Annotated in this window: 103 protein-coding genes, 1 tRNA gene and 1 other RNA gene (2 of these 105 cut by a window edge); 52 read left to right on the top strand and 53 right to left on the bottom strand. The window is 64.8% G+C overall.

The genetic code is table 11. From position 1 onward, the window contains the following. The 4 genes from ACTIFK_RS00245 to ACTIFK_RS00260 form a co-directional block, all read left to right on the top strand. Positions 1-855 carry the 3' portion of a cysteine desulfurase gene (locus ACTIFK_RS00245; protein WP_439541030.1) on the top strand. It extends 468 nt beyond the left edge of the window, so 855 of the gene's 1,323 nt are visible here — the last part of the coding sequence; its start codon lies beyond the left edge, outside the window; it ends in the stop codon at positions 853-855. Positions 856-892: 37 nt separating this feature from the next. Further along, positions 893-1,333, top strand: coding sequence for an SUF system Fe-S cluster assembly protein (locus ACTIFK_RS00250; protein ID WP_439541031.1), 441 nt, complete (start codon positions 893-895; stop codon positions 1,331-1,333). 345 nt (positions 1,334-1,678) lie between these two features. Continuing rightward, positions 1,679-2,092, top strand: coding sequence for a HesB/IscA family protein (locus ACTIFK_RS00255; protein WP_439541032.1), 414 nt, complete (start codon positions 1,679-1,681; stop codon positions 2,090-2,092). Between the two features lie 118 nt (positions 2,093-2,210). Next, a complete protein-coding gene (locus tag ACTIFK_RS00260) occupies positions 2,211-4,541 on the top strand; it encodes a bifunctional diguanylate cyclase/phosphodiesterase (protein WP_439541033.1) in 2,331 nt (776 codons plus the stop codon). A 22-nt stretch (positions 4,542-4,563) separates the two neighbouring features. Here the strand turns inward: ACTIFK_RS00260 and ACTIFK_RS00265 are convergent, their stop codons facing one another. The 3 genes from ACTIFK_RS00265 to ACTIFK_RS00275 form a co-directional block, all read right to left on the bottom strand. Next, the gene (locus ACTIFK_RS00265; RefSeq protein WP_439541537.1) at positions 4,564-6,474 is read right to left on the bottom strand and encodes a potassium transporter Kup; all 1,911 of its coding nucleotides are present in this window, start codon (positions 6,472-6,474) and stop codon (positions 4,564-4,566) included. 190 nt (positions 6,475-6,664) lie between these two features. Continuing rightward, positions 6,665-8,545: a M3 family oligoendopeptidase gene (locus ACTIFK_RS00270; protein ID WP_439541034.1), complete on the bottom strand. Its 1,881-nt coding sequence runs from the start codon at positions 8,543-8,545 to the stop codon at positions 6,665-6,667. Positions 8,546-8,750: 205 nt separating this feature from the next. Continuing rightward, a complete protein-coding gene (locus tag ACTIFK_RS00275; RefSeq protein WP_439541035.1) occupies positions 8,751-8,873 on the bottom strand; it encodes a hypothetical protein in 123 nt (40 codons plus the stop codon). On the opposite strand from ACTIFK_RS00275, the gene ACTIFK_RS00280 reads away from it, so the two are divergent. The 3 genes from ACTIFK_RS00280 (at position 8,872) to ACTIFK_RS00290 (ending at position 14,475) form a co-directional block, all read left to right on the top strand. Continuing rightward, positions 8,872-10,377 (top strand): sigma-54-dependent transcriptional regulator, encoded by a 1,506-nt coding sequence (locus ACTIFK_RS00280; RefSeq protein ID WP_439541036.1) that lies wholly within the window; start codon positions 8,872-8,874, stop codon positions 10,375-10,377. The genes ACTIFK_RS00275 and ACTIFK_RS00280 overlap by 2 nt on opposite strands. A 181-nt stretch (positions 10,378-10,558) precedes the next feature. Beyond that, positions 10,559-12,619: a L,D-transpeptidase family protein gene (locus ACTIFK_RS00285; protein ID WP_439541037.1), complete on the top strand. Its 2,061-nt coding sequence runs from the start codon at positions 10,559-10,561 to the stop codon at positions 12,617-12,619. A 191-nt stretch (positions 12,620-12,810) separates the two neighbouring features. Beyond that, entirely contained in the window at positions 12,811-14,475 is a 1,665-nt protein-coding gene (locus ACTIFK_RS00290; protein ID WP_439541038.1) for a DUF882 domain-containing protein, read from the top strand. Here ACTIFK_RS00290 and ACTIFK_RS00295 read toward each other — a convergent pair. From ACTIFK_RS00295 to ACTIFK_RS00305, 3 genes are all read right to left on the bottom strand, one after another. Next, positions 14,462-15,415 carry a LysR substrate-binding domain-containing protein gene (locus ACTIFK_RS00295; RefSeq protein WP_439541039.1) on the bottom strand — a complete coding sequence of 318 codons (954 nt, stop codon included), beginning with the start codon at positions 15,413-15,415 and terminating at the stop codon, positions 14,462-14,464. The genes ACTIFK_RS00290 and ACTIFK_RS00295 overlap by 14 nt on opposite strands. A gap of 345 nt (positions 15,416-15,760) precedes the next feature. After that, positions 15,761-16,063, bottom strand: coding sequence for a DUF2312 domain-containing protein (locus ACTIFK_RS00300; protein ID WP_439541040.1), 303 nt, complete (start codon positions 16,061-16,063; stop codon positions 15,761-15,763). Between the two features lie 147 nt (positions 16,064-16,210). After that, a complete protein-coding gene (locus tag ACTIFK_RS00305; RefSeq protein ID WP_439541041.1) occupies positions 16,211-16,543 on the bottom strand; it encodes a DUF1244 domain-containing protein in 333 nt (110 codons plus the stop codon). A gap of 262 nt (positions 16,544-16,805) precedes the next feature. Here ACTIFK_RS00305 and ACTIFK_RS00310 point away from each other — a divergent pair, with 262 nt between their 5' ends. Beyond that, positions 16,806-17,240: a DUF1036 domain-containing protein gene (locus ACTIFK_RS00310; RefSeq protein ID WP_439541042.1), complete on the top strand. Its 435-nt coding sequence runs from the start codon at positions 16,806-16,808 to the stop codon at positions 17,238-17,240. Continuing rightward, the gene (pyk, locus tag ACTIFK_RS00315; protein WP_439541043.1) at positions 17,237-18,745 is read left to right on the top strand and encodes a pyruvate kinase; all 1,509 of its coding nucleotides are present in this window, start codon (positions 17,237-17,239) and stop codon (positions 18,743-18,745) included. Before ACTIFK_RS00310 ends, pyk begins: the two co-directional genes overlap by 4 nt. Positions 18,746-19,177: 432 nt before the next feature. Here pyk and ACTIFK_RS00320 read toward each other — a convergent pair whose 3' ends face one another. From ACTIFK_RS00320 to cpdR, 4 genes are all read right to left on the bottom strand, one after another. After that, positions 19,178-19,924 (bottom strand): tetratricopeptide repeat protein, encoded by a 747-nt coding sequence (locus tag ACTIFK_RS00320; protein ID WP_439541044.1) that lies wholly within the window; start codon positions 19,922-19,924, stop codon positions 19,178-19,180. A gap of 186 nt (positions 19,925-20,110) precedes the next feature. Further along, positions 20,111-20,236: a type B 50S ribosomal protein L36 gene (ykgO, locus tag ACTIFK_RS00325; protein ID WP_439541045.1), complete on the bottom strand. Its 126-nt coding sequence runs from the start codon at positions 20,234-20,236 to the stop codon at positions 20,111-20,113. A 33-nt stretch (positions 20,237-20,269) separates the two neighbouring features. Further along, positions 20,270-20,344 (bottom strand) — tRNA-Val (locus tag ACTIFK_RS00330). Positions 20,345-20,469: 125 nt separating this feature from the next. Continuing rightward, positions 20,470-20,856: a cell cycle two-component system response regulator CpdR gene (gene cpdR / locus ACTIFK_RS00335; protein ID WP_439541046.1), complete on the bottom strand. Its 387-nt coding sequence runs from the start codon at positions 20,854-20,856 to the stop codon at positions 20,470-20,472. 331 nt (positions 20,857-21,187) lie between these two features. Between cpdR and ACTIFK_RS00340 the strand changes: the two genes are divergently transcribed. Both ACTIFK_RS00340 and hisN read left to right on the top strand, forming a co-directional pair. Next, positions 21,188-22,087 carry an N-formylglutamate amidohydrolase gene (locus ACTIFK_RS00340; protein WP_439541047.1) on the top strand — a complete coding sequence of 300 codons (900 nt, stop codon included), beginning with the start codon at positions 21,188-21,190 and terminating at the stop codon, positions 22,085-22,087. Positions 22,088-22,940: 853 nt separating this feature from the next. Then, entirely contained in the window at positions 22,941-23,747 is an 807-nt protein-coding gene (hisN, locus tag ACTIFK_RS00345; RefSeq protein ID WP_439541048.1) for a histidinol-phosphatase, read from the top strand. Between the two features lie 42 nt (positions 23,748-23,789). Here the strand turns inward: hisN and ACTIFK_RS00350 are convergent, their stop codons facing one another. Together ACTIFK_RS00350 and ACTIFK_RS00355 are read right to left on the bottom strand one after the other, a co-directional pair. After that, on the bottom strand, positions 23,790-24,749 hold the full coding sequence (locus tag ACTIFK_RS00350; protein ID WP_439541049.1) for an alpha/beta fold hydrolase: 960 nt from the start codon (positions 24,747-24,749) through the stop codon (positions 23,790-23,792). Positions 24,750-24,888: 139 nt separating this feature from the next. Continuing rightward, on the bottom strand, positions 24,889-25,500 hold the full coding sequence (locus ACTIFK_RS00355) for a hypothetical protein (RefSeq protein ID WP_439541050.1): 612 nt from the start codon (positions 25,498-25,500) through the stop codon (positions 24,889-24,891). Positions 25,501-25,770: 270 nt separating this feature from the next. Between ACTIFK_RS00355 and ACTIFK_RS00360 the strand changes: the two genes are divergently transcribed. The 4 genes from ACTIFK_RS00360 to ACTIFK_RS00375 all read left to right on the top strand — a co-directional run bounded on the left by ACTIFK_RS00360 (position 25,771) and on the right by ACTIFK_RS00375 (position 33,526). Beyond that, positions 25,771-26,238 (top strand): Hsp20 family protein, encoded by a 468-nt coding sequence (locus ACTIFK_RS00360; protein ID WP_439541051.1) that lies wholly within the window; start codon positions 25,771-25,773, stop codon positions 26,236-26,238. Positions 26,239-26,716: 478 nt separating this feature from the next. Further along, entirely contained in the window at positions 26,717-31,414 is a 4,698-nt protein-coding gene (gene gltB / locus ACTIFK_RS00365; RefSeq protein ID WP_439541052.1) for a glutamate synthase large subunit, read from the top strand. A gap of 58 nt (positions 31,415-31,472) precedes the next feature. Next, positions 31,473-32,912: a glutamate synthase subunit beta gene (locus ACTIFK_RS00370; RefSeq protein ID WP_439541053.1), complete on the top strand. Its 1,440-nt coding sequence runs from the start codon at positions 31,473-31,475 to the stop codon at positions 32,910-32,912. Between the two features lie 227 nt (positions 32,913-33,139). Then, positions 33,140-33,526: an HPF/RaiA family ribosome-associated protein gene (locus tag ACTIFK_RS00375; protein ID WP_439541054.1), complete on the top strand. Its 387-nt coding sequence runs from the start codon at positions 33,140-33,142 to the stop codon at positions 33,524-33,526. Between the two features lie 18 nt (positions 33,527-33,544). On the opposite strand, the gene ACTIFK_RS00380 is transcribed toward ACTIFK_RS00375, so the two are convergent. Together ACTIFK_RS00380 and ACTIFK_RS00385 are read right to left on the bottom strand one after the other, a co-directional pair. Next, a complete protein-coding gene (locus ACTIFK_RS00380; protein WP_439541055.1) occupies positions 33,545-34,942 on the bottom strand; it encodes a DUF459 domain-containing protein in 1,398 nt (465 codons plus the stop codon). A 47-nt stretch (positions 34,943-34,989) separates the two neighbouring features. After that, positions 34,990-36,249 carry a lytic murein transglycosylase gene (locus tag ACTIFK_RS00385; protein WP_439541056.1) on the bottom strand — a complete coding sequence of 420 codons (1,260 nt, stop codon included), beginning with the start codon at positions 36,247-36,249 and terminating at the stop codon, positions 34,990-34,992. 375 nt (positions 36,250-36,624) lie between these two features. On the opposite strand from ACTIFK_RS00385, the gene galU reads away from it, so the two are divergent. The 3 genes from galU (at position 36,625) to ACTIFK_RS00400 (ending at position 39,889) form a co-directional block, all read left to right on the top strand. Then, positions 36,625-37,509: a UTP--glucose-1-phosphate uridylyltransferase GalU gene (gene galU, locus ACTIFK_RS00390; RefSeq protein ID WP_439541057.1), complete on the top strand. Its 885-nt coding sequence runs from the start codon at positions 36,625-36,627 to the stop codon at positions 37,507-37,509. A gap of 193 nt (positions 37,510-37,702) precedes the next feature. Further along, positions 37,703-38,761, top strand: a complete 1,059-nt coding sequence (locus ACTIFK_RS00395) for a flagellar motor protein MotA (RefSeq protein ID WP_439541058.1) — start codon at positions 37,703-37,705, stop codon at positions 38,759-38,761. 96 nt (positions 38,762-38,857) lie between these two features. After that, on the top strand, positions 38,858-39,889 hold the full coding sequence (locus ACTIFK_RS00400) for a peptidoglycan -binding protein (protein WP_439541059.1): 1,032 nt from the start codon (positions 38,858-38,860) through the stop codon (positions 39,887-39,889). 82 nt (positions 39,890-39,971) lie between these two features. Here ACTIFK_RS00400 and ACTIFK_RS00405 read toward each other — a convergent pair whose 3' ends face one another. The 3 genes from ACTIFK_RS00405 to ACTIFK_RS00415 all read right to left on the bottom strand — a co-directional run bounded on the left by ACTIFK_RS00405 (position 39,972) and on the right by ACTIFK_RS00415 (position 42,410). After that, entirely contained in the window at positions 39,972-40,466 is a 495-nt protein-coding gene (locus ACTIFK_RS00405) for a hypothetical protein (protein WP_439541060.1), read from the bottom strand. A 369-nt stretch (positions 40,467-40,835) separates the two neighbouring features. Further along, positions 40,836-41,042, bottom strand: coding sequence for a hypothetical protein (locus tag ACTIFK_RS00410; protein WP_439541061.1), 207 nt, complete (start codon positions 41,040-41,042; stop codon positions 40,836-40,838). Positions 41,043-41,303: 261 nt separating this feature from the next. Next, positions 41,304-42,410, bottom strand: coding sequence for a cytochrome-c peroxidase (locus ACTIFK_RS00415; RefSeq protein WP_439541062.1), 1,107 nt, complete (start codon positions 42,408-42,410; stop codon positions 41,304-41,306). A 324-nt stretch (positions 42,411-42,734) separates the two neighbouring features. Between ACTIFK_RS00415 and ACTIFK_RS00420 the strand changes: the two genes are divergently transcribed. The 4 genes from ACTIFK_RS00420 to ACTIFK_RS00435 all read left to right on the top strand — a co-directional run bounded on the left by ACTIFK_RS00420 (position 42,735) and on the right by ACTIFK_RS00435 (position 45,390). Next, entirely contained in the window at positions 42,735-42,980 is a 246-nt protein-coding gene (locus ACTIFK_RS00420) for a hypothetical protein (RefSeq protein WP_439541063.1), read from the top strand. A 113-nt stretch (positions 42,981-43,093) separates the two neighbouring features. Next, positions 43,094-43,378 (top strand): hypothetical protein, encoded by a 285-nt coding sequence (locus tag ACTIFK_RS00425; RefSeq protein WP_439541064.1) that lies wholly within the window; start codon positions 43,094-43,096, stop codon positions 43,376-43,378. A gap of 136 nt (positions 43,379-43,514) precedes the next feature. Beyond that, the gene (rimK, locus tag ACTIFK_RS00430; RefSeq protein WP_439541065.1) at positions 43,515-44,423 is read left to right on the top strand and encodes a 30S ribosomal protein S6--L-glutamate ligase; all 909 of its coding nucleotides are present in this window, start codon (positions 43,515-43,517) and stop codon (positions 44,421-44,423) included. Positions 44,424-44,631: 208 nt separating this feature from the next. After that, the gene (locus ACTIFK_RS00435) at positions 44,632-45,390 is read left to right on the top strand and encodes an arginyltransferase (protein WP_439541066.1); all 759 of its coding nucleotides are present in this window, start codon (positions 44,632-44,634) and stop codon (positions 45,388-45,390) included. 32 nt (positions 45,391-45,422) lie between these two features. Here the strand turns inward: ACTIFK_RS00435 and ACTIFK_RS00440 are convergent, their stop codons facing one another. Together ACTIFK_RS00440 and parC are read right to left on the bottom strand one after the other, a co-directional pair. Continuing rightward, on the bottom strand, positions 45,423-46,013 hold the full coding sequence (locus tag ACTIFK_RS00440; protein ID WP_439541067.1) for a hypothetical protein: 591 nt from the start codon (positions 46,011-46,013) through the stop codon (positions 45,423-45,425). A 229-nt stretch (positions 46,014-46,242) separates the two neighbouring features. Further along, a complete protein-coding gene (parC, locus tag ACTIFK_RS00445) occupies positions 46,243-48,495 on the bottom strand; it encodes a DNA topoisomerase IV subunit A (RefSeq protein WP_439541068.1) in 2,253 nt (750 codons plus the stop codon). 239 nt (positions 48,496-48,734) lie between these two features. Between parC and ACTIFK_RS00450 the strand changes: the two genes are divergently transcribed. Beyond that, on the top strand, positions 48,735-49,430 hold the full coding sequence (locus ACTIFK_RS00450; protein ID WP_439541069.1) for a CAP domain-containing protein: 696 nt from the start codon (positions 48,735-48,737) through the stop codon (positions 49,428-49,430). A 20-nt stretch (positions 49,431-49,450) separates the two neighbouring features. Here the strand turns inward: ACTIFK_RS00450 and recO are convergent, their stop codons facing one another. Next, on the bottom strand, positions 49,451-50,200 hold the full coding sequence (recO, locus tag ACTIFK_RS00455; RefSeq protein ID WP_439541070.1) for a DNA repair protein RecO: 750 nt from the start codon (positions 50,198-50,200) through the stop codon (positions 49,451-49,453). A 248-nt stretch (positions 50,201-50,448) separates the two neighbouring features. On the opposite strand from recO, the gene ACTIFK_RS00460 reads away from it, so the two are divergent. After that, positions 50,449-51,519: a hypothetical protein gene (locus ACTIFK_RS00460; RefSeq protein ID WP_439541071.1), complete on the top strand. Its 1,071-nt coding sequence runs from the start codon at positions 50,449-50,451 to the stop codon at positions 51,517-51,519. A 7-nt stretch (positions 51,520-51,526) separates the two neighbouring features. On the opposite strand, the gene ACTIFK_RS00465 is transcribed toward ACTIFK_RS00460, so the two are convergent. From ACTIFK_RS00465 to rpoZ, 7 genes are all read right to left on the bottom strand, one after another. Next, positions 51,527-51,892 (bottom strand): hypothetical protein, encoded by a 366-nt coding sequence (locus ACTIFK_RS00465; protein WP_439541072.1) that lies wholly within the window; start codon positions 51,890-51,892, stop codon positions 51,527-51,529. Positions 51,893-51,894: 2 nt separating this feature from the next. Beyond that, positions 51,895-52,830, bottom strand: a complete 936-nt coding sequence (gene era, locus ACTIFK_RS00470) for a GTPase Era (RefSeq protein ID WP_439541073.1) — start codon at positions 52,828-52,830, stop codon at positions 51,895-51,897. After that, on the bottom strand, positions 52,823-53,530 hold the full coding sequence (rnc, locus tag ACTIFK_RS00475) for a ribonuclease III (RefSeq protein ID WP_439541538.1): 708 nt from the start codon (positions 53,528-53,530) through the stop codon (positions 52,823-52,825). Before rnc ends, era begins: the two co-directional genes overlap by 8 nt. Before the next feature lie 39 nt (positions 53,531-53,569). After that, positions 53,570-54,349 (bottom strand): signal peptidase I, encoded by a 780-nt coding sequence (lepB, locus tag ACTIFK_RS00480; protein ID WP_439541074.1) that lies wholly within the window; start codon positions 54,347-54,349, stop codon positions 53,570-53,572. Between the two features lie 259 nt (positions 54,350-54,608). Continuing rightward, positions 54,609-55,388: a pyridoxine 5'-phosphate synthase gene (locus ACTIFK_RS00485; RefSeq protein WP_439541075.1), complete on the bottom strand. Its 780-nt coding sequence runs from the start codon at positions 55,386-55,388 to the stop codon at positions 54,609-54,611. A gap of 28 nt (positions 55,389-55,416) precedes the next feature. Next, complete coding sequence (locus tag ACTIFK_RS00490; RefSeq protein ID WP_439541076.1) at positions 55,417-57,672, bottom strand: RelA/SpoT family protein; 2,256 nt, start codon at positions 57,670-57,672, stop codon at positions 55,417-55,419. Between the two features lie 116 nt (positions 57,673-57,788). Then, positions 57,789-58,217, bottom strand: a complete 429-nt coding sequence (rpoZ, locus tag ACTIFK_RS00495) for a DNA-directed RNA polymerase subunit omega (protein WP_439541077.1) — start codon at positions 58,215-58,217, stop codon at positions 57,789-57,791. A 426-nt stretch (positions 58,218-58,643) separates the two neighbouring features. Between rpoZ and ACTIFK_RS00500 the strand changes: the two genes are divergently transcribed. The 3 genes from ACTIFK_RS00500 (at position 58,644) to ACTIFK_RS00510 (ending at position 60,593) form a co-directional block, all read left to right on the top strand. After that, a complete protein-coding gene (locus ACTIFK_RS00500; protein WP_439541078.1) occupies positions 58,644-59,261 on the top strand; it encodes a LabA-like NYN domain-containing protein in 618 nt (205 codons plus the stop codon). A gap of 112 nt (positions 59,262-59,373) precedes the next feature. Further along, positions 59,374-60,069 carry a uracil-DNA glycosylase gene (locus ACTIFK_RS00505; protein ID WP_439541079.1) on the top strand — a complete coding sequence of 232 codons (696 nt, stop codon included), beginning with the start codon at positions 59,374-59,376 and terminating at the stop codon, positions 60,067-60,069. A 110-nt stretch (positions 60,070-60,179) separates the two neighbouring features. Next, positions 60,180-60,593 (top strand): DUF3775 domain-containing protein, encoded by a 414-nt coding sequence (locus tag ACTIFK_RS00510; RefSeq protein ID WP_439541080.1) that lies wholly within the window; start codon positions 60,180-60,182, stop codon positions 60,591-60,593. Here the strand turns inward: ACTIFK_RS00510 and ACTIFK_RS00515 are convergent. The 4 genes from ACTIFK_RS00515 to dapA are packed head-to-tail and all read right to left on the bottom strand — an operon-like array spanning position 60,590 to position 63,089. Further along, on the bottom strand, positions 60,590-61,126 hold the full coding sequence (locus tag ACTIFK_RS00515) for a peroxiredoxin (RefSeq protein WP_439541081.1): 537 nt from the start codon (positions 61,124-61,126) through the stop codon (positions 60,590-60,592). The genes ACTIFK_RS00510 and ACTIFK_RS00515 overlap by 4 nt on opposite strands. Continuing rightward, positions 61,123-61,698, bottom strand: a complete 576-nt coding sequence (locus tag ACTIFK_RS00520; protein ID WP_439541082.1) for a peroxiredoxin — start codon at positions 61,696-61,698, stop codon at positions 61,123-61,125. Before ACTIFK_RS00520 ends, ACTIFK_RS00515 begins: the two co-directional genes overlap by 4 nt. After that, positions 61,698-62,177, bottom strand: a complete 480-nt coding sequence (smpB, locus tag ACTIFK_RS00525; RefSeq protein ID WP_439541083.1) for an SsrA-binding protein SmpB — start codon at positions 62,175-62,177, stop codon at positions 61,698-61,700. The genes ACTIFK_RS00520 and smpB overlap by 1 nt, the downstream gene beginning before the upstream one ends. 21 nt (positions 62,178-62,198) lie before the next feature. After that, positions 62,199-63,089, bottom strand: a complete 891-nt coding sequence (dapA, locus tag ACTIFK_RS00530) for a 4-hydroxy-tetrahydrodipicolinate synthase (RefSeq protein ID WP_439541084.1) — start codon at positions 63,087-63,089, stop codon at positions 62,199-62,201. 390 nt (positions 63,090-63,479) lie between these two features. Between dapA and ACTIFK_RS00535 the strand changes: the two genes are divergently transcribed. Together ACTIFK_RS00535 and ACTIFK_RS00540 are read left to right on the top strand one after the other, a co-directional pair. Beyond that, positions 63,480-65,663, top strand: a complete 2,184-nt coding sequence (locus tag ACTIFK_RS00535) for a transglycosylase SLT domain-containing protein (protein ID WP_439541085.1) — start codon at positions 63,480-63,482, stop codon at positions 65,661-65,663. A gap of 78 nt (positions 65,664-65,741) precedes the next feature. Continuing rightward, positions 65,742-66,665: an alpha/beta fold hydrolase gene (locus ACTIFK_RS00540; RefSeq protein WP_439541086.1), complete on the top strand. Its 924-nt coding sequence runs from the start codon at positions 65,742-65,744 to the stop codon at positions 66,663-66,665. Here ACTIFK_RS00540 and ACTIFK_RS00545 read toward each other — a convergent pair. From ACTIFK_RS00545 to cysQ, 5 genes are all read right to left on the bottom strand, one after another. Next, positions 66,656-68,614: a hypothetical protein gene (locus ACTIFK_RS00545; protein ID WP_439541087.1), complete on the bottom strand. Its 1,959-nt coding sequence runs from the start codon at positions 68,612-68,614 to the stop codon at positions 66,656-66,658. The genes ACTIFK_RS00540 and ACTIFK_RS00545 overlap by 10 nt on opposite strands. Continuing rightward, positions 68,611-69,036 (bottom strand): DUF4212 domain-containing protein, encoded by a 426-nt coding sequence (locus ACTIFK_RS00550; protein ID WP_439541088.1) that lies wholly within the window; start codon positions 69,034-69,036, stop codon positions 68,611-68,613. Before ACTIFK_RS00550 ends, ACTIFK_RS00545 begins: the two co-directional genes overlap by 4 nt. Before the next feature lie 272 nt (positions 69,037-69,308). After that, positions 69,309-70,793: a hypothetical protein gene (locus tag ACTIFK_RS00555; protein ID WP_439541089.1), complete on the bottom strand. Its 1,485-nt coding sequence runs from the start codon at positions 70,791-70,793 to the stop codon at positions 69,309-69,311. A gap of 150 nt (positions 70,794-70,943) precedes the next feature. Further along, a complete protein-coding gene (locus ACTIFK_RS00560) occupies positions 70,944-71,996 on the bottom strand; it encodes an EipA family protein (protein WP_439541090.1) in 1,053 nt (350 codons plus the stop codon). Positions 71,997-72,174: 178 nt separating this feature from the next. Beyond that, complete coding sequence (cysQ, locus tag ACTIFK_RS00565; protein ID WP_439541091.1) at positions 72,175-73,017, bottom strand: 3'(2'),5'-bisphosphate nucleotidase CysQ; 843 nt, start codon at positions 73,015-73,017, stop codon at positions 72,175-72,177. 258 nt (positions 73,018-73,275) lie between these two features. Here cysQ and ACTIFK_RS00570 point away from each other — a divergent pair, with 258 nt between their 5' ends. From ACTIFK_RS00570 to ACTIFK_RS00585, 4 genes are all read left to right on the top strand, one after another. Continuing rightward, entirely contained in the window at positions 73,276-73,914 is a 639-nt protein-coding gene (locus ACTIFK_RS00570) for a histidine phosphotransferase family protein (protein ID WP_439541092.1), read from the top strand. Between the two features lie 229 nt (positions 73,915-74,143). Beyond that, positions 74,144-74,602, top strand: coding sequence for a response regulator (locus ACTIFK_RS00575; RefSeq protein WP_439541093.1), 459 nt, complete (start codon positions 74,144-74,146; stop codon positions 74,600-74,602). A gap of 101 nt (positions 74,603-74,703) precedes the next feature. Further along, on the top strand, positions 74,704-75,327 hold the full coding sequence (locus ACTIFK_RS00580; protein ID WP_439541094.1) for an ABC transporter ATP-binding protein: 624 nt from the start codon (positions 74,704-74,706) through the stop codon (positions 75,325-75,327). Next, positions 75,324-76,121, top strand: a complete 798-nt coding sequence (locus tag ACTIFK_RS00585; protein WP_439541095.1) for an ABC transporter permease — start codon at positions 75,324-75,326, stop codon at positions 76,119-76,121. Before ACTIFK_RS00580 ends, ACTIFK_RS00585 begins: the two co-directional genes overlap by 4 nt. Positions 76,122-76,242: 121 nt before the next feature. Here ACTIFK_RS00585 and ACTIFK_RS00590 read toward each other — a convergent pair whose 3' ends face one another. The 5 genes from ACTIFK_RS00590 to ACTIFK_RS00610 form a co-directional block, all read right to left on the bottom strand. Beyond that, positions 76,243-77,154 carry a hypothetical protein gene (locus tag ACTIFK_RS00590; RefSeq protein ID WP_439541096.1) on the bottom strand — a complete coding sequence of 304 codons (912 nt, stop codon included), beginning with the start codon at positions 77,152-77,154 and terminating at the stop codon, positions 76,243-76,245. Between the two features lie 295 nt (positions 77,155-77,449). Continuing rightward, positions 77,450-77,776, bottom strand: coding sequence for a hypothetical protein (locus ACTIFK_RS00595; protein ID WP_439541097.1), 327 nt, complete (start codon positions 77,774-77,776; stop codon positions 77,450-77,452). Positions 77,777-77,947: 171 nt separating this feature from the next. Next, positions 77,948-78,163, bottom strand: coding sequence for a cold-shock protein (locus tag ACTIFK_RS00600; protein WP_439541098.1), 216 nt, complete (start codon positions 78,161-78,163; stop codon positions 77,948-77,950). Between the two features lie 326 nt (positions 78,164-78,489). After that, on the bottom strand, positions 78,490-79,356 hold the full coding sequence (locus tag ACTIFK_RS00605; RefSeq protein WP_439541099.1) for a 23S rRNA (adenine(2030)-N(6))-methyltransferase RlmJ: 867 nt from the start codon (positions 79,354-79,356) through the stop codon (positions 78,490-78,492). Positions 79,357-79,532: 176 nt separating this feature from the next. Then, a complete protein-coding gene (locus ACTIFK_RS00610) occupies positions 79,533-80,084 on the bottom strand; it encodes a bactofilin family protein (RefSeq protein ID WP_439541100.1) in 552 nt (183 codons plus the stop codon). A gap of 197 nt (positions 80,085-80,281) precedes the next feature. Here ACTIFK_RS00610 and ACTIFK_RS00615 point away from each other — a divergent pair, with 197 nt between their 5' ends. Both ACTIFK_RS00615 and ACTIFK_RS00620 read left to right on the top strand, forming a co-directional pair. Beyond that, positions 80,282-81,160, top strand: coding sequence for a protein-L-isoaspartate(D-aspartate) O-methyltransferase (locus ACTIFK_RS00615; RefSeq protein ID WP_439541101.1), 879 nt, complete (start codon positions 80,282-80,284; stop codon positions 81,158-81,160). A 102-nt stretch (positions 81,161-81,262) separates the two neighbouring features. Next, positions 81,263-81,478 (top strand): hypothetical protein, encoded by a 216-nt coding sequence (locus ACTIFK_RS00620; RefSeq protein ID WP_439541102.1) that lies wholly within the window; start codon positions 81,263-81,265, stop codon positions 81,476-81,478. A 24-nt stretch (positions 81,479-81,502) separates the two neighbouring features. Here the strand turns inward: ACTIFK_RS00620 and ACTIFK_RS00625 are convergent, their stop codons facing one another. Continuing rightward, positions 81,503-83,965 (bottom strand): UvrD-helicase domain-containing protein, encoded by a 2,463-nt coding sequence (locus ACTIFK_RS00625; RefSeq protein ID WP_439541539.1) that lies wholly within the window; start codon positions 83,963-83,965, stop codon positions 81,503-81,505. A gap of 520 nt (positions 83,966-84,485) precedes the next feature. On the opposite strand from ACTIFK_RS00625, the gene ACTIFK_RS00630 reads away from it, so the two are divergent. Next, positions 84,486-88,595 carry an AsmA family protein gene (locus ACTIFK_RS00630; RefSeq protein WP_439541103.1) on the top strand — a complete coding sequence of 1,370 codons (4,110 nt, stop codon included), beginning with the start codon at positions 84,486-84,488 and terminating at the stop codon, positions 88,593-88,595. 47 nt (positions 88,596-88,642) lie between these two features. Here the strand turns inward: ACTIFK_RS00630 and ACTIFK_RS00635 are convergent, their stop codons facing one another. The 3 genes from ACTIFK_RS00635 to fumC are packed head-to-tail and all read right to left on the bottom strand — an operon-like array spanning position 88,643 to position 90,577. Further along, on the bottom strand, positions 88,643-88,891 hold the full coding sequence (locus ACTIFK_RS00635; protein ID WP_439541104.1) for a ribbon-helix-helix domain-containing protein: 249 nt from the start codon (positions 88,889-88,891) through the stop codon (positions 88,643-88,645). Beyond that, positions 88,888-89,133 carry a DUF4169 family protein gene (locus ACTIFK_RS00640; RefSeq protein WP_439541105.1) on the bottom strand — a complete coding sequence of 82 codons (246 nt, stop codon included), beginning with the start codon at positions 89,131-89,133 and terminating at the stop codon, positions 88,888-88,890. Before ACTIFK_RS00640 ends, ACTIFK_RS00635 begins: the two co-directional genes overlap by 4 nt. 28 nt (positions 89,134-89,161) lie before the next feature. Further along, complete coding sequence (fumC, locus tag ACTIFK_RS00645; protein ID WP_439541106.1) at positions 89,162-90,577, bottom strand: class II fumarate hydratase; 1,416 nt, start codon at positions 90,575-90,577, stop codon at positions 89,162-89,164. A gap of 199 nt (positions 90,578-90,776) precedes the next feature. On the opposite strand from fumC, the gene ACTIFK_RS00650 reads away from it, so the two are divergent. Next, positions 90,777-92,378 (top strand): EAL domain-containing protein, encoded by a 1,602-nt coding sequence (locus ACTIFK_RS00650; RefSeq protein ID WP_439541107.1) that lies wholly within the window; start codon positions 90,777-90,779, stop codon positions 92,376-92,378. A 95-nt stretch (positions 92,379-92,473) separates the two neighbouring features. On the opposite strand, the gene ACTIFK_RS00655 is transcribed toward ACTIFK_RS00650, so the two are convergent. Continuing rightward, positions 92,474-92,782, bottom strand: coding sequence for a hypothetical protein (locus ACTIFK_RS00655; RefSeq protein ID WP_439541108.1), 309 nt, complete (start codon positions 92,780-92,782; stop codon positions 92,474-92,476). A gap of 257 nt (positions 92,783-93,039) precedes the next feature. Between ACTIFK_RS00655 and ACTIFK_RS00660 the strand changes: the two genes are divergently transcribed. Next, entirely contained in the window at positions 93,040-93,405 is a 366-nt protein-coding gene (locus tag ACTIFK_RS00660; RefSeq protein ID WP_439541109.1) for a hypothetical protein, read from the top strand. Between the two features lie 45 nt (positions 93,406-93,450). Here the strand turns inward: ACTIFK_RS00660 and ACTIFK_RS00665 are convergent, their stop codons facing one another. From ACTIFK_RS00665 to ssrA, 3 genes are all read right to left on the bottom strand, one after another. Next, positions 93,451-93,744 (bottom strand): hypothetical protein, encoded by a 294-nt coding sequence (locus ACTIFK_RS00665; RefSeq protein ID WP_439541110.1) that lies wholly within the window; start codon positions 93,742-93,744, stop codon positions 93,451-93,453. A 111-nt stretch (positions 93,745-93,855) separates the two neighbouring features. Then, positions 93,856-94,542: an SspB family protein gene (locus tag ACTIFK_RS00670; protein ID WP_439541111.1), complete on the bottom strand. Its 687-nt coding sequence runs from the start codon at positions 94,540-94,542 to the stop codon at positions 93,856-93,858. Between the two features lie 52 nt (positions 94,543-94,594). After that, positions 94,595-94,977, bottom strand: a transfer-messenger RNA (tmRNA) gene (gene ssrA, locus ACTIFK_RS00675). A 94-nt stretch (positions 94,978-95,071) separates the two neighbouring features. Here ssrA and ACTIFK_RS00680 point away from each other — a divergent pair. Together ACTIFK_RS00680 and ACTIFK_RS00685 are read left to right on the top strand one after the other, a co-directional pair. Continuing rightward, the gene (locus tag ACTIFK_RS00680; RefSeq protein ID WP_439541112.1) at positions 95,072-95,833 is read left to right on the top strand and encodes a lysostaphin resistance A-like protein; all 762 of its coding nucleotides are present in this window, start codon (positions 95,072-95,074) and stop codon (positions 95,831-95,833) included. Positions 95,834-95,894: 61 nt separating this feature from the next. Then, on the top strand, positions 95,895-96,689 hold the full coding sequence (locus tag ACTIFK_RS00685) for a thymidylate synthase (RefSeq protein WP_439541540.1): 795 nt from the start codon (positions 95,895-95,897) through the stop codon (positions 96,687-96,689). A gap of 3 nt (positions 96,690-96,692) precedes the next feature. On the opposite strand, the gene ACTIFK_RS00690 is transcribed toward ACTIFK_RS00685, so the two are convergent. Beyond that, a complete protein-coding gene (locus ACTIFK_RS00690) occupies positions 96,693-97,085 on the bottom strand; it encodes a hypothetical protein (protein WP_439541113.1) in 393 nt (130 codons plus the stop codon). A gap of 137 nt (positions 97,086-97,222) precedes the next feature. On the opposite strand from ACTIFK_RS00690, the gene ACTIFK_RS00695 reads away from it, so the two are divergent. The 9 genes from ACTIFK_RS00695 to ACTIFK_RS00735 all read left to right on the top strand — a co-directional run bounded on the left by ACTIFK_RS00695 (position 97,223) and on the right by ACTIFK_RS00735 (position 105,851). Then, positions 97,223-97,726: a dihydrofolate reductase gene (locus ACTIFK_RS00695; protein ID WP_439541114.1), complete on the top strand. Its 504-nt coding sequence runs from the start codon at positions 97,223-97,225 to the stop codon at positions 97,724-97,726. 202 nt (positions 97,727-97,928) lie between these two features. After that, positions 97,929-99,068 (top strand): FtsH protease activity modulator HflK, encoded by a 1,140-nt coding sequence (gene hflK / locus ACTIFK_RS00700; protein ID WP_439541115.1) that lies wholly within the window; start codon positions 97,929-97,931, stop codon positions 99,066-99,068. Positions 99,069-99,070: 2 nt separating this feature from the next. Then, the gene (gene hflC, locus ACTIFK_RS00705; RefSeq protein WP_439541116.1) at positions 99,071-99,976 is read left to right on the top strand and encodes a protease modulator HflC; all 906 of its coding nucleotides are present in this window, start codon (positions 99,071-99,073) and stop codon (positions 99,974-99,976) included. Continuing rightward, positions 99,973-100,158, top strand: coding sequence for a DUF2065 domain-containing protein (locus ACTIFK_RS00710; protein ID WP_439541117.1), 186 nt, complete (start codon positions 99,973-99,975; stop codon positions 100,156-100,158). The genes hflC and ACTIFK_RS00710 overlap by 4 nt, the downstream gene beginning before the upstream one ends. 288 nt (positions 100,159-100,446) lie before the next feature. Then, the gene (locus tag ACTIFK_RS00715) at positions 100,447-101,895 is read left to right on the top strand and encodes a Do family serine endopeptidase (RefSeq protein WP_439541541.1); all 1,449 of its coding nucleotides are present in this window, start codon (positions 100,447-100,449) and stop codon (positions 101,893-101,895) included. 8 nt (positions 101,896-101,903) lie between these two features. Next, complete coding sequence (locus tag ACTIFK_RS00720; protein ID WP_439541118.1) at positions 101,904-102,167, top strand: hypothetical protein; 264 nt, start codon at positions 101,904-101,906, stop codon at positions 102,165-102,167. 37 nt (positions 102,168-102,204) lie between these two features. Beyond that, a complete protein-coding gene (locus ACTIFK_RS00725) occupies positions 102,205-102,915 on the top strand; it encodes a phosphatidylserine decarboxylase (RefSeq protein WP_439541119.1) in 711 nt (236 codons plus the stop codon). A 26-nt stretch (positions 102,916-102,941) separates the two neighbouring features. Beyond that, positions 102,942-103,880 (top strand): CDP-alcohol phosphatidyltransferase family protein, encoded by a 939-nt coding sequence (locus tag ACTIFK_RS00730; RefSeq protein ID WP_439541120.1) that lies wholly within the window; start codon positions 102,942-102,944, stop codon positions 103,878-103,880. Positions 103,881-104,039: 159 nt separating this feature from the next. Further along, positions 104,040-105,851: a hypothetical protein gene (locus tag ACTIFK_RS00735; protein ID WP_439541121.1), complete on the top strand. Its 1,812-nt coding sequence runs from the start codon at positions 104,040-104,042 to the stop codon at positions 105,849-105,851. Between the two features lie 25 nt (positions 105,852-105,876). On the opposite strand, the gene ACTIFK_RS00740 is transcribed toward ACTIFK_RS00735, so the two are convergent. Together ACTIFK_RS00740 and ACTIFK_RS00745 are read right to left on the bottom strand one after the other, a co-directional pair. Beyond that, entirely contained in the window at positions 105,877-108,018 is a 2,142-nt protein-coding gene (locus ACTIFK_RS00740) for a helicase HerA domain-containing protein (protein WP_439541122.1), read from the bottom strand. 18 nt (positions 108,019-108,036) lie between these two features. Next, the gene (locus tag ACTIFK_RS00745; RefSeq protein ID WP_439541123.1) at positions 108,037-108,879 is read right to left on the bottom strand and encodes a sensor histidine kinase; all 843 of its coding nucleotides are present in this window, start codon (positions 108,877-108,879) and stop codon (positions 108,037-108,039) included. Between the two features lie 215 nt (positions 108,880-109,094). Here ACTIFK_RS00745 and ACTIFK_RS00750 point away from each other — a divergent pair, with 215 nt between their 5' ends. Continuing rightward, positions 109,095-110,204, top strand: a complete 1,110-nt coding sequence (locus tag ACTIFK_RS00750) for a hypothetical protein (protein ID WP_439541124.1) — start codon at positions 109,095-109,097, stop codon at positions 110,202-110,204. A gap of 74 nt (positions 110,205-110,278) precedes the next feature. Here ACTIFK_RS00750 and mscL read toward each other — a convergent pair whose 3' ends face one another. Next, a complete protein-coding gene (mscL, locus tag ACTIFK_RS00755) occupies positions 110,279-110,668 on the bottom strand; it encodes a large-conductance mechanosensitive channel protein MscL (protein ID WP_439541125.1) in 390 nt (129 codons plus the stop codon). Between the two features lie 127 nt (positions 110,669-110,795). Here mscL and ACTIFK_RS00760 point away from each other — a divergent pair, with 127 nt between their 5' ends. Together ACTIFK_RS00760 and ACTIFK_RS00765 are read left to right on the top strand one after the other, a co-directional pair. Further along, complete coding sequence (locus ACTIFK_RS00760) at positions 110,796-111,131, top strand: DUF4212 domain-containing protein (RefSeq protein WP_439541126.1); 336 nt, start codon at positions 110,796-110,798, stop codon at positions 111,129-111,131. A gap of 76 nt (positions 111,132-111,207) precedes the next feature. Further along, positions 111,208-112,702, top strand: partial view of a solute symporter family protein gene (locus ACTIFK_RS00765; RefSeq protein WP_439541127.1) — the 5' portion only. 338 nt of this gene lie beyond the right edge of the window; 1,495 of the gene's 1,833 nt are visible here — the first part of the coding sequence; the start codon lies at positions 111,208-111,210; its stop codon lies beyond the right edge, outside the window.

Here is a 112,702-nt window from a genome sequence, read left to right on the forward strand (position 1 = left end):
CACCACTCGAACATCGTTCCTTGGCATTTCCATCGCGAGCGCCGCGGCGCGGTGCTCAAGTGGGCGCCGATCTCGGATACGGGCGAGTTCCTGATCGAGGAGTTCGAGCGGCTTCTGACGTCGCGGACCAAGATCGTGGCACTGACGCACATGTCCAACGTGCTCGGCACGATCGTACCGATCAAGGAGGTCATCGAGATCGCGCATTCGCGCGGCATCCCCGTGCTGGTCGACGGCAGCCAGGCCGCCGTTCACATGGCGGTGGACGTGCAGGATCTCGACGCCGATTTCTACGTGTTCACCGGCCACAAGACTTATGGGCCATCGGGCATCGGCGTGCTCTACGGCAAGAAGGAGCACCTCGACCGGATGCCGCCCTACCAGGGCGGCGGCGAGATGATCGAGGTGGTCGAGGTCGACCGGATCACCTACGCCAAGCCTCCGCATCGCTTCGAGGCCGGCACGCCAGCCATTGTCGAGGCGGTTGGATTGGGGGCGGCGCTTTCCTACATCATGCAGACCGGCCGTGACCGGATCGCACGCCACGAGGCCGAAATCGGCTCCTATGCCGCCGCGCGGCTGGCCGAGGTTCCCGGGCTCACCATTCACGGCACGGCAAAGAACAAGGGCGCGATCATCTCGTTCTCGATCGACGGGCTCCACCCGCACGACGTTTCGACGATCATCGATCGCGGAGGCATCGCCATCCGGGCGGGGCACCACTGCGCGCAACCGCTGATGGAGCGCCTCGGCGTTTCGGCGACGTGCCGGGCCTCGTTCGCGATGTACAATACCAAGGCGGAGGTGGATGCGCTGGCGGCCGCTCTGCTGCGGGCCAAGGACTTCTTCGCGTAACCGACGCTTCAGTTGAGAAAGACAGGCGGGTACCGCCATGACAGATTTGGACACACACGCTAAGCCGGCGGCTCATGCCCCTCAGCCGGCGGCTGACGACGCCAAGCCGGCGGCCGAGGCCGTTTCCTCGGACGCGACCGGCGCGCAGGCCTCGGCCTTGCCACCGGAAGAACTCGACCGGCTGACGAGCGACATCGTGGCTGCGCTCAAGACCGTCTACGATCCCGAGATCCCGTCGGACATCTACGAGCTTGGCCTGATCTACAAGATCGACATCAGCGACGACCGCGAGGTCGCCGTCGAAATGACGCTGACGGCGCCGGGCTGCCCGGTGGCCGGGGAGATGCCGAAGTGGGTCGAGGATGCCGTCAATTCGGTGCCGGGCATCAGCGGCACGACCGTGACCCTGACCTTCGATCCGCCGTGGGACCAGAGCCGCATGTCGGATGAGGCCCGCCTGGCCCTCAATATGTTCTGAGGTCGTGCCTGTAGCTTGCCCCCTCACCCGCGCAGCTCGCGCTGCGCGACCTCTCCCCAAGGGGAGACGTGAAGGTGTAGTGTGCACCCGGAAGGGGAGCCGCCATTCCCTCTCCGTCATGGCGGAGCCATGCTCCGCATGGACGCGGAGAGGGTTAGGGTGAGGGGCTTTCGAACTTTAAACGGCGGGCAGGAGCCACGAGCCCACTCCTCCCTGGCGGAAAGAATAAAGGTAAGGGAGGCTGTCGCGGACCGGACACTCGCAAACGAGCCCGGCGCACGCTATATTGTGGCTTGAACGCTTCTCCGTGACATCTTGGCCTTGAACCAGGACAGCAGCACAGACATGACCGACCAGACCGCATCCCATCTCGCGACGCCCGGGGCCACGACGCCTCAGCGCCGCCCCCGCCCCAAGGTTATGACGCTGACGCCGCGCGCCGCCGACCGCGTGCGCGCCATCATGGCGTCCAAGGGGCCGGAGATCGCCGGCCTCAAGATCGGCGTGAAGAAGGGCGGCTGCGCGGGCATGGAATACACCATGACCTGGGCCGACAGAATTGAGAAATTCGACGAAGTCGTCGAACAGGATGGCGCGCGGGTCATCGTCGATCCGCAGGCCGTATTGTATCTGCTCGGCACCGAGATGGACTACAAGACCGAGAAGCTGTCCTCGACGTTCGTGTTCAACAACCCGAACCAGTCGGGCGCCTGCGGCTGCGGCGAAAGCGTCAATCTCACACCGGCCCGGCAGGATTGAGCGGGCCCAGCAGGACTGAGCGACGCGCTAGGACGAGATTAATAATCCGTCCACATCAGATTTGATTTTTACTTTTTTGCTCTACACGGGACCCGCCTGGGTCGCTGTGTAGAGTGTCATGCGCATCATCACGTGTCTTGTTAACGATCACAATATTCTGCTTGTTGGCCTCGCCGCGCTCATATGCGCGCTCGGTGCGTGGACTTCGATCAGTCTACTGAGGCGTGCGATGGCGCGCGACGTCAGCTTTTCCCAGGCGTGGACCATGCTCGGAGCCATCGCCGCCGGATCCAGCATCTGGTGTACGCATTTCGTGGCAATGCTGGCGTTCGAGCCGCAAACGCCGGTCGGGTACGAGCCCGAACTTACGGCGCTCTCGCTCTTGCTCATCGTGTTCAGCAGCATCGCAGGCTTCTGGATCGGAACACAGCGGTTCTCAGGCGCAACCGAACTAGGTGGTGTCGTGTTCGGCGCCGGCGTTGCCGTCATGCATTACGTGGGCATGGACGCATTCTCCGTGGACGCTGTAATTACCTGGAGCGCCTCCTATTTGGCCTTCTCGATCGCGTGGGTCATGACCTGCTCCGCGCTGGCCTTCCAACAAGCGGAACTTTCCAATCCCAAGCAATCGCAGCTCGCCGCCAGCGCCCTTATCGTTGTCGCAGTTGTCGGATTGCATTTCGGCGGCATGGCCGCGATGACCATTACGCCATTCGCGGCGACCGACGGGACGACAACGAGTACGAATGCGCGGGAATTTCTGGCCTTCGCCGTGGCCGGCGTCGCGCTTCTCGTCGTGGGTATCGTATGGATCAGTCATGTCCTGGACGCCGGAATGCGAAACCAGGCTTCATCGCGCTTGCGCCATCTCGCGAGCAGTTCAGCCGACGGCATGATCATTACGCAGGGCGGCCTGATTGCCGACGTGAACGGTGCATTCGAGCGGTTGAGCGGCTTGTCGCGTGAGAACCTCATCGGGCGGCCGGCAAGCGCCGCCGGCTTCGATCCGAGCACGCTCGGCGAAGGAGTGATCGACCGAGGTCTTCTTAAAATCGCCAATGGCGAAGAAATTCCAGTCGAGATCGCGCTTCACACCGAGGCCGGGAAGGCCGATGGGGGGAACTTTCGCGTCTACGCCCTGCGAGACATCCGGCCGCGGCTGGAGCAGGAACGGCGCATCGCAACACTGGCGAAGACCGACTCGCTGACCGGGCTCGCAAACCGCGCCGCGTTGCTGGAGCAGATCGACTCAGAAATTGCCGATCTTCGCGGCTCAAACCAGCTCGCGCTGATTGCCGTCGACCTCAACCGTTTCAAGGAAGTGAACGACCTCCATGGCCATGCCGCGGGAGACACCGTGCTCCGCGCACTCTCGGAGCGTATGCTTGGCGTGCTGCGCGACGGTGAATTTCTGGCGCGCCTGGGCGGAGACGAGTTCGTTGCGCTCCGGAGGGTCACTGGCCGCGAAGAAGCCTTGGAATTTGCCGAACGCATCGAGAAACCGCTGTTCTCGACCGTGAGCCTGGATCAAATCGATGTGGTGTGCGGCGCCAGCATCGGCATCGCCCTGTTTCCCGAGCATGCCAAGTCCGCCACCCAGCTCATGAACAATGCCGATCTGGCCATGTACCGCGCCAAGGGATCGCGGGCCGATACCGTGTGCTTCTACGCCGAGGCCATGGACGAGATCGTCCGCAACAGACGCAAGATCATCAGCGACCTTAGGGACGCGATGACGCTCGGGCAGTTCGAGCTGCACTACCAAAAGCAAATCGATGTTTCGACGCAAAGCGTGACGGGATACGAAGCGCTGCTGCGCTGGCGTCACCCCGAGCGCGGGTACATCTCGCCGCTCGACTTCATCCACCTCGCGGAAGAAACCGGGCTCATCGTGCCGATCGGCGAGTGGGTGTTGCGCGCGGCCTGCGAGGCGGCCAAGGACTGGGGCGACCATCTCACCGTCGCCGTCAACTTGTCGGCAGTCCAGCTTCACCAGATCGATCTTCCCGAAATCGTGGAGCAGATCCTGGCTGAAACCGGTCTCCCGCCGTCCCGACTCGAGCTCGAGACCACCGAGACTTCCTTGATGCTGGATCCGGAAAGAGCCATCCATGTGCTTAACCGCATCAAGTCTCTCGGGGTGTCGGTCGCCATCGACGATTTCGGAACCGGCTACTCGTCCCTGTCGACGCTGCGGGCCTTCAATTTCGACAAGATCAAACTCGACAAATCCTTCATCGACGGCATCGAAAAAGACGTGCAGGCGCGCGCGGTCATGCTCGCTGTGCTCGCTTTGGGCAATGCGCTTGAAATTCCAGTTCTCGCAGAGGGCGTGGAAACAACGGAGCAGTTCGAATTCCTGCGCAGTCGCGGATGCGGAAGTGTGCAGGGCTATCTTTTCGGGCGGCCGGCCCCACTGATCGGAGTGCCGAAGGCCGATGCCGCCTGAGCGGGGTTAGACGGCGAGCAGGCTAGACAGCGACTTGGGTGCCGACCTCGACCACGCGGTCGGTCGGGATCTGGAAGTAGGTCGTCGCGTCCTCGGCCGTTCGCGCCAGCCAGATGAACAGCTTCTCCTGCCAGCGGGGCATTTCCGACCGCGTCGTCGATCGCAGCGAGCGGCGGGAGAGGAAGAACGAGGTTCCTCCAATATCGATGTTGAGGTCCTTGCGGCGACAGCTTTCCATGATTTTCGGAATGCTCGGCGTTTCCATGAAGCCGTACGACGCCACGACCTTGATGAAGGTTTCGCTCGACCGGTCGATCGCGACGCGCTCGTGACGCGGCACGCGCGGGGTATCCTCGGTGCGGATCGACAGCACGATGTTGCGCTCATGCAGGATGCGGTTGTGCTTCAGGTTGTGCATGAGCGCGGTCGGCGCGGCATTGACGTCCGATGACAGGAACACGGCCGTACCCGGTACGCGCACCGGCGGTTTTGCCTCGAGCTTGCGGACGAGCCAATCCAGATCCGCTTCGTTGCGGCGCGTGATCTTGAGGAGAATGCGGTAGCCGCGCACCCAGGTGAACATGATGAGGGCCAGCGCGCCGGCGATGGCGAGCGGCACCCAGGCGCCCTCGAACAGCTTCAGGATGTTGGCGGCAAAGAAGGTCTGCTCGATCAGCAGGAGCGGGATCATGAGTCCGGCGGCCTTCCAGAGCGGCCAGTTCCAGTACTTCCACACGACGAAGAAAGCCATCAGCGTGTCGATGACGAGCGCGGCCGTGACCGAGACGCCGTAGGCCGAGGCAAGGTGCGACGAGCTCTTGAAGGTGATGACCGCCAAAACCACGCCGATCATGAGAAGCCAGTTCACGCGCGGCAGGTAGATCTGCCCGGCCATGCTTTCAGAGGTGTGCTTGATGGAAAAGCGCGGCAGCAGCCCCAACTGGATGGCCTGGCGGGCGAGCGAGAAAGCGCCTGTGATGACGGCTTGGCTCGCGACGACCGTGGCGCAAGTGGCCAGGATGACCATCGGCACGAGCGCCCACTCCGGATAGAGGCGGTAGAACGGGTTCTCGAGCGCTTCCGCGTTCGTGAGGACGAGCGCGCCCTGGCCGAGATAGTTCAGCATCAGGCACGGGAACACGAAGCCGAGCCACGCGATCTGGATCGGTTTCCGGCCGAAGTGGCCAAGATCGGTATAGAGCGCTTCCGCGCCCGTCACCGCGAGGAAGACGAGGCCGAGCACGGTGAATGCGAGCAGCCCGTGCGTCAGCAGGAACTTGAGCCCGTACCAAGGATTGAGCGCAGCGATAACGCCGGGATTGTCGAAGATGTGCAGCAGTCCGCCGACCGCCAACGACAGGAACCAGAGAATAGTCAGGGGCCCGAAAAACTGCGCGACGCGCGCCGTTCCGTGTGACTGGACGGCGAACAGGCCAATGATGACGACCAGGGCGATCGGCAACACCCAGGGTTCGAATACCGGCGAGACCAACTTCAGGCCTTCGACGGCCGAGAGAACCGAGATGGCCGGCGTGATGACCGCGTCTCCGTAGAAGAATGACGCGCCGGCAATGCCCAACGCGAGGAGCAGCGGCGAGCTGCGCTTGGCCACCTGCTGGCCAAGGGCCATAAGCGCGAACGTGCCACCCTCGCCTTTATTGTCCGCGCGCAGAAGAACGATCACGTACTTCAGCGTGACGATCAGAATCAGCGCCCAGAAAATGAGCGAGAGGACGCCGAAGACCGCTTCCGAGTTGGCGGGGCTGCCGCCGCTCGCTGCGTGGACGGCTTCGCGGAACGCGTACAGGGGACTGGTGCCGATATCGCCGTATACGACCCCGACGGATCCCACGACCAGCGTCCAAAAGTGCGCGTCGTGCGATTTCTCGCCTTGATCGCCACCGGTTTCGGTGGCTTTGGGCCGTGCCACGATCTGGCCTCTTCCACTGCGCTGCGGAGCAGCAAGTTTTGGCGCTTATACGCCCGTTTTCAAAACCTTGTCAGCGGACAAATTGAGGTATTGCGGCACGGTTCCGTCTTGACATCGGCCGCGGCCATTCGTCAGCCCAAGGCTTGGCGTCAAGCCTTGGGCTGTTATGTCAGGGGCGACCGTGTACCAAAGACTAGGCGGCGGTCTCCATCGCCTCCAGCTCGTCGATCATGCCCTCGATGACCTTCAGGCCCTTCGACCAGAAGGTCGGATCGGCGGCATCGAGCCCGAACGGGGCCAGCAGCTCGGAGTGATGCTTCGAGCCGCCCGCGCGCAGAAGATCGAAATACTTCGTCACGAAATCCGGATGCGCCTCGTTGTAGAGGCCATAGAGCGAGTTCACGAGGCAATCGCCGTAGGCATAGGCGTAGACGTAGAACGGCGAATTGATGAAGTGCGGGATGTAGGCCCAGTAGACCTCATACCCCGGCTTCAGCTCGATGGCCGGGCCCAGGCTCTCCTTCTGCACGTCGAGCCAGAACTCGTTGAGCTGGTCGGTCGTCAGCTCGCCCTTGCGGCGGCCTTCATGGACCTTACGCTCGAACTGGTAGAACGCGATCTGGCGCACGACCGTGTTCAGCATGTCCTCGACCTTGCCGGCGATCATCGCCTTCTTCTCGCGCGGACTCTTCGTCTCGGCGAGCAGAGCGCGGAAGGTCAGCATCTCGCCGAAGACCGATGCGGTTTCCGCTAGCGTCAGCGGCGTCGGGGCCAGCAGGGGGCCCTGCTCGCGGGCCAGCATCTGATGCACGCCGTGACCCAGCTCATGGGCGAGGGTCATCACATCCCGGGGCTTGCCCTGATAGTTCATCAGAACATAGGGATGGACCGAGGGAACGGTCGCGGCCGAAAATGCGCCCTGCGCCTTGCCTTCGCGCAGCGGAGCGTCGATCCAGCCCTTGTCGAAGAATTCCTTGGCGAGGCTCGCCATATCGGGCGCGAACGCGCCGTAGGCCTTGAGGATGATGCTCTGGGCTTCGGGCCACGTGAACACCTGCTCCGGCTTGTCGGGCAGAGGCGCGTTGCGATCCCAATGCGAGAGCTTGTCCATGCCAAGCCAGCGCGCCTTCATCGCGTAATAGCGATGAGACAGACGCGGATAGGCCTGCCGCACGCTTTCAACCAGCGCGTCCACCACCGGCGCCTCGACGCGGTTGGCAAGGTGGCGGCTGTCGGCGACATCCTTGAAGCCGCGCCAGCGATCCGAGATCTCCTTGTCCTTGGCGAGCGTATTGGTGATGAGCGTAAAGAGCCGGATGTTGTCCTTGAAGACCTTGGAGAGGGCCTCCGCCGCGGCGTGACGGCGGGGCTCGGCGGTGTCGGACAGCAGGTTGAGGGTCGCCTCTAGCGCCATCGGCTGCGGCTCACCCGCGACCTCGAAGCGGAGGCCGGTCATCGTCTCGCTGAACAGACGGCCGAATGCGCCGCGCCCGGTCTGGCTCTTCTCCGTGAAAAGCTGCTCGATCTTTTCGTCGAGCTGGAAGGGCTTCTCCTTGCGCAAGTCCTCGATCCACGGCTTGAAGCGCGCGAGCTGCGGATTTGCCAACGAGGGCGCGAGGGTGCCTTCGTCGATCTGATTGAGTTCGAGTTCGAAGAAAATGAGATCGGTCGAGATCCGCGTCAGCTTTTCCGAGACGTCGCCGTAGAATTTCGCGCGCGTCTGATCGGCCTGGTTGGCCGCGTACAAGAGCCCCGCGAACGACCCCAACTTGCCCATCAGATCGGAGATCTGCTCGTAGGCGGCGATCGCTTCCGCGAGTTGAGCGCCGTTGCCTGCCAAACCCACGAGCTTGCCCTGGTACGCATCCTTGATGCGCTTGGCGTCGGTCGCGGCGCGTTCGAGGTCGGCCGCGACGGCTGGATCGTCCATCCCCTTGTAAAGATCGGACAAGTCCCACTCCGGGACGGAGCCGAGATCGGGCGCGTTTGCCGCCGTAGCCGCCGGCTTGGCCGCCGAATGGGCCGCCGGCCAAGCGAGATCCGAAAATGGGCGTGCGCGCGAGATCGGCGTCATCAAGAAGCTCCGGTCGATGGGGATGAGGTCGCCTCAATCTGAGGCGTCCGGGGGACAAGTTCAAGTGCCCGCGGGCAGCCCGATGGCCGCCTCGCCTGCGGACGCTGGCGGGGCAGCACCGCCACGTCTTTTCTCCGGTGGCGCGGGTTGCCGCGCCACAGGGCGTCAAAAAAGGTTCAAGGTGAGCTTATCCGAAAGAGCTTGTTTACTGTTGTGGGGCAATCTCGAAGCCGAGTTGAGTTGCCGGTTGCTGTGCGCCCCAGTGTTCGAAGGCGCGCGAGTTCCAGCGGGCAGTGTTCCAGTTCGTGTTGTGTAACGAGTGTTTCATGGTCAAGCGTGTCCTTATCGTCGATGACGATCCTGCCCAGCGCCGCATTCTCGAAGAGACCGTCAAACGGTTCGGTTTCGAAACGCGCTCCACCAACTCCGGTGAGCAAGCAATCGAGATGCTCGAAGGCGCCGAGCGAAACTCCATCTCCCTTGTGCTGCTCGATCTCGTGATGCCCGGCATCGGCGGCATGGCCGTGCTCGAGCACTTCAAGGGTCACGCCTCGCCCCCGATCATCGTGCTGACGGCGAACGGCTCCGTCGATGCCGCCATCGGCGCGATCCGGCTCGGCGCGGTAGACTTCGTCATCAAGCCCGCCTCGCCCGAGCGCCTGGAAGTCTCGATGAAGAGCGCCATGAAGATCGAGGCGCTGTCGGACGAGATCACGCGCATCAAGAAGAAGTCCGAAGGCACGCTGACCTTCGACGACCTCATCATTCGCGGTGACGGCATGCAGCGCGTGATCGCGCTCGGCAAGCGCGCCGCAACTTCCAACATCCCCGTCTTGATCGAAGGCGAAAGCGGCGTCGGCAAGGAGCTGATCGCGCGCGCCATCCAGGGCGAAAGCGAGCGCGCAGGCCGGCCGTTCGTCACCGTCAACTGTGGCGCCATTCCGGAAAATCTCGTCGAAAGCACCCTGTTCGGACACGAAAAGGGAGCGTTCACGGGTGCAGTCGACCGCCGCGTCGGCAAGTTCCAGGAAGCGGACGGCGGCACGCTGTTCCTCGACGAGGTCGGCGAGCTGCCGCTCGACGCGCAGGTGAAGCTGCTGCGTGCGCTGCAAGAGGGCGAGATCGATCCGGTCGGCGCAAAGAAGCCGGTGAAGGTCAATTTCCGCCTCATCTCGGCGACCAACCGCGACATGATCCAGCTCGTGAAGGACGGCCGCTTCCGCGAGGATCTCTATTACCGTCTCAACGTGTTCCCCGTCTGGGTGCCGCCGCTGCGCGAGCGCCGTGAAGACGTGCCGGAACTGGCCCAGCATTTCCTCGCACGCTTCGGCGCCGAGGAAGGCAAGCGCATCTCGGGGTTCTCGGAAGCCGCGATGCGCATGATGATGGCCTACGATTGGCCGGGTAACGTGCGCCAGCTCGAAAACGCAATCTTCCGTGCCGTGGTGCTCGCCGACCGGACCGAACTGACAGTCGACGAATTCCCGCAGATCGCGAGCCAGGTCGACGGCTTCGAGGCCGAGATTCCGGCCGCGCCGACGACGCTTCAGAAGCCCGCGGCCTACACCGGCCCGGCGCTGCTGGGAGCCGAAGACACCATTCCGCAGACGCTCGAAGTGCGCGCCTCGGGCGGCTCCTCGGCGCTCGGCATTGCGGCCGTGACCGAGAGCGGCGAAATCCGCGCGCTCGAGGATATCGAGGCTGACATGATCCGCCTGGCGCTCGGCCGTTATCGCGGACACATGACGGAAGTGGCGAAACGGCTCAAAATCGGCCGTTCGACGCTCTACCGCAAGATGCAGGAGTACGGCCTGGAGCCGCGCGTAAACTAAAAACTCCAGATCGTTTACTTTGTGCGCCGGCGGAATACCGCCGGCGCATCACAATTCCACAACAGTCTCGCGCCAAAGTCCCCATCTGCCATGGGCTTGGACGTTCGAGATCTTCTCAATGCGGCTGGCCTCGGCTAGCGTGCCGCGACTTTTCGTGGACGATCGCATTGGGGGGCGTGTCATGCGTCACGGTTGTTTTGTTGTGCGCCCGTTGGCGCTGGTGCTGGCTGCGGCGTCGATGCCAAGCCTCGCGGGAGCCGATCCCGCGGCGCCCCCGCCGAGCGTGCAAAGCCCCGCCGCGCCGGCCGCTCAAACACCGCCGATTGAGACACCCGCCGTTCAAACACCTGCCGTCCAGGCACCGGCCGCGGCCGCTCCTGTTCCGATTTCGCCCGCCGCCGCCGCCGCGCCCTCGCCCGCGGCAGGAGCAACCCCGACCGCGCCGCCGCCGATTCAGCCCGCTGCCACGCAGGCCGCTACTCCCGCAACGCCGGTCGCGCCTCCCGCCGCTTCGCCGGTCGCTCCAGCGCCCGCCACAACAGCCGAGCCTGTTGCACCTCCGGCTGCCGCGCCTCCCGCGACGGAAGCCGCCCCGACGCCACCGGCCAAGCCCCAACTCGGCGCGCTCGTCCGCGCCAAGATCGAAGCACGTGCCGCCCAAGCCTCCGAAGCCGAACTCGGCGACGGCGCGGCCCTCAAGGCGTTCTATCTCGCGCGTTCGGACGCTCCGTTGTGGATTGCCGACGGAGCCCTCAACGATCGCGCCGTGCTCGCCATCGGCGAAATCAAAAAGGCTGGAGACTGGGGGCTCGATGCCTCTGCGTTCTCGTTGCCCGATACCGCCGCGACGCCGTCTGAGGACGGCTTGGCCGACGCCGAACTGAAGCTCTCCCTCGCGGCGCTCACATATGCGCGCCACGCGCGGGGCGGGAGGATCGCAAACCCGGCGGTGCAGCTTTCGTCGTACATCGACCGGGCGCCGCAATTGCTCGATCCGAAAGTCGTGCTCGACCAGCTTGCCTCATCGACGACGCCGGACGCGACGCTGCGCGGCCTCCACCCGCAGCATCCTCAATTCGAGAAGCTGCGTCAGCGTTATCTCACGCTGCTGCACGCGGCCGAAGCCGAAGACATCGTCATTATTCCCAAGGGCCCTGTGCTCTCGCCCGGCCAACGGCATGCGCACGTCGCCCTTCTGAGGCAGCGACTGAAGGTTCCCGCCCCCGCCGCAACGGGAGACGCGCCCGCAGACACGCTTTTCGACGACGCGCTCGCGGACGCGGTGCGAAACTTCCAAACCGAGAAGGGACTTTCGCCCGACGGCGCGGTCGGCAATGGCACGCGCGCGGCCCTGAACGCCATCGACGTGCCGAGCCCGGACAAGGTGCGCGCCAACATGGAGATGTGGCGCTGGATCCCGCAGGATCTCGGAGCGACGCACGTCTGGGTCAACCTGCCCGCATTCACGTATCAGTTCGTGCGCGACGGCAAATTGGTCCACGAAGAACGCGTCATCACCGGTCTCGTCGACAAGCAGACACCGACGTTCAGCGCGGATATGGACTTGGTGACGGCGCATCCGCGCTGGAACGTGCCGGACTCGATCAAGGTGAAGGAGCTCTATCCGAGCCTCGCGCGCGGCGGCACGTATTTCGAAAAGCAAGGGCTGCGCATGACGCGCAACGGCAAGCCTGTCGATCCCTACAATATCGATTGGGGTTCGGCAGACATCAGGTCGTTCGACGTGCAGCAGCCGCCGGGGCCATCCAACGTGCTCGGCCTGTTCAAGTTCACGTTCCACAACAAGCATATCGTCTACATGCACGACACGCCGACCAAGGCGCTGTTCGAACGCCCCAGCCGTCCGTTCAGCCACGGCTGCGTGCGCGTTCGCAATCCCGAGCGGCTGGCCGAACTCGTGCTCGAAGCGGACAAGGGATGGACGGCGGATCAGGTCAAGGCGCTCGTTTCCGGGTCTCCGGTCGAAAACCCGATCCCGCTCGAAAAGAAGCTGCCGGTGCATCTCGTCTATTTCACCGAGGTGATCGGCGATAACGGCGACGTGGCGCGTTATCCCGACGTCTACGGGCACGAAGAGCGCGTCATGCAGGCTCTCGCAGGCCGCTTCGATGAAATTGCGCGCGGGGAAGATCATCTGGCGCCGGTCAAGTACACGCAAGCGCGCTACACGGGCGGAAACCCGCTCGAGACCTTCATGAACAACCTGTTCGGCGGCTTTTGATCCTTCGTGGAAAGGGTTTGTTAACCCTGATGGCCCAAGTCGCCGGGCCGTGACGCGTTTGCCCTTATTACGCCGCCTACAGGCCCTCTTGATCGCGCATTCCAAGGTTACCAACCGTTAAGCAACGGGGCGTAATTCTTAACCTTGGTCTTCTCGATGGGGGATGTCGTTTGAGCGTAAAGGCGGGAGCCATGACCTGCCGGCTTGTATCCGCTGCCGCGACGGCCACGCTGGCCTTGATCGCGCAGGTGGCGGCGGCGCAGGCGCGCGACGACCGCACCATCTCTTTCTATCACATCCACACCAAAGAGACGCTGACCGTCCTCTACAAGAAGGACGGCCGCTTCGTTCCCGATGCTCTCGAAAAGATCAACTGGATCATGCGGGACTGGCGCGTCGGCAAGTCGACGCCGATGGATCCGAACACCGTCGACATCATCTGGGAAATGCATCGCGAGCTCGGCTCGCAGCAGCCCGTCAATATCATCTGCGGCTACCGATCGCCTTCGACCAACGAGATGCTGCGCCGGACCCGCGGCGGCCAGGCGAGCCAGAGCCAGCACATGACCGGCAAGGCGATCGACCTCTCATTCCCCGACGTGCCGATCAAGCGCATGCGCTATTCGGCGATGATCCGCGAGCGCGGCGGCGTCGGCTATTACCCGACGTCCGGCATCCCGTTCGTCCATGTGGATACGTCGCGCGTGCGCCACTGGCCGCGCATGCTGCCGGACGAACTCGCTATCCTCTTCCCGAATGGTTCGAAGCACGGAAGCGTGAGCCCGGCCGCGGCACGTGCCGCCCGCGAGCGCCGCAAAGATATCGTGCAAGAAGTCGCGCAGTTCATGGATCTTCACAACAATCCGAAGGCCGCGCAGCCGGTGCTGGTTGCCGAAGCCGCGCCGACCGTTACCAAGCCTCTGGTCGTCGCCTCGCTTCCGCAACCGCCGATGCCCACTCCGGCCGTCCGACCGCCACAGCCGCACCAGCGCATGGCCGTCGGTGGGCCGCAGCCGACACCTGCCGACATCGCACCCGAGAAGACCGCCGTTTCGGTCGCCGCGCTGCCACCGCCGTCGGCTCCGGCGAAGGTGACGCGGGTCGCTCTCAATCCGGCCGTGGAGACACAGGCCCAGGCCGCGCCGCCGAAATTGCTTGCGGCGCCCGCTCCGGTCGACAAGCCTTCGAAATTCGTGCGGAAGCTGCCTGACGCCGACCGCTCGCGTCTCGACATGCTGGTGACGCTCGCCTCGCTCGAACCCGAAGCGCAAAGCCCGCCGCCGCCGGCTGCATCCCCTGTCGCGCCAACGGCTCGGAAAGCGCCGGCTCCGCTCGTCACCGGTTCGACACCAATCCGCAACGCCCCGATCCGCAACGCGATGACGGCGTCGATGACGCCCGACCTTCCGTTCCCGAAAAAGCCCGTGACCGGTGACGCCGCCGATCCGCGCCCGGCCGCGGCCGGTATCGCGGCCGCCGAGGCGCATCCCTTCGGCGAGGGTTCGACGGATTGGCGCAGCGGCTGGGTCGCCGCTCCCGAATATGACGAAGACCACCCGGAAGAGCTGTCGTACCGGCCGTTTGCGCTGGCACCGCTGCTGACGGAGACGCCTTCATTCGACGATCCCGCGTTGCAGACGCTGGTTCGCCCCGACCCCGACATGGCGATCGCCATGATCGACGATGAAGGTGTCGCGCTGCCGATGCGGCTCGGCGCAGGGCATCAGCAGACCGCCATGGCGTGGGCACAAGAGTTCCGCGGCGACCCGGTCTATCTGGACTCTCTCGCAGCAGCGCCTTCGGATCCGAACGTCTCGGCCCGCCAGCTCGTGTCGCGCTCCGTCAAGACGCGCTGAGCGATTTCTTGCCTCGCGCGCCGGATCGTACGGCGGCCAATGCGCCCTCGTTCCACGCCTTGGCGACGAGCCGTCCCAGCTCCTCGAAATCGCCCTTCTGCGGCGATGTCGAGCGCCAGACGAGTCCGATCGTGCGCGAGGGCTCCGGATCGACAAAGCGCACCAGCGTGATGTCGCGACCGCGCTCTTCGACGCCAATCGACAGCTCCGGAAGAAGCGTAATGCCGAAGCCTGCCGACACCATTTCGACGATGGTGGCGAGGCTCGACGCGCCGAACGTGTTGACCGCATCCACCTGCTGAAGGCTGCAATAGGTCAACGCCTGGTCGCGCAGGCAGTGGCCTTCCTCCAGCAGCAGCAGGCGCTCGTGCTCGATCAGTTCCTTGGTGGCGCGAACACGACCCGAGAGCTTGCGCTCCTTGGGAGCGGCGAGCAGGAACTTGTCTTCGAACAGCGGCAGGTTGGTGAGGTCCTGATGCTTGAGGGGAAGCGCGAGCAGCAGGACGTCGAGCTTTCCCTCGAGCAATTCGTCGGTGAGAATCTGCGTCTGCGTTTCGCGCACGTGGAGTTCGAGATCGGGATACGCGTCGCGCAGCAACGGCAGCAACGGCGGCAGCATGTAAGGCGCGACGGAGGGAATGACGCCGAGGCGGAGCGTGCCGGCCAGCAACCGGTTGGCGTGCTGGGCGTAGGCGACGAGGTCGCGAACGTCGCCGAGGACGCGCGCGCAGCGGGCCGCGATTTCCGCTCCCTTGGCGGTGAGCTGCACGCCGGAACGCGTGCGCTCGACAAGAATCAGTCCGAGGTTCTGCTCAAGCTCGTGAATCTGCATGGAGAGCGCGGGTTGCGTGACGGAGCAGGCATCGGCCGCGCGGCCGAAGTGCAGTTCGCGGGCGAGCGCATCGAAGTAGCGCAGCTGCTTGAGGGTCACGGAAGTCATAAGGCCGCCTGATCAGAGAAGAAACAAATAACGATTAGCTCTGATATAGCCTGCGGTCTATGTTCGCAGCGAACAAACGATCGTGATCGTTATCGCTCACGCATCAACTTCCCGGATACGGCAGGAAAAGCTCCGGCTTTCTCTCGTCCGTTAGCGTCTCGGGCCGTGCGCCGAACCGGCCCGAGACGTTTTTCATGAGTGATCGGACCGTTCGGTCCGCGCAGCCCAACCGGGAAACGGGCCAACCGGGAAACGGGCCAACCGGGAAACGGGCGGGCACCGACCGGCGCCCCCCTCGCAACCCTCTGTCTCGCGTTTACGTCGTCTCGAGATTTCGTCTCGATATTACTCTGCCGCGATCATCCGATCGGCGGCCGCTTCCGCGTCCGACGACATCGGTCCGTCCAGCATGCCGAGGGCATGCATGTAGACCTCGAGCAGGCCTTCTTCTTCCTGGCGCTCGGTCTGGCTCTTCTTCCGCAGCCGCACGATCTGGCGCAGGATCTTGACGTCGAAGCCAATACCTTTCGCTTCCAGATACTTATCGCGGATGTCGCTCGCGAGCGCCTTCTTCTCTTCTTCCAGGCGTTCGATGCTTTCAATCATTTGGCGAAGCTGTTTCTGCGCCGATGCTTGAAGCGTGGTCATGCGTACCCCCAACTGGTCCAGTCCCTCCGCGATCCGCCATGGCGGGCCGCGCATGGGGTGGAAGCTAGTGCCGGCCATGGACCCCAGCAAGGCAGGGTGTAGCGTCATCCAGAGCTTAATCCTGTGGATGGATCCGCCACGGCGCCGTTAGCGCTTGTCCGTTGCCTCATGCGGCACGCTGGCGTCGAAGCGGGTCCGCGCCTCGGGCGAGGCTTCCGTCTGGTAGCGCTGCTGCCATTCTGCATACGGCATGCCGTAAACGATCTCGCGCGACTGGTTCTTGGAGAGCGTCACGCCGCGTTCGGCGGCAGCCTCCTGGTACCAGAGCGACAGGCAGTTGCGGCAGAAGCCCGCCAGATTCATGAGGTCGATATTCTGGACATCCGTGCGCTCGCGCAGGTGGGCCACCAGCCGGCGGAAGGCGGCCGCTTCCAGCTCCAGCGTCAGGGCTGGGTCATGCGATTGGGTCTGTTCCGGCATTTTCGCCTCCATTTGTGATCGTCTAGGCTGCGACGAGTTGGCAGGGTGTCAAGTCGCATCAGCATCTCGCCCGCCTGCGTCTCTGTTACTTTTAGGCGTTACACCCGGCGGGGGGTTGCGCAAAGTCGTATCCCGGCCTTCAATGGCGCACTCTGCGACGCCTTATGGCGTAAACCCAAAAGACGCCCGCTTTCGTTGCCAAAGTCTCGGACCTCCGAGATTCGGACGCGTGGGGGTACGCACTCCTCAAACCCGTGACGGCATGATACGGAACGTCTCCATTGCTCTCCTCGCGACCGCCCTGCTTCTGGCGCTGCCGCACCCCGCCCTGGCCGACCTCAAATTCTGCAACGCCTCGCAGAGCCGAGTCGGTGTGGCGATCGGCTATCAAGATGCGGATGGTTGGGCGACGGAGGGATGGTGGAACATCGCGTCGCAGGCATGCGAAACGATCTTGAAAGGTGCCTTGCCAAGTAGGTTTATCTACATACACGCCGTCGATTACGATCGCGGCGGGGAATGGGCCGGTTCGAACTTCATGTGCTCGGCCGATAAATCATTTGCAATCCGGGGTGTTCAAGATTGCCCGAAGCGCGGTTATAAGCGCACGGGTTTTTTTGAAGTCGACACCGGAGAGGCACAAGAGTGGACGGTGCGCCTCACCGATCCCGACAATAAAGAGGCGAACGGGCAATGAGACGTCATCGGCGGGTCAAGATTGTTGCGACGCTAGGGCCCGCGTCGTCCGCGCCCGGCATGCTCGAAAAACTTTTCATCGCTGGCGCGGACGTATTTCGCGTCAACATGAGCCACACCAGCGCCGACACGGCGCATGGCCTCGTGCGCCAGGTGCGCGATGTCGCGGCCAAGCATCGCTGCTCCATCGGCGTTCTCTGCGACCTGCAGGGGCCGAAATTCCGTCTCGGCGAATTCGTCGACGGGCGCGCGCTCGTGCAGCCCGGCGAGATCTTCAAGTTCGACCAGTCCGGCACGCCCGGCACGTCGCAGCGCGTCAGCCTCCCGCACGCAGCCATTTTCGAGTCTGTCGAGCCGGGGCACATGCTGCTGATCGACGACGGCAAGCTGCGCATGCGCGTGATCGAGGTCAACGGCGCCGGCGTGGTGGCCGAGGTCGTCACCGGCGGCATCCTGTCGAACCGCAAGGGCATCAGCATGCCCGATACGGTGCTGCCGATCAGCTCGCTCACCGAGAAGGACCGCGCCGATCTCGACACCTCGCTCAAGCTCGGTGCGGACTGGATCGCGCTGTCGTTCGTGCAGCGCGCGGAAGACATCATCGAGGCGAAGAAGATCATCGACGGGCGGGCCGCGGTGCTCGCCAAGATCGAGAAGCCTTCGGCCATCGACGAAATCGACGACATCATCGCCGCCGGTGACGGCTTCATGGTCGCGCGTGGCGACCTCGGCGTCGAAATGCCCGTCGAGCGCGTGCCGGGCCTGCAGAAGCAGATCACGCGCAAGGCGCGCGGCGCGGGCAAGCCGATCGTGGTCGCGACGCAGATGCTCGAAAGCATGACGACGTCGCCGATGCCGACGCGGGCCGAAGTGTCCGACGTGGCAACGGCGGTGTTCGACGGCGCCGACGCCATCATGCTGTCGGGCGAATCCGCGGTCGGGCAGTATCCCGTCGAGACGATCGAAATGATGAACCGCATCGCGCGCTCGGTCGAGACCGACCCGAGCTACGACGCTTACGTGCATGCCATCGAAGTGCCGAAGATGCCGACCGGCGCCGACGCGATCGCGGCGGCCGCGCACGCCATCTCCAGCACGCTCAAGGTCGCGGCCATTCTCTGCTACACGGCGACCGGCTCGACCGCGCTGCGCGTTGCACGCGAGCGTCCGAACCTGCCGGTCATCGGGCTCACGCCCATTGCGCGCACGGCGCAACGCCTGTCGCTGGTGTGGGGCATCGAAACGGTGCTGACCAGCGACCCCGAAGATCTCGCGCACATGGTGCGCAAGGCGACGTCGATCGCCTACGAGGGCGGATTCGTGAAGCCGGGCGAAGGCGTGGTGATTACGTGCGGCGTGCCGCTCGGGTCGCCGGGCGCGACCAACATGATCCGGCTTGCGTTCGTGGATGAGCACGGCCTGCCGGACGGTCACAGCCCCGATTACATTCCGACCGGCGGCAAGGTGCCGGTGGAACGGCGCACCCTTCCCAAGATCGCGTCCTAAGATTCCCTCGCAAGAGAACCCCCTCTCCCCGCTGGCGGGGAGAGGGGGTTTGTGCGCCTCGCAGACCGATAGAGGACGCGCATGTGTCGACAATCATTGGACATCCTGCCGACGTAGCATTCGCGGAAACTTGCGTGGGTCCCGACCTGCGTCGGGATGACGTCACAAGGAGGCGGGCGGCTCCCTCACCACTAACGTCATCCCGGCGAAGGCCGGGACCCACGCCAGCATCAGCTTGCGCGACGTCGAGAGAGAGAGCGGTCCCCGCGAAGGGCTTCGCCATGACGCGGGGGGCAGCCACATGCGCTGCGATCCGTCGCTGCTCCTCACCCCAACCCTCTCCCCATGAAGAATGGGAGAGGGGGATCAGACCTTGCGATCGTCGCGGGCCGTCTTGCCGCCCCTGCACCTGCGGGTGAAGGGAGAGGGGGATCAGATGCCTTGGCCTTCGACCTCGACCTTGAGGTCGTCGCGGGCCTTCTTGCCGCCCTGGACCTGCGGGTGAACCTTGAGCAGGGCATCGTAGGCTTCGAGCGCGGCTTTCTTCTCGCCAAGGTGCTGCAGGATGTTCGCGAGCCCTTCGAGGGCCTTGAAGTGATGCGGCTCGAGGGCCAGGACGCGGCGCAGGTCGCCGAGCGAGCGCTTGTAGTCTTCATCGAGGTAGAACAGGTAGGCGCGCCGGTTCCAGGCTTCGGCATAGTCGGGCTGCTGTTCGACGGCGGCATTCAGCAGTTGCATCGCCAGGTCGCGCTTGTTCGCTTCCATCGCGGCGGCCGCGCGCGCGGTCAGCAGGTCGGCCGTCGGGCTGCCGGAGTGCTGCCAGAGCTGCTCGATTGCCGAGGCGATTTGCGTGCCCGTCGCTTCGTCAGGGGCCGTCGCCAGGCGCGCATAGAGCTCTTCGAGCAGCTTGGCGGGGTTTTCTTGTGCGGTCGGTCCCGGAGCTGGGCCTATCGGCCCCTGCGGGCCGGACTGCAGACGATCAGGAAGGGCGCGATTAGAGGGCGCACGCGGTGGGACCGGCGCGCCAGGCTCGATCGCCTCGGGCGCTGCGTAGGGCAGAGGAACAGCATGGCCAGGCGGGGCCGTGGTAGGAGGCGGAGCCTGGGCCAGGGCAGCATGGCCCCAAACGACGGCCGGAAGGATCAGCATCGCGACCACGGCGCTTCGCGCGGCGGTCATCGCAGGACGTCCGAGGAGGCTTGGTTTCATGCCCCAAAGATAGGAAGTGCCAACGGAAACGTCAAAGGGCTTCAGCACAGCCGCCAAGACAAGCAAAACCGCCCGAGCACCGAGGGCGCCGGGCGGAGAAATCGATTTCAAGAAGACTGCAGCGGGCGAAGATGCGCCCGCACCGGCCCGAACCTCTTAGCCCTGGCGGGCCTTGAAGCGGCGGTGCGTCTTGTTGATGATATAGACACGACCCTTGCGGCGCACGAGACGGTTGTCGCGATGACGCGCGCGAAGAGACTTAAGCGAGTTTCTTACCTTCATTGTTCTCAACCATTTGAGGGCAAGGCGGGCGGATGGTGGGCACTACAGGGATCGAACCTGTGACCCCTACCATGTCAAGGTAGTGCTCTACCGCTGAGCTAAGTGCCCATCCGAGCCAAGAATGTCATTCGGCAGCGCCTCCTATACTGGCAATGCCGGGGCGAGGCAAGCGCGGAAACCAACAATCTGCAACGGCGCCGCAGGGCCGGAAAAACGTCGCTTGGCGGAGGAGCTTAAGCCGCCAGCAGGCGCTCGACCTCGCGTACGAGATCCTTGAGGTGGAAGGGCTTCGAAAGCACCCTCGCCTCTTTAGGGGCGGACGATTCATTGTTCAGGATCACGGCCGCAAAGCCCGTGATGAACATGATCTTCAGTTCAGGATCGATCTCGGAGGCGCGGCGGGCGAGTTCGATGCCGTCCATGCGCGGCATGACGATATCGGTAAGAAGAAGCGTGAAAGGTTCCTGCAGCAGGCGCTCATGGGCTTCTTCGCCGTTGGCGAACGAGGTGACCTCGTAACCGGCCTTGGCAAGGGCGCGCTCCAGAAACCCGCGCATCGAGTCATCATCCTCAGCAAGCAGGATCCGGCACTTGGGGAGGCTTGAGGGCTTTGCTGTCATGGATTTCTTACTCGAAATGTCTACTTACTGAGGTGGGCGATGGAACACGTGAATCTGACGCCAGTTTGGTAAACGGAGCGTGAAGTCAGAACACCATGCCCCGAAATTCGACTCGCATCCCTGCACCCTCGATAGCTGAGCAAAAGGCGGGCCAGGATGGCGAAGGCGACAGTCTAGACGATTTTTCCACGGCCCGCGCGCGAAAAGTCCGGCGCGGCGTGGACAGCATCGACCGAGGTTGGCACACTGCCGCTACGGCGACGCCGGATTTACAGACCCGGTGTTTGCAAACGGCACGCATCGACGAGGTGCCCGTGAAGAGCAGGAGCGAATGACCGCGCAGACGTTTTCATCGGCCAGCGATCCGCTGGAGCCGCCGTTTACGATCTTCACGCCCGAGACGCAGATCGCGCCGTTCGTGCTCTGCTCTCCGCATTCGGGACGCAACTACACGCGCGCTTTTCTCGCCCAGTCGCGGCTCGATCCGCTGACACTGCGCAAATCCGAGGATTGCTTCGTCGATGAGCTGTTCCAAGGCGCGGCCGAGCTTGGCGTGCCGATGATCTCGGCGCGTTTCCCGCGGGCTTATCTGGACGTCAACCGCGAACCGTACGAACTCGATCCGGAGCTGTTTGCCGATCCGCTGCCCGACTATGCGAATTGCCAGTCGGTGCGTGTCATCGGCGGGCTCGGCACCATCGCGCGCATCGTTGCCGACGGCGAGGAGATCTACCACTCCCGGCTGACCGTCGATGAAGCGCTCGCGCGCATCGAGCAGTTGTACTTCCCGTTCCACACCGCGCTCGAATCCCTGATCGAAGCGACGCGCGCCAAGTTCGGGCACGCCATCCTGGTCGACTGCCATTCGATGCCGTCGGCGCAGATGGCGCAGTCGAGCGCGCCGCGGCCGGATTTCGTGATCGGCGACCGGTTCGGCGCGGCGTGCGATCCGCGGCTGACACGCTTTCTCAGGGATACGATCGTGGGGGAAGGCTACGACGTGCAGCTCAACCGGCCCTATGCCGGCGGTTACATCACGGAACACTATGGCCGCCCGTACCGGGGCGTGCAGGCCGTGCAGATCGAAATCAACCGCGCGCGCTATCTCAACGAGATGACATTCGTGCGGTCGCCCGGGTTCGGCCGCCTGCAGCGGGATCTCACGCGCATCGCGGGATTGCTGTTCTCGGCATTCGGCCCGGCGCTCGACCGGGCAGCCGCTGCGGAATAGTCCGCGCGCTGTGCCGTTATCATGCGACGCGCCGCAGAAAGCTGCCCCGCACAAAAAAAAGGGGCCGTCCAATGGACGGCCCAAGTCTAGGGAGGAAACGCCCAAGGAGGGCTGTGATCACAAAGCAGCGGCGACGCCGGTGCTCGATCTCACAGGGACAAAGTTATGCTGCAGCGCGTCAAAGCGCAAGCCCGCAGGTAGGAATAGATTGCCGCGACGCGTTGGCCGCGATCCATCTGCAACACCTACCCCGGCGGCCGAAGAGATCAGACCGCCGAAGGAACGACGTCGAATTATCTAATTATTTCACTTGGTTATTCGGTCGCACCCGAAGCGCAAAAAAAAGGCCGTCCAGAAGCTGGACGGCCCAAGTCTAGGGAGGAAACGCCCAAGGAGGGCTACGACACGCGAGCGCTAGCTCAACGATGTCGCAATGCAATATATCTGTTCCGCCGGGATGAAAGGAAAGTGCAAAAACTGCAGAGCTGCCATTACTAGGGCGAGGGGCAGATTTCTAAGGTTTTGCGGGGAGCCCGCGTCTTTCGACGGCAAGTGCTCAAAAAGAGGACCGTTCGAACGAGCGAACGGCCCAAGTCTAGGGAGGAAACGCCCGTAAAGGGCTGCAGATGCGAAGAAGTGTGCTTCGAAGCTGCAGTTTTTATATGCTCCTGTTCGCGAAAGGCAGCAACTTAACCCATCAATCGTGGTGACTATTACAGTGGGCGTGGTGCGGCCTCGCAACACAGTAAAATTCATCCGTTTGTTTTACTCTCAAAGAGAGTAATTCAAGTGTTGTTTGTTTGCGGGTGTAACCCAGTAACGCCGCCATCAACTTAAGTGACGGATATCCATTGTGACTTTGCCTACCCATTCGCAGTTCAAGTCTCTCCTCGCGCTGGCCCATGACTTGGCCGACCGTTCCCGAGCCGTCATCCTGCCTCAGTTCCGCAAGCCGCTCGACGTCGCCAACAAGGCGGGGGCGCAGGCGTTCGATCCGGTTACGAAGGCCGATCGCGCCGCCGAGCGCGCCATCGCGAAGATGATTCGAGCGCGCGCGCCCGAGCACGGCCTCGTCGGCGAGGAATACGGCCGGGAGCGGCAGGACGCGCCCTACCAATGGGTTGTCGATCCAATCGACGGCACGCGGTCGTTCATCACGGGGTCGCCGCTGTGGGGCACGCTGATCGGGCTCCTCCACGAAGGCGAGCCGGTGCTGGGCCTGATGGACCAGCCCTTCACCGCCGAGCGCTATTGGTCCGACCGGACGGCCGCCTATCTTGGAGTGGGCACCGCTAAGCCGCGCCGCATCCGCACCCGGGCATGTCCTCGCCTGTCCGACTCGCTTCTCATGACGACCAGCCCGGACCTGTTCGCGGCCGGCACCGAGATGGACGGCTTTATGCGCGTCAAGCGGGAGGCGCGCATGACGCGCTACGGCGGCGACTGCTACGCCTACTGCCTGCTGGCCGCGGGCTTCGTCGATCTCGTCGTCGAGTCCGGTCTGAAGAATTACGACATCGTCGCCCTGATCCCGATCGTGGAGCGTGCGGGCGGGCGCGTGACGACCTGGGACGGACGGCCGGCGACGGACGGCGGGCGGATCCTGGCCTCGGGCGATCCGGCGCTGCACGATCGCGCGCTCAAACTGCTCAATCGCTAGCGGGCCGACGAAAACGCGAAGGTGTCCCACGCCTCCACCGGCTCAAGCCGCGGCTTCGTCGAGCCCCATATAGGCGTCGAACGCCGCCCAGAACCGGAGCCGGATGGCATCGGCTTCCTGAAGGATCTCGTGCTGCGCGGCCGGCAACAGCACATGCGTGCCGACCTTGAGGCCGACGGCGAAATCCTCGACGGCCCGCGACGAGACGATCTGATCCTTGCCGGCAACGAACACCATCATCGGCACTTTGACGGAGGCCGCGAAGCCTTCCGACGAGACAAGAGCCATCGAGCGGTACGCGGCGCGCAGCCAGCCAATCGTGGGCGAGCCGAGCGAGAGGGACGGATCGGTGTCGAGCACCGCCTTGTTGCGGTACCAGCGCTCGCGGTCGCTCGTCAGCTCATTGCCTTCAAACGGGCCCCGCTCGACGACCCGATCGGAGCCGCCCTTCACGTAGCTGCGGCTGAAGCCCAGCAAACAGCCCGCTTCGGCATAGGTGCGCGCGACAGATTGGGGAAAGCCGACCTTCTCCTCGGCAAATTCAATCATAGGCGCGCAGAGGATCATGCGCTCGAACCAGGAGCCGGGGCGGGCCGCGTTGCGAAGCAGGATGTTGGCGCCCATCGAATGGCCGAGCGCGATGAACGGCGGCGGGCAATCAGGCAGCACGATCTCTTTCATGAACAGCAGGAGATCGCCGTCGAACTCACTGAAGCTTGTGACGTGGCCCTTAAGAGGATTGGGCAGAGGGCGCGACGAGCCGCCCTGGCCGCGCCAATCCATGGTCGCGACGGCAAAGCCGCGGCGGCGAAGGTCGGCGACCACTTCGAAGTATTTTTCCGCGAATTCGCCGCGGCCGCCGAAGAGGCAGACCGTTCCGCGCCGGGGACCGCGGGTTGCTTCCCAACGCACGAACCTCAGCCGTGTGCCATCGGGCGCGATCAACTCGCCCGGGACGGCACCTCCGGGAACCGGATTTTTGGCCAGTGCAACCAGCTTCATAGGTCAGACCCCGCAAATCACCCTGCGGGAAGGATAGCATAGAGGGCTGGTACGCTGGCCAGCGACGCGCGCGATTTGGACGCCGGATTTTTTGCAAATGGAACGCAGCGCAGCCGGCTACGACCGCCCTAATTCCCGCTCACCGCCACGGCCGTTCGCCATAGGCGAAGCTGCGCAGGACTTGCGGCCGCGCGGCAAGCACCTCACCCGAACAGCGATCGACGCGGAGATGGAAATCGCTGCTTGAATCGAAGCGCCGCGCCAGCATGTGCACGACCGGGCCATCGCCGCCCATGGGGCGAATGCCGGACCAGCCGTCGCGGTTCAGGCTGCGGCGGATTTCCCAGCGCGCAAGGCAGCCGCCATGTCCGACAGGCCGCCGTTCAATCCGTTCGACGCGCTGATAGGTCCGCTCTTCGCTGTAGCGCGGCGGCGGCATCGGCACGGGATAGCCATCCTTGATCGATCCGCGCGGGGGCTCCACTGCGCCGTACTGCCTCGGAGCATTATAGGCTCTGGGGGCGTCATAGCCCCGCGGATCGCCGTAACCTCGCGGGTCGTCATAACCTTCCGGACCGCCATAACCTTCCGGACCAGCCGTCTCGCCGGCGTATCCGCCGTCGTCGTACGGGGGCTCGACATAAGCCTCGCCATCGAGATCCGCAGCGTGGGCCGCCGCCGACAAGACCGGCGCGCCCGTGAACGTGAAAACCGACAAGGCAATCGCTGCCAGAGACGATGACGCTCTCATAGGAGATCTCCCTCGTGGACCCGAACACCGCTAACGCTGCAGAGCGCTCCAGGATCCACCTCGCAACATGAATGGCGCATGAAGGGGGCCGTAATCCTGCTGCGGTCCCAGACCTTTGCCCACTTTCGCCAAAAGGGCCGCTACCCCTTGAAGGCGATGCGACGCCACCTAAATCAAGGACTGCGCACGCCCGAAGCGGGTGCGCAAAACCAGAGGCCCGGGCCAATCGGCCGGGTCCCAATCAGTCGCTTCTCATGGAGGACTTTTGTCATGCGACATTTCGATCTCACGCCCCTCTACCGTTCGACCGTCGGTTTCGACCGCCTTGCCCAGCTGTTCGACAGCGTCGCAGGCGCGGACGCTGATGTGGCTTACCCGCCGTACAACATCGAGCGCTTGGGCGAGAACGAGTACCGGATCACCATGGCGGTGGCCGGCTTTGCGACCGACGAAATCAAGGTCGACGTCAAGGAAAGCACGCTCACGGTCCGCGGCGAGAAATCGGCCGAGGCGGCTGACAACGAGCGGCGCTATCTGCATCGCGGCATCGCCGCGCGCAGCTTCGAGCGGCGCTTCCAGCTTGCCGACCATGTCGAAGTGAAAGGCGCTGTGCTCAAGGATGGACTTCTGAACGTGGATCTCGTGCGCAACCTTCCCGAGCGCATGCGGCCGCGGTCGATTCCAATCGCCGTCAGCACCGGCAGCGATGCGCCGAAGCAGATCGAGGCGCAAGGCTAACCCCTCCCACCTCACAATCTCTCCGAGGGGCGGCGGCAGCGATGCCGCCGCCATTCTTTTGGGCAATGGCACGGACGCCGCGCGATCGCTTTCAGACCTTCTAATCGCACTTGTGTTGCAGGGTAAAATCTGCAACATTGACCTGAAAGGTCAGCATTGCTGTCCTTTATGCGCGCTCCTTGCCAGCTACGCTGAGGAGAGCGAGGGTGAGATATTGGTTGGGCAGCGGACTGCGCGTAGCCCCAATCCGTCGCGGAGATTGATTGCGGTGGTCGCACAGCTGCCACGTCTCGTGAGTGGATGCCCGCCCGATTCCGGGTCGAGCTTGCTTCGCGCAGGCCATCGTTCGGCGCCTCCGGCTTTGGCGCGAGCGGCTTAGACCACCTCGCCGACACACGACTGCGGCGGACTTGCCTTACGGCGATACGTTACGAAACCGGCATCGCGATTGCCGGCGTTGACACCCGAGGACCACCCCATGACCAACGACATGCCATTTCATGGCACCTATGAGCGTCCCCAAGCCCAGGGTCTGTTCGACCCCAGCTTCGAGCGTGATGCCTGTGGCGTGGGCTTCATCGCCAACCTGAAAGGCGAAAAATCGCATCGCGTCATTTCCGACGCCCTTAGCATGCTGTGCAATCTCGAGCACCGTGGCGCCGTTGGCGCCGACCCGCTGGCGGGCGACGGCGCGGGCATGCTGATCCAGATTCCGCACGCGTTCTTCAAGGAGGAATGCGCCAAGATCGGCATCGCGCTGCCGGAGCCGCTCCAGTATGCGGTCGGCCAGCTCTTCACGCCGCAGGACGAGCGCTTGAACGCGCATGGCGTGCGCGCCTGGGAGCGCGTGCTCCGGGACGAAGGCCTTCCCCTGATCGGCTGGCGCAACGTGCCGGTCGACAACTCGTGTCTCTCCGAACTCGTACGCGCCACGGAACCGGTCCATCGGCAGGTGTTCATTGGGCGGCCGGCCGGCATCAGCGAGGACGAGTTCGAGCGCCGCCTCTATATCGTGCGCAAGATCGTCTCGAACGCGATCCACAATACCTACAAGGGCCGTGACGTCGGTCATTATACCGTCAGCCTGTCGTCGCGGACGGTCGTCTACAAGGGGATGTTCCTCTCCTATCAGGTGGGCGAGTACTACAAGGATCTCTCCGACGCGCGTGTCGTCTCGGCGATGGCGCTCGTGCATCAACGCTTCTCGACCAACACGTTCCCGTCGTGGAAGCTCGCCCATCCCTATCGCATGGTCGCCCACAACGGCGAGATCAACACGCTGCGCGGCAACGTCAACTGGATGGCGGCGCGCCAGGCGTCGGTGTCCTCGCCACTGTTCGGCGGCGACATCAACAAGCTGTGGCCGATCTCGTACGAAGGCCAGTCCGACACCGCCTGCTTCGACAACGCCCTCGAGTTCCTGACCATGGGCGGCTACAGCCTGGCGCATGCCGCCATGATGCTGATCCCCGAGGCGTGGGCCGGCAACCCGCAGATGGACTCCAAGCGGCGCGCCTTCTACGAGTATCACGCCTGCCTCATGGAGCCGTGGGACGGCCCCGCCGCGATGGCGTTCACGGACGGGCGCCAGATCGGCGCGACGCTCGACCGCAACGGCCTGCGCCCTGCCCGCTACATCGTGACCAAAGACAGCATGGTGATCATGAGCTCGGAAGCGGGCGTCATCACCGTGCCGGAAGAGGACATCATCAAGAAGTGGCGTCTGCAGCCGGGCAAGATGCTGCTGATCGATCTCGAAAAGGGCTGCATCGTCTCGGACGAAGAGCTGAAGGCCGAGATCAGCTCCAAGAATCCCTACGAGACTTGGGTGAAGCGCACGCAGATCATGGTTTCCGATTTGCCGCTGACGGTGAAGAAGGGGCCGATGTCGCGCAATGACGCGTCGCTGCTCGATCTCCAGCAAGCCTTCGGCTACACGCAGGAAAGCCTCAAGTTCCTCATGACGCCGATGGGCGCGCGGGGTGAGGAAGCTATCGGCTCGATGGGCAACGACACGCCGATCTCGGCCATGTCGTCGAAGCCCAAGCTGCTGCACACCTATTTCAAGCAGAACTTCGCGCAGGTGACGAACCCGCCGATCGACAGCATCCGCGAAGAGCTGGTGATGAGCCTCGTCTCGTTCATCGGGCCGCGGCCGAACATTCTCGATCTCGAAGGCACCTCGAAGGTGAAGCGTCTCGAGGTGCTCCAGCCGATCCTGAGCAACCAGGATCTGGAGCGGATCCGCCAGATCGGCGAGGTGCGCGACAATCACTTCGCCTCGATCACGATCGACATCACCTATCCGGTCGAGAAGGGGCCCGGCGGCATGGCGTCGGCCGTGGATGTCATCTGCGCCGAGGCCGAAGAGGCCGTGCGCTCGAACGACTACAACATCATCATTCTCTCCGACCGCCGCGCGGGGCCGGACCGGATTCCGATCCCGGCGCTGCTCGCGACGTCGGCCGTGCACCATCATCTTATCCGCCAGGGCCTGCGCACGTCGGTCGGCCTCGTCGTCGAGACGGGCGAAGCGCACGAGGTGCATCAGTTCTGCACGCTCGCCGGGTACGGCGCGGAAGCCATCAATCCCTACCTCGCGTTCGACACGCTGACGGTGATGGCGCCCAGCCTCGGCGCCAACCTGACGCCCGAGGACGTGCAGAAGAAGTACATCAAGGCCATCGGCAAGGCGCTGCTGAAGGTGATGGCCAAGATGGGCATCTCCACCTACCAGTCCTACTGCGGCGCGCAGATCTTCGACGCCGTCGGGTTGAGGTCGACGTTCGTCCGGAAGTATTTCACCGGTACGCATACGCCGGTCGAAGGCGTCGGGCTGCGCGAGATCGCGCGCGAGACGTTCGACCGCCATGCCGCGGCGTTCGGCGATTCTCCTGTGCTCGCTAATGCGCTCGACGTCGGCGGCGACTACGCCTATCGCGTGCGCGGCGAAGCGCATGTATGGCGCCCAGCCGTCGTCGCGGATCTCCAGCACGCCGTGCGCTCGACCGACAACGCCGACGCCATGGCCGGCAAGGTGCCGCAGAAGTATCGCGACTACGCGCGCGCCATCGACGCTCAGTCCGAGCAACTGCTGACCATCCGCGGCATGTTCCGCATCCGCTCGGCGGAGAGCATGGGGCGCGCGCCCGTGCCGATCGAGGAGGTCGAGCCCGCGACTGAACTCGTCAAGCGTTTTGCCACCGGCGCGATGAGCTTCGGCTCGATCTCGCGCGAGGCGCACACCACGCTCGCCATCGCCATGAACCGCATCGGCGGCAAGTCCAACACCGGCGAAGGCGGCGAGGAATCAGACCGGTTCAAGCCGCTGCCGAACGGCGACAGCATGCGTTCGGCCATCAAGCAGATCGCCTCGGGCCGGTTCGGCGTGACGACAGAATACCTCGTCAACTCGGACATGATGCAGATCAAGATGGCGCAGGGCGCAAAGCCCGGCGAGGGCGGACAGCTGCCCGGCCACAAGGTGGACGAGACCATCGCACGCGTGCGTCATTCGACGCCGGGCGTGGGCCTGATCTCGCCGCCGCCGCATCACGACATTTATTCGATCGAAGACCTGGCGCAGCTCATCTTCGACCTCAAGAACACAAACCCCGACGGTCTCGTGTCGGTGAAGCTCGTGTCCGAGGTCGGCGTCGGCACCGTTGCCGCCGGCGTTGCCAAGGCGCGCGCGGATCACGTCACCATCTCCGGCTACGAGGGCGGCACCGGCGCTTCGCCGCTGACGTCGCTCAAGCATGCCGGCAGCCCGTGGGAAATCGGTCTCGCCGAAACGCACCAGACGCTGGTCATCAACCGTCTGCGCGGCCGCATCGCCGTGCAGGTCGACGGCGGCCTGCGCACCGGGCGCGACGTGATCGTCGGCGCGCTGCTCGGCGCGGACGAGTTCGGATTCGCGACCGCGCCGCTGATCGCGGCCGGCTGCATCATGATGCGCAAGTGCCATCTCAACACGTGCCCGGTCGGCGTCGCGACGCAGGACCCGGTGCTGCGCGCGCGCTTCACGGGCCAGCCAGAGCACGTCATCAACTTCTTCTTCTTCGTTGCCGAGGAAGTGCGCGAGATGATGGCCGCCATGGGCTATCGTAAGCTCGAGGACATGGTCGGCCAGACAGACTGGCTGAACAAGGATCGCGCGAACCATCACTGGAAGGCGCGCGGGCTCGACTTCGACAAGGTGTTCCACAAGCCGAACGCCGGCAAGGGCGTGGCGATCTATCATTGCGAGGCGCAGGATCACGGCCTCGAGAAGGTGCTCGACAACCAGCTGATCAAGACCGCACTGCCCGCGCTCGACGCGAAGAAGCCCGTGAAGGCCGAGTTCAAGATCAAGAACACCGACCGTACGGCCGGCACCATGCTCTCGGGCCAGATCGCCAAGCGCTACGGACACGCGGGTCTGCCGGAAGACACGATCTGGCTCACCATGAAGGGCACCGCAGGCCAGAGCTTCGGCGCCTGGGCCGCGCGCGGCCTGACGCTCGATCTCGTGGGCGAAGGCAACGACTACGTCGGCAAGGGCCTGTCCGGCGGCAAGATCATCGTGCGGCCGAACGCACTCTCGGGGATCGTGCCCGAGGAGAGCATCATCGTCGGCAATACGGTGATGTACGGCGCGATCACGGGCGAGTGCTACTTCCGCGGCGTGGCCGGCGAGCGCTTCGCCGTGCGCAACTCGGGCGCCTATGCGGTGGTCGAGGGCACGGGCGATCACGGCTGCGAGTACATGACGGGCGGCTGCGTGGTTGTGCTGGGTCCGACGGGCCGCAACTTCGCGGCCGGCATGTCGGGCGGCGTCGCCTACGTGCTCGACGAAGCGGGCGAACTCGAAGCGCGCCTCAACAAAGAAATGGTGGAGATCGAGCCGCTCGCGCTCGACGCCGCTCTGATCGACAAGCTCGCCAAGAGCTCCAGCGAGGCAACGCGCCAGCTCTCCGAGCTGATGGTCGACATGCGCGAGCAGGATCTCGAGCGGCTGCATGCCTTGATCGTGCGGCATGCGCACTACACCAATTCCACGAAGGCCCAGACGATCCTGGCCGACTGGGCGGGCTCGGTGCGCAAGTTCAAGAAGGTCATGCCGTTCGAGTACAAGCGCGCGCTCACGGAATTGGCCAAGGCCAAGGCCGCAGCGGCCGAGCGGGTGCAAGCTTAAGGGGACTGCCCTTCTCCCCGATCTGCGGGAGAGGGGACAATCGAAAGAAGATTAGACGATGGGAAAACCGACCGGGTTTCTGGAGTTCGAGCGCGCGGATCGCAAGTACGAGCCGGCCGACGCGCGCGTGAAGCATTGGCACGAGTTCGTCGTGCCGCTGTCCGAGCCGGAGGTCAAAACGCAGGCCGCCCGCTGCATGGACTGCGGCATTCCGTATTGTCACAACGGCTGCCCGGTCAACAACCAGATCCCGGACTGGAACGATCTCGTCTACACGGGCGACTGGAAGACGGCGGCGGATAACCTGCACTCGACGAACAACTTCCCGGAAGTCACTGGGCGCGTGTGCCCGGCGCCGTGCGAAGCCGCGTGCACGCTCAACATCGACGACGTGCCGGTGACCATCAAGACGATCGAATACTCGATCGCCGATCGCGCCTTCGAAGCCGGCTGGGTGACGCCGCAGGTGCCCGACGTGAAGACGGGCAAGTCCGTCGCCATCATCGGCTCGGGTCCGGCGGGTCTCGCTGCCGCCCAACAGCTCGCGCGCGCAGGCCATGACGTGCACGTCTACGAGAAGAACGCGCGTCCGGGCGGACTGCTCGTGTACGGCATTCCCGACTTCAAGATGGAAAAGCATCTCATCGCGCGCAGGCAGGCCCAGATGGAGGCCGAGGGCGTCGTGTTCCATTGCAACGTCACCGTCGGCCGCGACGTGACGGCGCGCGAGCTCGAGGACAAGCACGACGCCGTGCTGCTCGCCATGGGCTCGGAAGCTCCATTCGACTTCTTCGCCAAATCGCCGGGCCGCGACCTCGACGGCATCCACTACGCGATGGATTTCCTGACGCAGCAGAACCGCCGCAACGCGGGTGAGCCGCAGCTTCCCGGCACGAAGGAGATCTCGGCCAAGGGCAAGCACGTGATCGTCATCGGCGGCGGCGACACCGGCTCCGACTGCATCGGCACGTCGTTCCGCCAGGGCGCGAAGTCCGTCACGCAGCTTGAAATCATGCCGAAGCCGCCGGTACGCGAGGACAAGGCGCTCTCGTGGCCGAACTGGCCGCTGAAGCTGCGCGTGTCGTCATCCCAGGCCGAGGGCGCCGACGTCGAGTATTCCGTTTCGACGACGGGATTCTCGGGCGAAGGCGGCAAGGTCAAGAAGCTTAACTACGTGCAGGTCGACGGCAAGATGGCGCCGGTGCCCGGTTCTGACGCTTCACTCGACGCCGATCTCGTGCTGTTCGCGATGGGCTTCTCGGGTCCGACAGACGGCGGCGTCTTGAGCGGCCTCGGGCTCGAAGCAGTCGCGCGCGGCCGCTTCAAGGGCGTCGACGCCAATGAGCGCGACTACAAGTTGCCGGGGAGCGGCAAGGTGTTCGCCGCCGGTGACGTTCGCCGCGGGCAGTCGCTGGTGGTCTGGGCGATCCGCGAGGGGCGCCAGGCCGCGAGTTCCATCGACAAGTTCCTGATGGGCACGACGACGCTTCCTCGCTGATCCATTTGTTCCGCATCTCTGGAAGACTGTATTAACGCGCGGTTTGGCCCATCGGCGAACCGCGCGTTATCGTCATTTCAAAGTGGGACGCGTCGGCGTATCCGATGTTACGATGGTTTCCCCCGCATCGCGGGCAAGGCCGGATTCGTTTGCCGGTACCCTTGATCGTGTGCGGGACGATCCCCAGGTGCTTAAGGGGGTCGACACCAACCAACGTGGGAAATCAAATGGATACTCCGCTCGAGATCTCGTTCAAGGGTTTGGATAAAAGCACGGCGATCGAAGCCAAAATCGCCGAAAGGGCCGCGCGACTCGAAAAGCATTTCGATCGCATGACGCACTGCCGGGTCGTCGTGGCCGCGCCGCATAAGCACTCCCACAAGGGTAAAACGTACGAGATCAAGATCGATATCGGCATTCCGGGCGCCGCGCCGCTGATCGTGACGCACGAAGCGCCGGTCGGTCAGGCGCAGGAAGATCTGAAGATCGCGCTGCGCGATGCGTTCGATGCCGCAGACCGGCGTCTGGACGATCTGGTCGACAAGAAGAACGGCGCCTCGCGCGCGGAGCGCAGCCGCCGCCGTCCCGTGAAACTCACCGAACTCGAGGAGTAAGCCGCAAAGGCCGGCGCTTCAGTTTTTGCGCCGGCCGGGTTTGCGTTCGTCCGGCTTGCCGGCGGCATCCTTGCCGTCCGGATCCGGCGTTGCGCCGGTTTCGAGCGGATCGGCGCTCGGGACATAAGCCTGCTCAGGCGGCGGAGCCGGTCGCGGCCATCTCGAGTCGTCGGCGCGGCCGGGCTTGGGCTGTAGGCGCTCACCCTTGAACAGCACCCGGAAATACGGCGATTGAGACGGCGCGAGCGCGCGACGGTTGTTCGCCGCGCCGCCGCTGGTGGCGAGCGCCACCGTGCTCATGACGGTCAAGCCGCCGGAGATCTGATCGACGATCGACTCGCCGAGTTGCGAGGGGCGATCGGCGCTTTCACGCCGCGTCACGAGAGCGATGACGGACGCCGGGATCGCGGGGCGCACGATGTCGAGCGCGACGATTTCCTCCCGTCCGCCTTCACTCACGATGCGCAGATTGATCTTGCCGTTGTCGGCCTTCTGGTCGCCTACACCAGAAGGGACGGCCTCTTTCGCCTTGGCGGCGGAGACCACGTCGCCCGCGGCTGGCGCCTGCGGGCTCTTCGGAACGGCGGGGCCTGTCAGCTTCACACTGCCGGGATTGATCTTGGCCTGGTCCGCTTCGGCGCCGTCGAGAGGAACGGCGCGGTCGGCGCGGGCCTGCGTAATGTCGCGGCGCAGTTCGCGATCGACGAAGTAGGCGAGCTTGCGGTTGCCTTCATAGGTGAAGTAGACGCCGTCACCCGAGCGCAGCAGGCGGATCTTGCCCGTGACGTCCGGACCGTAGGCGCTGTAGCCGCCATTCTCGTCGGCGAAACCCGCATAGGTGTCGATATACTTCGCGCCATTGAGGTAGGCGCGCTCGCGCAGCATGTTGTTCATCATCTGCACGTCCTCGTTGGCATCGTAGCGGCGCACGTTGGGCAGGCCGAGCCAATAGACGGCGATGTTGAACTTACGCAGGATCTTGAGTAGGCGATCGGCGCGCGCGGCGTATTCCTGCCGCCAGGCGTCGGTGCCGACCATCAGGCGCTTGCCCGACGCGTGGCGCACGGAGACGCGATCCCAGGCGCCCATCATCACGATGGCGATCTGGGGCGGCGCCACTTTCAACTTGTCCTCGAGATCGACGAGCTTTTCGGCGTAGTCGCTGCGCATCAGGCCGTTGACCGCGAGGTGCGTTCCGATGACGAGGCGCGGGTCCTTCTGGAAGATTTCGCGCGCGCCGGCGAGCAGGCCTTCGGCAAGGTCGTCGCCGATCATTGTCAGGTTGTAGGTATCGCCCGGCGGAAACGGCGTGATGAAGCTTCCGCCGGCCGCATCCTCCTGCGCGCCAGCCGGCAGCGCCGCGGCCCAAAGGCACGCGATCACAGCTATCAGCGGCAGACCCAAACGCGCGAGCATATCGCCCCGGCTGTTGCTCTCATCGATCGGCTGCGTATCGGGCGGGGCTACCTGCGCGACTCGCGAACGCCGACCTTGCGGATGTGGTTAAGAACGGCATCGGACGGCCAACAGTCAACCTTCAGATTGTTGGCGCGCTCGTAGAGGCCGATGACCTTGCGCGTGTTCGAGCCGACCTTGCCGTCCACTTTCTCGACCTCGTAGCCCAGCGGGCCGAGCCGCTCCTGGATTTCGACGATGTTGGCCGTCTTCTGCGGCGCGGTTCCGCCCCATGGCGTGACGAAATCGCCGCCGCCCGCGATGCGATCCGCCAGATGGCCGACGAACACCGCATAAAGGTCCGACATGTTGTAGCGGCGAATGACCTTGTAGTTTTCGAGCACGAGGAACGACGGGCCGTAACCGCCGGCCGGGCTCATCATGTAGGCTTCGAGTGCAAGCTGTTCGGCCGTCCAGGGCTTGCCGTTGGCGCGCTTGAGCCCGAGCTTGGCCCAATCGGCAATGGTGCGCGCCTGGGTGGGGCCTTCATGGCCGCAGTCGGCCTGCGGGGTCAGGACCACCTCGTAGCCCCACGTCTGTCCCGCGACCCACCCCTTGCCCTTGAGCTGGCTGGCGGCCGAGGCGAGCGCGTCCGGCACCGAATTCCAAATGTCCATCTTACCGTCGCCGTCGAGGTCGTGCGCGTGCTTGAAGAACTCGCTCGGCATGAACTGCGTCAGGCCCATGGCGCCCGCCCAGGAGGCGCGCATCTGAGCGCGCGGGATGCCGGATTCGAGCATGCGCAGCGCCGCGATCAGCTCGATGCGGAACATGTCCTTGCGGCGGCCAAGGTAGGCCTGCGTGGCAACGACGTTGATCGCATCATGCGGAAGCTTGTGACTGCCGAAGGCAGTTTCGCGGCCCCAGATGGCGAGCACGGAATACCGGTCCACGCCGAGGTCGCGTTCGATCTTTTCGAGGGTCGCCTTGTGCTTGGCGGCGAGTTCCTTGCCGGTGGCCGCGAGGCGCATCAGATAAGCGCGGTCGAGATATTCGGAGGGCGCGCGCGTGAACTCGGCCTGGCCACGCGCATCGTTCTCGGGCCGTCCCGGCAGGTCGAGATCCGGCAGCTTCAGATCCGGAGTAAAGCCGCGCATGGCCGTGTCGAAGGTCTTGCGTGACACGCCGGCCGCTTCCGCTTCGGGCCACAGCGCCGCGAGCCACGCGTCGAGCTTGGCATCAGCGCGGGCCGACGCGGGTGCGCCGGCCAATCCGGCGACGAGCACAATGAGGATGGCGGCCAAGGACGGAGATAAACGAGGGATCATGCGCACTCATGCTTCCTGACTGGCCGAAAAACTTCGGCCGATGGTCTTCTAACGCTTTTCACGCGCGCGTGCTCCCGGACGATCGACCTGGGTGCCCTCGATTCGGGGTTTTTTTACGACCCGGCGCCTTGGGCATCGGGCGATGGTGGGTACGCCGGGATGCCGGGAACCCTTTGCAAGGTCTCAACATTGTGTCCTCTGGACATCCGGTTTGGAATTCCAAGTCCGGCGGGTGCGCGATTGCTCTTTTTGGCTCTTGCCCGTTGCCCCCGGCAGATCGGATATAGTCCACGTTCTATCCCGCTCAACAGGCGCCACCACCTTCGGCGCCTGCGATCTTTCCCAAGCCGATCTTCCCCCACAACCCGGTGCCTGATGTCCAAAGCCAAGCGCATTCGCAAAGCCGTGTTTCCAGTTGCCGGTCTCGGCACCCGTTTTCTGCCGGCGACGAAGGCCGTGCCAAAGGAGATGCTGACGGTCGTCGACAAGCCCGTCATCCAGCATGTCGTGAACGAAGCGCGCGCGGCGGGCATCGAGCATTTCATCTTCGTCACCGGACGCGGCAAAGCGTGCATCGAGGATCACTTCGACCATCAGTTTGAACTCGAAGCGACGCTTGCGGGCAAGAAGAAGACGAAGGAGCTTCAGGAGCTGCTGTCGGAGCTGCCGGGCGCGGGCCAGACGAGCTTCACGCGCCAGCAGGCGCCGCGCGGGCTCGGTCATGCCGTGTGGTGCGCGCGCGATCTCGTCGGCGACGAGCCGTTCGCACTTTTGCTGCCGGATATGCTGCATCATGGCGCGACGCCGTGCCTGCAGGAGATGGTCGACGCCTACGCTGAAACCGGCGGCGGTAACTTCGTCGCCGTCTCTCCGGTGCCGGACGACCAGACGCACCAGTACGGCATCGTCGGCGTCGAAGACCGCGAGGCCAAGGTGAGCCGCATCACCACGATGGTCGAAAAGCCGCCGAAGGGCACCGCGCCTTCGAACCTGCACATCACCGGCCGCTACATTCTCGATCCCGACATTTTTCCGCTGCTGGCCAAGCAGGAGGCGGGCGCGGGCGGGGAGATTCAGCTCACCGATGCCATGATTACCCTCAGCGCTTCCAAGAAGAACCCGTTCCATGCCGTCCGCTTCGACGGCACCATCTACGACTGCGGGTCGAAAATCGGCTTCCTGCTGGCCAATGTCGCCTACGGCCTCGAACGCGAGGACCTGGCCGCCGACCTGCGCCGCGCCATCAAGGAAATGCTCTGAACCGGGATCATTCCGCGGCCGGCCGGGCCCGCGCCCAAAAATCGGCCGGATTCCGGGCCTCAGAGCACGATGTTGCCGGTTTTCGGTGACATTGGGTTCGGCTAAGGTCGGGCCGCGAAATCCCAGGCCGCACGACCCTCTCAGGCCGCACGACCCTGGGAGCGTTCATCTCGGTGCATGGCGGAGACCTGGAATGGCACGAAAGCGTAACGACCCGGCCGGGGGGCCGATGCACAAGACGCTCAAGCCGCCCGGCCTGTTCCTGGTCCGCATGCTGGTGTTTCTGACGCTGGTGGCGTTTCTGGTCGCCATTCTGCACGAGCAGCTCACGGTCTCCCTGATGGCCAACCCCGGCCTCAACGCCCTGATCATCGGGGTACTCGCGCTCGGCATCATCTACGCCTTCCGGCAGGTCATCCGTCTCTATCCGGAAATTCGCTTCGTCAACGCATTCCGCATCTCGGATCCCGGCATTGCGGGAACGCACCAGCCGGTGCTGCTCGCCCCCATGGCGACGATGCTGCGAGACCGGACCGGCGCGCTTTCGCTTTCGACCGTTTCAATGCGCACGATCATGGACAGCATCGGGTCCCGACTAGACGAAGCGCGCGACACGGGCCGCTACATGGTCGGCCTGCTCGTCTTCCTGGGCCTGCTCGGTACGTTCTGGGGCCTTCTGGAAACCATCCAGTCCGTCGGCGGCGTCATCGCCACGCTGAATACGGGCGGCGGAGAGTCCGTCGCCGTCTTCGACGAACTCAAAGCCGGTCTGGCCGCGCCGCTCAAGGGCATGGGCACGGCGTTTTCGTCGTCGCTGCTGGGCCTTTCCGGATCGCTCATACTCGGCTTCCTTGAGCTGCAGGCCAGCCATGCGCACAATCGCTTTTACAACGAACTGGAAGAATGGCTGTCGGGCATCACCGAATTGACGCCCGGCACGTCCAGCGCCAACGAACAGGCGAGCCGCCAACTGCTCGCGGCCGTGTTCGAGATGCAGCGGGCCGTCGAGGATCTGGGCGAGCGCCTCAAAGGCGGCGGTTCCGCATTCCTTCCCTCCTCTCCACCCGGCAGCAGCCTCGGTGGAGGTCCGGAGGAGGTGCGCGATCTCGCGCGCGGCGTGAACCAGCTCGTGAACCAGATGCGCGCCGAGCAAAAGGTGGTGCGCGAGTGGGTCGACGAGCAGGCGTCCCAGCAGACGGAAGTGACGAGCGTGCTGCGCGAACTGGCGCAGAACATGCTCAAGAAGGGCTAGCGTGATGCTCAATAATTTCGTGGGGCACCTCATTAACGTCGCGGGGCGCGTCATTAACATCGTGGGGCACGTCATTAACATCGTGGGGCACTAGGCATGGCGCGCGGGCGTTCAAAGCGCGGCGGAAGCGAGTACGGCGAGTTCTGGCCGGCCTACGTGGACGTGCTCTCCACGCTGCTTCTGGTCGTGACCTTCCTGATGTCGATCTTCATGGTCTCGCAGTACTACGCAACACAGGAAGCGAGCGGCAAGGACACCGCGCTGCAGCGGCTCACGCGACAGATTTCAGAACTCACCAATCTCCTTTCGCTCGAAAAGGGCAAGTCGCGGTCATCCGCTGACGAACTTTCTGCGCTTCAGTCAACACTGGCCGACCTCAAGACCGAGCATCAGAAGCTTTCCGGCTTCGCGCTGACCGGCGACGAGAAGGCGAAGGCCGCCGAAGGGCGCATCCAAACGCTGTCGGCCGATCTCGAAGCGCAAAAGAACATTTCCAACGAAGCGCTGGCGAAGGTCGATCTGCTGAACCAGCAGATGCTCGCACTCCGCCGGCAGCTCGCGGCCCTCAACGACGCGCTGGAAGCGTCCGAAACGAAGGACAAGGATAGCCAGGATCGCATCAAGGATCTCGGCGCCCGGCTCAACGCAGCGCTCGCGCGGCAGGTGCAGGAGCTGCAGCGCTACCGGTCGGATTTCTTCGGCCGGCTGCGTGAGCTCCTCAAGGACCGCAAGGACATCCGCGTCGTCGGCGACCGGTTCGTGTTCGAATCCGAAGTGCTGTTCCCCTCAGGCCAGGCGACGCTGACGCCCGAAGGTCTTGGCGCCATGGATCAGCTCGCCATCGCCATCGTCGATCTCGCCAAGACCATTCCGCCGGAACTCGGGTGGGCGTTGCAGGTGGATGGCCATACCGACATCCGCCCGATCGCAAGCGCGCAGTTCCCTTCCAACTGGGAGCTGTCGACGGCGCGCGCCGTGGCGGTCGTGAAATACCTGGTCAGCCGAGGCGTACCGGCCGCGAACCTCGTCGCGGCGGGCCACGGCGAGTTTCAGCCGCTCGAATCCGGCGTGGACGAGGTCAGCCTTCGGCGCAACCGCCGCATCGAACTCAAGCTGACGAACAAGTAGGGGCAGTAGGCAGTAGGCAGTAGGCAGTAGGCAGTAGGCAGTAGGCAGTAGGCAGTAGGCGTGCTGCCGGTGTTTGGCCGTGTCAATTGCCGGAGCGCGGGCGCGGGGACGCGACGGGCGGAAAGTCCGCCGACGAGGCGCCGAACAGTTCGGCCGGGATGTTGTGCTGCTGGCGCCACCAGTCCCACGCCACGTCGGTCGGGCCGATGGCGTACTCGACCAGCGACCAACCGTCGCCGCCTTCCGCCAGCAGGAACAGATTGTGCTCGGGGTCGAACATCCCCTGCGCATAGTCCTCGGCAAACTTTGTCGCGCTCCAATCGATGGGCGCGCCGCCCGGCCGCTGAAGCTTCACGTCGCCGAACGCCCACGCGTCCATCACATTCATCTTGGTCACGACGAACTCGATGGGACCGCCGATCTCGGTTTCGAAGGTGGGGCGGGCGGCATCGAGAATGCTGGCGCGCAGCTCCGATCCTTTCGGCGGCTGATGGATGTCGCCTGCGAACGCGGGCGCATGACCGAGCACCGGCGCGAGGGCGAACAGGCAAAGCGATAAAGCGATGGCGAGGCGCATGATCGTGTCTCCCAAGAGGCGGCGATCCACTCTGCCTGGGTTCGCGGCGGACGTCGACGGGATCGACGTGCACGGATCGAAAATTGCGGATGTTGGGTTGTGTGTGCGCCTATTTCGGCCGCTGCGTTTTCGCGGGCCGGGGCGAGGATCGTGGCCGGGCTTCCGAGGCCGGATGCCGGACCGTAAGGACGAGGAACGGCGCGCGCCGTGTTCAGCAACTTTGATCTTGCGATCTAAAACTCTTCAATTCTTTGGGCAGAAGTTTTCGCCCGTCGCCGTCTTTCGTGAAACGCTCTAACACCGCGGATGAAATGCGGCTGGCGAATAGTGCATCGCCGTGGTTGCGGTGTGAAAGCTGAATGATGCCCGTCAGATCTTTGCGACGCGTCCGGCAGGACGGCACGACCACTTCTTGGCGAACCACTTCGGATGGCCTTCGGCCCATTTGGCGATTTCGGAGGGGCTGGCCATCATGCACTGCATCGGCGTCATGCTTTCAGCCATGTAGGTCAGGCTGACATCCTTGCAGCGGGAATGATCTTCCAAGAGGCAGACCGAGACGACGAGCTCCAGCATTTGCGACCTCAAGCAATCAGGTTATCCGCTTTTGGCGGTCCAAACCCTCGAGGCGCATCGTCCCTTTTGTTTTTTTATTTGTACCAACGCTAGGCGGCGAATCAGGTTCCGCACAAGAAACAAAGCTAAGCAGTATGTGCTAATGTTTTATGCTGAGTTGTTTTGGCATCTAGGGGCCGTTTGCAGACTTCACCTCAAATCCCCTCGGACTTGTTTGGATTTTTTCGATGCCGCCGCGTTTGATCGGACTTGCCTATCAGCTCATTTGTTGAGCACGGGGCGAGATGTCTCAGGCGGTGCAGCACCAGGGCCACGCTCGCTGGACAGCGTTTTCAGGAACGCCACCAGAGCCTCCCTCTCCTCAGGATCGAGGGTGAGATCGGTCACCAAGGTCGGCGCGAGCGACGGCCGCTTCACATGACCGCCGGCGTAGTGGCCGACGACATCCAGCAACGTCGCAAGCGAGCCGTCGTGCATATAGGGGGCCGTGTGCACCGCTTCCCGTAGCGATGGCGTCTTGAATTGGGGTAGGCCCTTCATCGGTCCTTCGAGCGCGCCGCGCCCAAGGTCCGCTCCAGGCACGCCGACGTCGTGGAAGCCGTTGTCGGTGAAGCGCCACCCGCCGTGGCATGAGACGCAGCCTCCCTTGCCGACGAAGATTTCAAAGCCGCGCAGTTCCTGCTCGTCGAGCGCGCTGTCATTGCCGGCAACCCAACTGTCGAAGCGCGTCGCGGGCGAAACGAGAGACCGTTCGTAGGCGGCCAACGCGTCGACGATGTCCGCCTCCGCAATGCGCGTGGATGCCGGAAACACAGCTTCAAAGCGCGATTTCATCGCCGCGTCGCGCTCGAGGCGATCGGCGATGGTGGGGAAATGTCCGAACATCTCGTTCTCGGCCAGGATCGGTCCGCGCGCCTGATCGGCCAGCGTTTCGGCGCGCCCATCCCAAAAGAAGCTCGACGCCCAGGCCAGATTGTAGAGAGACGGCACGTTGCGCGGCAGTCCCGCCCCTGCCGGTCCGAGCCCTGTGCGGCGGCCGTCCGTGAAGGCGCGGGCGGGGTCGTGACAGCTCGCGCAGGACGTCGCGCCGCCGCCCGAGAGGCGCGTATCGCGAAAGAGATCGTAGCCGAGCGCGATTTTCGCCGGATCGTCCGTCACGGTCTCCGGCGTCTCCGGCCCGGCGGGACGGGCGAAGATCGCCCGCCAGACGGCGGCCCGATCAGGCGGCGACACATCCGCTTCGCCTATTGCGCCGGCCGGGGCGTGCGTCTGCCGAACGGGCTCGGCATCGGCCTGGAACGCCGCGAACGCGAGCGCGAGCGCGACACCACCCAGCAACCTTTTCGAAGAAGGCGCCAATTCCATCATTGCGTCATTGTTGCACGGCAAACATGCCGGCGGGTTTCGGCCGGTCGCCAAGGTCGGCAGCGCACCAAGAATTCATTTGTGGCCGTCATATCTCGTGTTTGCGGACGCACTCTCAAGACCACCGTGGCCGGAGCAGCACGCACGGCCGCGGAACGATGCGGATCACCAATCGTCGCTTGACCCGGAGGCCAAGCTCTTTCATCCAAGATGGTATATACTGTCAAATGGGGAAGTGCCGGGGCGGCCGTGAGGGCCGGTTCTGCAGGCTTTCAAAAAGATTTTGGCGACGGTCGGATATCCGATCCGCCGCAATGGGGGACGTTCATGGCATCGACCGGTGGCGACGCACAAGTCGTGCAGGGTCTTCCTGTGCACCCGGCGCGCCAGGTCACGTTGGGCTGGTTTCTCAGACGGTCGTTGCTCGGGATCGCAATTTTGCTCGTCGCCATGGGCGGTTTGGCTTGGCTTACCTATGCCTCGATCGATCCGACGCTCGATGCGGAAGCCGCAAGCGCGCCCGCCAACGCAGACGTTGCAGCGCCCGCGAAGCCTTTGCCGGTCGGGCTCTAGCCCCTAGCAAGCCTCCTGCCCTATCGGCCGCCGCACACCGTTTAACGGTTCCCAGCGCTTGGGAAGCGCGGTAGCATCCGTCCGATATTTCAATGGCCTCCGGGATTTCAACGATGTCCCCATATGACCTGGTTCTCGTCGTGATCGTGGGTGCGGGCGCTTTTTACGCTGGCTATCAGGTTGGGCGGTTGAAAGCCCTGAGCGAGCGCGAGCCAGGCTACCGTCCCGACACAACACAGCCCCTGCCCGGCCCCAGCCTCGATCGCGCGCCGTCCGAAGCGGGCGGGTCTTATGCGGACGCCGGCGCTGCACCGGGCGGGCGCTCTGTGCCATCGGCGCCGCCGCGGCGATCTTCCAAGCCGCCGCCGGCCGCCGCCGGTCTGATGAACAAGGATTGAGCATCGGACCAACGATGCCCTGCCTCCGCAATTTCCAGAGGCTGTGATACACGCATTGCAACCGATCAGACGCAGGACGACCGATCCGCGCTGATACGTCTGCGCAAACACTGGCGCTCGAACAGGCTTTTTCTCCATGCGTCTCGCCATGCTGGCCCGCAACGCGGGTCTCTACTCCCATCAGCGCCTCGTCGAGGCCGCGCAGGCGCGCGGGCACACGCTCGACGTGATCAACACGCTGCAAGTGCACATGAACATCACGTCGAACCAGCCGCTTCTGCGTTACGGCGGCAAGACGCTGCCGCTCTACGATGCGGTCATCCCGCGCATCGGAGCGTCCGTGACGCATTACGGGCTCGCCGTCTTGCGGCAGTTCGAAATGCAGGGGGTGTTCCCGCTCAACGAAAGCGTGGCCATCGGGCGGTCGCGCGACAAGCTGAGGGCGCTGCAGCTGCTCGCGCGCGCCGGCATCGGACTGCCGGTGACGGCATTCGCACACAAACCCAAGAACGCCGAGAGCGTCATCAACGAGGTGGGCGGCGCGCCCGTGGTGATCAAGCTCGTCGAGGGCACCCAGGGCATGGGCGTGATCCTCGCGGAAACCGAGGCTTCGGCCAAGTCGATCGTCGAAGCCTTCAGCGCCGCGAACATCAACATCCTCGTGCAGGAATACATCGCGGAGGCCGAAGGCAGCGACGTGCGCGCGCTCGTCGTCGGCGGACGGGTGGTGGCGGCCATGCGGCGCGTCGGGCGCGCGGGCGAATTCCGCTCCAACCTGCATCGGGGTGGGGAAGCGGAAGAGGCGCATATCAGCGACGAGGAACGCGACATCGCCGTCCGGGCCGCGTCGGTGCTCGGGCTCAATGTCGCGGGCGTCGACATGCTCCGCTCCAACCGCGGGCCGGTGGTCATCGAGGTTAACTCGTCGCCGGGATTACGGGGAATCGAACGCGCGACCAACGCCGATGTCGCGGGCGAAATCATCGGTTTCATTGAGCAATCGGCCGCGCATGGGCAGACGGAAACCAAAGGGCTCAAGGGTTGAACCTACGACTTGCAGGGACAGGCCGCGAGCGGGGGGCTTGATCGAGACTCGCTTGCTTGAGACCGGGGTGCTCGACTATCCTTTGCTTCGGTGGCTCAACGCCCGGCTGCTTCGGTGCCGCATACCGTTAGCCGGTTGAACTGTTGCCGCCACCGCCGCGTTTCAGGCCAGGCTCGAACACGCAGGCGGCAGGCAGGATGAATTCTGAATGACGGAACAGCAAAAGCATTTTCCCGAATTCTACGTCACGACGCCTCAGCCCTGCCCCTATCTGCCAGGACGGCAGGAGCGCAAGCTTTTCACCCACCTCACGCATGAAAAGCCTCTCGCGCTGATCGACAATCTCTTGAAGGGCGGTTTCCGGCGCAGCCAGAACATTGCCTACATGCCCTATTGCGAGGGCTGCCACGCCTGCGTCTCGGTGCGCATTCTCGTCGACGACTTCGAGCCCGCCCGCACCATGCGGCGTACCATCGAACGCAACCGCGACCTGACGAGCCGGCGCGTTTCGGCCATCCCGACGTCCGAGCAGTTCAGCCTGTTCCGCAGCTACATCGACGCCCGGCATTCGGACGGCGGCATGGCCGACATGAGCGTGCTCGACTACGCGATGATGATCGAGGACAGCGTCGTGCGCACCTTCCTCACCGAGTATCGCGCGCGGCCGGAGAACCCACTCGAAGAGCATGTGGAGGGCTGGCCGCTGGCGGCGGTGGCGCTTTGCGACCGGCTGTCGGACGGCATCTCGATGGTCTACAGCTTCTACGAGCCGCTTGAGGACGAGCGCAGCCTCGGCACGTACATGATCCTCGAGCACATCGACTATGCGCGGCGGCTGGGGCTGCCGTATCTCTATCTCGGCTACTGGATCGAGGGCTCACGCAAGATGAGCTACAAGACGCGCTACCAGCCCCAGGAACACCTCGGCCCCAACGGGTGGACGCGCGTGGCGGAGCCGCGGCGCTAGAGCGGACGACCCTTCGCTCCTTCGCGAGCTTGTTACTTCGCGAGCTCAGTGTCGAGCTTCTGGAACATGTAGGCCCATTTCGCGCCCTGCGTCTCGACCAGGACGCCCATCAGATTGCGCAGGTCGGCCAGCATCTTGCAATTGGGCTCCGACGCGTTCGCGCCTTCCTGGCCCATGCTCGATATCGAAGCCAGCAGCTCGTTCGTCTTGTCGTCGAAGACGGTGATCTCGTCGTCCTTCACGAAGGGCGCTGCCTCCTTCAGGAACTGGTCGTTGTTCCAGGCGCGCTTGTCCTTGAGCTGACGCAGCTTGGCCTGAAAGGTCGGGCGATGAGTGTTGTTGAGATCGCGCAGTTTCTCGGCCGCTTCGTCGACGGCGCTTTCGAATTCCGACTTGGCGCACGTGTCCGGGGTGGCTGACGGTGCAGCCTGCTCAGGCGCGGCGGGTGGCGCTGCCTCGGGGCTGGCCGGTAATGGGTCCTGTGGTTTCGCGGGCTCATTTCCCTGAGCCGCGGGAGCGGGCTTTTGTTCCTGCGCGGCGGGGGAAGGGTCCTGCGCCTGAGCCGTCACGGTGGCAAGGCACGCAGCGGCGAGCGCCATCAGGAGCTGCACTGCCCAGGCCATTACGCCCCGCGCGCGCCGTCCGGCGCGGCTTCCCCGCTGGTTATCGTCCCGCTTCAACACCCTGGCCCTTCATTGGGGCGCGTTTCATGGCAGCCGCCGCGTCCGCGCGTTCAGGCTGCAATGCCCCCTTCGACTGTCCTACCGGGGCGATCCGCGCGGCGCAAGTTCACTCCGTCACGGACCGACCGAGGCGTGGCTTTTCGGGATCGGGTGTCCTCAGCCGAACTTCTCAGCCGAACGGGGGGCCGAACTTGTTGGAACGCGGGAAGCCCTTGGGTGCAATCCGCCCGGCCTGCGAGCGCTGCCCCACCCAGTCGCGCAGGTCGCTCCATGCCAAGGTGAAGGTGCGCCCGGCGGGATCGAGCCACGTCAGGCCTTCCTTCTTGCTGAAGACCCGCACGTCGGCCAGTACGCCGTCCTTGATGCGCTGGAGGATCGTGCCCTTGCCGCGGGCCATCTCGTTCACTTCATCGAGCGGGAAGACCAGCATCTTGCGGTTGTCGCCCATGGTCGCGACGTGATCGCCGTCGACCGGAATGCAGACGCACGCCTCTTCACCCGGGGCAACGTTGAGGATCTGCTTGCCCTTGCGGGTCGAGGCGACGACCTCGTCCTCCGGCACGATGAAGCCGTATCCGCCCGTGCTCGCGACGAGCAGCTTGCGGCCGGGCGCGTGCACGAAGCATTCGGTGAAGTCCTGATTCTCCTCCAGATCGACGATGAGGCGCACGGGCTCGCCATGTCCGCGCCCGCCCGGAAGCTGGCTCGCTTCGAGGGTGAAGAACTTACCGTTGGTCGCGAACAGAATGAGCTTGTCGGTCGTTTGCGCCTTGACGGCGCGTTTCAGACTGTCGCCCTGCTTGAATTCCAGCTTCGAGAGATCGTCCTGGTGGCCCTTGAGGGCGCGGATCCAGCCCTTGTCGGACAGGATGATGGTGATCGGCTCCTTCTCGGCCAGCGCGGCTTCGAGATCGAGGTCGACCTCGGGGGCGTCGGCGAAGCTCGTGCGGCGACGGCCAAGCTCGGTCTTCTTGGAGTAGCGCTCGCGCGTCGCGCGCACCTCGTCGGAGATGCGCTCCCACTGCAGCTCGTCGGATTTCAAGAGCTGCTTGAGGTCGCGCCGCTCATTCGAGAGCTTGTCGTGCTCGGCCTTGATCTCAACCTCTTCGAGCCGCGACAAAGATTTGAGCCGCAAGTTGAGGATGGCGTCGGCCTGGACCTCGGTGAGCTTGAAGCGGGCGATCAGCTTCGCCTTCGGATCGTCCTCGAAACGGACGATGCGGATCACCTCGTCGAGGTTGAGGAAGGCGATCAGGTAACCGTCGAGCACTTCCAGGCGGTGCTCGATCTTTTTCAGGCGATAGTTCGACCGGCGGACGAGCACCTCGATGCGATGCTCCAGCCACTGGCGCAGCACGTCGCGGAGCGACAGCACGTTCGGGATCTGGCCCGCGGACAGCACGTTCATGTTGAGACCGAAGCGGATCTCAAGCTCGGTCAACCGGAACAGGCTTTCCATCAGCAGCACAGGGTCGATGGTGCGGCTCTTGGGTTCCAGGATGAGGCGGACCTTTTCGTCCGACTCGTCGCGAATATCGCCCAGCAGCGGCAGTTTCTTTTCCGTCATCAGCTCGGCGATCTTCTCGATCAGCTTCGCCTTCTGGACCTGATAGGGGATCTCGGTGACGACGATCTGGTAGCCGCCGCGCCCGGTGTCTTCCTTGTCCCAGCGCGCGCGCAGGCGGAAGCCGCCGCGTCCGGTACGATACGCCTCGAGGATCTGATCACGCGGCTCGACGAGGACGCCGCCGGTCGGAAAGTCCGGACCTGGGATCATCTCGACCAGCTTTTCGATCGTCGCGTTCGGGTGCTTGATCAGGTGCAGCAACGCCGTGCACAGCTCGTCGGCATTGTGCGGCGGGATGTTCGTCGCCATGCCGACCGCGATGCCAGCGGAGCCGTTCGCCAGAAGGTTGGGGAAGGCGGCAGGGAGAACGGTCGGCTCCTGCTCGCGCCCGTCATAGTTGGGACGAAAGGCGACGGTGTCCTCATCGATGCCGTCGAGCAGTTCCGCTGCCACGGTGGTGAGACGGGCTTCCGTGTAGCGATCGGCGGCGGGGTTGTCGCCGTCGATGTTGCCGAAGTTGCCCTGCCCGTCGACGAGCGGATAGCGAACAGCGAAATCCTGCGCGAGGCGCGCGAGGGCGTCGTAGATCGCCTGATTGCCGTGCGGATGATAGTTGCCCATCGTCTCGCCGACGATCTTGGCGCACTTGCGGTAGCCCTTGTCCGGGTCCAAGCCCAGCTCGCGCATGGCGAAAAGAATGCGCCGGTGGACGGGCTTCAGGCCGTCGCGCACGTCCGGCAGCGCACGGTGCATGATGGTCGAAAGCGCGTACGCCAGGTAGCGCTCCTCGAGCGCATCCTTCAGCAGCACGGGCTCGATCGGGCCGGGGCCCGGAAGAATCGGTTTGTCTGTCATGCCGTCTGGTTACGTCTCCCCGCGCCTCCCCTCAAGTGCTGGGGCGCAACAAGTTGCACCAACACACAATTTGTCTCAGCGAAAAGGCGGCGTGTTGTCCTCCGGGCCAGCCGCGAGCCGTTTTTCCTTAGCCGCGGCGGCATCCCCGCCTTGCCTTTGCCGTGCTCACGCTTGATCCTTGGGCCCAATCCTCGGCCCGTCGCAAGTCCTCGGCCCGTCGCAATCCGCCATAGAGATCCATGCCCGCCGTCCTCCCCGATACTCCGGTCGTCGAAGCCGCCATCATCGACCTGACGAACACGTTCCGCGGCCGCCAAAAGCTCGGCGCGCTGACGGCCAATCCCGAACTCAAGGCGGCGGCGCGGGCGTATGCCGCCTATCTCGCCAAGTCCGGCCAGTTTTCGCACACGGCGGACGGGCGGGCCGTCGGCGACCGCATCACTTCGGCCGGCTACACGTGGTGCCAGGTGGGCGAGAACCTGTCCATGCACCTGTCCAGCGCCGGGTTCGAATCCCGGGATCTGGCGCAGAAGTCCGTCGAAGGGTGGATCAACTCGCCGCCGCATCGGGCCAATCTCGTCGCGCCCGATATGACCGACATCGGGGTCGGCGTGGCGCGTGCGCCGGGCAAGAATCCGAAATTCATTTCGGTGCAGCTGTTCGGCCGCCCGCACTCTCTCAGCTACGAATTCCAGATTTCGAACACGACGCGCGACAGCATCGGGTACGCATTCGGCGGCGAAACGCACGACCTCGAGCCGTCGCATTCCATGACGCATTCGGCGTGCAATCCGGGCGAGATTTCGTTCGATACCTTCGGCGCGCGGCGCTTGTCGATGCGCTATCAGGCGCTCGACGGGCTCGTGTACCGGCTCAAGCCGGACGACGAGAACGGCCTAAAAATCGAAATCACGCCGATCGAGCGCATCCGCTGACAGATCGCCTTCGAACAGACCTAATATTTGATCGCGGGACTGTCCGCATCCATGCGCTTGAGCAGCGCGAGCATGCGCGCGCGCGGCTCGGGCATGACCTCTTCGCGGCTGCCGAGTACGCGCGTTTCGAGGAAATGGCCCGTCAGCACGAAGCTCTTTTCGACGTCGCCCGGCGCCAGCGGCGCCCTGCGGCCCGGCAGCAGAAACGGCGGCAAGGCCAAGAGCTTGTCGCGGTAGGGCTCGCCGGCGGAAGCCGACACGGCGCGCCCGCTTTTCGGTGAGACATAGATCAAGTCGTCGTTGATGCCGGTCGCGGCGCATTGCGTGAGATCGAGACCGAAACCCAACTCATCGAGGAGCGCCAATTCCCAGCGGGCGAGCAGCGCCGGCCAAACGCTCGCGTCGTCGAGGTAGGCCAGCACGAACAACGTCACCTCATAGAGATTGGGATGGGGATCGCGCTCGGGCAGCAGGCGGGCGAGCGCACTCAGCGAGGTGAGGCCGGCAAGCGCCGCGGGGTCTTCCATGGCGGAGGCCGCGTAGCCACGGATCAGCTCGACGTTGATGTGCCCGAGGTGATCGGCGAGACGCGCCTTCCACGTGACATCGACGTGGTTGCCGATCTGGAGCACGGGGCGCGCGCGGCGCGAGCGTCCGCCGTGCACGAGGCCGAGGTGGCGGCCGTGCGAGCGCGTGAACACCTCCACGACGGCTGCGGTTTCGCCGTGGGGACGGACTGAGAGAATCACACCTTCGTCGGACCAGTTCATGGGGTGAGTTTAGACCAAGGGGCGTCTCGTGGCGGCGGTTTCAAAAAGCGTTTGGAGACCCGATCCATTGGGCGCCGCGTCTGCAAGCGACACGGGTTATCGGCCGCACGACCTCTTTCGGGTTGTGCTTGCGGGTGCCGGGGACACCAAAATGGCTTCTTGCAGAGCTTCTTGTCAGGCACCACTTCGACGGGGACCAGCCTAGGCCAATTACCTGACAATAGCCATCTCGCGCCAGGAGCCTGATCGTGATCGCGATCTCGACATACCGCCGCTCGCCCATGAGACATTTGGCGCAGACGCTCTGCCTTTCGATCTCGATCGCGCTCGCCGCGCCCGCGCATGCGTGCTGGGAAGCACCGCAGCCGCGCACGATCGAGGAAATGGCCCACGTCGCCGAGAACCAAGGAAAACGCTCCTCCCAGAAACTGGCGACACGTGCCGGGCCTGGGCTGCTGGCTCTTTCCGACGGCCATCTCAGGACGGCTTACGGCGCCGGCGTCCTGGTGGGATGGGGAGAGACCGGCAAAAGGCCCGAATTTTCGACCGTCACGGCGGTGGGCCTGAGCGCGCTTGTGGCGCCGCTCGCGTTCCTTGGTGAGGAGCAGGATCGCAAGATCGCAGACATCTTCTCCTGCAGCGCCGGCAGCGTCCAGGATATGGCCGAGAGAGCAGCTGGCTATCTCGATCCTGCAACGCTCGAAAAAATTGCCCGCAAGCACGAGGCCGGCGGCCGGCTTTTGGTGTCGCTGCCCGGATCGGCGGCGCGAAGAGAAAGCGTCTGGGATCTCGGCGCGATCGCCGCGAGCCGGCATCCGCAGGCCCAGCCGTCCATCCGCAGCATCCTGCTCGCCGCCGCCGATCTGACGACGGCGATCGATCCCGCAACGGTGCCCAACGCCTCGGGCATGCTCACGGAGCGTAATCCTACGTTCCGCGAGATCGGAGCCGGCGAGCGTTTTCTCGCTGTGCAAAATATCCAGCGGCCGCACGCGGCGGCCTATCTGATCCACAACGGCGTGCTTTTCCCCGACGAGGGCGAGACCTATATGGCGTCGCGTAACGGGGCGGTCTCGCTCCTGCCCTCACTGCGGGAAACACCCCTCGTGGTGCCGGCCTACGATTTCTTTGCTGTGGCGCAAGACGGGGGGACGGCCGTGCGCATCGCGTCGCCGCGCCCCCACCTCAGCATTCAGCCGGCGTCGGAGTTCGACCCATCCTTCATTCGCGCGCTGTTCACGGATGCCTATCGGCAAGCGCGCATGGGCCGGGAGTGGCGACGCACGTTTCCGGACCGCGAGCGCACTTACGGCCCATGATCGGCGATCACACGCCGATGCGGTTGCGGCGCAGCTCGCGGCGATCCGGGGCCTGCTCGATTGTGCAGGGATTGGCGCGCGCCACGCATTCGTAGCCGCCGCCCTTGGCCGGGAGGCATTTCAGCAGTTTACCCGCCGCGAGACGCCAGCTTGCATACGCCTCGCCGTGCTGAAGCGCCTTCGCGCGCCACGCTGACAGCGCTGCTTTGCGGGCTTCTTTCTCGGTCGCGCCCGGCGCGATACCGCTCGATACGGGTTGTTCGCAGAGGCGCACGGCCGCGTCACCCGAATGCGACCCTGCCATGAGGAGGACGATCATAACCGCTGCGGCGCCCGCTCCCTTCGACATCTTCGGGGCGGCGCGCGCATCCATGGTCAGTCCTTCGGGAACTCGAGACCCATCTCGCGATAGCGCTCGGGGTCCTGGCCCCAGTTCTCGCGGACTTTGACGAACAGGAAGAGATGCACCGGCGCGCCGACGATCTCCGTCAGCTCGGTGCGGGAGGCCTGCGAGATTTTCTTGATCGTCTGGCCGCCCTTGCCGAGGACGATGCTCTTCTGGCTGTCGCGCTCGACGAAGATCACCTGCTCGACGCGGACCGACTTGTCGCGCAGCGTCTTCCAGGATTCCGTCTCGACGGTCATCTGGTAGGGCAGCTCGTCATGCAGATAGTTGTAGATCTTCTCGCGCGTGACTTCGGCGGCGAGCTGGCGCACGGGAATGTCGGACAGTTCGTCCTCGGGATAGAGCCAAGGCCCTTCGGGCACGCGTTCGGCGAGATACTTCTTCAGTTCGGCCACGCCGTCGCCGGTGAGTGCCGCGATCATGAACACGCGCTCGAACGGCAGCATGGCCGTCAACTGTTCGACCATGGAGAAAAGACGGCCCTTGTCCTCGACACGGTCGACCTTGTTCATGACGAGGATCGGCTTCTTCGCCTGTCCGGAGAGCTTTTTGACGAGTTGCTCGACATCGTCGTCGATGCCCTTGGCGGCGTCGACGAGCACCAGCACCTGATCGGCGTCGGACGCGCCGGACCAGGCGCTCGCGACCATGGCCTTATCGAGACGGCGCTTGGGCGCGAAGATGCCTGGCGTATCGATCAGCACCAACTGGCTGGTGCCCTGCATGGCGATGCCGCGAATTTGCACGCGCGTCGTCTGCACTTTGCGGGAAATAATGGTGACCTTGGCGCCGACGAGCCCGTTGACCAGCGTCGACTTGCCGGCGTTGGGCGCGCCGATGATGGCGATCACGCCGCAGCGGCGGCCTTTGCCTTCGCCCTGTTCGCCTTTTTTTGCATCAGCCAACTTGGCGTTTCTCCCTGACACCTTCGCGCTCGAGCAGCGCCATCGCGGCGGCTTGCTCGGCAGATCGTTTCGACGCGCCTTCGCCGCGCGCCGGGGGGCGGCCCTTGATATGGACTTCCGAGGTGAAGCGCGGGGCATGATCGGGCCCGGTGCGCTCGACCTCGACGTAAAGCGGCAGGGCAAGGCCCTGGCCCTGCGCCCATTCCTGCAACGCCGATTTCGGATCGGCCGCGGCCTGACCGAACGAGACTTCCTCGTTCTCCCACAGGCGGCGCACGGTGTCGCGCGCCTTGTTGAACCCCGCCTCGAGAAATATCGCGCCGAGCACGGCTTCGACCGCATCGGCCAGGATCGTGGCCTTGAGCCGCCCGCCGCTGCCGGCCTCGCTGTCGGACAGCATCAGGTATTCGCCGAGGCCGAGCTGACGGCCGACCTTGGCGCAGGTTTCGCCGCGCACGAGGCGATTGAGATGGCGGGCGAGTTCGCCTTCCGTTGCCGTGGGATAGGTCTCCCAAAGCAGCTCGACGATCGCCAGCCCCAGCACACGGTCGCCGACGAATTCGAGCCGTTCGTTGTCTTCAGAGACCTTCTTCGCGCCGCGCAGGCTGGCATGCGTCAGCGCGCGACCCAGCAGCGCTTCGTTCTTGAAGCGATAGCCGATCTTCTTTTCGAGCTCTTTGTATTTGCGCGCCTTGAACATCACGCCGGAATCCGGGAATTGGCTCGCCGCGCCAACGGATCAGCGAACAAGATTGAAAAATCTGGTCCAGCGGATGTCGAACGGCCACGTCCATGGCGACAGCCACCGCATGGCATCCGGCTCATCCACTGCGGCCGAGAAGAATATGATTTCGGCCCGCCCGATGAAATTCTCGAACGGCACATAGCCGACCGTCGCGCGACTGTCGGACGAGTTGTCCCGATTGTCACCCATCATGAAGTAATGACCGGCGGGAACCTTGAAGACGTCCGTGTTGTCGAACTCGCCCGCAGGCTCCAGGTCGAGCACGGTGTACTTGAGCCCTTCGGGGAGCGTTTCCTCGTAGCGCTTGTAGACGACGTTGCGGCAATGACGGAAATAGCGATCGCACTCGACGTTCTTGAACTCGTCTTTATAGACCTTCGGAACGGCCGTTCCGTTGATGTAGAGGACGCCTTCCTTCATCTGGATCTCGTCGCCCGGCAGGCCGATGACGCGCTTGATGTAGTCGATGGACTCGTCCTGCGGCAGCCGGAACACGGCCACGTCGCCGCGCTTTGGCTCGGAGCCGAGCACGCGGCCCTGAAAAAGATCGGGGCTGAACGGGAACGAGAAGCGGCTGTATCCGTAGGAGAGCTTGGAGACGAACAAGTAGTCGCCGATCAGCAGGGTCGACTTCATCGATCCCGACGGGATGTTGAACGGCTGATAGAAGAAGACCCGGACAACCATCGCAATGGCGAGGGCTTGCACGACGATTTTCGCGGTTTCGGCCCAGCCGGACCCCGCATCGGCCTTGGAGTTCGTGCCCAGGCTCATCTCCTACTCCCTTGCCACCCCGGGCTCGGCCGAGGGGCGACTGTCAAACACCGCTCGCTATAGCGACTTAGCGGGCAACGTGCAAACCGGTGCGGCGTGGCGCCACCCCTCGATTTCAGGGGCGCTTCGATGCGTGTGCGGAGCCCCCTAAAGGCTCGGATAGCCCGGCGGCCTGCCTGTTCCGCCCGCCAATGCGAGCCTCGGACCGCCAGACGGCAGATTAATGACGCTCAAATTTGAGGCGGGCGGCTTCCCGGGATTACGCGCTGACCCGGCCTGAGACCTTTTGGCGGGCTTCGTCCATCAGGGCGCGCATCCGGCGTACGGCGCCGTGGAGGCCGCCGAAGATCGCCTCGCCGATCAGGAAGTGACCGATGTTGAGTTCGACGATTTCCGGCATGCGGGCGAGCGGCGCGACGGTATTGAAGGTCAATCCGTGCCCGGCGTGGACCTCGAGCCCGAGGGCTGCCGCTTCGGCCGCGGCCTTGGCGATGCGTACAAGCTCGGCGGCGGCGCCCTTGCTGTCGTCGTCGGCGGCGAATTCGCAATAGCGGCCCGTGTGAAGCTCGACGATATCCGCGCCCACCGCGGCGGACGCCGCGATCGTGCGGCTGTCGGGCTCGACAAAGAGCGACACGCGAATGCCGGCGGCTTTGAGCTCCGCAACGACCGGGACAAGCTGGCGCTGCTGGCCGACGATGTCGAGACCGCCCTCCGTCGTGCGCTCCTCGCGACGCTCGGGCACGAGGCAGCACGCGTTCGGAACATGGCGCAGCGCGATGGCGACCATTTCGGCGGTCGCCGCCATTTCGAGATTGAGCGGGCGGGTGAGTTCGGATTTGAGGCGCGCGATGTCCTGATCCGAAATGTGCCGGCGGTCCTCACGCAGATGGGCCGTGATGCCGTCCGCTCCCGCCTCGACGGCGAGGTGCGCCGCGCGCAGGGGATCGGGGTGGCGGCCGCCGCGCGCGTTGCGGATGGTGGCCACGTGATCGATGTTGACGCCGAGGCGAATCGTGCTGTGCGGGGCGCGGGTCATGTCCATTCCAAATCCCACTGACGTGCGGCTATTCAAACACGCGATCGACCTTGCTGACCACGGCCTTCGACTTCAGGCCGGCGATAATTTGGTTGAGATGGTTGAGATCCCAGACCTCGAGCCCGATGCGCAGCTCGGTGAAATCGGATGCGCGCCGAAGCATCTTGAGATTGTCGATGTTGCCACCCGATTGGCCGATGACATTGGCAATCTCGGCCAGCGTGCCGGGCCGGTTGGGCGCGGTGACGCTGATCAGGGCGGGGAAGCGCTCGGGGTTCTCGGGGTCGACATCCCAGGCGACGTCGATCCAGTGCTCGTGCTCGTATTCCTGAAGCTGCGGCGAGTGGATCTGGAAGACGCGGATGCCCTCGCCGGGCGCCAGCACGCCGACGATGCGGTCGCCGGGCACCGCGCCGCCGGCTTCGAACAGAACCGGCATGTCGTTCTTGACGCCGCGGATCGGGATGCCCCGCACGCGTCCGGTGGTCACCGTTTCCGGCTCGGACGAACCGCCAAGGCGCAGCTTGCTGGTCGCAGCCCGCGTGAGCCGCAGCCAGCCCTTGGCGGGCTTCACCGGGCCTTCAGGCCGGGCGGGCGTCGCCTTCGCGGCTGCCGCCACTTCCGGCACGATCGCGCGCACCACATCCTCGGTCTTGATCTCGTTGCGCGCGACGGCGGCGAGCAGATCGTCCAGGCTCTTGTGCAGGAGGCGGGGCAGCACCCGTTTCACCCGCTCGTCGCCGTAGCTTTCGCCGATGCGATCGAAGGCTGAAATGAGAAGGCGACGGCCGAGTTCGGCATACTGGCGCCGGATGGCGTCGCGTGCGGCGCGGCGGATGGCCGAGCGGGCGCGGCCGGTGACCGCGAGGCTTTCCCAGGCGGCCGGAGGCGTATGCGATTTCGACGTCTGGATCTCGACCTCATCGCCGTTGCGCAGGCGCGTGTCGATGGGCACATGGCGGCCATTGACGTAGGCGCCGACGGCGGCGTTGCCGACATCGGTGTGCACGGCATAGGCGAAGTCGAGCGGCGTCGCGCCACGCGGGAGCGCAATGAGACGGCCCTTGGGCGAGAAGCAAAAGACCTGATCCTGGAACAGCTCGAGCTTGGTGTGCTCCAGGAATTCCTCTGGGTTGGAGCCTTCGAGCAGGGTCTCGACCAGCCGGCGCAGCCACTGGTACGGCCCGCTTTCCTTATCGGTGAACACGAGCGTGTTCGACGCGCTGCCGTTGTGTTTGTCGTTAGTTTTCTGGGCGTCCTTGTAGGCGGCGTGGGCGGCGACGCCGTACTCGGCGACGCTGTGCATGGCGCGGGTGCGGATCTGCAGCTCGACGCGCTGGTGGCGCGGACCGACGACGGTCGTGTGAATGGACTGGTAGTTGTTCTGCTTCGGCGTCGAGATGTAATCCTTGAAGCGGCCGGGCACGGTGCGCCACGTCGTGTGCGCGACGCCGAGGACACGGTAACAATCGTCGATCGTGTCGACGACGACGCGGAAGGCATAGATGTCCGACAGCTGCTCCAGGCTGATCTGCTTGTTGGCCATCTTGCTCCAGACGGAGTAGGCCTTCTTTTCCCGGCCCGAGACTTCCACCGTGATGCCGACATCGGCCAGCATCTTGTGGAGCCCGCTCGCGATCTCGTCGACGAGGCCCTCGTTCTTGGCGCGCAGCTCTTCCAGCTTTTCCGTCACCGTCTGATAGGCTTCGGGGTTGAGCCAACGGAAGGCGTGCTCCTCGAGCTCGTCGCGCAGAGCCTGCATGCCCATGCGGCCCGCCAGCGGCGCATAGATCTCGAGCGTTTCCTCGGAGGCGCGCTGGCGGCTCTCGGGCTTCATGTGCTCGAGCGTGCGCATGTTGTGCAGGCGATCGGCGAGCTTCACGAGCAGGACGCGGATGTCGCTCGAGATCGCGATCAGAAGCTTGCGGAAATTCTCCGCCTGCTCCGCCTTCTTGGACATGAGGTCCAGGCGCTTGATCTTGGTCAGGCCGTCGACGAGCGCGCCGATCTCGGAGCCAAAAAGCTGGTCGATTTCCGCGCGCGTGGCGTCGGTGTCCTCGATGACGTCGTGCAACAGCGCGGTGACGATGGTGGCGTCATCGAGCTTCAGCTCGGTCAGGATCGCGGCGACTTCGAGGGGATGGGAAAAATAGGGGGCACCCGACGCGCGCTTCTGCGAGCCGTGCGCGCGCATCGCATAAACGTAGGCGCGATTGAGAAGCGCCTCGTCTGCCGTTGGATCGTATTTCTGTACTCGCTCGACGAGCTCGTACTGCCGCATCATGGGTCGCACACACTTCCAGCGCCGACCGCTATCGTACGTGGCGCCCCGCTTCTCTTCCAGCGCATCATCAGGCAGGGGCACCGTTCAGGCCGGCGAAGTTACGCCGGCCGTTCGCCTCAGCGTCCGCGTTCGCGCGGGCCGCCGCTGCCGCCGTTGGAGGACGGCTCCGACGGCGTCATGCTCTCAAGGCCGCGCAGAAGCTGCTCTTCCGTCAGCACATCCACCTGATTGTCGGCGGACTGGTCGTCGCGACCGAGGATCGGGCTGCGCCGCTCCTGAGGCAACACGGGCGCCGCGCCGGCTTCCGGCTCGTCCACTTCGACGTTCTTCTGGATGGAATGGATCAGGGATTCGCGCATATCCTCGGCCGGAACCGTGCGCTCGGCGATCTCGCGCAGCGCGACCACCGGGTTCTTGTCGTTGTCGGGATCGATCGTGATCGCCGCGCCGTTGGTAATCGCCCGCGCGCGATGGGCGGCCAGGAGCACCAGCTCAAAGCGGTTCGGGACCTTGTCGACGCAATCCTCGACTGTGACGCGTGCCATTCGCTCGCACCCTTCCGTGTCAATGATCTGCAGATTGAAAACCTACGGCTCCCGCAGCCCTGGGGCTCGGCGCACGCGTTCCATGGGCCTAAGTGCCATGAAATGCGCCAGGGGGCAAGATCGGGGCTATAAATAAGCTGGCCCTATGGCCGCGAGGGGCAGGCTGTGCGACAAAACGCTGCCGGATTTTCAGATTTTGATTGTCACTACCACTTACATTTCCCTCCGTGCACATTTATGTACGCGTGGTAAACATGACCTCAGACTACAGAGGCTCGTTTGTTGTTTCCGGTGCAAGTGCATCAGTGTTCACCTGACAAAGCTTGACAGATCAGGGCTGCAAACCAAAGAATTACGTTCACTAGGCTTATTGTCGGCCGCGGGCCAGGCTCCGCCTCCCCGCAGGCTCCGCTAAGGAACAAAAAAATGCATTTTTATCAAGGCGAACGCCTGGCGCTATTTATCGATGGCGCGAACCTGTACGCGACATCCAAGGCATTGGGCTTTGACGTCGACTACAAGCGCCTGCTCGCCCTATTCCGGCAAAAAGCGCAGTTGGTCCGTGCGCTTTACTATACAGCGCTGTCCGAAGACCAAGAATACTCGTCGATCCGCCCACTGATCGACTGGCTCGACTATAACGGTTTCACCATGGTCACCAAGCCGACCAAGGAATTCACCGACGCGCAGGGCCGGCGCAAGATCAAGGGCAACATGGACATCGAGTTGGCCGTGGACGCGATGCGTCTGGCGGATACGCTCGATCACATCGTTCTGTTCTCCGGTGACGGCGACTTCCGCGGGCTGGTCGCAGCCCTGCAGCAGAAGGGCAAGCGCGTCAGCGTGATCTCGACACTGCAGACGCAGCCGGCGATGGTTGCCGACGAGTTGCGCCGCCAAGCCGATCAGTTCATCGATCTGGCGGATCTCGAGCAGCTCATCGGCCGCGACGCCTCGGCGCGCGTCGTGCGCGAACCCCGGTCGGCGCGCCACGCGAGCCCCCGCGATTTCCACGAAAGCGATGCGTCGCAAGAAGAGGTCTAGGAGCGTCTCCCGGCCGACCTTTGACGCGCGAGCGGACGATACCGCTTGCTTGCGCGCGCGGGGGCCGGGTTCATTTCCGCTCGATCGTACCATTTCGGCAGTTCCCCATCCCATGGCCATCGCGCCCTCATCCTCGACCGCGACCTTCCCGCCTGAGGCGCCGCGGCACTGTCCGTTGTGTCCAAGGCTGGTCGCCTATCGCGAGCAGGCTGCGCGAGCGGAGCCACGCTGGTTCAACGGCGCGGTGCCATCGTTCGGAACACCGACGGCCCGGCTGCTGATCGTCGGGCTGGCTCCCGGCCTCAAGGGCGCCAACCGGACGGGGCGGCCCTTCACAGGCGACTATGCGGGCGATCTACTTTATTCGACGCTGCTCGCGTTCGGGTTTGCACGCGGCAGCTATGCCGCGTCGCCCGACGACGGACTCACGCTGGCCGACTGCATGATCACCAACGCGGTGCGCTGCGTGCCGCCGCAAAACAAGCCGCTTCCCGAAGAGATCACGACGTGCCGCGGCTATTTTACGGCTCGCCTCGGGGCGCTTCCAAACCTGAAGGCCGTCATCGTGCTCGGGCGCGTCGCGCACGACCAGACCTTGACGACGCTGGCGCTCAGAAAAGCCGCGTACCCATTCCGGCATGGAGCGCGTCACGATGTCGGCGCGCATCAGGGGTCGGCCCCGCTCGCGATGTTCGATAGCCTGCATTGCTCGCGGCTCAACACGAACACCAAACGGCTCACGACCGAGATGTTTCACGATGTCTTCCGCGATGTGCGCGCCTACCTCGACGCGTTGCCGCGGTCGTGAGCTAAAGCTTCGCATCTCCCCTTCCCGTTTCCTGTCAGACGCTTATCATCCGGCTACCCCGCAGGAGTGACCCTCGATCGTCCGCCCTGCACCGTTCGCGAGGACCGACGATGGCCAAGCCTGAACTCGATATTGCGCCGGAAAAGGTGGCGCACGTCATCATCAAGGCGCGCGAGTACGACGCCAAGGTGGGCGCATGGGACGATACGGCCGAGGAAGGGGATGCCGCGGAGGATCCGAGCGCGATCCTCGAAGACTTCGCGGGCGACCCGACCGCGGCCGAGATCATCGGCTTCATCGACGCTCTGAATGACGATGAGCAGGCGTCCCTCGTGGCGCTGGCCTGGATCGGGCGCGGCACGTTCGAGCCCGAGGAACTCGACGAAGCGGTGGAAACGGCGCGCTCGGAGCAGAACAATTCAACGGCGAAGTATCTGCTCCAATTGCCGCTGCTCTCCGACTACCTTGAGGAAGGGCTCGAAAAGCTGGGTTTTTCATCCAGCGACATCGAGAGCGACCTTTAGAGACTCGCGAAAACGTCGCCGGCGTGCGTGTGCGGCGGATGGACGGGATAGATCGCGCGCTCGATTTTTCCATCCCGCACAACCAGCGTGAGGCGCTTGAGATAGGTCACGCCGCCCGTCTCGAAGGCCGGCAGACGCAGGGCCTCGCGGAGCGCGCCCGAAGCGTCGGACAGCAACGGAAACGGAAGCGCCAATCTTGTCGCAAATTCCTGCTGGTCGGCGGACGCCTGGCCGCTGATGCCGACGATGCCGAAGCCCGCGGCGCGATACGTCTCGAAATGATCGCGATACCCTTCCGCCTCCGGTGTCGATCCGTGGGCTCCCGGGATGTGATCCCAATCGGGCGGATTGGAGAGGCCCGGCCGGCCGGTCCACGGATAGATGAAAACGAGCCAGCGCCCAGCAAGGCCCGCGAGGCTGATGGCGTCTCCGGAGGTTGCTGGAAGATGTACGTCCGGGAGCGCGAGGCCCGGCACGAAGTGCGCCGCGGCGCCGTCATCGGCCGGTGCCGGATAGGGCCAGGGGGCCGTCATACGGGATGCGCCCTCAGCCAAGCGAGGACGTCGCCGGCGTTCCGGTCTGGCGGAAATACCGGGTAGAACACGTGCTCAATCACGCCGTCGCGCGCGATCAGCGCCAAGCGCTTGATCATCGTCTTGCCGTCCACCTCCATGCTCGGCAAATTCAGCGCGCGGGTGAGACTCAGGCTCGCGTCGGACAGCAAGGCGAAGGGCAGGTGGAGACGCGCGGCGGCCTCGCGCTGCTCGCTTTCCGTCTGTGTCGAAAGACCGAACACGAACGCTGCTCCGGCGTCGCCCAGCTCCCGGTGCAGATCGCGGAAGGCGCAGGCATGAGGCGTGCATCCACGCGCACCGGGGATGCCGTCCCAACCGTCTGGCAGCGCCACGCCGGGCGTTCCCGTCATGGGATAGGCGAACACCACCGTGCGTCCCGCAAGCCGAGCCAGATTGACCGCAGCGCCGTTCGACGCCGGCAATTCGAGATCGGGAAGTGAATGTCCCGCGAGATGTGCCGCCGCGCCGTCGTCCTCCGGCACCGGGAGGGCCGACCAATCCACGTCCTGGAACGTCTGGCCGGCCGCCATCAGCCCTTATCGCGCATGATGCGCGCCTTCTGGCGGTCCCAATCGCGCTTGGCGGCGGTTTCGCGCTTGTCGTGCAGCTTCTTGCCCTCGGCGATCGCGAGCTTGAGCTTGGCGCGTCCGCGGGCGTTGAAATAGAGCTCCAGCGGTATGACCGTCATGCCCTTGCGCTCGACCGCCTGGAACAGCTTGGCAAGCTCGCTCTTGTGCAGCAGCAAGCGGCGCTTGCGGCGCGGCTCGTGCTGGAAGAAGCGGCCGGCGTCCTGGAACTCAGGGATGTAGGCGTTGATCAGGCAGAAGCTGCCGTCGTCCTCGAACGACGCATAGCTTTCCGTGATGTTCGCCTGCCCGGTGCGCAAGCTTTTCACCTCGGTGCCCTTCAGCTCGATGCCGGCTTCCCAAGTGTCCGTGATGAAATATTCGTGGCGCGCTTTCCGGTTCTCGGAAATTGTTTTGCGGCCGTCGTCCTTCTTGGCCGACATTGTTTTGTTATCCTGCGATCGCTATTCGGCCGCGACCGCGTCCAGCAGCCCCACCTTTTTCAGTACGGCATCGACGACTTTCTTAGTCTCTCCGGTCACGGGCACCAAAGGCAGGCGCATGTCCGGCGTGCAAAGGCCCAGGCGCGACGCGGCATACTTGACGGGGCCCGGATTGGTTTCGACGAACATCGCGTCGAACAGCGGCATCAGGCGGTCCTGCATCTTCAGGGCCGCGGCGAAGTCGCCCTTCATGCACGCGTTCTGCAGGTCGGCGCAGAGGCGCGGGGCGATGTTCGAGGCCACCGAGATGCAGCCATGGCCACCGTGGGCCATGAAGCCGAGGGCCGTCGCATCCTCACCGGACAGCTGATTGAACTCAGGTCCCATCGCATCGCGCTGCTGGGACACGCGCGCGAGGTTGGCCGTCGCGTCCTTGACGCCGCAAACGTTCTTCAGCTCGAACACGCGCGCCATGTTCGCGACCGACATGTCGACGTTCGTGCGGCCCGGAATATTGTAGATGACGATCGGGATGCCGACCTTGTCATTGATGGCCTTGAAGTGCTGGTAGAGGCCTTCCTGGCTCGGCTTGTTGTAATAGGGGTTCACGATCAAGAGGCCGTCCGCGCCGATGCTCTCGGCGTACGTCGACAACTCGATCGCCTCGTCGGTGGCATTCGATCCGGTGCCGGCGATGACGGGGATGCGCCCGCGCGCCGTTTCGACCGTGATCTCGATCACGCGCTTATGCTCGTCGAAGTTCAAAGTCGGGCTTTCGCCAGTCGTGCCGGTCGGCACAAGGCCGTGGGTGCCCTCGGCAATCTGCCACTCGACAAACTTGCGCAGGGCCTCCTCGTCCAACTGGCCGTTCTTGAATGGCGTGATAAGCGCCGTAATGGAGCCTTTGAACATTCCGCTCTCTCGATTCTCAGATTTGCGACGGGCCACGTGCCCGCCGCAGCCTTTGCCGCCCACTTTTCCCCGAGACAAATTTGCCCCGAAACAGATTTGGCCCGCGAGACACACTCTGGCCCAGGGACAGTCTCGGGGCACCTTGAACGCACGCGCCCGAGTTTGTACCCTTCCACTGGTTGTCCGTCTCGGCCTCGCGTCTCATTGCGGCTGGGATGGTGGACATTATGCGCTCAGACGGCGGCCTGCAAGCCGAGGCGGCGCTTCCGCGGCGCACGGTTTATTTGGCCAACTAAAAAGACCCGTACACGGGCACCAGCGCCTGAAATTGTGGACCATTGCGGAGCCCAGGATAGGCCCGCAGCGAGGATATTTGTGGCGGGACAATCGTTGACCGAGACCTCCGGACGCAGCACTGCAGCGGGCCGCGTGCGGCTATTCGGCGGACTGCTGATCGCCCTAGCGCTTCTGGGCAGCATTTCGCCTGCCGCCGCGCTCGGAGAGCTGCCCAAACCCGCCAACCCTTCGAAAAGCGAACGCGAGTACATGGCGCGCCTGGACAAGGCGCTGGCCCCTCTCGTCTCGGCGGAGGTGAGCAAAGCGGATGCCGAGGCGGTCCGCGACGCGTTCAAGGCGCTCTCTTCCGGCGGCAACGGGGCGGATGCGGCAGAACAGCTCAAGGCGCAGATTTCGGACCCGGTCGCGCGCAAGCTCGTCGACTGGTACCGCCTGCGCCGCGGCCTCGGCACGCCCGCCGAAATCCGCGCCTTCCTGGACGCCAATCCGGCGTGGGGCGACCGCACGACGCTGACCCAGCGCATGGAAGAGGCTCTTTTCACGCAGGGCGGAAGCTCCGGAGAAATAAAAAGCTATTTCGTGGGCCGGGAGCCCGCGAGCGGCGTCGGCTTTGCCGCGCTCGCCTCCGCCAACTTGGCCGAGGGCAATACCGACGAAGCGCGCCGTCTCGCCGCCGAGGCGTGGCGCGAGAAGATGATGCCGGCGAACCTCGAGCCGGGATTCCTGTCGCGGTTCGGGTCGCTGCTGACGGCCGCCGACCACAAATGGCGCCTCGACCGCCTCCTCATGGAGGACATTCGGTGGAAGACGGACAAGGCCGCACGCGCGACGATCGTGCGCCGGATCATTCCTCTTCTCTCTCCCGCCGAGCAGATCAAGGCGGAGGCGCGGCTCGCGGTGTTCCTCGGTTCGGATGGTGCTCGCAAGCGCATCGAATCCCTTGCGGCGGAGAAGGTGCCGGACTGGGGCCTCGTGTTTCATCGTGTGCAGGCCCTGCGTCGCGGCAATAAGAACGAGGAAGCAGCCAAGCTGCTGCTCGGCGCGCCGACCGAGGAAGCGCTGATCGTCGCGCCCGACGAGTGGTGGACCGAACGACGCCAAAATGCCTACGACGCGCTCAAGGACGGCAATCCCAAACTTGCCTACGCACTGGTGAGAGACGCCGGGCCGCTCAGCGCCAATCCGGCCAAGGACCAGGCGTTCATGGCCGGCTGGATCGCCTTGCGTTACCTCAAGGACCCGGCTGGGGCCGAGCGGCACTTCCAGGCCATGAACAAGACGGCGGACGGACCGCTCAGCCGCGCGAAAGCGCGCTACTGGCTGGGCCGGGCGGCGGACGCACAGAACAACAAAGCCGCTGCAAAGGACTACTACCGCCAGGCGCTGCAAGACCAGGATGCGTTTCATGCGCTGCTCGCGCGCCAGAAGCTCGAGCCGGGGCAACTGGCGATCAACACGTCACCCCCGGCGGATCCCACCGCCGAGCAAATTCAACGCTTCATTGCTTTCGATGCGAACCGGGCGGTCGTGATCGCCAAGCGCGCCGGGATCGACGCCAGCATCATGCGCGCCTTCATCGTGCAGCTGCGCCAGTTTTTCATCGCGAGCGAAGCCGAACTGGCGATGCTCGCGCATCTGGCCGAGGCGATGGGCGATACCCAATCGGCCGTGCGGGTCGGCAAGGCCGGCATCGCGCAAGGCCACAACCTCTACTACTACGCCTACCCGGTGCATCCCTTCCCGGCGTATACGCCACTGCGCAAGCCGCCGGAGACGGCGATGCTGCTCGGGCTGGCGCGCCAGGAGACCGAGTTCAACACGCTGATCGTCTCGGGCGCGGGCGCCAAGGGCCTGCTGCAGGTCATGACCGTGACCGCAAAGCACGTCTGCCACGACTATAAAATCAAATGCGACATCAACCGGCTGCTGTCGGACCCATCCTATAATACGATGATGGCCTCGGCTTACGTCGGCGACCGGATGGCGGACTTTTCAGGCTCCTACATTCTGACGCTGGCGGGCTACAACGCGGGCCCCGGGCGGGCGCGGCAGTGGATCCGCGAGTTCGGCGATCCGCGCGATCCTAAGGTGGATCCCATCGACTGGATCGAACGCATTCCGATCCAGGAAACGCGCGAATACGTCGCCAAGGTGCTGGCCAACATCCAGATCTACCGGGCGCGGCTCGGCGAGGAGCAGGCGGCGCTGCGGCTCGAGGACGACCTCAATCGCGCACGTGTGGCGTCGGGCGCATCGAAGTCTCGATCCGACGGGTGAGTGAACGACGGTTGGTGTAACGTTGAATTCTCGCGACGGCTGGGCGGCCTGAGCGAGGATGGAAGCCGGGGTAGCAGCATGACGAGCAAAGCGCAGTCGTATCGCGAGATCTATTTTACGACCCATGACGGGCTTCGGCTCTGCGGGCGGCATTATCCGGCTGTTTTCGGCAGCAGCGGCGGCGCGCGCATGCCCCTCCTCTGCCTCGCGGGGCTGTCACGCAACGGCCGCGATTTTCACGTGCTTGCGGAAGCGCTGTCGCAGAGCTTCGACGGCGCGCGCGATGTCTACACGCTCGACTACCGGGGCCGGGGACAATCGGACTACGACGCGAACTGGCGCAACTACGCTGTGCCGCTCGAAGCGGTGGACGTGCTCGATTTCATGATCGTGGCCGGGCTCGAACGTCCCGCCATCATCGGCACGTCACGCGGCGGACTGATCGCGATGGTGATGGCAGCCCTTCGCCCGCGCGCAGTCGGGCCGGTGGTGCTGAACGATATCGGCCCGGTGATCGAGCAGAAAGGCCTCGGGCGTATCTCGGCCTATGTCGGGCGCATTCCGTTGCCGGCATCGTGGGCGGAAGCCGGCGCGCTGCTGCAGGATATGGGCCGGCGCGCCTTCCCGAACGTCGCCCCCGAAGAGTGGATCGCGGTGTCGCGCCAGTGGTTCAACGAGCACAAGGGCCGGCCGGCGCCGGGCTACGATCCCGCGCTCGCGAACGCGCTTTCGGTTCTCGATGGGCCGATCCCGCAGTTGTGGCCGCAGTTCGAAGGCCTCAAGCGCGTGCCGGTTCTGGTGCTGCGCGGCGAGAATTCCGACATCCTGTCAGCGGAAACGCTGGAGGCCATGCATCGGCGCCATCCGCAGCTCTCGTCGTACATCGTTCCGGGTGAAGGGCATGCCCCGCTGTTGCGGGATACGCAGAGCATCCAGGTGGTGGCGCAGTTCCTCGCTGCCAGCGAAGCCTCCGAATGGCAGCCGCGACTCGCTTATGGCTGAGGCGGCTGGCCCAACGGCGATGCCGTGCGCCTTGGCCGCGTCACGAGGCTGACCAGGATCAGCATCAATAGCCCGAACGGCACGGCAAAGATGGCCGATGTCGCGCCGCTGATGCCGCGCCAGTTGGCCAGGCCCGGCCGCGTTGCCGTGCCGCGCGCCCAATCGTCGAGCGCCGTTGCGGCGGCCGCCTTGGCCTCGCCCTCCTTGGCATCGCGCCAGGCTTCGGACAGAGTGTTGAATTCCTCAATGGCCGGTTCGCCCGCATTCGAAAGAGACGGCCACGTCTCGTAGAAGGCCGCCGGGTAGGCTTGCGTGCCGGCCTCGTAATAGAGCGAGAGCCCGGCACCGGCGATGATTGCCGCGGCCGCACCAATGGCGGTGGCGCGCCGCCACGACAGCCCAATTGCGACGGCCGGAAAGAGACCGGCAGCGGCCAGCGACAGAGATCCCACGACGATCGTGACAAGGTCCGCCGTGTCGATCAGCACCGCGCCGCCTGCCGCCACCGCCGCCGCCGTGGCCACGAGAGCGATCCTCCGCCATCCCGGTCCACCCGGGCGAAGGGGCACAGTTGCGCGGAGCGAAAGCAGCGTCCGCATCAGCGCCATCACCATTGCAAGCGCTGCGGCGCCGATGCCGAGCGGAAGTATCCAACGCGGCGCGCCGGTCATTTCGGGCAGCGCGAGCAAGAGCCCGGCAGGCTCGATGACGAGGGCGGCCTGGGAGAGCGTCATATCGACATTGCCCTGCGCCTTGGCGGCACTCGGCGCGACCGTCGTCTGGTAGAGGTCCCACGCCGACGTGCCCGGCTCCATCACCAGCGTGCGCGCGGACGCGAGGATGGCCTCCTGCGTTTCAGGATCCAGCGCGGCCCACTGCTTCGCGGCCGCGTCTTTCAATTCGAGTTCTTCGGCGACGGACGCCGTCGTTTCTGCACCTGCCCGGACGGCGACGGCGACAGTCTCGAGCTGACCGGCGGAGGTGCCGTGAATGTGCGCGAGACCGGCCCGCGAGGGCGCTTCCAGCCATTGCGGGAGTTTCGAGAGCGGTGTTGCGCTCGTCATCGCGCCGTAGATCTGAAGCTTGGCGTAGGCCGCGAGCGCGGGCGTCGCTGCCAACAGCACCATCACCAGCAGCGCCGTCCAGGCCCCTACGAGGCGCGCGGCGGCCGGACCGCGAGCCGACGCGACGGATCCGAGCAGCGGCGGAAAGACAGCCGTGCCCAGCGCCAGCGTCACCACCAAGGCGACGAGATCGAGCGGAGTCATTTTCAAGAACGCGGCCACGTGGCTGCTGAACGTGTCGAAATCTACGAGGCCAGCGCCGAGCAGCTTTTCTTCGAGCGCGCCGATCTCAGGGATCGTGCGGCCGTAGCCGATCAGCGGGACGCCGCCGCCGTCGACCTTGAGCGCCAAAAGCACGAGCGGGACGATCAGGCTCGCGGCAAAAAGTGCGAACGCCACCGCGGTGACGGCGCGAAAGGGGCGGTCGTCGAGCAGCAGCGCACCAATAGCGGCCAGTACGAGCGTGGCGGCAATGATTGAGAACGTCGGGAACGCGGTCCCCTGCGCGACCGCTGCGACGAGAGCGAACTCGGCCATCAGGAGAGGGATGACGACGAGTATGACGATCACGGCGGCGAGGCGCGCGACGGTCGTGCCGAATTTCATTGCGAGCGCATCCGTGACGCTCGCAGCACCAATCATCGTCAGCTTGGGGGCGATCCACACACCCGCCAGCACGACGCCCGCGAGCAGGCCGATGCCGTAAGCGAGATGATCGAAGCCGGCCGCATAGACCAATCCCGGTAGCGCGGCAAGCAACGCGACGGGAACGGCCAGCGCGGCCGCCGAGAGGCCGGACACCATGGGTGACCCGGACACCATGGCAGACACAGTACGCGCCTCAGCTGGCGACGTCTGCGGCGCGCTCACGTTATTCGAGGTCATGGACCCGGCTCCTCGGCGTCGATGCGATTTTGACGGCTCGCCCAGACGAAGGCCAGCACGACCAAGGCTATCAGCACGCCCTGCGCCGCGAGGTAATAGCCGAGTGGAAAGCCCTCGATCCGCACGAGGTTGAGCACGTCCGCGACGAGCGGCACTCCAATCGCGAGACCGGACGCGGTCAACACTGCCATCGCCGTCAACCGGCCGGACCGCAGCGCATGCCGGTGGGCGGTGTTTTTCTTCAACGCGCGGCGCGTAAGACCCGCGGCGCACATCAGGCCGCCGGCTGCCGCTATGAGCGCCGCACCGCCGTATCCCAGCAACGGGAGGAGATCGACGATTCCGAACAGCACCGTGGCCTTGCCCGTGGCAATCACGATCGCGCCCCCGATCAGCAGCGCGCCCAAACCCAGCTCAAACACTGGCCTTCTCCCTCGCCTCGTCCCCGCGCCACTATCGGCGCTGGCAGTGCCCTTCGGCAATCCCCTCCGGCGACCTCGATCTCTCCCTAAGCTCCCGGGTTTCGGGCCGATTTTGAGATGGAGGGCCGGGGATGCCAGCGATCATGCCAACGCTAGGCGCCTCGCCTCGCCCGTGCGGCCCGGCAGCCGGGCTCAGCGCGTCGGCGTTCGAAACCGCGAGCACGACTGTTCGCGCAATGATTATCGAGCTTGCAGGGAGAAAGCGGGAGCGGTTAGGCCACGGGCTTTTCGGCGCGCGTGATGCGTTCGATGAGGCTGGCGCGGCGCGCGGGTTTGCGCGGAGCGCCGTCGGGTGCGGCCGGTTCCGATGCGGCCTTGGCGGCGCCGTTCGCGCCCTCCTGCACCGCCACGCCATCCAGGGCGCGCAGGAAGCCGCTGACGCGCTGGTCGTCGCCCTCGCGGCGCATGCCGTTTTCTTCCGGACGCGGCGGGCGCGGCGCGTTGATCCGTTCGACCAGCGGCTGTTTCGGGCGGACGGTGGGCTCGCGGCGTGCGCCCGATGTCGGCAGGGTTCCGGCGCCGAGGCGGCGCATCTCGTCCATGAAGTGGGCAGCCTGGCGCGCCAGCTTTTCGTTCGCCGCGGCGATCTCGGCCCGCAGCCGCTGGATCGTGCCGCTCTGCTCTTCGGCCTGGGCCTGCAACGCGCTCACGCGCGCGCGCATGGCGACCTTGCTTTCCTTCATGGTCCGGTCGTCGACATCTTCCGCCTCGTACGTGGCCAGCGCCGCCCTGAGGCGCGCAGCCTCGGCGGTGAGGTCCTCGTTGACGGTCTTGAGCGTGCGTATCTCGGTCTCGCGCGCCGCCTGCCCGGCGTTGCCCGCTTCGGCCATGCCGCGCGCCGAGCGCAGGGCGTTCTCCGCGTCGACGAGATCCTTGCGCAGGCGATTGATCTCAGCCGAGGCATCGATGCCCTCGGCCGGTTTTTCGCTGGGGGCAGGCGACCGCTGCAGCGACAGCCCGGCCGAGGCGGACGTGACGTCCCCCTGCTCGATGCGCGTCGCGGATTTGGACAGGGCGCTTTGCAGCCTGTTGATCACGGCGGCCTGCTCGCGCGTCTTGGTGCGCAGGGCCTCGATTTCCGACCGCAACGCCACCTCACCGTCGAAACGGGGATCGGCCAGCGTCTCGCGGTTGCGTGCGGCACGCGCCGCGAGCGTGGCGTTCAGGCGGTGAATCTCGTCACGCTGCTGGGTGTTGATCTGCGTCGCCTCGTCCAGCGCTTGAGATTGGCGACCCGACGTCTGCGTCAGGTTGCCGATTTCGCGGTCGCGCTGCGTGAGCAGCTTCTTCGTCTCGTTCAGACGATACTCGACCTTGGGCATGCGGTCGGCGATGGTCTGCTCGAGGACGCGGCGCGCGTTCTCATGCTCCTCGAGCGCTGAGCGAAGCCGGCCGACTTCACCTTCGAGATCGCTGATGCTGGCGTCGCGGCGGCTGAGCTCGACCCGCTGGCGGGCAGCCGAGTACGTCGCCCGCTCGACCTTTTGCTCGAGCTTGTGGATGGTGAGGGCGTAGGTGGCGCGCAGGCGATCCTTGTCGGCGGCGATTTCCATCGACGTCAGCGGCATCGTGGCGTGGAGCTGCTCGGTGGCGAGGCGCGCGGAGCGGCGGCCATACAGAGGCGCCAGCAGAAAGCCGATGAGGCCTGCCGTGAAGAATCCGAGCGCAACCAGCATGGCCGACTGGATAGTAATCACCAGCGCATCCCTCTGGCCATTCCTTTCATCTCGAACGCCAATCGTTCCTGGCTCGCAACGTGGGCTGCGGCGACCGGCGGAACGGTGCGACTAAAGCCGCCCGCGATGCCCGGCGCAAGTGCGATACGCCGGTGCGGGTTCATCGGATTGTTATAAAGGATTCCATGTCGGCGCACGGGTATACTTCAGATATCCGACGTTGGCGCCGAGGCGCAGGCCGACGCCAGAGCGAATGACTGCCAGCGTGACGTCATTGTATTTCTGGAACACGACGCTGACGCCGCCAACGAGATACGCGGAGCCCTCTACGCCTCCGAATCTCTCATAAATTTCCGCGGGATCGCGAAGGTTGTAAACAAGCACCATGGTTTTCGAGCCTTCGGCGCCGGCGTCGTAACCGACGGTCGGGCCTTGCCAGAACACCTTGTGCTCGCCGGCATCCTTCGTGAACAGCCGGCCCTCGCCATAGCGGAGACCCACAACAAATGCGCCGCCTGCATCCTCGCCCAGGATGTACCCGTTCGGGCGGCCCTGGCTCTTGAAAACGTATTCCACGCCTTCCGCCAGGCCCTTGCTGATAGCGCCGAAGAAACCGTGGCCGGCCTGGATGATCTCGTTCTGCGAATAGTGTCTGTCTTCGGACGGCGGCGGCCCGCCTTGGCTGTAAGCGGGCGCGCCCTCTCCCGGCGGCGGCGCGTAGGGCTCACCATACCCGCCCGGGTCGGTCTGCCGGCCGGAATTGCCATATGCTTCGTTCTGACGTTCGCGGGTCGGCGAATAGGCGTCGCTGCCGGCGGCGTATGGATCGGGCCGGCGCTGCTCGGTGGCATAGCCACCGCTGCCAGAGTTGGGCGAATAGGCGTCGTTCTGCCCCGTGCCATAGTTGTCGCGTTGGGCGGCCGCATATCCGTTGTCGCGCGGAGCGGCGTATTCGTTTTGGCGCGGAGCGGCGTATTCGTTTTGGCGCGGAGCGGCGTATTCGTTTTGGCGCGGAGCGCCTGTGTCGCCGCGCGGGACGTAGGCGTCGTTCGCAGACGGGGCCGCACCTTGGCGATAGCCGCCGTTGTCATACGACCCATTGTTGTACGAATCAGGGGCGCGCCACGGGCCATCCTGGGCCATCGCGGGGGCTGCGGGCGCGAGCAATATCAGCGCCGATCCGGCAAGTGCGGACCAGCGGCGCTGGCGGGCAAACGTTGTCATGGGTTTTCGAAATCCTTGGATCTCGCAGACAGGCGGAGACGCGCGCGCTGCGCGGTGAAACAAACCGAACCCGAGGAGGATTCTTTCCTTAAAGTGTTACCAAAGTGTGGCTGAGTAGGCGGCGGGGTGCGCACGGTCTGGCAGCCGGACGCGGCAAGCCTCACGGGCAAATGATCTTTCAGCGATCCGAAATTGCTTTGACGTGCGCGGCGATCGGATCGCGGCCCCAGGCCACGAAGTGGGGATTGCCGTAGCCGTCGTCGGCCTTGCCGTACGTCAGGCGGTTGCCGGACATATCCGTCACGCTTCCTCCCGCCGCTTCGAGGATGGCTTGGCCAGCGGCCGTGTCCCATTCGCGGGTCGGGCCGAGACGGACATAGAAATCAGCGTCCCCCCTCGCGATGCGGCAGAACTTGAGCGACGACCCGGCGCGCTTGACCTCACCGATGGTGTAGCCGGCAAGGAATGCCTCGGTCGCGGGCGTGCGATGCGACCGGCTTTCGAGCACCGTCAGCGCCTCAGCATTCGGCTCGCGTGTGCGGAGTTCGCGGAGCGGCAGCGATGAGAGCGTGGCATTGGGCTCATCGAGGGGAACATGCGCCTCGACGGCACGGCCCTCGGCGAGCGTGACGTAGAGATCTCCCAATGCCGGCGCGTAGATCATGCCGAACACCGGCGCGTGATCGACCACCAGGCCGATGTTGACCGTGAATTCTCCGACCCGATTCACATATTCCCGTGTGCCGTCCAGCGGATCGACCAGAAAGAAGGACCTGCTTTTCGCCGGAGCGGCGCCGAGCGACATGCTCTCTTCGGCGACGACGGGTACGCCGCGGGCGGCTTCCCAAAGGCCATCCAGAAGCAAGGCCTCCGATTCGCGGTCGGCGACGGTGACGGGCGACGAATCAGGCTTCGTCTCAACGGTGACACCGCGCTGGTAATATCGCATTTGCGCTTGCCCGGCCGCCAGCACAGCGGGCAGGAGCTTTTCGGCCAGTGACGGGAAGTCGAATGCCCTCATCGGACAGCGCCCCGATTCGTTGTCTCGCGCCTCGTTTCCAGCACTCGCCGCAATCCTGCGTGTCCGTCAAGACTCATATGTCGCTCAATGTCCGCCGTGCGAATCGTCATTGCCGGATCGGGCTTTGCAGATCGACCGGGCGCCGTGTATCAGAACACACAAGCCCGGACGCGCACTCGATCATGCGCGCGGCTGAGCCCGGAAGGGCCGAACCACGACACGAGACTACATGCAGATCGATCGCCAGGGGGTTTTTCTATGACTGATCGCGTTCATCCCACCGATCTCGAGCTTGCAGCCCTGATTTCGAGCAAGATCTGCCACGATGTCATCGGCCCCGTAGGGGCAATCTACAATGGACTCGAAATCCTGAGCGAGGACGACGACGCAGAGGCCCAGGCCTACGCGCTCAGCGTCATCCGCAACGTGACGGAGCAGGCCTCGGCCCGCCTTCAGTTCGCACGCTTCGCGTTCGGCGCTGCGGGATCGGCGGGCTCGCTGATCGATCTCGGCACGGCGGAACAGATTTCGCGGGGCTTCCTCGGCACCGGCAAGCACAAGCTCGTCTGGCAGGGGCTCGGCGGCCACATGTCCAAGGACAAGGTCAAGTTGCTGCTGAACCTGATCGCGGTGGGCATCACGGCGCTGCCGCGCGGCGGAGAGATCGCCGTCATGATGTCGGGCACCAACGAGGCCCCGAACTTCGTGCTGCGGTGCCAGGGGACGAGCGCACGGCCGCCGATGCATCTCGGGGAGTTCATTTCCGGCGAAGGCGTGCCGCCGCTCGATGCGATGACCATCCAGAGCTACTACACGTGGCGGCTGGCGCAGACGGCGGGCATGACGCTTTCGATCGTCAAGGACGGGCCGGACATCCTGCTCTCCGCCCTCGGTTAACTTCTGCCGCCCGAACCCCGCGTTCGCCGTGGATGCCGGAGAAACCGGGAAAAATTGCATCCGTTCAAGGACGATGCGGCTCCGGCGGTAAGCCCCGTTCACGGGCAAAGACCGCATTCGAACGGGTTCCTCAACCAGTCGTTAACTCCTTTACATCACAAATGACTCGGTCCGCGCATGACGCGGACGGAAGCCTTCCGTCCCGGAAGAACGCGCGCTCGAGGCTCTGATGAAGCGCTGTCTTATCGCCGATCAATCCGAGGTCGTCCGCAAGATCGCGCGGCACTACCTCGAATCGCTGTCGTGCGAGGTGGTGGAAGCCCGGAACGCCGAAGAGGCGCTCCACGTGATCCGTACTCAGACCATTTCGGCGGTGCTGCTCGACTGGCGTTTGCCGGGTCAGACGACCATCGAATTTCTTTCGACGCTGCGCTTCTCCGGGATCCAGCATCGCCCGCTCGTGATCTATATGACCACCGAGAACGATCCGGCCGACATCCGGAAATCCTTCGCGGCAGGTGCGAACACCTATCTCCTGAAGCCGTTCGACCGCGCCTCCTTCACGGAGACGATGCGGAACGCTGCGCTCACCCCCGTTACGGTCGGCGGCCCGGCCTCCACGTCCTCGGCAACCGGGTATGCTGTTGGCGACGTGCACATGCCCGCCGCGCCTGCGATGCGGCCGTAGCGCCCGTCCGGACGCTCTCCACGCTTTTCTCGCAATTGCTGGCCTCAAGCCTTGCCGCTTGCTAAAGCGTCGCTTTCCGCGAACGCCGGTGAGGACATCTTTTGCTGCGAGTCGAGCACCTCAGAATTGGACAGCTTCCGCCGCTGTCGTTCGCCGTCGCAGATGGGGAATGCCTGGCCGTCGAGGGACCTTCGGGCTCCGGCAAGACGCGCATCCTGCGGGCGATCGCCGACCTCGACCCGGTCGAAGGCCACATCTTCATCGACGGTTCGGAACGGGCAGAGGTGCCGGCCACGACCTGGCGCAAATTCTCCCGCTACGTCGCCGCCGAGCCCGGCTGGTGGGCGGATACGCCCCGCGAAACGTTGCCAACCGCGGACGCGGTCCAAGCCCGCATCGCACGGCTCATTTCCGCCGTCGGCCTCGACCAGGACGTGCTCGACCGCCCGGTCAGCCTGCTTTCAACCGGCGAGCGGCAGCGAATCGCACTGGTGCGCGCGCTGCTCGATGAGCCCAAGGTGCTGCTGCTCGACGAGCCGACCGGCGCGCTGGATGTCGCGTCCAGCGCTCTCGTCGAGGAACTGATCCGTTTCCAATTGTTGGCCGGGCGCTGCGTGCTGATCGCCAGCCACGACGCGGCGCTGGTCGGACGCCTCGCCCACGCGCGGCTCCAGCTCGGGCCGCTCAAACGATCGACAACGGGTGGAAAGCGGGTGCAGCCATGACGTATATCGATCTCGGCTTTACCGATCTCGTGATCGCGGCGTTGCTGCTTGTCGCCAACGGCGCGGTGTCCCTCTGGTTTCGCCTGGGCCTCGAGCGGACGATCGCGATCTCGGCCGTCCGCATGATCGTGCAGCTCTCGGTCGTCGCACTGGCGCTGAAATGGATCTTCGCGCTCAATTCGCCGGTCTGGACGGTTCTGTTCGCGCTCTTCATGGCGGCCGCCGCCGGTTACGAGGTGGTGGCGCGGCAGGAGCGGCGCGTCGGCGGCATCGCGGCCATGGCGCTCGGCGCGGGCGCGCCATTTGCCGCCGGTCTCATCGCGACGATTTTCGCGATGGTCGCCGTCATCGGCCCGGATCCCTGGTATGCGCCCCGTTACGTCCTGCCGATCTTCGGCATGATGCTCGGTAACGCCTTGACCGGGACGAGCCTCGTGCTCGACACCATGAGTTCGTCCGCCGTGCGCGACCGGCTCGCCATCGAGGCGCGGCTTGCGCTCGGCGCGAGCCGCTACGACGCGTTGCGGCCGAACTTGCGCCGCGCGCTGACGACCGGCTCGATGCCGATCCTTACGGCGATGGCGGCCACGGGTGTCGTGTCGCTGCCCGGCATGATGACCGGACAGATTCTGGCCGGGATCGATCCCGTCTCGGCTGCCAAATATCAGGTGATGATCCTGATGCTCATCGCCGGGTCAACCGGACTCGCCGTCGTCGCCGCGGGCATCGGTTCGGTGCTGCTGCTGACCGACGAGCGCCATCGCCTCAGGCTCGACCGGTTGTCGTTGCTCTAGGCCACAAAACACTACGCCCGCCCACGTCCGCTCGCAGGAGCTTTCGTGGACGGGCGTATTTGTCGTTGCTGTCAATGCCGAAGCGCAACGGCCTCGGCGTAACTCTTTGCTGTGGCCGACGCTACGGCGTCGGCGTAACTGGCGCGACCGGAGCAGTCGCCGCCGAAGACGAGGTATCAGGCGTCGTCGTGGACGCAGCGGGTGCACTGTCGGCCGACGCCGTCGGTGCCGCAGCGGCCGGCGACGTGGCCGATGATGCAGGCGGCGGGGTGTGCGCGGCAAGTGCGGCGGCGGCGCGCTCGGCGGCCTGGGCTGCACGCTCGGCGGCGGCGGCGGCGCGTTCGGCTGCTGCGGCGGCGGCTTCCGCGGCGGCGACCGACGCATTGTTGGCGGCAGTGACAGGCACCTCGGGCTCAGCCTTCACGGGCTCTGCCGATGCGCCTGCTGCCGTCGCCGTTGCAGCAGCGGCTGCGGGCGTGACGGGGATGGTTCCGGTCTCGACTGCCGCCGGGGTCTCAGCGGGCTTGGTCTCGGCTGCCTTCTGCTCTTCCGGCTTCGTCTCGCTCGGGGCGGCAGCGGTGTCCTCCGACTTCTGCTCGGACGCGGCAGAGCCGGTCGAAGCGGTCTCCGAGGGCTTCGCTTTCTTCGACGCCTCGGAAGGCTTATCGGCGGACGCGTTCTCTTCCTTCTTGGCAGCCGGCTTCTTCGTCTTGGCTTCCTGCACCTTGTTGATGTCCGGTCCCCAGCACACGGTCGCATTGGCGGTGCAGGTGTGCTCGTCGACAACGATCAGGTTCAGGTAGAGCTCGCAATTGACGTCCTTCTTGCCGACCGTAAATTTCTCGATGCCCTGCTCCGCAGCCCAGGTGGAGATATGCTTGTCGAGCAGGTCCTTCGCATCGCGCGTCGGGCCATCCTTGCCATAGTCATTGACCGTGAAGCCCATGCGCTTGCAGCCCGCCATGGCGGGATGAGCGACAGCGAGAGCGCCCGTCAGTGCGGTTGCGAGGGCGAACCTGGACACGAAACCCATCAAGTTTCTCCGTAACGGCCGAATTTCATTTAATGTTCACGCTGCTATAGCCGTGTCCTGCGAGCATGCCTAGAGCGCTTGGCGACATTATGCGCAGCTTTACTAACGGACCGAATTAATCCCGAGGTTGTTGCCCCCACCATGGCCCCGCGCAAATTGCCCTTCACTATCTTCACATAAAACCCCGCCGATCGCGTCAATTCTCATTGCAGCCATGAAAAATGCCGCGCCTCCGGTGTGGTGGCGCGGCATCATCACGTCAGACTAGCTGGCGCACGTCAGACGACGCTGGCGCTCAGAGCTTGCAGATTGTGGCAGAACCGCGGCACGTCCAGCCCCACGAGCCGCCCTGCTTGCAGCTGTAGCTGCGCGCGCCGTACGAGTATCCCGGCAGGTTTGCCGCCGCGCCGACCTTGTTGCCGGAGCCCATCCACGCAGCCCAGGCGCCCCAATCGACGGCCTGGAGAAGAGCTTCATCGACCTGCAGCTTCGCATCCTGCTGGCTTCCAGCTTCACCGACGGCGCCTTTGCGGACGCACTCTTTGGCTTCTGCGATGGTCGCGGTGAATGCGAAACCTGCGACGGCTGCGAGCGCCATCGTCGAACGCACAGCTTTGAGCATTGATCTTCTCCCTAAAGAATGAACGCAGCAGTTCGTGCGTGTGGGCAGAACCGTAGGGGACTGTGCCCCACTTGCCGCGCGCTGCCCATCCGTCATGCACAGGAAAGCACACGGGACCGATTATTTTCCGGCGTTTCGTTGCCCGGACACAACGCAGCTCGATTGGGCAGCTCAATTGGCCTGCTGCAGGTTCACCGCCTTCGGTCCCTTGCCGTGCTTGTCAGGCTCCGTATCGAAGGAAATGCGCGTGCCTTCCGCCAGTCCGCCCATGCCGGACCTCTCGATGGCGGTCACATGCACGAATACATCATTGCCTCCGCTGTCCGGCTTGATGAAGCCGTAGCCTTTTTGATCGTTGTAGAATTTGACGGTTCCAACCTGGCGCATCTCACGTCTCCACAGCCCGCGACGGTTCTTGAAGACCGGCGGAAGCGCGAGCGATGCTTCAGCCGGACGACCCGGCTTCACCTTCGATGGGAGATCGAAACTTTCGAGAGTGCGATCGTGCGCACACTTGTGTTCACTCGAATGGCGTCCACTCGAACCTCGGCCTTCCTGCGCGAACGATCATCCGCACAGAGTTCTTGGTTTAGATGCTTCACTTGAATGCAAGCGAGAGCACTGCCAGGAGGTCGAATTATTCCGAAAAGATGCCGAGGGCGCAACCCTCGCGGCGCGAGGTGCGCGTGTAATCCAAAGGCCTCACGCGAATGTCAGGCCACGCGCTCGCCCGTGAGCCACGTGAGGCGGCTCTCGGCCCCTTTTGCGCGCGCGAGCGTCTGCACGAAATACGGAAGTAGACGCGCCAGCTTTTCCTCGAGCGTGTAAGGAGGATTTAAAATGAGCAAACCTGTGCCCGACAACTCACCTTCGAGATGGGGCGGGCGAACGTAGAGTTCCACGGAGAGCAGCTTCGGCAAGCCCAGCGCGGCCGCGTCGCGTTGAAAGGCGCGCACGGCGCGGGTGTCCTTGACGGGATACCAGATGATGACGGTGCCCGTTGCAAAGCGGCGGTGCGCGTTCGCGAGACCTTCCAGCAGGCGGCGGAATTCGCCCGGCTCCTCGAAGGGAGGATCGATCAGCACGACGCCGCGGCGTTCCTTGGGTGGCAGCAGCGCCTTCAGCGCGGCCCAGCCGTCGATCGCCATGACCTTGGCGGCGGGATCCTTGGCGAACAGCGCGGCAAGCGCTTCGGCATCGTCCGGGTGGGCTTCGTTCGCGACGAGACGATCTCCGCGGCGCATGAGACGGCGCGCGAGCAGCGGGCTGCCGGGGTAGCTGGCGGGTGTTTCGCCCGTGTCGTCGTCGTTCCGGTCCCGCAGTGCGCCAAGATAGGGAGCCAGGATTTCAGCCACTTGAGCGGGTGGCGGGCTTGCCAGAATGCGGCCGATGCCGTCGCGCCACTCGCCGGTTTTCTGCGCTTCGACGCTCGTCAGATCATAGAGGCCGACACCGGCGTGCGTGTCGATGACGCGGAACGGCTGCGGCTTGATTTTCAAATGCTCGATGACGAGCGCGAGCACGGCGTGCTTCAGGACGTCGGCGAAATTGCCGGCGTGATAGATGTGTCGATAGTTCATGTCCGTGCCCCAAACGATCCGGGGGACGCCACGGCCATGAAAGCCGCGCCATCCCCCGGCGTTTGGTAACATATTCGCGGCCGAGCGCGAGCAGACAGGTGCTTTTCTGATTGTCGCATTTTCTGACGACGAACCGGCGTCCACTTCGTCGGAAAATGCTCGCGCGCGCGATTGCCTCAGCCGGCGAGCGGCGGCTGATAAGTCTGGGTGGCGTAAGGCTGTGGACCGGCCGAGGATTGGCCCGTGGTTTCCCCTGGACGTTCGAGCTGCGGGGCGATTTCCGCCGGATCGCGCACGCGGCGCGAACGGCCATCGAACACCGCACCCTGCTCAATCGACAGCAAATGGCTGTGGATGTCGCCATCAACCTCGGAACCGGCGTGGAGCACGACGTGGGCCCCCATGATGGCGCCCGATACGCGGCCGAACACATCGACCGTCTCGGCGGCGATGGCGCCGTTTATGACGGCTTCCTTGCCGACCTCGAGCTGGCGGCTGTGCAGATCCGCCTGGATGTTGCCGAGCACTTTGAGCGAGCCCTTGCAGCGGATCGTGATCGTCTGTCCCTCGATGGACAGATCGTTGCCGATGACGGACTGCGGGGCAGTTCCGGCGGAGGCCACGGCGTGCAGATGCTGCTTCTCGACGCCGATGGTGCGATCGACGCGGCGCAGCTGCGGTGCGGGGGCTTCAACTGGAACGGGCTCGGGCTTGCGATTGAAAACCATACTCATCTCCCTGACGCTAACCATAATCCGCACACGACTTCCATGCGGTGGGAGTTGGTCGAAAACATGTCCGTGCTTCTGCTCGCGCCGAGTTGATCTAGACGGATGAGCGCCGGCAAATGTGCTGGAGGCAGTTGCAGCCCGGCGCGATGCCCCTCATCTCTATTGCAGTGCTGCCATCGCGGGGAGTGATGCGCATGGGCGCCAAGCAAACGAAGCGGGTTGTGAAGCGGACGTCGGCCGCCGGGAAGGCGCGCGCGCCTGTGGCGGAGCCATTCGTCCAGAACCCGGACGGAACGTCGCTTGCGCCGGAGGCGACGACAACGGCGCGGGACGCGACCTCAGACGCGCGGGACGCGACTTCAGTTGCGCGGGACGCGACTTCAGTTGCGCGGGACGCGACTTCAGTTGCGCGGGACGCGACTTCAGTTGCGCGGGACGCGATGCTGCGCGAAATCGATTTCTGCTTCGCAAAGTACATGCACACGCCTGAAGCCGGCTCGCTGTCGCGGCGCGTGCGCGAGGCCCTAGGCGCCGTGCCCCGTCACCTGTTCGTGCCGGAGCGCGAACGTGAGCACGCGTATCTCAACCGTCCCGTTCCGATCGGTCACGGCCAGACCATCTCGCAACCGTTCATCGTTGCGCTCATGACCGAGCTGCTGCAGCTCACGCCCGATGCCCGCGTTCTCGAAATCGGCACCGGCTGCGGCTATCAGACGGCGATCCTCGCACGGCTCGCGCGGCATGTTTTCACGATGGAGATCGTCGAGCCGCTGGCAGCGCGGGCGGCCCGCACGTTCGCAGAGCTCGGGCTGGCGAACGTGACGCCACGCGTCGGCGACGGACATCGCGGCTGGCCGGAGGACGCTCCATTCGACGCTATTCTCGTCGCCGCTGCCCCGGCCAGGGTGCCGGACGCCCTCGTGCACCAGCTCCGCGCCGGCGGGCGCCTCGTCATGCCGGTTGGAGAAAACGCACAGAAACTCATTGTTGTCGAAAAGCAGAGCGATCAATCGACGGTCTTTAGCGAAATCATTCCCGTGTGCTTTGTTCCGCTAACGCACGATCGCAATTAGCGCGCACAGGACACATGAGGGGTGACCAATGGAGGCTTGCGCGGCGCGGCCCCGAGCTTCAAATTCCTTGTCCGCTGAACTGATCCGATGGAGATGACGGGAATGGACGACCTGGACCGGTTCGAACCTGAGCTACACACCTTCAGCGGAACAGTGCGCCTGTGGGCAACGAGCACAGCCGAGGTCATTACGGACAGCGGGCTCGTGCTGTTTCTCGATACGCGCGGGCAGCCGCCGATGCCCGTCGGTTCGCGCGTCAGGATCGACACGCGGAAGTACCGGCCCTGTCATTTCGTCACGAAAGTGACGCCGATGTGAGCTTTCAGGCGGCGACGGAGCGGGTTAGATGCGCGCGACGAAGCTGTCGACGACCCGCTTGCGGCCGGCGTGGTCAAACTCGATGGTGAGCTTGTTGCCGTCGATCTCGGTGACGGTGCCGGGACCGAACTTCTGGTGGCGAACGCGATTGCCGACCGTGTAGCCCGCACCCTTCGCCGCCGACGACGCGATCAACTCGCCCTCGATGGTGATCGGGGGGCGCATGGGTTTGAGGCTCGCCTGGCGCTGGCGGTCCGCATCGCGGGACCAGTTGGCGGATTTCGCCTCTTCCTGCGATTTGGCGCGCTGCCAGCCGGGCGTGTCGTAGCTCGATCCGAAACGCGGCGCGGTGTCTTCGAAGCGGCTCTTTCCGTAGGGGTTGCGGCCGACGCCGCCCTGCTCGAACGGATTGCCGAAGTTCTGATAGGCGCCGCCGAACGGGCTTTTGGTTTCGACGACCTCGATATCCCCTTCCGGCAGGTCGTCCACGAACCGCGAGGGGATGGCCGACTGATAGAGCCCCCGCGTGCGCCGGTTCTGAGCGAACGAGACCTTGGCCAGTTTGCGGGCCCGCGTGAGGCCGACGTAGGCGAGACGCCGCTCCTCCTCCAGGCCCTTTTCGCCACTCTCGTCGAGCGAGCGCTGATGGGGAAAAAGTCCCTCCTCCCAACCGGGGAGAAAGACCGTGTTGAACTCGAGGCCCTTGGCGGCATGCAGAGTCATGAGGCTGACGCGGTCGCCGTCGTCGCCCTGCTCGGTGTCCATGACGAGGCTGACGTGCTCGAGGAAGCTCTCCAGCGTCTCGAACTGGTGCATGAAGCGCACAAGCTCCTTCAGGTTTTCCAGCCGCGACTGGGCCTGCGGGCTCTTGTCGTTCTGCCAGTGCGCCGTGTAGCCGCTTTCGTCGAGGATCAGTTCGGCGAGTTCGGTGTGCTTCATGCCGTCGATGAGGCCGCGCCAGCGCTCGAACGCGTGCACGAGATCGGACAGGGATTTGCGCGCCTTGCCGCCTAGTTCCTCGGTTTCGATGATCTCGCGCGCGGCGCGGTACAGCGGCACGCCGCGGTCACGGGCCAGGGCATGAATGCGCTCGACGCTGGTGTCGCCCAGACCGCGCTTCGGGACGTTGACGATGCGTTCGAACTTGAGGTCGTTCGACGGATTGTGCGTCACTTCGAGATAGGCCAGCGCGTCCTTCACCTCGGCGCGTTCATAGAAGCGGGGGCCGCCAATGACGCGGTAGGGTAATCCGGTCGTGACGAAGCGGTCTTCAAAGGCGCGCATCTGGAACGAGGCGCGGACGAGAATCGCGATGTCGTTCAGGCGCTGGCCGGCCGACCGCTGCTCTTCAATGACGCGGACGATCGCGCGGGCTTCTTCCTCGTCGTCCCACACGCCCATGACGGTGACTTTGTCGCCGCGTTCGCCATCGGTGAAGAGCGTCTTGCCGAGGCGGCCCTTGTTGGCGGCGATGAGGCCCGAGGCCGCGGACAGGATGTGGCCCGTCGAGCGGTAGTTCCGCTCCAGGCGCACGATCTTGGCGCCGGGAAAATCGTTTTCGAAGCGCAGGATGTTGTCCACCTCGGCGCCGCGCCAGCCGTAGATCGACTGATCATCGTCGCCGACGCAGCAGACGTTCGGCGAGCCTTGGGCGAGCAGGCGCAGCCACAGGTACTGGACAACGTTGGTGTCCTGATACTCGTCAACGAGGATGTAGCGGAAGCGGCGATGGTAGTCGGCCAGGATGTCCGGGTGCTCCAGGAACAGCCGCAGCGTTTCGAGCAGGAGATCGCCGAAGTCCGCCGCGTTCAGCTCCTTGAGGCGCTTCTGGTAGGCGGCGTAAAGATGCGCGCCTTTGCCCGCCGCAAACGCAAAGCTTTCGCCGGCCGGAACCTTGCTTGGCGTCAGCCCGCGGTTCTTCCAGCTGTCGATGAGGCCCGCGAGCTGGCGCGCCGGCCAGCGGTCCTTGTCCAGGCCCTCAGCCTCGATCACCTGCTTGATCAGGCGAAGCTGATCGTCGGTGTCGAGAATGGTGAAGCCGGACTTCAGGTCCACCAGCTCGGCGTGCCGGCGCAGGATCTTGACGCCGATGGAGTGGAACGTGCCGAGCCACGGCATGGCCTCGACGGCGCCACCGACCAGCGTGCCGATGCGCGTCTTCATCTCGCGCGCGGCCTTGTTCGTGAACGTGACGGCCAGGATCTGGCTGCCGTAGGCGCGGCCGGTCGCCAGAATGTGCGCAATGCGGGTGGTCAGAACCCGCGTCTTGCCGGTGCCCGCGCCGGCAAGCACCAGCACGGGGCCATCGAGGGCTTCGACCGCGGCGCGCTGCTCGGGATTGAGGCCGTTGAGATAGGGCGGCATGGCGCTGGCCCGCGCGCGCTCGGAAATCGAACGGCGTTCGGGCTGGGCGTCGGGCCCGTGTTGGGCGAAAGATTGTTGGGCGGAGGATGACGGCCCACGCGCGGCAGCCGCGTTCGGCGCCATCGGCAGGTCGAACGGCGGAAAGCCGCCGTCCCCGTGCCGGGCGGCGTGCTCCGCATCCGCTGCCGCCTCCGCGGCACGCTCTGCTTCTGCTGCCGCCTCCGCGGCGCGCTCTGCATCTGCGGCACGGTGGGCGGCCTGTTTATCGTCATGCGACATTGGGTCGATCTATAGCACGTGGCTAGGGGCGGCAACCGGGCGGGCAAATATGCCCACATGACAAAAATATAGGACGGCTTGCTGCGTTGGCTACCTAACCTCCGGCTGCCCACAGGAAATTGCCCCAATTGGGGGTCACACTTGTGGCTACTGTTGGGCTATGGTGACGCGGTGGGGCGTCGCCGTTTGCACGCGGTGTTGCCAGAGCGGTCTGTTGCCGACCGCGCCGGGGGCAAGCAAGCCAGTTGCGCGGTCCCGCCGCGCCGTGGCGTGCTGGTTGGCGGCGCATCTGGTCGGCGGCGCTATGTGGCTGCCACGAATTCCCGGCCGCACTTCCAATGGATTTTGAGCAGACAAGACGCGGATGAACAACGCCCTTCTCTATCTCGGCGGCATTCTGATCACGGCGTTGGCGATTCTCTTCGCCGTCCCCCGCTTTGTCGACTGGAACAGCTATCGCGGCGTCTTCGAAGAAGAGGCGTCGCGCGTTCTCGGGCGCGAGGTGCGCGTGGGCGGCGGCGTGAACGTGCGCCTGCTGCCGGCGCCTTTCGTCAGTTTCGAGAAGCTGCGCATTGCCGATCTCGGCACGGACGGCGGCAACTCCATCATCCGGGTGGAGAGCTTCACGATGTGGCTGTCGGTGCCGCCGCTGCTGCGCGGCGTTCTGGAAGCCCATCGCGTCGAGCTCGGCCGGCCCGTCGTCAGCCTGTCCACCAACGAGCAGGGCAGCGGCAACTGGCGGACGCTGGCGTTCTCGCCCGGCGCCTTCCGGTTCGCGCCGAAGGAAGTGGCGCTGCAATCGGTGCAGATTCACGACGGCGCGGTGATCGTCAGCGGCCCGCAGCGCAACGAGCTGGCGCGGCTCGACGACATCAACGGCGAACTGATGGCCGAAGCGCTCGAAGGTCCTTTCAAATTCCGGGGCAGCGCGAGTTGGGGCGGCACGCTCAGGCACGTCAAGCTGGCAACCTCGAAGGTCGACGCCGATGGCGTGCTTCGTTTCAAGACCGCCATCGACGTGCCCGAGACCTCCAACAGCTACGTGTTCGACGGGCGCCTGAGCGACATCAAGGAAAAGCCGACGCTGGACGGCGACCTGACGGCGAAATTCGCATTGGGGTACGGGCCGAAGCCGGCGCCCGTCACCGCGACGGATCCGGTGGTCGAGGTGGAGCCCGCGGTTGGCGCTCCTACGGCACCGGGATCTCCGCCTACAGCTCCAACTGCCACTGCGCCGGCCGCGACCAAGGAAGTAGCGCCTGCCCCGGCGGCAAAAGGCTCGCGCAGCTTCGACCTCAAGGCCAAGTTGACGGGTTCGACGACAGGGGTCGCACTCAAGGACATCGCCGTTTCACTCGAAGCGGGCGCGACGCCGCAGCTCATCACGGGCGAAGCGATGTTCGACTGGGCGAACCGTATGCGCGTCGATCTCTCGCTCGCGTCGCGCTGGCTCGACCTCGACCAGATCGCGCCTCCGGGCGAGGCGAAGGTGCCGCTCGAAGCCGGACGCGGTTACTTCGAAGCGCTTGCGGCGGCGCTGCCGCAAGAGGCCGACACCAACGCGCGGCTCGAATTCGATCAACTGACGCTCGGCGGCGAGCCCATCAGCAATGTGCGGCTGGCGGCTTCGCGCGCCGGTGGGCCGCTGGAGCTGAAGGGCGTGCGTGCCGACCTGCCCGGCGGCGTGCGCCTCGAACTCGACGGCATTCTCACGCCCTCGGCCAAGGTGCCTCGCCTCGACGGTTCGCTCTTTATTTCGGGAAAAAGCCTGCTGCGCTTTCTCGCGTGGGGATTCGCCAACCCCAAGCTCGCCGAAGAGCGCAACGATGGCGCGTTCTCGCTCGACGGCCAGTTTGCGCTCGGGGACGGAACGCTGGCGCTGACGAATGCCGCGTTCGAGTTCGCCGATACGCCGCTCGCGGGCGAGCTCAAAATCGATCTCAGTGACCAGAAGAAGCTCGTCATGGCCATCGAAGGGCCGCGCATCGATGTCGCGCAGATCGGCCCGGGACTGATCGGCCTTAACGTGCTGCGCGGCCTCGTGCTCGGCACCGAGGCGCCGGCCGAGGGCACCCCTGCCACCACCAATGCTTTCTACAACCTGCTCGATCCCAAGACTGCCGATCTTTCGCTCGACCTCAAGGTCGCCGAGCTTGTCGACGGCAGCCGGGTGCTGACCGATTTCGACGCCAACATCCGGCTCGAGCGCGGATCGCTTTCGATCCCCCGCCTCAAATTCGCAACGCCTCAGGGTCTCACGGTCGAAGCCGACGGCGAGGCCCGCGACGTGCCGGCTCATCCGAAGGGCGCCATTCGCGGACTCGTGTCCGCGCCCAACCCGGAGGCGGCGCGCGCGTTCCTGACGCTGCTCGATGTCGACCCGGCCGTGGCCGCCGACCTCGACCGCGTGGCGAGCCTCGCGCCGTTCCGCATCGCGGGCACGCTGCGGCTCGCGGGAGCGCCGACCGACGGCAGCACGCTTTCGCTCGATGGAACGCTCGGCGGCGGCAGGCTGTCGGCCTCCGTGCGTCTCGATGGAGACCGGAACCGGTGGCGGACCTCGCCGCTCGACGCGCAGATGTCGCTCGAAAGCCAGGACATCGCGCGCGTGATCGCGACGCTGCTCGGCACCAAGCCAATCGCAACGGAGGCTGCACCAACTGCCCAGCCTGCCCCAACAACGGTGGCCGGACGGGCGATCGTCAAGGCGGCCGGCGTGCCCGCGGACGGATTGCTGACCCTCATCGATGCGACCGGCGAGGGTCTGTCGCTCGGCTATCGGGGCAAGCTGCGCCTGCCCGCGCCCGGCCAGTCCGGCGCTGACGGCTATCTGCAAGTTGCCGCCGCGGATGCACGCACCGTGCTGGCGCTGACCGGGCTCGCCAGCCCGGACAGGATGACGGCTGGGGCGCTGAACGGCACGATCCACATTCTGAGTGACGCGGGCAAGCTCCGGCTGACCAGCGACACGCTGACGATCGGCAGCGGCATCATATCCGGCGAAGTGTCGCTGGCCGGCAAGAACGGCGGACAGCAGACCATCGACGCGAAGATCACCACGAACAAGACCACGTTCGCCTCGTTGCTGTGGCCGGTGCTCGGCAAGTCCACGGACCAGGACATCCTGAACGGCATTGCACCCGCGCCGCAGCCCGTGCCCGCTCGCGGCAACGCTCGCCAACAGGCGGACGCGCAAGGCGTGCCGCCGGCCGTCGTATGGCCGGAGCAGACGTTCGACCTGTCGCCGCTCGACGGGCTCACGGGCGCCGTCGAGCTCAAGATCGGCGCGCTCGAAATCGAGCCCGGGCTTACGATCCGCAACGCCCGCCTTTTGGCGAACATCGCACCCGGAACGCTCAGCGTGACCAAACTCACCGGCGACGCGGTCGGCGGGCGGATGCTGTCTCATCTCGATATCGCCAAGGCGGCCGCGGGCGTCGAGGTTTCGGGGGCGCTCAGGATCGATATCGACAGCAAGCCGCTCGAACCCAGCGCAGGCGCCGACGACGTTCTGCCGCCGGGTGACGCCGCCGCCTTTGGCGTGTCGTTCTCCGGCCGGGCGCTCAGCCCAGCGGCCGTCATATCGACCCTCACGGGCAAGGGCGAGATCACGATCGGCGATGCGACGCTGACGGGCAATTCTCCGGCCGCCGTCTCGACGGTCGTCCGGGCGGCGCTGACAGGCCAGGGGCCGAACAGCGGCACGCAGCTTTCGGACGCGATACGCGAAGCGCTCAAGACGGGCGAGGTCAAGCTCGGGAAGATCACGATCCCGGTCGAGATTGGCGACGGCGCGCTCAAGCTCGAGCGGGTGCGCATCGAGATGAAGGATGGCCGGTCGACATTTGCGACCGCGGTCGAACTCGCGACCATGAAGATCGACAGCGAATGGCAGATCGAGCCGAAACTCGACGGGACGCTCGCCACAACGGCGGAACGCGCGTTCCTGCCGCCGGTCACCGTCGTCTATACGGGCAAGCTCAGCCAGTTTTCGGACCTCGTTCCCTCCGTCTCGGCGGGCAGTCTCGAGCGCGAACTCGTCGTGCGGAAGATGGAACTCGATGTCGGCGAACTCGAACGGCTGCGCAAACTCGACGAGCAGCACGCCCGCGAGGATGCGGCGCGCCGCAAAGCCCAGGACGAAGAGCAGGCAAGGATCGACGCCGAACGGCGCAAGGCGCTTGAAGCGGATCAGGAACGGACCGCGCCGCCGCCCCCTGCGCCGGACAATGGCGTGCCGCCTGCGAATGGACCGGCGCCCGGCGCGGATCCCTCAGCGCTGCAAGGTGCCGATCCGAACGGGCCGGCTATCACAGACGACACTCTTGCCCGCCCGCCGCAGGACGCACGGCCGCCCGCGGTGGACCAGGAGGCCGCCTCGCCGCCGCCGGCAGCGCCCTCGCCCGCTTCGCAGCGCCCGCGCCGCAAGCGTGCGGAAGACGACGCGTGGCGCCCGTTCCAGCAACCGTTTTGAGAACATGTCGCGTTGAGGACTTGTCGCGTTGAGGACGGCCCGCTTCGTCAGTCGCGATTACCGCCGTCGTAGCTTGTGACAGCTGCGGCGCCGCGCACGTAGTCCAGGATCCAGACGCGCACGGCGCTGGACAGACCAGCCGCGCCGCGTCCCTCGTCGATGCGCGCGATGAGGCCCGCGAGCGAGATCTGCTCGCGCGCCGCGGCCTCCTTCAGCGTCTCCCAGAACGCCTGCTCGAGAGAGATCGACGTGCGGTGGCCGCGGATGGAGAACGATCGCTTGACCGGGCGGGTCATGACCCCGGCTCCCGGCCATCGTCCGCGGACGCATCCTCGTCACCCGCTGATTCCGGGCCGGTGTCATCCGGCCGCTTGTGCGCATCGAGGCGTCGCAGCGAGAGGTTCTTGCTCGCCTCGGCCTGCTTGCGCTCGGCCTTCGTGCGGCCGAACTTCACGCGATTTTCCTCTGCGCGCTTGTCCTTGGCCGCGCGATCGCGCGCCTTGCGGGCCTTGCGGAGGTTCACGATCTCGGCGGTCATGACGGTCAGTCCCCGGGAAGGGCCGGCCCTACTCGGGACCGATCATTTTTTCCGGACGCACGATGTCGTCGAACTCCTGGTCGGTGACATATCCGCCGCCGACCGCTTCCTCACGCAACGTGGTGCCGTTCTTGTGCGCCGTCTTGGCGATCTTGGCTGCGTTGTCGTAGCCGATCTTCGGAGCCAGCGCTGTCACCAGCATCAGCGAGCGGTCGAGGCCGGCCTTGATGTTGTCCTCGCGCGGCTCGATGCCGATGACGCAGTTGTCGGTGAAGGACATGGCCGCGTCCGCCATCAGGCGTACGGACTGCAGGAAGTTGTAGGCCATCACCGGATTGAAAACGTTGAGCTCAAAGTGCCCCTGGCTGCCGGCGAAGGTCAGCGCCGCGTTGTTGCCGAAGATCTGGATGCAGACTTGGGTCATCGCCTCACACTGGGTGGGGTTGACCTTGCCCGGCATGATGGACGAACCCGGCTCGTTCTCCGGCAGCGACAGCTCGCCGAGACCCGAACGGGGGCCAGAGCCCAAGAAGCGGATGTCGTTCGCGATCTTGAACAGGGAGGCCGCCACCGTGTTGATAGCGCCGTGCGAGAACACCATGGCGTCGTGGGCGGCCAAGGCTTCGAACTTGTTCGGGGCGGACGTGAAGGGCAACCGCGTGATGGACGCAATGCGCTCAGCCACCAACTTGGCGAAGCCCTTTGGCGCGTTGAGGCCGGTGCCGACCGCGGTGCCGCCCTGGGCGAGCTGCATCAAGGCGGGCAGCGTCAGTTCGATGCGCTGGATGCCGTTCTCGATCTGCTGGGTGTAGCCGGAGAACTCCTGCCCGAGCGTCAGCGGGGTTGCGTCCTGCGTATGGGTGCGGCCGATCTTGATGATGCGCGCCCACGCGTGAGACTTGTCGTTCAGCGCATTGCGCAGATACTGCAGCGCAGGCAGCAGGCGGTGATGGATCTCCTCGGCGCAGGCAATGTGCATGGCCGTCGGGTAGGTGTCGTTCGACGATTGCGCCATGTTGACGTGATCGTTCGGGTGGACGGGCTTCTTCGAGCCCATGACGCCGCCGAGCATCTCGATGGCGCGGTTCGAGATCACCTCGTTGGCATTCATGTTCGACTGCGTGCCGGAGCCCGTCTGCCAGACGACGAGCGGGAAATGCGCGTCGAGCTTGCCCTCGATCACCTCCTGCGCCGCTCTCACGACCGCGTCGCCGATGGCTTCATCGAGCTTGCCCAGCGCCATGTTCGCTTCGGCCGCGGCCCGCTTGACGATCCCGAGCGCGCGCACGACCGGCGCGGGTTGCTTCTCCCATCCGATCTTAAAGTTGCCGAGGCTTCTCTGAGCCTGGGCGCCCCAATATTTGTCCGAGGGGACTTGGATCTCGCCGAATGTGTCGGTTTCGATGCGGGCGGAGGTCTTCGGCGGGGTCTGTCTGGCGGTCATGGCAGGCTTCCGGTGTGAGAACGCGGTCGGGCGTTGCCATACCACGATGCAGGAGCGCGGACCAAGGCTGATGGTTTTGCGACCAAATGCCCATTTTTCGGCCCGTAGCGGCCGGTTGACCGCAAAATTTTAACAACAGTGGGGCATGCTGACCGTTGGTGCCGTTTCGACCGCGTATTCCTGCCCTTTTCTGAGTAACATGGCTTCGTTCGTTAATATTTTCCTGCGCGCACGTTACCGCCGCCTCGCCGGAGGCGCGATCTGGCTCGCCATTACGCTCGTTCTCATCGCGGTGAGCGCGGTGATCTGGCGCGCGCACCTCAAGAGTGCGCTGTATACCGAGGCGCAACTCCGCCTCAGCGGCCTGGAAAAGCTGCACGCGAACGTCACGTCCGCCTTCGGCGAATTGAAAAAAACGGTGACCGCGGAGCCCTGCTCGCCGTCCTTCATGCGCGAGTTGCAGCGGGTCGCGTTCCTGCCCGACGGCCTCAACGAATTCATCTATGCGCCCGGCGGCCGGGTGACCTGCTCGACAGGGGCGCGAGAGCGGGCCGATACGCCCGCATGGCTCGGGCCGCCCGATGTCGCTGGAATCTCCAATGGCGACATGTCCATGTGGATCGATAAGCGCCTCGACGCCATCGGCCGGCCGGACATGTACGGACACATCGTTTTCCAAGAGCCGTTCGCGATTGTCATACCGACGCAGCTGTTGGCTTCCGGCGCGATGGAGGGCGCGAAGCATCAGTTCGTCATTTCCTCCTCCTCATCGTCCGTGCATCACCTCGACGGCCAGCGCGGCCTCTATCGCGCGTCGGTCGGAGATCAGGGATCGATTGCCGATATCCGCAGGGTCGCCTGCAGCGCAAACCATCCCTATTGCGTCGCGATGGTTTCGCACCTCCCGGACCGCCTGGCGGAGATACCCGGATTGATCCTGCTGGTCATCGGGCTGATCGGCTTCCATGCCATCGCGCCTGCGACCTACCTGTGCCGGCGGCTCGACGAGTACTGGTCGTTCGAATCCCGATTCCTGCGCAATCTCGACAGCGGCTCCATCGTGTGCGCCTACCAGCCCATCCTGGACGTGCGGACCGGCCGGATCTCCGGCTGCGAAGTGCTGGCCCGCTGGCGCGATCTCGACGGGTCGGTCGTTTATCCGGATTCGTTCATCGACATTGTCGCGCAATCCGGCATGACGCTCGAATTCACGAAAATGATCGCGGATCGCGCTTACAGCGAGTTGTCTAGCGCGCTCGGCGCCGACACGCGGCTCCAGGTGAATTTCAATATTTTCCCGCGCGATCTCGACAGTAAAAAGTTGTGCTACGTCTTCAGCGCGTTCGACGACGATCGCGACCGGTTCCCACTCGCGCTCGAGATCACCGAGGGCGACGCGCTCAAGCTCGATCAGGCGCAGATTGAGATCGAAGAGCTCACCCGCATGGGCATCCGGACTTACGTCGACGACTTCGGCAACGGATATTCCAACATCCACAGGATCGCGTCCCTGGCCGTGCACGGCGTCAAGCTCGACAGGTCGTTCGCAATGGCGCCCAGCGAAAGCATGATGGCGCGGATGCTCGTGCACGCTATCGACATGATCGCGTCCTCGGGATGCGAGATCGTCGTCGAAGGGGTTGAAACGCAGGAACGCCTCGACCTCCTGACCGGCACGAACCGCGTGACCTACGCGCAAGGCTATTTGATCTCGCGGCCGCTTTCGATCGACGGCCTCGTCGAGTTCCTCGCTCGCGATACGGCCGCCGCGGCCGCCGCTCCCGAGAAGAAAGCCGCGTAATCGCGGGCCGCACCGTCCAATTCGTCTCCTCGACATGGTCGAGGGCCGCAACGGGCGGCCCTCTCCATTGTTTCAATCACGTTCCCGACGCCGTTCTACGAGCGGTAGAACCGCTGAACGAGAGAGGCGTGACGACGCTCGGCGTTGCGGAGCTGGATGCGCTCGAACGTCGACACGCGGCCGTCGCGCATGATGCGGCGCTTCAGCGAAGCGACATTGGCCGCGCTGCGCGCGATGGCTGCTCGCTCGGCACCGCTGATGCCGTTCTTCTTGTAGACCTTGGACGGGCCCGGCTTGCCCCAGCCGTTGTTGTGGTACTTGTTCGGAGCAGCGTTCGCGACACCGGCGGTCATCGCTAGTGCGGCGGCCGCGGTCAAGAGGACGGTTTTGATCTTCGTGTTCATGGGTCTCTCCACTCTGTTTTTCTGCCCGCCGCTGATGCGGCTCTCTCGGGCTTGCACAGAGAAGAACGCAAGCCGCCGCGCGCTTCCGTTGCTATTTTTCGAAATTTTTTCAGTCACTTACGGTTCATCTAACTGAACAGCCGTTCATCTGCGACATCCGTGTTTCGGAACCATAAACGCGAGCGCGCATTGTTCCTCCAAGCACGATTGCCCGCAGCGGCTGGTTATCCCGCGGGCGCATAAGGAGATCCCCCAAAATGTTCACACGTAGACGTATCGGCGGCGCTGCTGTAGCGGCCGCTATAGGTTTCGCCGCGCTCATCGCGGGCGCACCGGCGCAAGCCGCTCCGCTCGCGCAAGCGAATGCTCCGGCTCAGTCTTCGGACGTCGTGAAGGTTGGCCGCGGTTTCGGCATCTACATCGGACCCGGCTACGGCTATCGCGACTACGGATACGGCGGTTACGGATACGGCGGCTACCGCAATTACGGGTATAACAGCTATTACGGCGGTAACGACTACTACCCCCGTCGCGGATATCGCGCCCGCTACTATGACGGCGGTCGCCACCACAATCGCCGCTGGGCACGCGAACGCTTCCAGCATCCGCTGGGGCGTCGCTAAGTCAGATCGCACTGTAAGCTTGACGTACAGACCAAGGGCGGGCCGTTACGGTCCGCCCTTTCTCAATCCGAACTTGCCGTCCGGCATGAACGCGATCGTGAACTCACTGCCGTCCGAGAGATCGAGCTTCTGACCATTGACGATCAACGTGCCGTCGGCCGTTTCGGTCTTGTAGTTGATCGGTCCTTCGCCCCTCAAAACAAGATGGACGGTTTTGCCACTGAACGTCAGGGTCTGGACGACGCGTTCGGTGGGCTGCTTCGGCAAAAAAGTATCGAGCGCGTAGAGTGCAGTGATCACCACAAACAGCGCGATGCCGATGTTCTTCAGAATTTTCACTGGCGCCTCCGTCCGTCTGCGGACAGCTTGAGGCATTTGCGTTTCGCGCGCAACGGGCAACCGATTGGCGCACGCCAACGGGCCCGTAATCCGCGCGCAGACGAGCAGCGGCTACTTCTTGCGGAATTTATCCAGGCTGACGATTTCGGCGCCACCGGGTTTTGCCGGCGCATTGGCGTCGTTCGAACTCTCGCCGGGGCCGTCTTCGCCCGACGACGAGCGTTGGCTCGGCGCGTTCGCGGCGACCGGGTCGGCAACCGGCTTCGAGGGTACGTCGCCGCCGGTGCTGGCGCCGATGTCAGCCGACGCGTCGTCGCGCTTGTCGACGCTCTGGAGTTTCTTGGCGCCGCGCGAGGCTTTGCGGGCTGGACGGGTCGCGCCTGCGCGCGGGGTCAGGCTTTCAATGGAACCACCCGTGGCACCGGATTCGCCGGCGGCGTTGGGATCCTCGAACTGCAGTCCGAACCGCACCGACGGATCGAAAAAGACCTTGATGGCCTCGAACGGAACGACAAGGCGCTCAGGGATGCCGTCGAACGTCAGCTTCACCTCGAAGCGGTCCTCGCTCACGAGGAGATCCCAGAAGCGGTGCTGAAGCACGATCGTCATCTCGCGCGGGTACTTCTCCTTGAGCCGCTTCGAGAGCGATGCGCCAGGAGCCTCCGTATCGAAGGAGATGTAGAAATGATGATCGCCAGCCAAGCCGGATTTGGCCGTGCGGACCAGAACCTGGCGCACGACACCGCGCATCGCTTCCTGCGCCAATCCCTCGTAGTCGATCGTAGACTCAACCGTCATGCCGTGCCGCTTCGTCCCGATCGCGCCTCAATGCCCCCAGCGACGCAGAATGAGTGGGGAGCTTCTGTTGCCCGGTGCTCCCCCAACCGCGCCTTGCTCGGCTAGGAGCGAGGACTTTAGTCTTCAGGCTTATCGCGCCGCATTACGCAGCGAGAGCAGCCTCAGCATAGTTGTCATTGGCAACTATTCTGAATGACCCGATGACGGCGGTATCATGCCGAGCAAAAGCGCGCCCTTTACACCCTCGTCGATCCTAGTTCGCCCCCATCAAGAACTCACTGCAGCACATGCCAGATGTTGCCGGAGTGAGCTATTGGTGGAGGCGCCGGGTACTGCCCCCGGGTCCGAACGGCTTATTACGACGTCCATTTATCGCCATAGCCGGACGAATCCGGCACCGCAAATATAGGCTGGGAGCATTTGAATTGAAAGTGCCTGCGACCACGGCGTCTCAAGCCCCGGCCGTCGCACGCTTCTCAGGCGTTTGCCCGTCCCATGACGATCCCGTCCGCAGCAGGGAACAGCACGCATGACCGCGACGACCGAACCCGCTCCCGGCCCCGCCTATCGGCCGGCCTCGCCCTGGCATGCCGGGGCCGCGCTGCTGGTGGCCATGCTTGCGAGTTTCGCGCCGCTCGTGCTTTGGGTGCTGGGCCCGATCGCCGAGAGCGCCGGGCTTTCTTCGCCACCTCGACCGACGTCGCCGGATGGGCTGCCGCCGCTCTCCTCACCCTTCATGATGGCGCAGATGATGCTCGGGCAGATCCTCTCGCTCGGCATCACCTGGGTCGCGGCCGGCTGGAGGGGAGCAAGAGCGTCCACGCTCCAGCTTGCCCCGCCGCAAACCGGGTGGCTGCAGGCGGCCGGGCTCGGCGTGCTGCTGGTCGTGCTCATTCTTCCGTTGGAGATCCTGTTCTATCGCCTCGCGGGGCTCGGGCTGTTCAGCGACAGTGGATGGCTGCTGGAAGGGCTCAGATCGCCGCTGTGGTGGGGCGTGGTGATCGTGGCCGTCGTGCTCGCCCCGTTGTGGGAAGAAATCACCTTCCGGGGCTTTCTGCTGTCGGCGCTCGCACAGACGCGGCTCGGGTTCTGGCCGGCGGCCACGATTTCGTCGCTCCTGTGGACGTTCCTCCATTGGGGCTATACGTGGCCCGGCCTCGCCAGCGTGTTCCTGGCCGGAATGGGGCTTTCCTGGATCATGCAGCGAACGGCCTCAATGCGCGCCGTGGTTGTCGCCCACGGCGTCATCAACGCGTTTTCACTGACCGTCATTTCGCTATTCGCGCCGTGACAGGGGATGTCACTGTGGGTGCCACGGTGATCTCGCCGCGGAATCGCGCTAGATGTCAGGGATGCAGCAATATCTCGACCTTTTGCGCCGCGTGCGCACCGAAGGCGTCGCCAAGTCCGACAGGACGGGGACCGGCACGCTGTCCGTATTCGGCCATCAGATGCGCTTCGATCTGGCGGAAGGCTTTCCGCTCGTCACGACCAAGAAGCTGCATGTGAAATCGATCATTCACGAGCTGATCTGGTTTCTCGCCGGCGACACGAACGTCGGCTATCTCAAAGCCAACGGCGTACGCATCTGGGACGAGTGGGCACGCCCCGACGGCAGCCTCGGGCCCGTTTACGGCAAGCAGTGGCGCAGTTGGGCGACGCCGGACGGGCGAACGATCGATCAGATCAGCGACGTCGTGCGCACGCTCGAGACCAATCCCGACAGTCGGCGCATCATCGTCTCGGCTTGGAACCCGGCGGATATTCCGGACATGGCGCTGGCGCCCTGCCATTGCCTGTTCCAGTTCTACGTGGCGGACGGCAAGCTCTCGTGCCAGCTCTACCAAAGGTCGGCGGACATCTTTCTCGGCGTCCCGTTCAACATCGCGAGCTATGCGCTGCTGACGATGATGATGGCGCAGGTGACGGGGCTCAAGCCGGGGGATTTCGTGCATACGTTCGGCGACGCTCACCTCTACACCAACCACCTCGATCAGGCGGACCTGCAGCTGTCGCGCGCGCCGCGCCCGCTGCCGCGCATGACGATCAATCCGGACGTGCGGTCCATCTTCGCGTTCCGCTATGAGGACTTCGTGCTCGAAAACTACGACCCCCATCCCCACATCGCCGCGCCGGTGGCTGTGTAAAGCCTAGCGTGTGCTGGAGGTGATGATGTTCGATGCCGCTGTGTTGCTGAAGCCTGCGCCAGCGCATCCTTTGCCGATCGAAACTTTACGGACCGCTTCGGTCTCTCCCTTCAACCGTGCGATTTCTGGCGCAATGTTGTCTCCGGACAAGCTCGAAACGGGAAGTCCGATCAAGATAATACCCACCGTATCGTTCGTTCGCGCATTCTCTTGTTGAGTTGACGCTTGAGCGAGCGCTTGACTTAGACGTCCGCTCTCTTCCCCTAGCTGGCCACAGCTCCAATGCTGATAATTGACTTCGCTGACGTAGGCAGGGGCAATGCTTTCAGGAGATTTTGCACAGGCAGAAGCCAGTAAGGCCGTTCCGGCAAAGAGGCAGAGTTTGAATTCGTGCATCTGGGGCTACCATCTCTAGAATTGCTTGATCAGCCCACATCGATTCTATCCTTTGCGACCATGCAAATCGGATAGTTCTCAACACAGATAATCTCATAACGCGCATTTCGCGCGGACCTTCCAAGGATCCCTTCAACTTGAAAATCTCGCTCGTTGTCGCGGTCGCGGAAAACGGCATCATCGGCCGGGACGGCCAGCTGCCGTGGCGGCTGTCGTCGGACCTCAAGACGTTTCGCCGCCTGACGATGGGCAAGCCCGTCGTCATGGGCCGCAAAACATTCCAGTCCCTCAAGAAGCCGCTCGACGGACGCGACAACATCGTGCTCTCGACGGACCCAATGTTCGAGCCGGACGGGGCGACCGTCGTCGAGAGCTTCGCGGACGCCATGACGCTCGCGCGCACTCTTGCTCTCACCCGGGGGGCGGACGAGATCATGGTTATCGGCGGAGCGGCGGTGTTCCGCGCGGCGCTGCCGGTCGCGAACCGCATCTACTGGACAGAGGTGCATGCGAGCCCGGTCGGCGACGTGTCCTTTCCGGAGACCGACCTCTCCCAGTGGGTCGAGGTCGAGCGCGAGGCGCTGGCGGCCAGCGAGAAGGACGATGTCACGGCAACCCTTAAGGTGCTCGATCGGCCATAGCGCTCTATTTTGACGGCAAAAACCCCTCCGTGCCTTGACGGGAAGCGCCCGAAAACCAATCTCATGGGCCGGGTTTGCTTCGTTCGGGGACCTCCCCTATAAGCGAGGCTCTGTCTTCCATCCGGAACCTGAGCTTGACGTGCCTCTCCCGGAGAGGGGCCGCTGTTCCGGCAATCTTCCACAATCGAAGGGCTGAGATCCTATGCCTTGGAGCAATCAAAGCGGCGGCGGTAGCGGCAACGGCGGCGGCTGGAAAGGCGGCGGCGGCGGCGGCGGTGGCGGCGGACCGTGGGGCCAGGGGCCCGGCAACCAGCCGCCTGATCTCGAAGAGATGCTGAAGCGCAGCCAGGACCGAATGAAGCAGGTTATGCACGGCGGTGGCGTGCCCGGACCGCTCGCGTTCCTCGCGGCGGTGGCCGCAGCGGCCGTCGTCGGCTGGTATGCCTTCTTCTTCCGCGTCGACCCGGACGAGCTCGGCGTCGTGATGCGCTTCGGCGAGTATGTGCGCCAGGAGCCTCCTGGGCTGCATTTCCGCTGGCCCTACCCGGTTGAAGAGGTCGTCAAGCCGAAGGTGACCCGCCAGAACATCATCGAGGTCGGCATGCGCTCGGCCTCCATCGATCGCGGGTTCGGTGGCGCAGGCATCCAGGACGTCAAAGAAGAGAGCCTGATGCTGACCGGCGACGAGAACACGGTCGACATCGATTTCGTCGTCTACTGGCGCATCAAGAATGCGGAACAGTATCTGTTCAACATCGCGAACCCCGACAACACCGTGAAGGAAGTGGCGGAAAGCGCCATGCGCGAGGTTGTCGGTCAATCGGACATCCAGCCGATCCTGACCCAGGCACGACAGAAGACGGAAGCGGCCGTGCTGGCGCTAATCCAGCAGACGCTCGACAGCTACAAGGCCGGTATCCAGATCGATCAGGTGACGCTGCAGAAGGTCGATCCGCCGGCCGACGTCATCGATGCCTTCCGCGACGTTCAGGCCGCGCGCGCCGACAAGGAGCGCCTGCAGAACGAAGCGTTCGCCTACGCCAACAAGGTCGTGCCCGAGGCGCGCGGCGAGGCCGAGCGCATCCTGCAGGCCGCCGAGGGCTTCAAGCAGGGGACGGTGGCGGAAGCGCAAGGCCAGACGGCGCGCTTCCTCAAGGTCTTCGACGAATACAAGAAGGCGCCGGAGGTGACGCGCAAGCGCATCTTCCTCGAGACGATGGAACGTGTGATGGGCGGCACTGACAAGGTGATTATCGACAGCAAGACCGGACAAGGCGTCGTGCCCTACCTGCCGCTCGACCAGCTCCAGCAGCGCCGCCAGCCGACCGAGGGGGGCAACTGATCATGCGTGCATTTCTCGGTTTTCTCGTTTTCCTTCTCGCTGCGGCGGGCATCGCGGTCTACGCGTCGGCATTCATCGTGCACCAGAACGAGCAGGCGCTCGTGCTCGAGTTCGGCAAGCCGAAGCGGGTCGTGCAGCAGCCCGGCCTGCATTGGAAGCTGCCGCTGGTCGAGACGGTCGACATCTTCGACAAGCGCATTCTCGACATCGACACTCAGACGCAGGAAGTCACCGCTTCCGACCAGAAGCGTCTGCTCGTCGACGTGTTCGCGCGCTACAAGATCGTCGATGCGCTGAAGTTCTACCAGACGCTGCGTGACGAACGCCAAGTGCGGTCGCGGCTCGGCCCGATCGTCGAGTCGGCGATGCGGCGTGCACTCGGCTCCTCGACCTTCCAGGACGTGGTGCGCGACAAGCGCGAGCTGCTGATGAAGCAGATCCTCAAGAACGTGAACGACGAGGGCGAGGACTTCGGCCTGCAGGTCGTCGACGTGCGCATCAAGCGCGCCGACCTCCCCGAGCAGAACCAGAAGAGCGTGTTCGACCGGATGCGCGCCGAACGCCAGCGCGAAGCCGCCGAATTCCGCGCCCAGGGCACGGGCGAAGCGAGCCGCATCCGCGGCACCGCCGATCGCGACGTGACCATCATCAAGGCCGAAGCCACCCGCAAGGGCGAAGAGCTTCGGGGTGAAGGCGAAGCGCAACGCAACAGCATCTTCGCAGCGGCCTTCAGTCAAGATCCGGACTTCTTCGGCTTCTACCGCTCCATGCAGGCCTACGAGCAGGGCCTGCAGCCGAACGGGACCAAGTTCGTGCTTTCGCCTGACTCCGAGTTCTTCGAATACTTCAAAAATCCCCTTGGAACGGGCACCGCTGGCCAGGGGACCACAGCCCGGCCGCCTCAATGACCGATCTCTTGGTGGCGTTCGGACTTGTGCTCGTGATTGAGGGCCTGCTTTGGGCCCTCTCTCCCGAGCTCGGACGCCACCTGCTCGCGACTGCGGCGGCCACGCCCGAATCGACCCTGCGCAAGGCCGGTTGGGCGGCCGTTGGGCTCGGGGCGCTCGTCGTTTGGGCCATTCGGGGCTAGGAGCGGCTGCCTCGTCCCGGCAGCCGCGTTGACAGCCTCCCTGCGATCTCACACTTTGTCGTCAACCGGGGCCGTCGCGCGGCCCTTGGAGCTGCAGGCCTCCTGTCACGGTGCAGTCGCGAGGCGACGCGTGGCTTGCTGGCGATGAAGGAGCAATCAATGACTTGGACGACCTTGAGAGACCGGGTCTCGGCCGCGTCGCGGCACATTCGGGCCTTGGCCGCTCCGCGGCACACGCGTGCCTTGACCGCTCCGCGGCACACGCGTGCCTTGACCGCTCCGCGGCACATGCGGGCCGCGGCGGTGGCGTCTCTCGTTCTCGGCCCGATGCTGGCCGCCTCGCCCGTTCATGCCCAGCGCGGGCCGGAGTCGGTCGCGCCGATCGCCGAGAAACTCATCGATGCGGTCGTCAACATCTCGACGAGCCAGGTGGCGAAGGGGCCCGAAGGCGTGCCGCTGCCGCAGGTTCCGAAGGGCTCGCCTTTCGAGGACTTTTTCGAGGACTTCTTCAATAAAAAAGGCGGCGGCGGGCGCGTGCCGCCGCAGGATCGCAAGGTGTCCTCGCTCGGCTCCGGTTTCGTGATCGACGGAACGGAAGGCCTCGTGGTGACGAACAATCACGTCATCGAGGGCGCGGACGAGATCATCGTCAACTTCCACGACGGATCGAAGCTCAAGGTCGACAAGGTGATCGGCCGTGACACCAAGGCCGATCTCGCGCTGTTGAAGGTGACGCCGAAGAAGCCGCTCGTGGCGGTCAACTTCGGATCGTCGGCTGATATCAAAGTCGGCGACTGGGTGATGGCGATCGGCAATCCGTTCGGCCTCGGCGGCACCCTGACCGTCGGCATCATTTCAGCCAAGCAGCGCGACATCAACGCGGGCCCCTACGACGACTTCCTGCAGACGGACGCAGCGATCAACAAGGGCAATTCCGGCGGCCCGCTGTTCAACATGGCGGGGCAGGTGGTCGGCGTGAACACGGCCATCATCTCGCCCACGGGCGGCTCCATCGGCATCGGCTTTGCGGTACCGGCCGATACCGTCACGGCGGTGATCTCGCAGCTCAAGGAATTCGGGCAGGTCAAGCGCGGCTGGCTCGGCGTGAAGATCCAGTCGATCAGCGAAGACATCGGCGAAAGCCTCGGCGTGCCCGAGAACACGGGCGCACTGGTGGCCGGCGTAACGCCGGATTCGCCTGCCGCGAAGGCGGGCGTCGAAGCCGGTGACGTGATCCTCAAGTTCGACGGCAAGGACGTGACGACGATGCGCGGCCTGCCGAAGCTCGTCGCCCAGTCGCCGATCGGCAAGGCGGTCGACATCGAGGTTCTGCGACAGGGCCAGAAGAAGACGCTGTCGGTCACGGTCGGCATGCTCGACGATGAAGAGGGCAATCCCGCTCCGGCTGCCGAGGAAAAGAAGGACGAGGCGCCGCCCGCGTCGAGCACCGTTCTCGGGTTGTCGCTGCTGCCGCTCAACGACGAGATGCGCAGCCGCTTCGGGTTCGACGCCAAGGTCAAGGGGCTCATTGTCGGCGAAATCGATCCCGCGAGCGCGGCGGCCTCCAAGAACATCCGGCCGGGCGACGTGATCACGGAAGCCCAGCAGGAACCGGTGGCGACCCCCAAGGACCTCGAGACGGCGATCGAAAAGGTGAAGAAGACCGGCGGCAAGAGCGTGCTGTTGCTGGTCGAGGATGCGAAGGGCGATACCCGTTTCGTCGCGATCCCGTTCTAGGCTCGCCGATGACGGAGATCAGCGAAGCCGACGTGGTGGAGATTGCCGGAGGCACGGAGGGTGACATCGTGGCGGAGGCAACCAACGCCGAGACGGACTCCGCCGTAGTCTTGAGAAAGTTTCCCTCGCGCTTTGTTTTGGGCGCAAGCTGCGACGTGATGGACATCAGCAAGTTCTATGCTTTCGACGACCTTGAGACGGCGCAGGCACAGTTTGATGAACTCGCCGGCATGATGCGAAGCACGGGCACGCCATTCGGCGCCGCGAGCTGAGCGCGACACGCTGCGACATACACACCAGGAGGACGGATTGGCCGGCCAATCATTGCTTGAGACGATCACCGACAGCTTCGCGCCGGTTCATCGTGACGGCCACAAATTCGTGGCCATCGGGCTCGCGGTCACGCTGCTGCTGCTTTGGATCCTGCCGACGCTCGGCTGGATTGCGGCGCTGGTGACGGCGTGGATCATCTATTTCTTCCGCGACCCCGACCGTGTGACACCGTTGCGCGACGGCCTGATCGTGGCGCCGGCCGACGGCAAGGTTTCGCTGATCGAAAAGGTGCGCCCGCCTGCGGAACTCGATCTCGGCGATGCGGAGCGGGTACGGATCTCGATCTTCCTTTCGGTGTTCGACGTCCACATCCAGCGCTCGCCGCTGGCGGGGCGCATCATCCGCTCGCTCTACGTGCCGGGCGCGTTCCTCAATGCGGCGATGGACAAGGCGTCCGAAGAGAACGAACGCCGCACGATCGTGGTCGAGACGGCGGCCGGTCTCAAAGTCGCCGTGGTGCAGATCGCGGGCCTTGTGGCGCGCCGCATCGTGACCTTCGCGGACGAAGGCGATAACATCGGCGTCGGCGAACGCTTCGGCCTCATCCGGTTCGGATCGCGCGTCGATACCTACCTGCCGCCCGGCGCGTTTCCGGCGGTGGCGGTCGGACAGCGGGCGATCGGCGGCGAGACCGTGCTCTCGGATCTCAGATCGACGGAGCCCGAGCGCGAAGCCCGGCAGCACTGAGCGAAAAAGCCCGCCTGGGAGGCCCCATGGATCCGGTTGTACCGCAACTCGAGAAGGAAACGCGGCGGCGGCGCAGGCGGCCCATGTTCAGCCATGCGCGAATCCCCGTGCGCATGATGGTGCCGAATTTCTTCACTCTGCTCGGCCTGTGCGCGGGGCTCACGTCGATCCGCATGTCGATCGAGGGCCGCTACGACTTTGCGCTGGCGGCGATCGTGTTCGCCGCCTTGCTCGACGGCCTGGACGGACGCATCGCACGGCTTCTCAAGGCCTCGTCGCGGTTCGGGGCCGAGCTCGACAGCCTGGCGGACTTCGTCAACTTCGGCGTTGCGCCGGCGATCATGATCTTCACGTGGGGGCTCGGGTCGCACAAGAGCCTCGGCTGGATTGCCGTGATGCTGTTCGCGCTCGCGTCCGCGTTGCGGCTCGCGCGCTTCAACGCCGTGCTCGATGACGACCGGCCGAAGTGGCAATCGGATTTCTTCATGGGCGTGCCGACGCCCGCCGCGGCCATCGTGGTGCTGCTGCCGATCTATCTCTGGCACCTCGGCATCGACCTCAGATCCTCGCCGCTACTTCTCAATCTCGTGCTCGCCTACACGATGCTCATCGGCGTGATGATGGTGTCGATGCTGCCGACCTATTCCGGCAAGCTGCTCGGCGAGCGCATCGAGCGCGAGTGGGTGCTGCCGATCTTCATCCTGGTGATGCTGGCCGTGGCCTGCCTGCTCACATACCCCTACGCCACGCTGTCGATCGCGACGGTGCTCTATCTCGCGGCGATCCCGCCGACCTGGCGGCGCTACCGGAAGCTCGAGCAGATGCATGCCCCTGCCGGCGGGGTACAGCCCGAGGGCGCAACGGCCACGGACGGCGCACCGGCCGCTCCGGATCCGAAGCCGCTCTCGCCGTCCGAGATTTCCCGCGTCGTCGAGATCCGCCCGGGCGGCGAGCACAAACGATAGACGGCCCCACGGGCGGCCGGCTTGCGCGAGGGCGTGGCGCGACTGCACCGCCCTGCTCCTCCGTTGCCTGAATGCTCCTGCTACGCAGCGACAGCCCACATATTATCCCCTAAGCTCGGCCCGCTGGGATTGCGTATCAATTCGCCGGGGGTATCGCGTATGGCCGAAGCCGCATCGAAGCCGTCCAAGACGTGGCGGCGCCGTCTCGATTATATTTTCGGGCGCAATACGCTGATCGGCGTCGCCTCCCTGATGCTGCTGTTCCTCTCCGGCTACGCCACCTGGCACGGCATGCGCGATTTCATTCTCGGCGCGTCGTCCACGGCTGCTGGCCCGACATCCGGCACCATGTCGATCCCGAACGACATCCTCGTCATCGGCGTGGTTGTCGCGCTCACGTTTCTGATGTGGCTCGCGTTGCGCGAGACGTTCGGCGCGGGACGCGACTTCGGCGACCGCATCATCATGTTCGTGCTCTACGTGTTCCTCGCGATCTGGTCGATCGGCTTCGGCTACGGGTTCTGGTGGAGCCTGATCTCCGGCGAGGAAGCGACGCGAACGGGGCTCTCAGGCCTGCAGGAGGACGCGCGCGACGCCAGCGCGGTCGTGGCCGCGCGGCTCGACGCCGTGCGCTCGCAGCTCGACAACGTCGTCTCCTGGTCGGAAGGGCAGATGACGCGTGAGGAAACGAGTGGCGGAAGCTGCGGCACCTCCTCCGGCGCGGGACGCGGACCGCTCTACAATGCGCGGCGCGGCGTGAAGGATTCGGTCGCGACGCTGCGCGACGGCATGGTGCGAAGCTGGCTCGAGCCGGTGCAGGCCGAAGTGGAGCAGTTGCGCCAGAGTGCGCAGTCGCTCGCCGGCGGCACGGTGGAAGAACGGCAGCGGAATTTCGAGAATACCGCTTCGCAGATCCGCGGATCGGCGCGCAATATCGCCGCGCGGTCGAACGAGCTCGGCAAGTCGACGGCGGCCGAAATGCGGGCGCTGGCGGAGTCGGTTTCGGTGGCGCCGGGGCAGCCCGGCTTCTCGTGCTACGACCCGACGCTCGCCCAGCGGCTCACGCAGGCGGCGGCGCAGGCGGATCAGCCGGCCGAGGTGAAGCTGCGCGATGCGGCCTTCAGCGAAGGACCGGCAGGCGTTGCCAATGCGGTCAAGAACCTTTGGAAGAACATCGGCGCCTATACGGGCAGCATGTTCACGTATGTCTTCAGCGGCGGGGCTGAACCTGCGGGCCAAACGCATGCGGGCGATCCGATCACCGGGCGCGACCTGATCGCGCTGCTGGCGTCCATCGGCGTCGATTTCGGGCTGCTGGTGCTTGCCATCCTCAATCCTCCGGCACGCCGGCCAGAGATGGCGGGCGACAAGCGCCGGGAAATCCAGGCCGCCATCGCCACGGCCATCGCGCGCGCGCCCGATGCCGACATCGAATGGGTGCGCCGTCATTTCATCTATCACCGCTCCGCGTCCTATCTCGTCATCCCAAACCTCTACAGCGCGGACTCCGAGAAGGAAGGGGCAAAGGCGCTGGCCATGAACCAGCTTGCGGGCGTGCTGGACGATCTGGATCTCGTCGAGTGGCCGAAAGCGGGTTGGCCTAAGAGCGCCAAGACGAAGCTCATCAAGAGCGAGTTGCAGAAGCTCAAGGATGAAGAAGAACTCGGCAGCGATACCGATCTCACGGACATCCGCAAAAAATGGCTCGAAAAGGCCGGTCACACGGACGGTCCGGATGCCGAAGCGCGCGATGAGCAAGTGCGCAACGCCGCGCCGTTGCGCAACCACGGCCTGTTCTCGAAGGCGGAGCGTGCGTTGACAATTGCAGGCTGGAGCGAGCAGGCGCGTCGCGACGTCGAGGTGTACCGTCTCGTCGACACGGAGGGGCTGACGCCCATCCTGGACGTGCTCAATGACGGCAGCACCGGCTCGGATGCCGCCCCTTCAGCGGGCAAAAAAGACGAGGCGTAACGCGCCGCATTCCGCGAGGTGAATATCAGCGCGGGGCGAGCGGCTTCAGCAGGCGCTCGCGAAGCGCCAAGCGAGAATTGGACGGTCCCCCGGCCTCGGCGGGCTGAGGCGCCGGCTGCGGCGTATATGACTGAGGCGCGGGCTGTGGCGTATAAGGCTGCGGGTCGCTGCGCGGCGGATAGGACGGCTGATCCGTTACGCGCTGCTGGAACGGCGCGCTGCGCGGAATGTCAGACGCCCCGTGGCGGCGTAGCGGCGGCGGGTCTTCGTGCAGCAAACCTCCGCCTGGGCGCGGTCCATCCGGCGAAAGTGGCGAGCGGCGGCGCTCGATCTCAAAGCCGTCCGGCGCGCGGTCCGCGCCCACGCGATCCATCAAAGGCGTCCGCTCCACTGAGGGCTTTTCGACGGCGGGGCGTTCCGCATGGACATCGGCGCGACGCGGCAGGCCGGCAGAAGACGGGAAGCTGACGGTCTCAGCAAACATCTGGGCTTGAATGCTGTGGTCGAGCTGGCCGCAAACGCCTGCGGCGCGCCACCGCTCAACGACGGCATCGAGGAAACCTTCGTCGCCCAAGCTTTCCTGCCACTTCTCGGTGAACTTGGCGGTGGTCGAGCGCGGCAGCACGTTCGCCGGCATCTCGTCGAACTTGATGCGCACCGGAATCGGCACGCCGTCGCCGAAGGCGATGGCCTCGCGCGCGCCGAGGGCGGGGAGGAATTCGATCAGGCCCGTTCCGGTGTCGGCCACGGCCGCCTGCACGATCGCCTGGTCGCGGTCGTTGGACATGCGGAGCGCAAACACGGTGTTGCACTGGGAGAGAATGGTCGGATCGATCTCGGCCGGGCGCTGCGTGACGATGCACAGGGAGGCGCCGTACTTGCGGCCTTCCTTGGCGATCTTGGCAATGGCGCGCTTGCATGGCTCGAAGCCCATCTGCGGGTTGAGCGGCACGTAGCGGTGAGCTTCCTCGCAGACGACAGTGACCGGCACCTTGCCTTCGCCCCAGAGCGCGAAGTCGAAGGCCATGCGGCAGAGAACCGACACGACCACGTTGACGACCTCGGGGGGCAGGCCGGTCAGCTCGAGAATGGTGATCGGCTTGCCGTTGACGGGCACGCGGAAGATGCGCGACAGCACTTGCGTCATGCCGTCGTAGACCGTGACGGAGCCGAACATGAAGGCGTAGCGCCCGTCCTGCGAGAACGTCTCGATGCGGGTCTTGAGCTGGCGATAGGGCGCGAGATCCTTGCGGTTCTCGAGCTTGCCCATGCGCTCGTCAATCAGGGCCGTCAGATCGGATATGCGGTAGGGCACGGGCGTATCGACCGTGAAGCGCGAACCGTCCAAGCCGGAGCGGCGGATCTTCTGCGGTTCCTGCGCGCGCCCGGCGCTGTAGCGCGCCTTGGCGAGCGGGATCAGATCCTGCAGGATCTCGATCTCACTCTTGCGTTCCGTGTCGCCAACCAGAACCTCGACGGCTTCCTCGAAGTTCAGGAGCCACAGCGGAAGCTGAAGCGTGCGCGGCGAAATGACTTCCGCCCGTTCGCCGAAGGCGGTCGCGTATTCGTTGTGCGGATCGAGCAGGACGATGTGGGCATTCGGGTTCTTGTCGAGGATGGCGCGCAGGATTAGAGCCGTCGAGCAGGACTTGCCGGTGCCCGTGGTGCCGAGGATGGCGAAATGCTTGCCCAGCAATTCGTCGATGCGGATCATGGCCGGTATGGTGCTGTCCTGGCGGATCGAACCGATGCGGACGCAGCCCTCGCTGTTGCCCGTGTAGGTCAGTTGCAGCTCGTATTTGGTCGCGAAGCGGACGCGATCGCCGAGCGAGGGATAATGCGAAGCGCCACGCTGAAAGTGGTATGGGCGTCCGTCCTGGTCGCGCAGCAACTCACCGACGAGACCCAGCTCGGCGATGCGAATTTCCTGCTCGGCTCCATGCGCCGGCACGGGCACGCTCAGGGCGGCGACCGTCGCGAGCACGGTGGAGCTGCCCGTGTCGATGGCCAGCAGCATGCCCATTTCCGGCCGGTCGGCCTTGTTCTTCGGATCGTTCTCGTGCGTGGCGTCGAGAAGAAGGATGGCCTTCGAGCCGGTGACGGACGCAATTCGCCCGATCGACCGCGGCAGGACGTGATGGGGTGTCTCTTTTTGGCCCGGCTGCATCGTGAGCACTATCCGATCCTAAGCCACTGCGCCGTTGCCAAACATGGCATCGCGGGCTTGGTTGAGTGACATCTGGTGAGCAGGCGGCAACGATACCGTGACGTCCGTGCCCTTGCCTTTGATGCTCGTCACGTTGAGTTCGCCGCCGTGCAGCTCGACGAGCGACTTCGCAATCGGCAGGCCAAGCCCGGCGCCTTCGCGCCAACGCGTTCTGGCACCGTCGACCTGGCCAAACGGCTCGATGGCGACGCGGATTTCCTCGGGCGTCATGCCGACGCCGGTATCGCTGATCGAAACCAGCACGCCGCCGTTGCCTTGCTCTCGCGCCTCGACTTTCACGCTGCCGCCAGCGGGCGTGAATTTCAGCGCATTCGCGATCAAGTTGCCAAAGATCTGGACGAGCTTGGCGTCGTCGGCGCGGACAGGGGGAAGCTGGAACATCAGGCGCAGCTGAAGGTCGACATTGGCCTCGGCCGATGCGGCTTGGGCGCGGTCGACGCAGTCGCGAAGTACGTCGCCGACGTCGATTTCGAAGGCGTCGAGGGCATAGGTGCCGCTGCGCATCTTCGAGATGTCGAGAATGTCGTTGATGACGGCGAGCAGCCGGTCGGCGGAGTCATGAACGAGCGTTGCGTATTGGACGATGTCGGCGTCGGAGAGCTTGCGTTCTCCATGCTCTTTCAGGAGCTTGGAGAAGCCGAGCACGGTGTTGAGCGGCGTGCGCAGCTCATGGCTCATGTTGGAGACGAATTCGGATTTTACGCGGTTGGCGAGCTCCGCCTCGATGCGGGCCTGGCGTTCAGCCGAACGCGTGCGCTGACGCAGCACCGCCTCGCTGATCAAAGCCGAATACTCCTGCATGAAGAGATTCGCTTTGCTTGTGCCTAAACTGCCTGGGCGCATGCTCGGGACGCCAAAACCTTTCTTTTGCGTAAGTTACCGTAATATCGATTGGATAAGAGCTAGTTAACTGGATCAATGCCCGGACGGGCTGCGACCCCGGTGGCCGGTGAGATGTTGTTTTCCGCCGGGGGTTGGGCTTTGATGCTGACGATCAAGCCGGGGGAGGCCAGCCGATGGATCGCCGAGATTTCCTGCTCACGACGGGCGGAGCTGTTGTGGCGGCAACGTCGACCGCCAGCGCGCATGCGACCGCAGCCGCGGATAACGCGCCGGGACAGGAGACGCCTTCGTCTGCCCACGGCGCACCCGTTCTCAGGCTCGGAATGGCCTTTCCGGACACGGCCAATGGGCCATCGGACACCGCTCGCCGCCTCGCCCGGCGGTTCGAGACGATGACCGGGGGACGGTATCGGATCGAAATCGTTGCCGATCGCACGCCGGACGGCGATGCCGATCTGTTCTTCGGCAGTGCCCATGACTTCGCGATCCGGCATCCCGCGTTCGCCTATTTCGCCGGATTGCCGGGGGGAAGTGGCCTTGCGGCCGGCGCGCTGGCGCAGTGGGTCGCGGTCGGCGGCGGCCAGATGCTTTGGGACGACCTCGCTGCGACACACGGTTGGAAGCCGCTGCTGGCCGGGCACACAGGGAGTGCGCCACTGCTCTGGTCGCGGACGCCGATCACCGGGCTCGACAGCCTGGCGGGCGCGCGGGTCGCGGCCGACGGTTTGGGTGCGGATGTCGTCCGCGCGCTCGGCGCCGATCCGGTTGCACGTCCGGCCGGCGCGACCACGTCCGCGCTCACCGATGGCGTCGTGCAGGCGATTGAATATGGTGGCGCCGTCGCGAGCCTCGCGAGCGGCGTGGCGCGGGCTGCCCCGCATGCGACCGGATCCCTGGCTGCGGGCCAGGGTGCTGGATTGGGCCTGAACGGGCACGGCACGGCGCTGGCGCTCAATGTCCGCCTTTCGGTCTGGTCGAAACTCTCCGAGGCGGACCAAGCCGTTCTGGCGGCGGCGGCGGCCGAAAGCTATCAGGCGGACGTGGCGGAAGCGCTCGTTCACGAGCGGATCGCGCGCCAGGTTCTGGAAGGATCGTTCGGCGTGCGGATCGCCCCTTGGCCGTCCGACGTCACCGAGGCGATCGACCGGGTGGCGGAGGCGACCATTGCGCATGTGGCGGGGACCGACGCCGAAGCCGAGCGCATCGACCGAAGCTACTTCGGCTTCCGCAACATGCTGTCGGGCGTGCCAGCCGAGCCGCGCAAAATGCCAGCCATCGGGTAGCGGCGGCGGATAAGACGCGCCGTGACAGCCGACCGAATTCGGCCGACCGTCATCGGGCGTGCCGGTTTTACTTTTTACTTCTTTACGAGCGCGTCGCGGATTTCGCGCAGGTAGATCTCCGACTGCGGCGGGGGCGGCGGCGCCTCGACGGCCTTCGGCTTTTGGAACTTGTTGAGCGCGCGGATCAGCAGGAAGATCGCCAGCGCAGTGATCAGGAACTTGAAGAGCGCGTTCAAAAACAGGCCGTATTTGATCAGGACGCCATCGCCGGTGGGCGTCGGCAAGGTGATCGCCAGCGCGCTGAAATCGATGCCGGCCAGCGCATAGCCGATCGGCGGCATGATGATGTTCTCGACCAGCGTCGAGACGATGGGCGCAAAGGCCGCGCCGATGATGACGCCGACGGCGAGGTCGATGACGTTGCCCCGCATTGCAAATTCTCTGAATTCCGACACGATCGACATTGGTGATATCCCTAAAGCAGAGCCAAGGCCGACTCGCTTGCGGCCGGCAGTTCGATGCTAAGATACACCCCGTTCGGGATCAAACCCGCCGATCGGTTAACGGGCGGCCGGCGGATCGGCCGCCGGAATGGCCGTTCGCCTCAAAGCAACCACATCTCGACCGCACGAGGTGGACGACCACACCAGGGAGGCGTGCAAAGTCATGATCGAACGGCGGGAACGAAAGCCCTACTGGCGGCATACGAAATGGCAGATGATCGCCAGCCTCGTGCCCTTCCTCACCGTGATCATCGTGCTGCCGCTCTATGCCGAACAGCTGAACTCCAGCAAGTTCATGGGCTTTCCGCTGGGCTACTTCCTTTGCCTGCACGGCCTGGTGCTGATCGCCGTGATCACGGTCGCGAGCTTCGTCAACCGCCAGGACGCCATCGACCACTGGCATGGCGCGCATGAGGATTCCTGAGTGATCATCGAAGCGCGCACGGAACGGCAGGCGGGCAGCTGGCGTGTTTGCGGCTGCCTGGGGGGGAACTGAGCCAATGGCGCTGTCGCACCGGACGGGCTACGTCAATCCGCGCCTGGGGACGTACTTCGGCATCTTCATCAGCGCGTTCGTCGCCATCACGCTGATGACGCTCATTCTCGAGGGCCTCGGCGTCGGCGACAACCTGCTGCGGCATGCCATGCTGTTCGGGCCGGTCGCGCTTTACGCCATTATCGGGGCCACGGCCTCGACGCGCACGCCCATCGATTATTTTGCGGCCGGCCGGCGGGTGCCGGCGTTCTATACCGGTCTCGTGGTCGCACAGACCGCGCTTGGCGCAACCGGCCTCGTGGCGCTCACCGGCGCGTTTTTCATGATCGGATTCGACGCGCTGTGCTTCGTCATCGGCGGGCTTGCGGGCTTCGTCGTGATGGCCGTGCTGCTGGCTCCGTTTTTCCGTAAGTTCGGCGCGTTCACGGTGCCGAGCTATCTCGGCCGTCGCCTCGACAGCACGACGCTGCGGCTGGTGGCCGGCGGCATCCTGACCGTGCCGATGCTGCTCGTGCTGGCGGCGGAGCTGCGCATGGGCGCGCACGCCGTGGCGTGGTTCTTCCCCATATCGCAGACGCTTTGCGTGATGCTGCTGGTCGCGCTGATCGTCATTTCCGTGGCAGGCGGCGGCATGCGCTCGCTGGCGTGGTCGTCGGCGGGCCAGAGTATCGCCGCGCTGATCGCGTTGCTCGTACCGGTCGCCATCGTCGCCGTCATCGTCACCAACCTGCCGCTGCCGCAGTTCTCTGCTGGACCGGTGCTGCGCATGGTGGGACGCGCGGAAGCCGCCCAGGGGCTGCCTATCATTCTGCCGCCCGCGCTCGCGTTCGACATTCCCGGCGAAGGGCTCGGCCCGATCGCCAAGCGCTATTCCGACGCCTTCGGCAGCATCGGTCCACTCGCGTTCGTGATCATGACGCTCTCGCTTCTCGCCGGCATTGCGAGCTCGCCTTGGCTGCTGCAACGGGTCGCCAGCACGCCCGGCGTCTACGAGGCACGCAAGTCCCTCGGCTGGGCGACGCTGCTGTTCGGCATTGCGATGCTGACAATCGGGGCCGTCGCCATTTTCATGCGCGGCTACCTGACGGACATCGTGACAGCCGTCGGGCCGGTGCGCTTTCCCGAGTGGTTCGAAGCGCTCAAGGCGCATGGTTTCGTGACCGTTTCCAGCGATGGACGTCCGACCCTCTCAAGCTTCAACATCAGTCGCGACGATGTGCTGCTCAGTTTGCCGATCGCATCCGAAATGCCGGCCGTGTTCACCTACCTTGCGGCGGGGGGCGTGGTGGCGGCGGCTCTGGCGGCGGGCGGCGCCGTGGCGCTCGCGCTCGGCAACATCCTCGCCGAGGACATCGTCTTCGGGCTCTCCTGGTCTCCGCCGCAACCGACGACGCGGCTGACGATCGCGCGGCTCGCGCTCGGCACGGCCGCGGCGCTGGCGGGGCTGATTGCACTGGTGGCGCCGACGGATCCGCTCAAGCTCCTCCTGTGGGCGATTG

The sequence above is a fragment of the Hyphomicrobium sp. genome, from assembly GCF_051860585.1.
Lineage (GTDB): Bacteria > Pseudomonadota > Alphaproteobacteria > Rhizobiales > Hyphomicrobiaceae > Hyphomicrobium_C.

Excerpts from the sequence above, each read along its gene's own strand:
- ACTIFK_RS00250 (WP_439541031.1), top strand. The coding sequence starts at position 893 with ATGACAGATTTGGACACACACGCTAAGCCGGCGGCTCATGCCCCTCAG.
- ACTIFK_RS00255 (WP_439541032.1), top strand. The coding sequence starts at position 1,679 with ATGACCGACCAGACCGCATCCCATCTCGCGACGCCCGGGGCCACGACG.
- ACTIFK_RS00260 (WP_439541033.1), top strand. The coding sequence starts at position 2,211 with ATGCGCATCATCACGTGTCTTGTTAACGATCACAATATTCTGCTTGTT.
- ACTIFK_RS00270 (WP_439541034.1), bottom strand. The coding sequence starts at position 8,545 with ATGACGCCGATCTCGCGCGCACGCCCATTTTCGGATCTCGCTTGGCCG.
- ACTIFK_RS00280 (WP_439541036.1), top strand. The coding sequence starts at position 8,872 with ATGGTCAAGCGTGTCCTTATCGTCGATGACGATCCTGCCCAGCGCCGC.
- ACTIFK_RS00275 (WP_439541035.1), bottom strand. The coding sequence starts at position 8,873 with ATGAAACACTCGTTACACAACACGAACTGGAACACTGCCCGCTGGAAC.
- ACTIFK_RS00285 (WP_439541037.1), top strand. The coding sequence starts at position 10,559 with ATGCGTCACGGTTGTTTTGTTGTGCGCCCGTTGGCGCTGGTGCTGGCT.
- ACTIFK_RS00290 (WP_439541038.1), top strand. The coding sequence starts at position 12,811 with ATGACCTGCCGGCTTGTATCCGCTGCCGCGACGGCCACGCTGGCCTTG.
- ACTIFK_RS00295 (WP_439541039.1), bottom strand. The coding sequence starts at position 15,415 with ATGACTTCCGTGACCCTCAAGCAGCTGCGCTACTTCGATGCGCTCGCC.
- ACTIFK_RS00300 (WP_439541040.1), bottom strand. The coding sequence starts at position 16,063 with ATGACCACGCTTCAAGCATCGGCGCAGAAACAGCTTCGCCAAATGATT.
- ACTIFK_RS00305 (WP_439541041.1), bottom strand. The coding sequence starts at position 16,543 with ATGCCGGAACAGACCCAATCGCATGACCCAGCCCTGACGCTGGAGCTG.
- ACTIFK_RS00310 (WP_439541042.1), top strand. The coding sequence starts at position 16,806 with ATGATACGGAACGTCTCCATTGCTCTCCTCGCGACCGCCCTGCTTCTG.
- pyk (WP_439541043.1), top strand. The coding sequence starts at position 17,237 with ATGAGACGTCATCGGCGGGTCAAGATTGTTGCGACGCTAGGGCCCGCG.
- ACTIFK_RS00320 (WP_439541044.1), bottom strand. The coding sequence starts at position 19,924 with ATGACCGCCGCGCGAAGCGCCGTGGTCGCGATGCTGATCCTTCCGGCC.
- ykgO (WP_439541045.1), bottom strand. The coding sequence starts at position 20,236 with ATGAAGGTAAGAAACTCGCTTAAGTCTCTTCGCGCGCGTCATCGCGAC.
- cpdR (WP_439541046.1), bottom strand. The coding sequence starts at position 20,856 with ATGACAGCAAAGCCCTCAAGCCTCCCCAAGTGCCGGATCCTGCTTGCT.
- ACTIFK_RS00340 (WP_439541047.1), top strand. The coding sequence starts at position 21,188 with ATGACCGCGCAGACGTTTTCATCGGCCAGCGATCCGCTGGAGCCGCCG.
- ACTIFK_RS00350 (WP_439541049.1), bottom strand. The coding sequence starts at position 24,749 with ATGAAGCTGGTTGCACTGGCCAAAAATCCGGTTCCCGGAGGTGCCGTC.
- ACTIFK_RS00355 (WP_439541050.1), bottom strand. The coding sequence starts at position 25,500 with ATGAGAGCGTCATCGTCTCTGGCAGCGATTGCCTTGTCGGTTTTCACG.
- ACTIFK_RS00360 (WP_439541051.1), top strand. The coding sequence starts at position 25,771 with ATGCGACATTTCGATCTCACGCCCCTCTACCGTTCGACCGTCGGTTTC.
- gltB (WP_439541052.1), top strand. The coding sequence starts at position 26,717 with ATGACCAACGACATGCCATTTCATGGCACCTATGAGCGTCCCCAAGCC.
- ACTIFK_RS00370 (WP_439541053.1), top strand. The coding sequence starts at position 31,473 with ATGGGAAAACCGACCGGGTTTCTGGAGTTCGAGCGCGCGGATCGCAAG.
- ACTIFK_RS00375 (WP_439541054.1), top strand. The coding sequence starts at position 33,140 with ATGGATACTCCGCTCGAGATCTCGTTCAAGGGTTTGGATAAAAGCACG.
- ACTIFK_RS00380 (WP_439541055.1), bottom strand. The coding sequence starts at position 34,942 with ATGCTCGCGCGTTTGGGTCTGCCGCTGATAGCTGTGATCGCGTGCCTT.
- ACTIFK_RS00385 (WP_439541056.1), bottom strand. The coding sequence starts at position 36,249 with ATGATCCCTCGTTTATCTCCGTCCTTGGCCGCCATCCTCATTGTGCTC.
- galU (WP_439541057.1), top strand. The coding sequence starts at position 36,625 with ATGTCCAAAGCCAAGCGCATTCGCAAAGCCGTGTTTCCAGTTGCCGGT.
- ACTIFK_RS00395 (WP_439541058.1), top strand. The coding sequence starts at position 37,703 with ATGGCACGAAAGCGTAACGACCCGGCCGGGGGGCCGATGCACAAGACG.
- ACTIFK_RS00400 (WP_439541059.1), top strand. The coding sequence starts at position 38,858 with ATGGCGCGCGGGCGTTCAAAGCGCGGCGGAAGCGAGTACGGCGAGTTC.
- ACTIFK_RS00405 (WP_439541060.1), bottom strand. The coding sequence starts at position 40,466 with ATGCGCCTCGCCATCGCTTTATCGCTTTGCCTGTTCGCCCTCGCGCCG.
- ACTIFK_RS00410 (WP_439541061.1), bottom strand. The coding sequence starts at position 41,042 with ATGCTGGAGCTCGTCGTCTCGGTCTGCCTCTTGGAAGATCATTCCCGC.
- ACTIFK_RS00415 (WP_439541062.1), bottom strand. The coding sequence starts at position 42,410 with ATGATGGAATTGGCGCCTTCTTCGAAAAGGTTGCTGGGTGGTGTCGCG.
- ACTIFK_RS00420 (WP_439541063.1), top strand. The coding sequence starts at position 42,735 with ATGGCATCGACCGGTGGCGACGCACAAGTCGTGCAGGGTCTTCCTGTG.
- ACTIFK_RS00425 (WP_439541064.1), top strand. The coding sequence starts at position 43,094 with ATGTCCCCATATGACCTGGTTCTCGTCGTGATCGTGGGTGCGGGCGCT.
- rimK (WP_439541065.1), top strand. The coding sequence starts at position 43,515 with ATGCGTCTCGCCATGCTGGCCCGCAACGCGGGTCTCTACTCCCATCAG.
- ACTIFK_RS00435 (WP_439541066.1), top strand. The coding sequence starts at position 44,632 with ATGACGGAACAGCAAAAGCATTTTCCCGAATTCTACGTCACGACGCCT.
- ACTIFK_RS00440 (WP_439541067.1), bottom strand. The coding sequence starts at position 46,013 with ATGGCCTGGGCAGTGCAGCTCCTGATGGCGCTCGCCGCTGCGTGCCTT.
- parC (WP_439541068.1), bottom strand. The coding sequence starts at position 48,495 with ATGACAGACAAACCGATTCTTCCGGGCCCCGGCCCGATCGAGCCCGTG.
- ACTIFK_RS00450 (WP_439541069.1), top strand. The coding sequence starts at position 48,735 with ATGCCCGCCGTCCTCCCCGATACTCCGGTCGTCGAAGCCGCCATCATC.
- recO (WP_439541070.1), bottom strand. The coding sequence starts at position 50,200 with ATGAACTGGTCCGACGAAGGTGTGATTCTCTCAGTCCGTCCCCACGGC.
- ACTIFK_RS00465 (WP_439541072.1), bottom strand. The coding sequence starts at position 51,892 with ATGGATGCGCGCGCCGCCCCGAAGATGTCGAAGGGAGCGGGCGCCGCA.
- rnc (WP_439541538.1), bottom strand. The coding sequence starts at position 53,530 with ATGTTCAAGGCGCGCAAATACAAAGAGCTCGAAAAGAAGATCGGCTAT.
- lepB (WP_439541074.1), bottom strand. The coding sequence starts at position 54,349 with ATGAGCCTGGGCACGAACTCCAAGGCCGATGCGGGGTCCGGCTGGGCC.
- ACTIFK_RS00485 (WP_439541075.1), bottom strand. The coding sequence starts at position 55,388 with ATGACCCGCGCCCCGCACAGCACGATTCGCCTCGGCGTCAACATCGAT.
- ACTIFK_RS00490 (WP_439541076.1), bottom strand. The coding sequence starts at position 57,672 with ATGATGCGGCAGTACGAGCTCGTCGAGCGAGTACAGAAATACGATCCA.
- rpoZ (WP_439541077.1), bottom strand. The coding sequence starts at position 58,217 with ATGGCACGCGTCACAGTCGAGGATTGCGTCGACAAGGTCCCGAACCGC.
- ACTIFK_RS00500 (WP_439541078.1), top strand. The coding sequence starts at position 58,644 with ATGCATTTTTATCAAGGCGAACGCCTGGCGCTATTTATCGATGGCGCG.
- ACTIFK_RS00505 (WP_439541079.1), top strand. The coding sequence starts at position 59,374 with ATGGCCATCGCGCCCTCATCCTCGACCGCGACCTTCCCGCCTGAGGCG.
- ACTIFK_RS00510 (WP_439541080.1), top strand. The coding sequence starts at position 60,180 with ATGGCCAAGCCTGAACTCGATATTGCGCCGGAAAAGGTGGCGCACGTC.
- ACTIFK_RS00515 (WP_439541081.1), bottom strand. The coding sequence starts at position 61,126 with ATGACGGCCCCCTGGCCCTATCCGGCACCGGCCGATGACGGCGCCGCG.
- ACTIFK_RS00520 (WP_439541082.1), bottom strand. The coding sequence starts at position 61,698 with ATGGCGGCCGGCCAGACGTTCCAGGACGTGGATTGGTCGGCCCTCCCG.
- smpB (WP_439541083.1), bottom strand. The coding sequence starts at position 62,177 with ATGTCGGCCAAGAAGGACGACGGCCGCAAAACAATTTCCGAGAACCGG.
- dapA (WP_439541084.1), bottom strand. The coding sequence starts at position 63,089 with ATGTTCAAAGGCTCCATTACGGCGCTTATCACGCCATTCAAGAACGGC.
- ACTIFK_RS00540 (WP_439541086.1), top strand. The coding sequence starts at position 65,742 with ATGACGAGCAAAGCGCAGTCGTATCGCGAGATCTATTTTACGACCCAT.
- ACTIFK_RS00545 (WP_439541087.1), bottom strand. The coding sequence starts at position 68,614 with ATGACCTCGAATAACGTGAGCGCGCCGCAGACGTCGCCAGCTGAGGCG.
- ACTIFK_RS00560 (WP_439541090.1), bottom strand. The coding sequence starts at position 71,996 with ATGACAACGTTTGCCCGCCAGCGCCGCTGGTCCGCACTTGCCGGATCG.
- cysQ (WP_439541091.1), bottom strand. The coding sequence starts at position 73,017 with ATGAGGGCATTCGACTTCCCGTCACTGGCCGAAAAGCTCCTGCCCGCT.
- ACTIFK_RS00570 (WP_439541092.1), top strand. The coding sequence starts at position 73,276 with ATGACTGATCGCGTTCATCCCACCGATCTCGAGCTTGCAGCCCTGATT.
- ACTIFK_RS00575 (WP_439541093.1), top strand. The coding sequence starts at position 74,144 with ATGAAGCGCTGTCTTATCGCCGATCAATCCGAGGTCGTCCGCAAGATC.
- ACTIFK_RS00585 (WP_439541095.1), top strand. The coding sequence starts at position 75,324 with ATGACGTATATCGATCTCGGCTTTACCGATCTCGTGATCGCGGCGTTG.
- ACTIFK_RS00590 (WP_439541096.1), bottom strand. The coding sequence starts at position 77,154 with ATGGGTTTCGTGTCCAGGTTCGCCCTCGCAACCGCACTGACGGGCGCT.
- ACTIFK_RS00595 (WP_439541097.1), bottom strand. The coding sequence starts at position 77,776 with ATGCTCAAAGCTGTGCGTTCGACGATGGCGCTCGCAGCCGTCGCAGGT.
- ACTIFK_RS00600 (WP_439541098.1), bottom strand. The coding sequence starts at position 78,163 with ATGCGCCAGGTTGGAACCGTCAAATTCTACAACGATCAAAAAGGCTAC.
- ACTIFK_RS00605 (WP_439541099.1), bottom strand. The coding sequence starts at position 79,356 with ATGAACTATCGACACATCTATCACGCCGGCAATTTCGCCGACGTCCTG.
- ACTIFK_RS00610 (WP_439541100.1), bottom strand. The coding sequence starts at position 80,084 with ATGGTTTTCAATCGCAAGCCCGAGCCCGTTCCAGTTGAAGCCCCCGCA.
- ACTIFK_RS00615 (WP_439541101.1), top strand. The coding sequence starts at position 80,282 with ATGGGCGCCAAGCAAACGAAGCGGGTTGTGAAGCGGACGTCGGCCGCC.
- ACTIFK_RS00620 (WP_439541102.1), top strand. The coding sequence starts at position 81,263 with ATGGACGACCTGGACCGGTTCGAACCTGAGCTACACACCTTCAGCGGA.
- ACTIFK_RS00625 (WP_439541539.1), bottom strand. The coding sequence starts at position 83,965 with ATGGCGCCGAACGCGGCTGCCGCGCGTGGGCCGTCATCCTCCGCCCAA.
- ACTIFK_RS00630 (WP_439541103.1), top strand. The coding sequence starts at position 84,486 with ATGAACAACGCCCTTCTCTATCTCGGCGGCATTCTGATCACGGCGTTG.
- ACTIFK_RS00635 (WP_439541104.1), bottom strand. The coding sequence starts at position 88,891 with ATGACCCGCCCGGTCAAGCGATCGTTCTCCATCCGCGGCCACCGCACG.
- ACTIFK_RS00640 (WP_439541105.1), bottom strand. The coding sequence starts at position 89,133 with ATGACCGCCGAGATCGTGAACCTCCGCAAGGCCCGCAAGGCGCGCGAT.
- fumC (WP_439541106.1), bottom strand. The coding sequence starts at position 90,577 with ATGACCGCCAGACAGACCCCGCCGAAGACCTCCGCCCGCATCGAAACC.
- ACTIFK_RS00650 (WP_439541107.1), top strand. The coding sequence starts at position 90,777 with ATGGCTTCGTTCGTTAATATTTTCCTGCGCGCACGTTACCGCCGCCTC.
- ACTIFK_RS00655 (WP_439541108.1), bottom strand. The coding sequence starts at position 92,782 with ATGAACACGAAGATCAAAACCGTCCTCTTGACCGCGGCCGCCGCACTA.
- ACTIFK_RS00660 (WP_439541109.1), top strand. The coding sequence starts at position 93,040 with ATGTTCACACGTAGACGTATCGGCGGCGCTGCTGTAGCGGCCGCTATA.
- ACTIFK_RS00670 (WP_439541111.1), bottom strand. The coding sequence starts at position 94,542 with ATGACGGTTGAGTCTACGATCGACTACGAGGGATTGGCGCAGGAAGCG.
- ACTIFK_RS00680 (WP_439541112.1), top strand. The coding sequence starts at position 95,072 with ATGACCGCGACGACCGAACCCGCTCCCGGCCCCGCCTATCGGCCGGCC.
- ACTIFK_RS00685 (WP_439541540.1), top strand. The coding sequence starts at position 95,895 with ATGCAGCAATATCTCGACCTTTTGCGCCGCGTGCGCACCGAAGGCGTC.
- ACTIFK_RS00690 (WP_439541113.1), bottom strand. The coding sequence starts at position 97,085 with ATGCACGAATTCAAACTCTGCCTCTTTGCCGGAACGGCCTTACTGGCT.
- hflK (WP_439541115.1), top strand. The coding sequence starts at position 97,929 with ATGCCTTGGAGCAATCAAAGCGGCGGCGGTAGCGGCAACGGCGGCGGC.
- hflC (WP_439541116.1), top strand. The coding sequence starts at position 99,071 with ATGCGTGCATTTCTCGGTTTTCTCGTTTTCCTTCTCGCTGCGGCGGGC.
- ACTIFK_RS00710 (WP_439541117.1), top strand. The coding sequence starts at position 99,973 with ATGACCGATCTCTTGGTGGCGTTCGGACTTGTGCTCGTGATTGAGGGC.
- ACTIFK_RS00715 (WP_439541541.1), top strand. The coding sequence starts at position 100,447 with ATGCGGGCCGCGGCGGTGGCGTCTCTCGTTCTCGGCCCGATGCTGGCC.
- ACTIFK_RS00720 (WP_439541118.1), top strand. The coding sequence starts at position 101,904 with ATGACGGAGATCAGCGAAGCCGACGTGGTGGAGATTGCCGGAGGCACG.
- ACTIFK_RS00730 (WP_439541120.1), top strand. The coding sequence starts at position 102,942 with ATGGATCCGGTTGTACCGCAACTCGAGAAGGAAACGCGGCGGCGGCGC.
- ACTIFK_RS00735 (WP_439541121.1), top strand. The coding sequence starts at position 104,040 with ATGGCCGAAGCCGCATCGAAGCCGTCCAAGACGTGGCGGCGCCGTCTC.
- ACTIFK_RS00740 (WP_439541122.1), bottom strand. The coding sequence starts at position 108,018 with ATGCAGCCGGGCCAAAAAGAGACACCCCATCACGTCCTGCCGCGGTCG.
- ACTIFK_RS00745 (WP_439541123.1), bottom strand. The coding sequence starts at position 108,879 with ATGCAGGAGTATTCGGCTTTGATCAGCGAGGCGGTGCTGCGTCAGCGC.
- ACTIFK_RS00750 (WP_439541124.1), top strand. The coding sequence starts at position 109,095 with ATGGATCGCCGAGATTTCCTGCTCACGACGGGCGGAGCTGTTGTGGCG.
- mscL (WP_439541125.1), bottom strand. The coding sequence starts at position 110,668 with ATGTCGATCGTGTCGGAATTCAGAGAATTTGCAATGCGGGGCAACGTC.
- ACTIFK_RS00760 (WP_439541126.1), top strand. The coding sequence starts at position 110,796 with ATGGCCGTTCGCCTCAAAGCAACCACATCTCGACCGCACGAGGTGGAC.